The 109,198-nt window shown below is 69.9% G+C and carries 116 protein-coding genes and 2 tRNA genes (1 of these 118 cut by a window edge); 34 read left to right on the forward strand and 84 right to left on the reverse strand.

The genetic code is table 11. The features are described 5' to 3' along the window. From VFE82_RS00820 to VFE82_RS00860, 9 genes are all read right to left on the reverse strand, one after another. Positions 1-247 (reverse strand): GTP-binding protein (locus tag VFE82_RS00820; RefSeq protein WP_324998336.1); only part of this gene is annotated, 247 nt, incomplete at its 3' end. 193 nt (positions 248-440) lie between these two features. Next, complete coding sequence (gene fusA / locus VFE82_RS00825) at positions 441-2,543, reverse strand: elongation factor G (protein WP_324998337.1); 2,103 nt, start codon at positions 2,541-2,543, stop codon at positions 441-443. An 80-nt stretch (positions 2,544-2,623) separates the two neighbouring features. Further along, a complete protein-coding gene (rpsG, locus tag VFE82_RS00830) occupies positions 2,624-3,097 on the reverse strand; it encodes a 30S ribosomal protein S7 (protein WP_193781215.1) in 474 nt (157 codons plus the stop codon). 164 nt (positions 3,098-3,261) lie between these two features. Further along, on the reverse strand, positions 3,262-3,639 hold the full coding sequence (rpsL, locus tag VFE82_RS00835) for a 30S ribosomal protein S12 (protein WP_145895503.1): 378 nt from the start codon (positions 3,637-3,639) through the stop codon (positions 3,262-3,264). Between the two features lie 232 nt (positions 3,640-3,871). Then, positions 3,872-5,029, reverse strand: coding sequence for a D-alanyl-D-alanine carboxypeptidase family protein (locus VFE82_RS00840; protein WP_324998338.1), 1,158 nt, complete (start codon positions 5,027-5,029; stop codon positions 3,872-3,874). A 10-nt stretch (positions 5,030-5,039) separates the two neighbouring features. Beyond that, a complete protein-coding gene (locus tag VFE82_RS00845; protein WP_324998339.1) occupies positions 5,040-5,663 on the reverse strand; it encodes an alpha/beta hydrolase in 624 nt (207 codons plus the stop codon). A gap of 10 nt (positions 5,664-5,673) precedes the next feature. Then, the gene (locus VFE82_RS00850) at positions 5,674-6,018 is read right to left on the reverse strand and encodes a (2Fe-2S) ferredoxin domain-containing protein (protein ID WP_324998340.1); all 345 of its coding nucleotides are present in this window, start codon (positions 6,016-6,018) and stop codon (positions 5,674-5,676) included. Further along, a complete protein-coding gene (locus VFE82_RS00855) occupies positions 6,015-7,148 on the reverse strand; it encodes a VanZ family protein (RefSeq protein WP_324998341.1) in 1,134 nt (377 codons plus the stop codon). Before VFE82_RS00855 ends, VFE82_RS00850 begins: the two co-directional genes overlap by 4 nt. 6 nt (positions 7,149-7,154) lie before the next feature. Then, entirely contained in the window at positions 7,155-7,583 is a 429-nt protein-coding gene (locus VFE82_RS00860; RefSeq protein WP_324998342.1) for a CopD family protein, read from the reverse strand. Between the two features lie 285 nt (positions 7,584-7,868). Here VFE82_RS00860 and hemB point away from each other — a divergent pair, with 285 nt between their 5' ends. From hemB to VFE82_RS00875, 3 genes are read left to right on the forward strand one after another with little or no spacing between them, the layout of a single operon-like run. Next, positions 7,869-8,870 carry a porphobilinogen synthase gene (gene hemB / locus VFE82_RS00865; protein ID WP_324998343.1) on the forward strand — a complete coding sequence of 334 codons (1,002 nt, stop codon included), beginning with the start codon at positions 7,869-7,871 and terminating at the stop codon, positions 8,868-8,870. A gap of 9 nt (positions 8,871-8,879) precedes the next feature. Further along, the gene (locus VFE82_RS00870) at positions 8,880-9,980 is read left to right on the forward strand and encodes a magnesium transporter CorA family protein (protein ID WP_324998344.1); all 1,101 of its coding nucleotides are present in this window, start codon (positions 8,880-8,882) and stop codon (positions 9,978-9,980) included. A gap of 7 nt (positions 9,981-9,987) precedes the next feature. Continuing rightward, positions 9,988-10,719, forward strand: coding sequence for a DUF72 domain-containing protein (locus tag VFE82_RS00875; RefSeq protein WP_324998345.1), 732 nt, complete (start codon positions 9,988-9,990; stop codon positions 10,717-10,719). Here the strand turns inward: VFE82_RS00875 and VFE82_RS00880 are convergent. Genes VFE82_RS00880 through VFE82_RS00895 form a run of 4 tightly spaced genes read right to left on the reverse strand, consistent with a single transcriptional unit; the run spans position 10,701 to position 13,558 of the window. Then, positions 10,701-11,351 carry a glutathione S-transferase family protein gene (locus VFE82_RS00880; RefSeq protein ID WP_324998346.1) on the reverse strand — a complete coding sequence of 217 codons (651 nt, stop codon included), beginning with the start codon at positions 11,349-11,351 and terminating at the stop codon, positions 10,701-10,703. The genes VFE82_RS00875 and VFE82_RS00880 overlap by 19 nt on opposite strands. Further along, positions 11,348-12,250, reverse strand: coding sequence for an amidohydrolase family protein (locus VFE82_RS00885; RefSeq protein ID WP_324998347.1), 903 nt, complete (start codon positions 12,248-12,250; stop codon positions 11,348-11,350). The genes VFE82_RS00880 and VFE82_RS00885 overlap by 4 nt, the downstream gene beginning before the upstream one ends. Further along, positions 12,250-12,936, reverse strand: coding sequence for a dienelactone hydrolase family protein (locus VFE82_RS00890; RefSeq protein ID WP_324998348.1), 687 nt, complete (start codon positions 12,934-12,936; stop codon positions 12,250-12,252). Before VFE82_RS00890 ends, VFE82_RS00885 begins: the two co-directional genes overlap by 1 nt. A 13-nt stretch (positions 12,937-12,949) precedes the next feature. Continuing rightward, positions 12,950-13,558 carry a 2-hydroxychromene-2-carboxylate isomerase gene (locus VFE82_RS00895; protein ID WP_324998349.1) on the reverse strand — a complete coding sequence of 203 codons (609 nt, stop codon included), beginning with the start codon at positions 13,556-13,558 and terminating at the stop codon, positions 12,950-12,952. A gap of 72 nt (positions 13,559-13,630) precedes the next feature. On the opposite strand from VFE82_RS00895, the gene VFE82_RS00900 reads away from it, so the two are divergent. The 3 genes from VFE82_RS00900 to VFE82_RS00910 are packed head-to-tail and all read left to right on the forward strand — an operon-like array spanning position 13,631 to position 15,475. Continuing rightward, a complete protein-coding gene (locus VFE82_RS00900) occupies positions 13,631-14,380 on the forward strand; it encodes an SDR family oxidoreductase (RefSeq protein ID WP_324998350.1) in 750 nt (249 codons plus the stop codon). Further along, a complete protein-coding gene (locus VFE82_RS00905; RefSeq protein WP_324998351.1) occupies positions 14,380-14,838 on the forward strand; it encodes a MaoC family dehydratase in 459 nt (152 codons plus the stop codon). Before VFE82_RS00900 ends, VFE82_RS00905 begins: the two co-directional genes overlap by 1 nt. A 4-nt stretch (positions 14,839-14,842) precedes the next feature. Continuing rightward, positions 14,843-15,475 carry a MarC family protein gene (locus VFE82_RS00910; RefSeq protein ID WP_324998352.1) on the forward strand — a complete coding sequence of 211 codons (633 nt, stop codon included), beginning with the start codon at positions 14,843-14,845 and terminating at the stop codon, positions 15,473-15,475. A 6-nt stretch (positions 15,476-15,481) separates the two neighbouring features. Here VFE82_RS00910 and VFE82_RS00915 read toward each other — a convergent pair whose 3' ends face one another. From VFE82_RS00915 to VFE82_RS00940, 6 genes are read right to left on the reverse strand one after another with little or no spacing between them, the layout of a single operon-like run. Then, positions 15,482-16,096: a cyclic nucleotide-binding domain-containing protein gene (locus VFE82_RS00915; RefSeq protein ID WP_324998353.1), complete on the reverse strand. Its 615-nt coding sequence runs from the start codon at positions 16,094-16,096 to the stop codon at positions 15,482-15,484. Then, positions 16,093-16,752, reverse strand: coding sequence for an ABC-type transport auxiliary lipoprotein family protein (locus VFE82_RS00920; RefSeq protein ID WP_324998354.1), 660 nt, complete (start codon positions 16,750-16,752; stop codon positions 16,093-16,095). Before VFE82_RS00920 ends, VFE82_RS00915 begins: the two co-directional genes overlap by 4 nt. After that, entirely contained in the window at positions 16,749-17,726 is a 978-nt protein-coding gene (locus VFE82_RS00925; RefSeq protein ID WP_324998355.1) for an MlaD family protein, read from the reverse strand. Before VFE82_RS00925 ends, VFE82_RS00920 begins: the two co-directional genes overlap by 4 nt. 9 nt (positions 17,727-17,735) lie before the next feature. Next, positions 17,736-18,560, reverse strand: a complete 825-nt coding sequence (locus tag VFE82_RS00930; protein ID WP_324998356.1) for an ABC transporter ATP-binding protein — start codon at positions 18,558-18,560, stop codon at positions 17,736-17,738. Then, on the reverse strand, positions 18,560-19,681 hold the full coding sequence (locus VFE82_RS00935; protein WP_324998357.1) for an ABC transporter permease: 1,122 nt from the start codon (positions 19,679-19,681) through the stop codon (positions 18,560-18,562). Before VFE82_RS00935 ends, VFE82_RS00930 begins: the two co-directional genes overlap by 1 nt. Positions 19,682-19,734: 53 nt before the next feature. Then, complete coding sequence (locus VFE82_RS00940) at positions 19,735-20,676, reverse strand: LysR family transcriptional regulator (RefSeq protein WP_324998358.1); 942 nt, start codon at positions 20,674-20,676, stop codon at positions 19,735-19,737. A gap of 90 nt (positions 20,677-20,766) precedes the next feature. Between VFE82_RS00940 and VFE82_RS00945 the strand changes: the two genes are divergently transcribed. Together VFE82_RS00945 and VFE82_RS00950 are read left to right on the forward strand one after the other, a co-directional pair. Beyond that, positions 20,767-22,305 (forward strand): CoA-acylating methylmalonate-semialdehyde dehydrogenase, encoded by a 1,539-nt coding sequence (locus VFE82_RS00945; protein ID WP_324998359.1) that lies wholly within the window; start codon positions 20,767-20,769, stop codon positions 22,303-22,305. A 137-nt stretch (positions 22,306-22,442) separates the two neighbouring features. Continuing rightward, entirely contained in the window at positions 22,443-24,086 is a 1,644-nt protein-coding gene (locus tag VFE82_RS00950) for a GMC family oxidoreductase (protein WP_324998360.1), read from the forward strand. On the opposite strand, the gene VFE82_RS00955 is transcribed toward VFE82_RS00950, so the two are convergent. Continuing rightward, positions 24,070-24,876 (reverse strand): hypothetical protein, encoded by an 807-nt coding sequence (locus VFE82_RS00955; RefSeq protein WP_324998361.1) that lies wholly within the window; start codon positions 24,874-24,876, stop codon positions 24,070-24,072. The genes VFE82_RS00950 and VFE82_RS00955 overlap by 17 nt on opposite strands. After that, positions 24,873-25,019 carry a hypothetical protein gene (locus VFE82_RS00960; protein ID WP_324998362.1) on the reverse strand — a complete coding sequence of 49 codons (147 nt, stop codon included), beginning with the start codon at positions 25,017-25,019 and terminating at the stop codon, positions 24,873-24,875. Before VFE82_RS00960 ends, VFE82_RS00955 begins: the two co-directional genes overlap by 4 nt. A 325-nt stretch (positions 25,020-25,344) precedes the next feature. On the opposite strand from VFE82_RS00960, the gene VFE82_RS00965 reads away from it, so the two are divergent. Both VFE82_RS00965 and VFE82_RS00970 read left to right on the forward strand, forming a co-directional pair. After that, on the forward strand, positions 25,345-26,103 hold the full coding sequence (locus VFE82_RS00965) for a sulfite exporter TauE/SafE family protein (protein ID WP_324998363.1): 759 nt from the start codon (positions 25,345-25,347) through the stop codon (positions 26,101-26,103). A 36-nt stretch (positions 26,104-26,139) separates the two neighbouring features. Next, a complete protein-coding gene (locus tag VFE82_RS00970) occupies positions 26,140-26,676 on the forward strand; it encodes a DUF2946 family protein (RefSeq protein WP_324998364.1) in 537 nt (178 codons plus the stop codon). A gap of 52 nt (positions 26,677-26,728) precedes the next feature. On the opposite strand, the gene VFE82_RS00975 is transcribed toward VFE82_RS00970, so the two are convergent. Then, positions 26,729-27,670, reverse strand: coding sequence for a c-type cytochrome (locus VFE82_RS00975; protein WP_324998365.1), 942 nt, complete (start codon positions 27,668-27,670; stop codon positions 26,729-26,731). 134 nt (positions 27,671-27,804) lie between these two features. Between VFE82_RS00975 and VFE82_RS00980 the strand changes: the two genes are divergently transcribed. Beyond that, positions 27,805-27,880: transfer RNA gene (locus VFE82_RS00980), tRNA-Arg, on the forward strand. A 305-nt stretch (positions 27,881-28,185) separates the two neighbouring features. On the opposite strand, the gene VFE82_RS00985 is transcribed toward VFE82_RS00980, so the two are convergent. The 3 genes from VFE82_RS00985 to VFE82_RS00995 form a co-directional block, all read right to left on the reverse strand. Then, positions 28,186-29,187, reverse strand: a complete 1,002-nt coding sequence (locus VFE82_RS00985) for a DUF5655 domain-containing protein (protein ID WP_324998366.1) — start codon at positions 29,185-29,187, stop codon at positions 28,186-28,188. 73 nt (positions 29,188-29,260) lie between these two features. Beyond that, a complete protein-coding gene (locus VFE82_RS00990) occupies positions 29,261-29,836 on the reverse strand; it encodes a hypothetical protein (RefSeq protein ID WP_324998367.1) in 576 nt (191 codons plus the stop codon). A gap of 153 nt (positions 29,837-29,989) precedes the next feature. Beyond that, the gene (locus VFE82_RS00995; protein ID WP_324998368.1) at positions 29,990-31,033 is read right to left on the reverse strand and encodes a hypothetical protein; all 1,044 of its coding nucleotides are present in this window, start codon (positions 31,031-31,033) and stop codon (positions 29,990-29,992) included. 930 nt (positions 31,034-31,963) lie between these two features. Between VFE82_RS00995 and VFE82_RS01000 the strand changes: the two genes are divergently transcribed. Then, positions 31,964-32,887 (forward strand): hypothetical protein, encoded by a 924-nt coding sequence (locus VFE82_RS01000; protein WP_324998369.1) that lies wholly within the window; start codon positions 31,964-31,966, stop codon positions 32,885-32,887. A gap of 973 nt (positions 32,888-33,860) precedes the next feature. Here the strand turns inward: VFE82_RS01000 and VFE82_RS01005 are convergent. The 20 genes from VFE82_RS01005 to VFE82_RS01100 form a co-directional block, all read right to left on the reverse strand. Next, a tRNA-Met gene (locus VFE82_RS01005) sits at positions 33,861-33,937 on the reverse strand. 21 nt (positions 33,938-33,958) lie between these two features. After that, positions 33,959-34,363, reverse strand: a complete 405-nt coding sequence (rplQ, locus tag VFE82_RS01010; RefSeq protein ID WP_324998370.1) for a 50S ribosomal protein L17 — start codon at positions 34,361-34,363, stop codon at positions 33,959-33,961. 63 nt (positions 34,364-34,426) lie between these two features. Then, entirely contained in the window at positions 34,427-35,416 is a 990-nt protein-coding gene (locus tag VFE82_RS01015) for a DNA-directed RNA polymerase subunit alpha (protein WP_157401077.1), read from the reverse strand. A 129-nt stretch (positions 35,417-35,545) separates the two neighbouring features. After that, on the reverse strand, positions 35,546-36,169 hold the full coding sequence (rpsD, locus tag VFE82_RS01020) for a 30S ribosomal protein S4 (protein ID WP_324998371.1): 624 nt from the start codon (positions 36,167-36,169) through the stop codon (positions 35,546-35,548). Positions 36,170-36,294: 125 nt separating this feature from the next. Further along, entirely contained in the window at positions 36,295-36,699 is a 405-nt protein-coding gene (rpsK, locus tag VFE82_RS01025; protein ID WP_324998372.1) for a 30S ribosomal protein S11, read from the reverse strand. 18 nt (positions 36,700-36,717) lie between these two features. After that, positions 36,718-37,083 (reverse strand): 30S ribosomal protein S13, encoded by a 366-nt coding sequence (gene rpsM / locus VFE82_RS01030; protein WP_187075649.1) that lies wholly within the window; start codon positions 37,081-37,083, stop codon positions 36,718-36,720. Between the two features lie 22 nt (positions 37,084-37,105). Further along, positions 37,106-37,219, reverse strand: coding sequence for a 50S ribosomal protein L36 (gene rpmJ, locus VFE82_RS01035; RefSeq protein ID WP_011481465.1), 114 nt, complete (start codon positions 37,217-37,219; stop codon positions 37,106-37,108). Positions 37,220-37,246: 27 nt separating this feature from the next. Continuing rightward, on the reverse strand, positions 37,247-37,465 hold the full coding sequence (gene infA, locus VFE82_RS01040; protein WP_007869286.1) for a translation initiation factor IF-1: 219 nt from the start codon (positions 37,463-37,465) through the stop codon (positions 37,247-37,249). A 5-nt stretch (positions 37,466-37,470) separates the two neighbouring features. Continuing rightward, positions 37,471-38,790, reverse strand: a complete 1,320-nt coding sequence (gene secY, locus VFE82_RS01045; protein ID WP_324998373.1) for a preprotein translocase subunit SecY — start codon at positions 38,788-38,790, stop codon at positions 37,471-37,473. A 30-nt stretch (positions 38,791-38,820) separates the two neighbouring features. Then, positions 38,821-39,252 (reverse strand): 50S ribosomal protein L15, encoded by a 432-nt coding sequence (gene rplO, locus VFE82_RS01050; RefSeq protein ID WP_324998374.1) that lies wholly within the window; start codon positions 39,250-39,252, stop codon positions 38,821-38,823. A 1-nt stretch (position 39,253) separates the two neighbouring features. Next, the gene (gene rpmD / locus VFE82_RS01055) at positions 39,254-39,436 is read right to left on the reverse strand and encodes a 50S ribosomal protein L30 (RefSeq protein ID WP_006297873.1); all 183 of its coding nucleotides are present in this window, start codon (positions 39,434-39,436) and stop codon (positions 39,254-39,256) included. A gap of 14 nt (positions 39,437-39,450) precedes the next feature. Next, positions 39,451-39,972, reverse strand: a complete 522-nt coding sequence (gene rpsE / locus VFE82_RS01060) for a 30S ribosomal protein S5 (RefSeq protein ID WP_324998376.1) — start codon at positions 39,970-39,972, stop codon at positions 39,451-39,453. Between the two features lie 18 nt (positions 39,973-39,990). Further along, a complete protein-coding gene (gene rplR / locus VFE82_RS01065) occupies positions 39,991-40,356 on the reverse strand; it encodes a 50S ribosomal protein L18 (protein ID WP_324998377.1) in 366 nt (121 codons plus the stop codon). Between the two features lie 11 nt (positions 40,357-40,367). Then, positions 40,368-40,901 carry a 50S ribosomal protein L6 gene (rplF, locus tag VFE82_RS01070; protein ID WP_324998378.1) on the reverse strand — a complete coding sequence of 178 codons (534 nt, stop codon included), beginning with the start codon at positions 40,899-40,901 and terminating at the stop codon, positions 40,368-40,370. 16 nt (positions 40,902-40,917) lie between these two features. Then, positions 40,918-41,313: a 30S ribosomal protein S8 gene (gene rpsH / locus VFE82_RS01075; protein ID WP_324998379.1), complete on the reverse strand. Its 396-nt coding sequence runs from the start codon at positions 41,311-41,313 to the stop codon at positions 40,918-40,920. 18 nt (positions 41,314-41,331) lie between these two features. After that, positions 41,332-41,637 carry a 30S ribosomal protein S14 gene (gene rpsN / locus VFE82_RS01080; RefSeq protein WP_013902961.1) on the reverse strand — a complete coding sequence of 102 codons (306 nt, stop codon included), beginning with the start codon at positions 41,635-41,637 and terminating at the stop codon, positions 41,332-41,334. Between the two features lie 9 nt (positions 41,638-41,646). After that, a complete protein-coding gene (rplE, locus tag VFE82_RS01085; protein ID WP_324998380.1) occupies positions 41,647-42,186 on the reverse strand; it encodes a 50S ribosomal protein L5 in 540 nt (179 codons plus the stop codon). Between the two features lie 2 nt (positions 42,187-42,188). Beyond that, the gene (gene rplX / locus VFE82_RS01090) at positions 42,189-42,506 is read right to left on the reverse strand and encodes a 50S ribosomal protein L24 (RefSeq protein ID WP_324998381.1); all 318 of its coding nucleotides are present in this window, start codon (positions 42,504-42,506) and stop codon (positions 42,189-42,191) included. A gap of 10 nt (positions 42,507-42,516) precedes the next feature. After that, positions 42,517-42,885, reverse strand: coding sequence for a 50S ribosomal protein L14 (gene rplN, locus VFE82_RS01095; protein WP_013902964.1), 369 nt, complete (start codon positions 42,883-42,885; stop codon positions 42,517-42,519). Positions 42,886-43,064: 179 nt separating this feature from the next. Further along, complete coding sequence (locus VFE82_RS01100) at positions 43,065-44,636, reverse strand: glycerol-3-phosphate dehydrogenase/oxidase (RefSeq protein WP_324998382.1); 1,572 nt, start codon at positions 44,634-44,636, stop codon at positions 43,065-43,067. Between the two features lie 49 nt (positions 44,637-44,685). Between VFE82_RS01100 and proC the strand changes: the two genes are divergently transcribed. After that, positions 44,686-45,522 carry a pyrroline-5-carboxylate reductase gene (proC, locus tag VFE82_RS01105; RefSeq protein ID WP_324998383.1) on the forward strand — a complete coding sequence of 279 codons (837 nt, stop codon included), beginning with the start codon at positions 44,686-44,688 and terminating at the stop codon, positions 45,520-45,522. Here proC and ubiA read toward each other — a convergent pair whose 3' ends face one another. From ubiA to recG, 5 genes are all read right to left on the reverse strand, one after another. Continuing rightward, on the reverse strand, positions 45,523-46,389 hold the full coding sequence (ubiA, locus tag VFE82_RS01110; RefSeq protein ID WP_324998384.1) for a 4-hydroxybenzoate octaprenyltransferase: 867 nt from the start codon (positions 46,387-46,389) through the stop codon (positions 45,523-45,525). It lies immediately after the preceding gene. A gap of 25 nt (positions 46,390-46,414) precedes the next feature. After that, the gene (locus tag VFE82_RS01115) at positions 46,415-46,903 is read right to left on the reverse strand and encodes a Dps family protein (protein ID WP_324998385.1); all 489 of its coding nucleotides are present in this window, start codon (positions 46,901-46,903) and stop codon (positions 46,415-46,417) included. A 95-nt stretch (positions 46,904-46,998) separates the two neighbouring features. Further along, positions 46,999-47,925: a Dyp-type peroxidase gene (locus VFE82_RS01120; protein ID WP_324998386.1), complete on the reverse strand. Its 927-nt coding sequence runs from the start codon at positions 47,923-47,925 to the stop codon at positions 46,999-47,001. A 46-nt stretch (positions 47,926-47,971) separates the two neighbouring features. Next, positions 47,972-48,925 (reverse strand): LysR substrate-binding domain-containing protein, encoded by a 954-nt coding sequence (locus VFE82_RS01125; protein ID WP_324998387.1) that lies wholly within the window; start codon positions 48,923-48,925, stop codon positions 47,972-47,974. A gap of 3 nt (positions 48,926-48,928) precedes the next feature. Next, on the reverse strand, positions 48,929-50,995 hold the full coding sequence (gene recG, locus VFE82_RS01130; RefSeq protein WP_414708706.1) for an ATP-dependent DNA helicase RecG: 2,067 nt from the start codon (positions 50,993-50,995) through the stop codon (positions 48,929-48,931). 54 nt (positions 50,996-51,049) lie between these two features. Here recG and queA point away from each other — a divergent pair, with 54 nt between their 5' ends. The 3 genes from queA to VFE82_RS01145 are packed head-to-tail and all read left to right on the forward strand — an operon-like array spanning position 51,050 to position 53,805. Continuing rightward, positions 51,050-52,081 (forward strand): tRNA preQ1(34) S-adenosylmethionine ribosyltransferase-isomerase QueA, encoded by a 1,032-nt coding sequence (queA, locus tag VFE82_RS01135; protein ID WP_324998389.1) that lies wholly within the window; start codon positions 51,050-51,052, stop codon positions 52,079-52,081. Between the two features lies 1 nt (position 52,082). After that, positions 52,083-53,243, forward strand: a complete 1,161-nt coding sequence (gene tgt / locus VFE82_RS01140) for a tRNA guanosine(34) transglycosylase Tgt (RefSeq protein ID WP_324998390.1) — start codon at positions 52,083-52,085, stop codon at positions 53,241-53,243. A gap of 55 nt (positions 53,244-53,298) precedes the next feature. Further along, positions 53,299-53,805, forward strand: coding sequence for a hypothetical protein (locus VFE82_RS01145; RefSeq protein ID WP_324998391.1), 507 nt, complete (start codon positions 53,299-53,301; stop codon positions 53,803-53,805). On the opposite strand, the gene VFE82_RS01150 is transcribed toward VFE82_RS01145, so the two are convergent. The 3 genes from VFE82_RS01150 to VFE82_RS01160 form a co-directional block, all read right to left on the reverse strand. Then, positions 53,806-54,891 carry a serine endopeptidase gene (locus VFE82_RS01150; RefSeq protein ID WP_324998392.1) on the reverse strand — a complete coding sequence of 362 codons (1,086 nt, stop codon included), beginning with the start codon at positions 54,889-54,891 and terminating at the stop codon, positions 53,806-53,808. A gap of 74 nt (positions 54,892-54,965) precedes the next feature. Next, on the reverse strand, positions 54,966-56,903 hold the full coding sequence (locus VFE82_RS01155; RefSeq protein ID WP_324998393.1) for an MFS transporter: 1,938 nt from the start codon (positions 56,901-56,903) through the stop codon (positions 54,966-54,968). Continuing rightward, on the reverse strand, positions 56,900-57,706 hold the full coding sequence (locus tag VFE82_RS01160; RefSeq protein WP_324998394.1) for a hypothetical protein: 807 nt from the start codon (positions 57,704-57,706) through the stop codon (positions 56,900-56,902). Before VFE82_RS01160 ends, VFE82_RS01155 begins: the two co-directional genes overlap by 4 nt. A gap of 125 nt (positions 57,707-57,831) precedes the next feature. Here VFE82_RS01160 and VFE82_RS01165 point away from each other — a divergent pair, with 125 nt between their 5' ends. Then, positions 57,832-58,563: a helix-turn-helix transcriptional regulator gene (locus VFE82_RS01165; RefSeq protein ID WP_324998395.1), complete on the forward strand. Its 732-nt coding sequence runs from the start codon at positions 57,832-57,834 to the stop codon at positions 58,561-58,563. Here the strand turns inward: VFE82_RS01165 and VFE82_RS01170 are convergent, their stop codons facing one another. The 9 genes from VFE82_RS01170 to VFE82_RS01210 all read right to left on the reverse strand — a co-directional run bounded on the left by VFE82_RS01170 (position 58,564) and on the right by VFE82_RS01210 (position 67,089). Continuing rightward, on the reverse strand, positions 58,564-59,724 hold the full coding sequence (locus VFE82_RS01170; RefSeq protein ID WP_324998396.1) for a DUF535 family protein: 1,161 nt from the start codon (positions 59,722-59,724) through the stop codon (positions 58,564-58,566). Positions 59,725-59,735: 11 nt separating this feature from the next. Further along, positions 59,736-60,995, reverse strand: coding sequence for an FIST signal transduction protein (locus VFE82_RS01175; RefSeq protein WP_324998397.1), 1,260 nt, complete (start codon positions 60,993-60,995; stop codon positions 59,736-59,738). Between the two features lie 13 nt (positions 60,996-61,008). Further along, positions 61,009-61,695: a PhaM family polyhydroxyalkanoate granule multifunctional regulatory protein gene (locus VFE82_RS01180; RefSeq protein WP_324998398.1), complete on the reverse strand. Its 687-nt coding sequence runs from the start codon at positions 61,693-61,695 to the stop codon at positions 61,009-61,011. A gap of 145 nt (positions 61,696-61,840) precedes the next feature. Beyond that, entirely contained in the window at positions 61,841-62,329 is a 489-nt protein-coding gene (locus tag VFE82_RS01185; protein ID WP_324998399.1) for a copper chaperone PCu(A)C, read from the reverse strand. An 8-nt stretch (positions 62,330-62,337) separates the two neighbouring features. Continuing rightward, complete coding sequence (locus VFE82_RS01190; protein WP_324998400.1) at positions 62,338-62,880, reverse strand: YcnI family protein; 543 nt, start codon at positions 62,878-62,880, stop codon at positions 62,338-62,340. Further along, entirely contained in the window at positions 62,877-65,210 is a 2,334-nt protein-coding gene (locus VFE82_RS01195) for a TonB-dependent receptor (protein WP_324998401.1), read from the reverse strand. The genes VFE82_RS01190 and VFE82_RS01195 overlap by 4 nt, the downstream gene beginning before the upstream one ends. 60 nt (positions 65,211-65,270) lie before the next feature. Next, entirely contained in the window at positions 65,271-65,624 is a 354-nt protein-coding gene (locus VFE82_RS01200; protein WP_324998402.1) for a DUF2946 family protein, read from the reverse strand. A gap of 88 nt (positions 65,625-65,712) precedes the next feature. Further along, positions 65,713-66,516: an enoyl-CoA hydratase/isomerase family protein gene (locus VFE82_RS01205; protein WP_324998403.1), complete on the reverse strand. Its 804-nt coding sequence runs from the start codon at positions 66,514-66,516 to the stop codon at positions 65,713-65,715. Between the two features lie 75 nt (positions 66,517-66,591). Then, complete coding sequence (locus VFE82_RS01210) at positions 66,592-67,089, reverse strand: hypothetical protein (protein ID WP_324998404.1); 498 nt, start codon at positions 67,087-67,089, stop codon at positions 66,592-66,594. Positions 67,090-67,326: 237 nt separating this feature from the next. Here VFE82_RS01210 and otsB point away from each other — a divergent pair, with 237 nt between their 5' ends. The 4 genes from otsB (at position 67,327) to VFE82_RS01230 (ending at position 72,047) form a co-directional block, all read left to right on the forward strand. Continuing rightward, entirely contained in the window at positions 67,327-68,073 is a 747-nt protein-coding gene (gene otsB, locus VFE82_RS01215) for a trehalose-phosphatase (protein ID WP_324998405.1), read from the forward strand. After that, on the forward strand, positions 68,070-69,866 hold the full coding sequence (locus VFE82_RS01220) for a glycoside hydrolase family 15 protein (RefSeq protein WP_324998406.1): 1,797 nt from the start codon (positions 68,070-68,072) through the stop codon (positions 69,864-69,866). The genes otsB and VFE82_RS01220 overlap by 4 nt, the downstream gene beginning before the upstream one ends. Positions 69,867-69,924: 58 nt before the next feature. Further along, entirely contained in the window at positions 69,925-71,334 is a 1,410-nt protein-coding gene (gene otsA / locus VFE82_RS01225; RefSeq protein ID WP_324998407.1) for an alpha,alpha-trehalose-phosphate synthase (UDP-forming), read from the forward strand. 119 nt (positions 71,335-71,453) lie between these two features. Next, the gene (locus tag VFE82_RS01230) at positions 71,454-72,047 is read left to right on the forward strand and encodes a fasciclin domain-containing protein (RefSeq protein ID WP_324998408.1); all 594 of its coding nucleotides are present in this window, start codon (positions 71,454-71,456) and stop codon (positions 72,045-72,047) included. A 110-nt stretch (positions 72,048-72,157) separates the two neighbouring features. Here the strand turns inward: VFE82_RS01230 and VFE82_RS01235 are convergent, their stop codons facing one another. After that, positions 72,158-73,165 (reverse strand): fumarylacetoacetate hydrolase family protein, encoded by a 1,008-nt coding sequence (locus tag VFE82_RS01235; RefSeq protein WP_324998409.1) that lies wholly within the window; start codon positions 73,163-73,165, stop codon positions 72,158-72,160. A gap of 108 nt (positions 73,166-73,273) precedes the next feature. Between VFE82_RS01235 and VFE82_RS01240 the strand changes: the two genes are divergently transcribed. The 3 genes from VFE82_RS01240 to VFE82_RS01250 all read left to right on the forward strand — a co-directional run bounded on the left by VFE82_RS01240 (position 73,274) and on the right by VFE82_RS01250 (position 75,556). Next, positions 73,274-74,050: an IclR family transcriptional regulator gene (locus VFE82_RS01240; protein WP_324998410.1), complete on the forward strand. Its 777-nt coding sequence runs from the start codon at positions 73,274-73,276 to the stop codon at positions 74,048-74,050. Between the two features lie 485 nt (positions 74,051-74,535). Continuing rightward, entirely contained in the window at positions 74,536-75,183 is a 648-nt protein-coding gene (locus VFE82_RS01245) for a DUF3108 domain-containing protein (RefSeq protein ID WP_324998411.1), read from the forward strand. Positions 75,184-75,283: 100 nt separating this feature from the next. Continuing rightward, positions 75,284-75,556: a BTH_I0359 family protein gene (locus tag VFE82_RS01250; RefSeq protein ID WP_324998412.1), complete on the forward strand. Its 273-nt coding sequence runs from the start codon at positions 75,284-75,286 to the stop codon at positions 75,554-75,556. Between the two features lie 105 nt (positions 75,557-75,661). Here VFE82_RS01250 and VFE82_RS01255 read toward each other — a convergent pair whose 3' ends face one another. After that, entirely contained in the window at positions 75,662-76,717 is a 1,056-nt protein-coding gene (locus VFE82_RS01255) for an AbrB family transcriptional regulator (RefSeq protein ID WP_324998413.1), read from the reverse strand. A 46-nt stretch (positions 76,718-76,763) separates the two neighbouring features. Between VFE82_RS01255 and VFE82_RS01260 the strand changes: the two genes are divergently transcribed. Next, positions 76,764-77,519, forward strand: coding sequence for a ChaN family lipoprotein (locus tag VFE82_RS01260; RefSeq protein ID WP_324998414.1), 756 nt, complete (start codon positions 76,764-76,766; stop codon positions 77,517-77,519). Between the two features lie 7 nt (positions 77,520-77,526). On the opposite strand, the gene VFE82_RS01265 is transcribed toward VFE82_RS01260, so the two are convergent. Both VFE82_RS01265 and VFE82_RS01270 read right to left on the reverse strand, forming a co-directional pair. After that, on the reverse strand, positions 77,527-78,861 hold the full coding sequence (locus VFE82_RS01265) for an aminotransferase class III-fold pyridoxal phosphate-dependent enzyme (protein WP_324998415.1): 1,335 nt from the start codon (positions 78,859-78,861) through the stop codon (positions 77,527-77,529). A 195-nt stretch (positions 78,862-79,056) separates the two neighbouring features. After that, positions 79,057-79,755 carry a DUF4197 domain-containing protein gene (locus tag VFE82_RS01270; RefSeq protein WP_324998416.1) on the reverse strand — a complete coding sequence of 233 codons (699 nt, stop codon included), beginning with the start codon at positions 79,753-79,755 and terminating at the stop codon, positions 79,057-79,059. Positions 79,756-79,848: 93 nt separating this feature from the next. Here VFE82_RS01270 and purU point away from each other — a divergent pair, with 93 nt between their 5' ends. The 3 genes from purU to VFE82_RS01285 all read left to right on the forward strand — a co-directional run bounded on the left by purU (position 79,849) and on the right by VFE82_RS01285 (position 83,309). Continuing rightward, entirely contained in the window at positions 79,849-80,697 is an 849-nt protein-coding gene (gene purU, locus VFE82_RS01275; RefSeq protein WP_324998417.1) for a formyltetrahydrofolate deformylase, read from the forward strand. A gap of 51 nt (positions 80,698-80,748) precedes the next feature. After that, positions 80,749-81,618, forward strand: coding sequence for a LysR substrate-binding domain-containing protein (locus VFE82_RS01280; RefSeq protein ID WP_324998418.1), 870 nt, complete (start codon positions 80,749-80,751; stop codon positions 81,616-81,618). Between the two features lie 197 nt (positions 81,619-81,815). Continuing rightward, positions 81,816-83,309 (forward strand): FAD-linked oxidase C-terminal domain-containing protein, encoded by a 1,494-nt coding sequence (locus VFE82_RS01285; protein WP_324998419.1) that lies wholly within the window; start codon positions 81,816-81,818, stop codon positions 83,307-83,309. A gap of 184 nt (positions 83,310-83,493) precedes the next feature. On the opposite strand, the gene VFE82_RS01290 is transcribed toward VFE82_RS01285, so the two are convergent. Genes VFE82_RS01290 through tsaB form a run of 3 tightly spaced genes read right to left on the reverse strand, consistent with a single transcriptional unit; the run spans position 83,494 to position 85,518 of the window. Further along, entirely contained in the window at positions 83,494-84,306 is an 813-nt protein-coding gene (locus VFE82_RS01290; RefSeq protein ID WP_324998420.1) for a uracil-DNA glycosylase, read from the reverse strand. Between the two features lie 34 nt (positions 84,307-84,340). Beyond that, a complete protein-coding gene (rimI, locus tag VFE82_RS01295; protein WP_324998422.1) occupies positions 84,341-84,808 on the reverse strand; it encodes a ribosomal protein S18-alanine N-acetyltransferase in 468 nt (155 codons plus the stop codon). Next, the gene (gene tsaB, locus VFE82_RS01300; protein ID WP_324998423.1) at positions 84,805-85,518 is read right to left on the reverse strand and encodes a tRNA (adenosine(37)-N6)-threonylcarbamoyltransferase complex dimerization subunit type 1 TsaB; all 714 of its coding nucleotides are present in this window, start codon (positions 85,516-85,518) and stop codon (positions 84,805-84,807) included. Before tsaB ends, rimI begins: the two co-directional genes overlap by 4 nt. Before the next feature lie 49 nt (positions 85,519-85,567). On the opposite strand from tsaB, the gene dacB reads away from it, so the two are divergent. Then, on the forward strand, positions 85,568-86,947 hold the full coding sequence (gene dacB, locus VFE82_RS01305; protein ID WP_324998424.1) for a D-alanyl-D-alanine carboxypeptidase/D-alanyl-D-alanine endopeptidase: 1,380 nt from the start codon (positions 85,568-85,570) through the stop codon (positions 86,945-86,947). A 129-nt stretch (positions 86,948-87,076) separates the two neighbouring features. On the opposite strand, the gene VFE82_RS01310 is transcribed toward dacB, so the two are convergent. The 4 genes from VFE82_RS01310 to purE all read right to left on the reverse strand — a co-directional run bounded on the left by VFE82_RS01310 (position 87,077) and on the right by purE (position 90,771). Continuing rightward, positions 87,077-88,003, reverse strand: a complete 927-nt coding sequence (locus VFE82_RS01310; protein WP_324998425.1) for an SGNH/GDSL hydrolase family protein — start codon at positions 88,001-88,003, stop codon at positions 87,077-87,079. Between the two features lie 64 nt (positions 88,004-88,067). After that, entirely contained in the window at positions 88,068-89,063 is a 996-nt protein-coding gene (locus VFE82_RS01315) for an L-threonylcarbamoyladenylate synthase (RefSeq protein WP_324998426.1), read from the reverse strand. A gap of 3 nt (positions 89,064-89,066) precedes the next feature. Next, the gene (locus VFE82_RS01320) at positions 89,067-90,230 is read right to left on the reverse strand and encodes a 5-(carboxyamino)imidazole ribonucleotide synthase (protein ID WP_324998427.1); all 1,164 of its coding nucleotides are present in this window, start codon (positions 90,228-90,230) and stop codon (positions 89,067-89,069) included. 46 nt (positions 90,231-90,276) lie between these two features. Beyond that, positions 90,277-90,771, reverse strand: coding sequence for a 5-(carboxyamino)imidazole ribonucleotide mutase (gene purE / locus VFE82_RS01325; protein WP_324998428.1), 495 nt, complete (start codon positions 90,769-90,771; stop codon positions 90,277-90,279). 45 nt (positions 90,772-90,816) lie between these two features. On the opposite strand from purE, the gene trxA reads away from it, so the two are divergent. Further along, entirely contained in the window at positions 90,817-91,710 is an 894-nt protein-coding gene (gene trxA / locus VFE82_RS01330) for a thioredoxin (RefSeq protein ID WP_324998429.1), read from the forward strand. 6 nt (positions 91,711-91,716) lie between these two features. On the opposite strand, the gene VFE82_RS01335 is transcribed toward trxA, so the two are convergent. From VFE82_RS01335 to pyk, 3 genes are all read right to left on the reverse strand, one after another. Then, on the reverse strand, positions 91,717-92,625 hold the full coding sequence (locus tag VFE82_RS01335; protein WP_324998430.1) for a phosphoribosylaminoimidazolesuccinocarboxamide synthase: 909 nt from the start codon (positions 92,623-92,625) through the stop codon (positions 91,717-91,719). 96 nt (positions 92,626-92,721) lie between these two features. Next, positions 92,722-93,786 carry a class II fructose-bisphosphate aldolase gene (gene fba / locus VFE82_RS01340; protein WP_324998431.1) on the reverse strand — a complete coding sequence of 355 codons (1,065 nt, stop codon included), beginning with the start codon at positions 93,784-93,786 and terminating at the stop codon, positions 92,722-92,724. Positions 93,787-94,035: 249 nt separating this feature from the next. Continuing rightward, a complete protein-coding gene (gene pyk, locus VFE82_RS01345; protein WP_324998432.1) occupies positions 94,036-95,469 on the reverse strand; it encodes a pyruvate kinase in 1,434 nt (477 codons plus the stop codon). A 198-nt stretch (positions 95,470-95,667) separates the two neighbouring features. On the opposite strand from pyk, the gene VFE82_RS01350 reads away from it, so the two are divergent. After that, the gene (locus tag VFE82_RS01350; RefSeq protein ID WP_324998433.1) at positions 95,668-96,750 is read left to right on the forward strand and encodes a fatty acid desaturase; all 1,083 of its coding nucleotides are present in this window, start codon (positions 95,668-95,670) and stop codon (positions 96,748-96,750) included. Positions 96,751-96,756: 6 nt separating this feature from the next. Here VFE82_RS01350 and VFE82_RS01355 read toward each other — a convergent pair whose 3' ends face one another. The 7 genes from VFE82_RS01355 to def all read right to left on the reverse strand — a co-directional run bounded on the left by VFE82_RS01355 (position 96,757) and on the right by def (position 103,691). Next, entirely contained in the window at positions 96,757-97,950 is a 1,194-nt protein-coding gene (locus VFE82_RS01355; RefSeq protein ID WP_324998434.1) for a phosphoglycerate kinase, read from the reverse strand. A 103-nt stretch (positions 97,951-98,053) separates the two neighbouring features. Further along, on the reverse strand, positions 98,054-100,549 hold the full coding sequence (locus VFE82_RS01360; protein ID WP_324998435.1) for a DUF6351 family protein: 2,496 nt from the start codon (positions 100,547-100,549) through the stop codon (positions 98,054-98,056). 103 nt (positions 100,550-100,652) lie between these two features. Continuing rightward, positions 100,653-100,979 (reverse strand): AzlD domain-containing protein, encoded by a 327-nt coding sequence (locus tag VFE82_RS01365; RefSeq protein WP_324998436.1) that lies wholly within the window; start codon positions 100,977-100,979, stop codon positions 100,653-100,655. After that, complete coding sequence (locus VFE82_RS01370) at positions 100,976-101,707, reverse strand: AzlC family ABC transporter permease (RefSeq protein WP_324998437.1); 732 nt, start codon at positions 101,705-101,707, stop codon at positions 100,976-100,978. The genes VFE82_RS01365 and VFE82_RS01370 overlap by 4 nt, the downstream gene beginning before the upstream one ends. After that, positions 101,707-102,672, reverse strand: coding sequence for a methionyl-tRNA formyltransferase (fmt, locus tag VFE82_RS01375; protein ID WP_324998438.1), 966 nt, complete (start codon positions 102,670-102,672; stop codon positions 101,707-101,709). Before fmt ends, VFE82_RS01370 begins: the two co-directional genes overlap by 1 nt. Positions 102,673-102,678: 6 nt before the next feature. Next, on the reverse strand, positions 102,679-103,167 hold the full coding sequence (locus VFE82_RS01380; protein ID WP_324998439.1) for a hypothetical protein: 489 nt from the start codon (positions 103,165-103,167) through the stop codon (positions 102,679-102,681). Positions 103,168-103,178: 11 nt separating this feature from the next. Further along, positions 103,179-103,691 carry a peptide deformylase gene (gene def / locus VFE82_RS01385; protein WP_324998440.1) on the reverse strand — a complete coding sequence of 171 codons (513 nt, stop codon included), beginning with the start codon at positions 103,689-103,691 and terminating at the stop codon, positions 103,179-103,181. A gap of 210 nt (positions 103,692-103,901) precedes the next feature. Here def and VFE82_RS01390 point away from each other — a divergent pair, with 210 nt between their 5' ends. The 3 genes from VFE82_RS01390 (at position 103,902) to VFE82_RS01400 (ending at position 106,798) form a co-directional block, all read left to right on the forward strand. Beyond that, positions 103,902-105,125, forward strand: a complete 1,224-nt coding sequence (locus VFE82_RS01390; protein ID WP_324998441.1) for a LysM domain-containing protein — start codon at positions 103,902-103,904, stop codon at positions 105,123-105,125. Positions 105,126-105,138: 13 nt separating this feature from the next. Further along, positions 105,139-106,245, forward strand: coding sequence for a DNA-processing protein DprA (dprA, locus tag VFE82_RS01395; RefSeq protein WP_324998442.1), 1,107 nt, complete (start codon positions 105,139-105,141; stop codon positions 106,243-106,245). A gap of 64 nt (positions 106,246-106,309) precedes the next feature. Continuing rightward, positions 106,310-106,798 carry a DUF494 domain-containing protein gene (locus VFE82_RS01400; RefSeq protein WP_324998443.1) on the forward strand — a complete coding sequence of 163 codons (489 nt, stop codon included), beginning with the start codon at positions 106,310-106,312 and terminating at the stop codon, positions 106,796-106,798. 87 nt (positions 106,799-106,885) lie between these two features. Here VFE82_RS01400 and VFE82_RS01405 read toward each other — a convergent pair whose 3' ends face one another. Further along, a protein-coding gene (locus VFE82_RS01405; protein ID WP_324998444.1) for a DUF1631 domain-containing protein crosses the window boundary here: on the reverse strand, positions 106,886-109,198 show its 3' portion. The gene runs 135 nt beyond the window's last position; the window shows 2,313 of its 2,448 coding nt (coding positions 136-2,448); its start codon lies beyond the right edge, outside the window — the gene reads right to left on this strand; the stop codon is at positions 106,886-106,888.

Below are 109,198 nucleotides of genomic sequence, written 5' to 3' on the forward strand. Positions count from 1 at the left end.
GGCAGTCCACGTGGGCGTAGTGGCGGTTGGCCGTCTCGTACTCCACGTGCGCGGTGTTGATCGTGATGCCGCGCGCCTTTTCTTCCGGAGCCGCGTCGATCTGGTCGTAGGCCTTGGCTTCGCCGCCGAACTTGGTCGACAACACCGTCGTGATGGCCGCCGTCAGCGTGGTCTTGCCATGGTCCACGTGACCGATCGTGCCCACGTTCACGTGCGGCTTGGTGCGCTCGAATTTACCTTTTGCCATTTCAATTCCTCAACAAAGAGCAATGCCCGTGTGATTGGTTTTAGGTCTGCACCGCATTGCCGGTTCCCACGCCACGGGCAGCGTGGGGCATGCGGTCGCAGACCGGAAAGTGCGGGAGCCGCTTGCGCGGCCCCTTCTTTTTGCACGTGCGCGCAGCGAGACGCGGCGGCAGGCCCGGCCTGCCGCCGCAGAATCACTTGGCGCGTGCGGCGACGATCGCCTCGGCCACGTTGCGCGGCGCTTCGGCGTAGTGCTTGAACTCCATCGTGTACGTGGCACGGCCCTGCGACATCGACCGCAGCGTGGTCGAGTAGCCGAACATCTCGGACAGCGGCACTTCGGCCTTGATGGCCTTGCCGCCGCCGGGCATGTCGTCCATGCCCTGCACCATGCCACGGCGGGACGACAGGTCACCCATCACGTTGCCGGCGTAGTCCTCGGGCGTCTCCACTTCGACGGCCATCATCGGCTCCAGGATGACCGGGTTGGCCTTCTTCGCGGCTTCCTTGAAGCCGAAGATGGCGGCCATCTTGAACGCCTGCTCGGACGAGTCCACGTCGTGGTAGGAGCCGAAGGTCAGGGTGACCTTGACGTCGACCACGGGGTAGCCCGCCAGCACGCCGGTGTTCAGCGCTTCGACCACGCCCTTCTCGACCGCCGGGATGTACTCGCGCGGCACCACGCCGCCCTTGATGGCGTCGACGAATTCGAAGCCCTTGCCGGGCTCCTGCGGCTCCAGCGTGAAGACGACGTGGCCGTACTGGCCCTTGCCGCCCGACTGGCGCACGAACTTGCCTTCGACATCCGTGACCTGCTTGCGCACGGTCTCGCGGTAGGCCACCTGCGGCTTGCCGACGTTAGCTTCCACGCCGAACTCGCGCTTCATGCGGTCGACGATGATCTCCAGGTGGAGCTCGCCCATGCCGCCGATGATGGTCTGGCCGGACTCTTCGTCGGTGTTCACGCGGAACGACGGATCCTCGGCGGCCAGGCGCTGCAGCGCCACGCCCATCTTTTCCTGGTCGGCCTTGGTCTTGGGCTCGACGGCCTGGCGGATCACCGGCTCGGGGAACACCATGCGCTCGAGCGTGACGACGCTGGACGGGTCGCACAGGGTCTCGCCGGTGGTGACGTCCTTCAGGCCCACGCAGGCAGCGATGTCGCCGGCACGGATCTCGTCGACTTCCTGGCGGTTGTTGGCGTGCATCTGCACGATCCGGCCGATGCGCTCCTTCTTGCCGCGCACCGGGTTGTAGACGCTGTCGCCCTTGGTCAAAACGCCGGAGTAGACGCGCACGAACGTCAGCTGGCCGACGAACGGGTCCGTCATCAGCTTGAACGCCAGGGCCGAGAACTTCTCGTTGTCGTCGGCCTTGCGCGTGGTTTCCTTCTCGTCCTCGTCCGTGCCCTTGACCGGCGGGATGTCCACCGGCGACGGCATGAGTTCGATCACGGCGTCCAGCATGCGCTGCACACCCTTGTTCTTGAACGCGGTGCCGCACAGCATCGGCTGGATCTCGCCGGCGATGGTGCGGGTACGCAGGCCGCGGGTGATCTCCTCTTCGGACAGGTCACCCTCTTCCAGGTACTTGTTCATCAGGTCTTCGTTGGCCTCGGCGGCCGCCTCGACCATCTTCTCGCGCCATTCCTTGGCCTGCTCGGCCAGCTCGGTGGGAATGTCCTCGAAGGTGAACTTCATGCCCTGGGACGCCTCGTCCCAGATGATGGCCTTCATCTTGCGCAGGTCGACCACGCCCTTGAAGTTCTCCTCGGCACCGATCGGGATGACGATGGGCACTGGGTTGGCCTTCAGGCGCAGCTTCATCTGGTCGTAGACCTTGAAGAAGTTGGCGCCGGTGCGGTCCATCTTGTTGACGAACGCCAGGCGCGGCACCTTGTACTTGTTGGCCTGGCGCCAGACCGTCTCGGACTGGGGCTGAACGCCGCCCACGGCGCAGTACACCATGCAGGCGCCGTCCAGCACGCGCATGGAACGCTCCACCTCGATGGTGAAGTCCACGTGGCCGGGGGTGTCGATGATGTTGATGCGGTGCTCGGGGAAGGACATGTCCATGCCCTTCCAGAAGCAGGTGGTGGCCGCGGACGTGATGGTGATGCCGCGCTCCTGCTCCTGCTCCATCCAGTCCATGGTGGCGGCGCCATCGTGCACTTCACCGATCTTGTGGTTCACACCGGTGTAGAACAGGATGCGCTCGGTGGTCGTGGTCTTGCCGGCGTCGATGTGCGCCGAGATCCCGATGTTGCGATAGCGCTCGATGGGCGTTTTGCGGGCCATGATGATCTTTCGTTCAAAGTGGGAAGGGCCCGCTGGTGGCGGGCCCCGTTCCCTCGGATTGCTTCAGATGGGGACGGTACTTAGAAGCGGAAGTGGCTGAAGGCCTTGTTGGCCTCGGCCATCCGGTGCACTTCATCGCGCTTCTTCATGGCGCCGCCGCGGCCTTCCGTGGCTTCCATGAGTTCGTTGGCCAGGCGCATGGCCATGGACTTCTCGCCGCGCTTCTTGGCGGCTTCCTTCAGCCAGCGCATCGACAGCGCCAGGCGGCGCACCGGGCGCACTTCCACCGGCACCTGGTAGTTGGCACCACCGACGCGGCGGGACTTCACCTCGACCATCGGCTTGACGTTGTTGATGGCGATGGTGAAGGCTTCCAGCGGGTCCTTGCCCGGGTTCTTCTTCTCGATCTGCTCGAGCGCGCCGTAGACGATGCGCTCGGCAACCGCCTTCTTGCCGCCTTGCATGATGACGTTCATGAACTTGGCGAGCTCGACATTGCCGTACTTGGGATCCGGCAGGATTTCACGCTTAGGGACTTCGCGACGACGTGGCATTTCTCACCTCTTGATTTGCTTCAGCTGGCTGGTCCGCAGACCAAGGCCGTGGGAGCCATTCAGGCCACCCGCTTACTCGACCCACAGGCAACATCGCCTGCTTCGGGTCACTACGCTCGATCAGCCTGCCAGGGCCGAATGAGCACCGACAAACTTCAAACCTCTTAGGCCTTCTTCGGGCGCTTGGCGCCGTACTTGGACCGGGACTGCTTGCGATCCTTGACGCCCTGCAGGTCCAGCGAACCACGGACGATGTGGTAGCGCACACCCGGCAGATCCTTCACGCGGCCGCCGCGCACGAGCACCACCGAGTGCTCCTGCAGGTTGTGGCCTTCGCCGCCGATGTACGAGATGACCTCGAAACCGTTGGTCAGGCGCACCTTGGCGACCTTGCGAAGCGCCGAGTTCGGCTTCTTCGGGGTCGTGGTGTACACGCGGGTGCACACGCCACGGCGCTGGGGGCTGTTCTGCATCGCGGGGGACTTGGATTTGGTCTTCTCGACCTCCCGCCCGTGACGCACGAGTTGGTTGATGGTTGGCATTGAAAAAAACGTCCCTAAACGTCGAAATTGGTGCCCCTGCAGGGGTGACCACGGCGCCTGGCCATGGCCCGCCGCAGCAGGCAAAGACTTCCCCGCCCCAATTGCGGGAAAGCCCGCCAGTATAGCCCGGGATGGGTTGGGCTGCAATTGGCGGCGCCGAGAGAGGGCTCAGCCGCGCGCCGCCGGGCCCGAGTGGGCGCTCACCGAGCCCACGGCCAAGGGCCGGCGCCGCTCACTTGATCCAGAGGCGGATCGCATCCCAGGCGCGCCCGAGCACGCCAGCCTGTTCCACCGCCTCCAGGGCCACCAGCGGCACTTCGGCCACCGGCTTGTCGCCGGCCAGCACGCGCAGGGTGCCGACCTGCTGGCCCTTGTTGAACGGGGCCACCAGCGGATCGGGCCGGGCCACTGCCGTCTTCAGCTGGGCCGCGGTGCCGGCCGGCACCGCCACCACCACCGCCTGGGGGCGGCCGAGCTTGACCGTCCGCACCGCGCCCTTCCACACCTCGGGCGTGGCAACCGGCTGGTTGGCGTCGAACAGCTTGATCCCCTCGTAGGCGGTGTAGCCCCAGTTCAGCAGCTTCTGCGACTCGTTGGCGCGCGCGTTCTCGCTGGTGGTGCCGAGCACGATCGACAGCAGGCGCCGGCCCTGCAGATTGGGGAAGTCGCGCTTGGCGGTGGCAATCAGGCAGTAGCCGGCAGCTTCGGTGTGCCCCGTCTTCAGGCCGTCCACGGTCGGGTCGCGGAACAGCAGCATGTTGCGATTGGTGTCATTGGCGGTGGGCGTGCCCTGGTAGCGGTACTTCTTGATCGCGTAATAGTGCAGGTGCTCGGGGAAGTCCTGCATCAGCCGGGTGGCCAGGATGCTGAGGTCGCGGGCGGTCGTGGTGTGGCCGGGCGTCGTCAGGCCCTCCGGGTTCTTGTACGCCGTGTTCTTCATGCCCAGGGCCTTGGCCTGGTCGTTCATCAGTTGCACGAAGTGTTCGACCGTGCCGCCGACCCCCTCGGCCAGGGCCACCGTCGCATCGTTGCCGGACTGGACGATCATGCCCTTGATCAGGTCGTCGACCGGCACCTGCATCTTCGGGTCGATGAACATGCGGGAGCCGGGCATCTTCCAGGCCCGCACGCTCACCGGCAACGCCTGCTGCAGGCTGATCTTCTTGGCGCGCAGCGCATCGAAGACGAGGTACTGCGTCATCAGCTTGGTCAGCGATGCGGGCTCGACCGGGCTGTCGACGTCGCGGCCGGCCAGCACCTGGTTGGCGGTGACGTCGACCAGCAGGTAGCTGCGCGCGGCGATTTCGGGCGGCTGCGGCACCTGGGCCGCGGCGGCGAGGCAGAGCAGGGCGAGCAAGGGCGCGGCAAGCGCCTTGGCGAATCGGTTCATCGTCAGGAGTTCAGGAACGGAGGTGGCGGGCCACCAGGGATTTGAGCAGCGGCAATTGTCCGTGAAAGAAGTGGCCGACCCCCGGCACGACCGTCACCGGCACCGACTGGGGCCGGGCCCAGTCCAGCACCGCGGACAGCGCGACGGTGTCGTCCTGTTCGCCGTGGACCACGAGCAGGCGGTCGTGCGCCTCGACCGGGATCGTCGCGACGGCGAAGCGGGAGGCGGCGGTGCCGACCAGCACGACCTTGCGGACGTCGCGCCCGGCCCAGAGCCCCTCGAGCACGCGGCTGGCCACGAAGGCGCCGAACGAGAAGCCGGCCAGTGCGATCGGGCCCTCCGGCGCCACAGCCTGGACCACGGCGCGCATGTCCTCGGTCTCGCCGCGGCCCTCGTCGTGCACGCCCGCACTGGCACCGACACCGCGGAAATTGAACCGCACCGAGCGCCAGCCGGCCTGCACGAAGGCGCGCGCGAGCGTCTGCACGACCTTGTTGTCCATCGTGCCGCCGAACAGGGGATGCGGATGGGCGATCACGGCCGTGCCCATGGCTGCCGCGGACGGCTCGTCCCGCAGCACCTCGATGGGGCCGGCGGCGCCCTGCAGCAGCAGCCGCTGCGTCTGCGCGTTCACGGCCAGCTCCTCACCGACCCAGGTGCGGCGGCGTGAGCAGTCGCTCCACCACCCGGCCGTTCTTCAGGTGCGACTCGACGATCTCGTCGATGTCCTGCACGTCCACGTACGTGTACCAGACCGCCTCCGGATAGACCACCGCCACCGGGCCCCCCGCGCAGCGGTCCAGGCAGCCGGCCTTGTTCACGCGCACCTGGCCGGGGCCGTTCAGTCCCTGCGCCTTGACCTGCGCCTTGCAGCGGTCGAAAGCGGCCTGGGCGCCGTGATCGGCGCAGCAGTTCTCGTTGTCGCGCTTGTTGAGGCAGAAGAAGATGTGCCGCTCGTAGTACGAGGGCCGTGCAGCTGCGTCGCTCATTGCGGGATTCTAGGCGGGGCCTCGCCCGTCGAGAGCCGCACCAGCACGTAGGCCAGGGTGACGTAAGGCCACAGCCACCCGAGCCACTGCGCCAGGCCGTGGAAGCGGATGAACCGCCCCTGCTCCCAGGCCTGCAGGGTGTGGGTGAAATAGGCGCTGGCCGGCGCCTGGTTCAGCAGGCTGAGGTGGATCACCAGCGCCAGCAGCACGAGCGCCGCGCAGCCGCCGCGCGGCATCCGCAGCAGCAGCAGCGCCAGGACCAGGCCGGTGACCAGCCCCAGCCGCACCGGCAGGCTGAGCCAGGCCCAGGCATGCACCGGGCCCCAGCTGAGCGCCGCCGACAGGGCCGTGGCAGCGACGCCGACCGTCACCAGCACGGCGGCCGCCACCGCACGCCGGGCCAGCGACCGCATCACCGAATAGGCCAGCAGGCAGGGGACCAGGGCGCCGAGGGCGACGCACACCAGTTCGGTGCCGGGCACCAGCGGCTGCAGTTCGATGTCGCGCACCGGCAGCCACTCGAGGAAGGGCGTGTCGAGCAGCCAGTCGGCCAGCGCCGCCTCCAGCCGCTCGAACACCTGGCCCAGCCCCAGCGGCACGGCCGCCGGAAACAGAAGCGCGAACGGCCACAGCGCCAGCAGCACCAGCGCACCGCGCGCCTCGTCGACGAACCAGCGCAGGCGGAACCGCCCCCAGCGATCGACGGCGCCCCATTTCTCCAGCGCGCCGGCCAGCAGGGCGCCGATCGCCGTGCCGAGCACGTTCAGGCCGAAATCCACGTTCGACGGCACCCGGGCCGGCAGGTAGGTCTGGAGCGCCTCCATGGCCAGCGACAGCACCGCGCCGGACACGGTCGCCACGACGATCGCCGCGCCGATGCCGGGGGCGACCGGCTCCGGGCGGGCACGGCGCAGCACGCTCAAGGCGAGCAGGAAACCCAGCGGCGCATAGCCGATCGCGTTGGCGGCGAAATCGAAGCCGGTCCAGTACCGGGGCCAGGGCGCGGTGAGGAACGCCCCGGGGCCGATGCCCTGGTCACGCCACTCGGTGAACGGGTACAGGCTTGCGTACACCACCAGCGCGGCGTAGGCCTGCGCCAGCGGCCAGGCGGAGGTCTTGCGCGCCGCCATGGCGGGTCAGAACGGCTTGACCACCACCAGCACGACGGCGGCCAGCAGCAGCAGCACGGGGACCTCGTTGAACCAGCGGTACCACCGGTGGCTGCGGCGGTTGGCGCCGTCCCGGAACCGCCGCAGCAGCGAGGCGCATGCATGGTGGTAGCCGACCGCCAGCAGCACGACCGCCAGCTTCGCGTGCAACCAGCCGTTCCCGGGGCCGCGGCCGATGCCGAAGCCGAGCCACAGCCACAGGCCCAGCCCCAATGCCGGCAGCGCCAGCAGGGTCGTGAAGCGCAGCAGCTTGCGCGCCATGAGCAGCAGGCGCTCCCGTTCGGCCAGCGAGCCCGGCTCGACCATCGCCAGGTTGACGTAGATCCGCGGCAGGTAGAACAGGCCGGCGAACCAGCTCGCGACGAAGACGATGTGAAGGGCTTTGACCCAGAGCATGGCGCGAGTGTAAGGAGCCGCCCCACAACGGCCGGGCTGCGGGACGGTGGAGGCAAAAAAAACCCCGACCAACGGGCCGGGGTGGGAAGCCTTGTTGCTGTCACACATTAAGGCACCCGCTCAGGGAGGAAAAGCGGGGAGCGGCAAGCCGCCCGGGGCGTAATTTAGCAAACCCACCCCGGCCCCACAAGCTCGGTCGCCCATCCACTCGGCGGATGCTCGGCTGGCGTGACCCCTTCGACCGCGCCGCCGCAGGTGCCGGGCGCGATGGGGCACAATTTTCCGATGGTCCTGCACGCCCCCTATCCCCATGGTCGCCCGCGCCGGCTGCGCCGGGACGAGTTCACCCGCAACCTCGTGCGCGAGCACGAGCTGTCGCCCAGCGACCTGATCTACCCGGTGTTCGTGCTGGATGGGCACAAGCGGCAGGAGGCGGTCGCCTCCATGCCGGGCGTGGAGCGGGTGAGCCTGGACCTGTTGCTGCCGGTGGCCGAACAGTGCGTTCGGCTGGGGATCCCGGCGATCGCCCTGTTCCCGGTCATCGACCCGAAGCTCAAGACCGAGGACGGGCGCGAAGCCACCAACCCCGAGGGCCTGGTGCCCCGCGTGGTGCGCAGCCTCAAGCAGCACTTCCCTGAACTGGGGGTGATGACCGACGTCGCCCTCGATCCGTTCACCAGCCATGGCCAGGACGGCCTGCTCGATCCCACCGGCTACATCCTGAACGACGAGACCATCGAGGTGCTCACGCAGCAGGCGCTGGTGCAGGCCGACGCCGGCGTCGACATCGTCGCGCCCAGCGACATGATGGACGGACGCATCGGCGCGATCCGCCAGGCGCTGGAGGCGCGCGGGGCAATCCACACGCGGATCATGGCGTACAGCGCGAAGTACGCCAGCGCGTTCTACGGCCCGTTCCGCGACGCGGTGGGCTCGGCCGCCAACCTCGGCAGGAGCAACAAGAAGGTCTACCAGATGGACCCGGGCAACACCGATGAAGCGCTGCGGGAGGTGGCCATGGACATCGCCGAGGGCGCCGACATGGTGATGGTCAAGCCCGGCATGCCCTATCTGGACATCGTGCGCCGGGTGAAGGACGAGTTCCGCATGCCGACCTTCGTCTACCAGGTGTCGGGCGAGTACGCGATGCTCAAGGCGGCGGCGCAGAACGGCTGGCTCGACGGCGACGCGGTGATGATGGAAAGCCTGCTGGCCTTCAAGCGGGCCGGCGCGAGCGGGGTGCTGACCTATTTCGCGCTCGACGCGGCGCGCAAGCTGCGCGGCTGAACGGCCGCGATGCAGATCGTCGAGTTCACCCGCGGTACCCTCCGCTTCCACGACAGCGTGCCCGCCGCCGCGCCGGCCGACGGATTCGTCTGGATCTTCGTCGACCGGGAGGACCTGCAGCACGCCATGCCCACGCTGCAGGAGGCGGCCCACCGGCTGGGCGGCTCCACCCTGCTCGAGCTGCACCAGAAGGACCTGGAGAACGCGGCCCATCCGTCGCACTACGACTTCACGTCGGTCTACGACCTGGTGATCTTCCGCCGGCTGGCCACGGCCGAGGAGGTCGACCGGGAGCTGCAGGGCCAGCCAGCGCCGACGGGCGCGCCTGCACTGGCCAGCTTCTACCGGATCCGCACCCGCGCCGTCTGCTTCGTGGTGTACGACCGGCTGCTGGTCTCGGTCCACCCGGCCGGCTGCTTCACGGCGCGGTCGTTCATCTCGCGCTACCTGAACGATGCGGTGCACAGCGACGGGCTGAACGGCAACCGCAGCCGGCTCCCTGCGAGCCCGTCCGACCTGATGCTGCGGATGGTCAACGTGATGGTCGACAGCTACCTCGAGTTGCGCAAGCAGCTGAGCACGGAGCTCGACCATTGGCAGCAGGAACTGCTGCGCCCCGGCACCGACTTCCGCAACTGGGGTGCGCTGATGGTGGCACGGCGCGAACTGCACACGCTGGAAGACCTGTGCGAGGAGCAGAGCGATGCGATGCAGGAGTGGCTGGACACCGCACGCGAGCAGCCGCCGCCCGGCCTGACGCAGAGCGACCGCGACGCCCTGATCGCCCGGGCGCGCGACGTGCTCGAACACATCCAGCGGGTGGTGCACCAGGTGCGGCGCATGGAGCAGGGCGCCGAAAGCGTGGTGCAGATCCACTTCTCGGCCCAGAGCAACCGCACCAACAACATCATGCGGACCCTGACGGCGCTGACCGCGATCTTCCTGCCCCTGAACCTGATCACCGGGATCTTCGGCATGAACTTCGCGTCCATGCCGCTGCTGGCCGACCCGATCGGCTTCTGGGCGGCCGTGGCGTCGATGGTGGTGGTGGCGCTCGGCCTGGGGCTGGTCTTCTGGCGCAAGCACTACCTCGAGCGCACCTCGCGGTGAGACATCCGTGATCCGCATCGGCTGCGCCGGCTGGACGCTCCCCGTGCCGGTGCAGGCGGCGTTCCCGCCCGGGCCCAGCCATCTGCAACGCTACGCCCAGGTGTTCCCGGCATGCGAGATCAACTCCTCGTTCCATCGGCCGCACCAGCCGGCGACCTGGGCGCGCTGGGCGGAGGCGGTGCCGGCGGACTTCGGCTTCTGCGCCAAGCTGCCCAGGACGATCACGCACGAGCGTCGGCTGCAGGACTGCGGCGCGCTGCTGTCGACGTTCCTCGCACAGTCCGCCGGCCTGGGTGACAAGCTGCACTGCCTGCTGGTGCAGCTGCCGCCGAGCCTGGCGTTCGATCAGGCAGTCGCCGCCCGCTTCTTCGGCCTCCTGCGCGACCACCACGCCGGCGGCATCGCGGTGGAACCGCGCCATGCGAGCTGGTTCGAGCCTTCGGTCGACGGGTGGATGGCCGGACTGCGGCTGGCCCGGGTGCTGGCCGACCCGGTGCGGCACGAGGCGGGCCGGGCGCCCGGCGGCTGGCCCGGGCTGGTGTACCTGCGGCTGCACGGCACGCCGCGGATGTACTACTCCGCCTACCCATCGGAGCTGCTGCAGGCCCTGGCGCGCCGCCTGCTGCTGGCGCAGGCCGGCGGCGCGCAGGTCTGGTGCATCTTCGACAACACCGCCGGGCAGGCCGCGGCAGGCAACGCGCTGGAACTGCAGCGCCTGGTTCAGACGTACGGCGGCTGAAGGCCCTCGTTGGCGAGGACGCGCTGCACGGCGGGGCGCGCCAGCATGCGCTGCAGATAGGGACCGAGCTGGGGCAGTTCGCGCGCCCGGTCCTGGCTGAAGTTGCGCGTCCAGCGGCACAGGGTGAAGACGTAGGCATCGAGCGCCGAGTACGCCTGGCCCAGGAACCAGGGACCGCCCGCCGACGCCAGCTCGGCGTCCAGCTGCGCCAGCAGGCCCACCACCTTGCGCCGGGCATGCTCGCGCACCTGCGACACGCCCGCCGCGTTGCCTTCGTCGACCCACCGCTCCGGATAGAAATAGACGATCAGCGTCGCCTGCAGCGTGTTGGTCAGCCACATCAGCCACTTGTAGAACCGGCTGCGCGCGTCGGTGCCGAACGCGGGCGCGAGGCCGGCCTCCGGATGGCGGTCGCACAGATGCAGCACGATGGCGGCCGTCTCGTACAGCACCAGGTCGCCATCGACCAGCACCGGGATCAGGCCGTTCGGGTTCAGCCGCAGGTAGCCCGGCTCCTTGTGCGCGTTGACGGCCCGGTCGACGTGCACGCGCTCGAACGGCACGCCGAGTTCCTCGAGGAGGATGTGCGGCACCATGGCCGCGGTGCTGGGGTAGTGGTGCAGCTGAATCATTCGAGGGGCTTGAGGCCGAACATGGTGGCGGCATTGTCCCAGGCCACGCGGCGCGCCACGTCCGGGGGCAGGTCGCCCAGCCAGGTGCGATAGCCGGCCATGAGGTCGTCGTAGTACAGCCAGCGCTGGTTGACCCAGGTGTCCGAGCCGATCACGAAGCGGCCGGGGTACTTCAGGACCAGCTGGCGCCACTCGGGACAGAGTCTGCCGCCGTCGCAGGTCAGGCCGGGCCGGTACGACAGCTCCCCCACCAGCAAGGGATAGCGGGCGAGCAGCTGGTCGACGCGGGCCACCGGTGCGCCGCCGATGCCCGTGTGGGCCCAGATCAGCCGAAGCTTCTGGCCCTTGGAAGGCGTGTTCGCCATCAGCAGGTCGATCGCGACGTCGTCCACGTGGGCCAGCACGGCGAGCTGGCGCTCCTCGGCCAGCTGCATCAGCTGGCGCGCCACCGGCCCGTTGGCGTTGGCGCTGTCGTACAGGTGGAACTCGCCGATGCCGCGGAACGGTCCCGCGGCGGTTCCACGCGCGAGCTCCGACTGCACCATCTGCGCGATGGTCTCGTCGCGGAACCAGTTGTCGTAGTCGGCCCGGTTGCGATACAGCCGCACGAAGGGAACCACGGTCACGCCGGCCGCCCGCGTCTGCGGCGACGAGGCCAGCGCGTGGGTGCCGGCGTTCGGCCGCGAGTTCGACACGACCGCCTTGACGCCGTTGCGCTGCATGCGCGCCAGCACGTCGGACAACGGGTGCGGGCCCGTGCTGCCGTTCCACGCTTCCTCGTTGTAGTGCAGGTGCGTGTCGAACAGCGGCCCCGCGTAGTCGGCGGCCGATGCCGGCCAGGCCGACAGGAACAGCGCAGCGGCCAGCAGCGGCCGCGCGAGGGTGGCCGCTGCGCCCATCAGGCGGCCAGGTGTTTCTGGAAGAACGCCAGCGAACGCTCCCGCGCCTGCTTGGCGGACGGCTCGTTCCAAGAACCGCGCTGGTCGCAGTTGAAGCCGTGGTTGGCCTGGTAGACGTGGACCTCCACCTCCGGATGGCTCTTGCGGAAGGCTTCCACGCTGTCCAGCGGGATCCAGTGGTCCTGGTCGCCGAAGTGCGACAGCACCGGCACCTTCGGATGCCGTGCCGCCTCGTCCGGCGTGGTCATGCCGCCGCCGTAGTAGGTGACCGCGGCGGACAGTCCGTCGAGCGTGCAGGCCGAACGCCAGGACAGCAGCCCGCCCCAGCAGTAGCCGACGATGCCGACCTTGCCGCCGCGGGCCGCGTGGCGGATCGCGGCCTGGATGTCCTGCATCACACCCGGCGCCGGCAGGGCCTCGACCGCCGTCTTGAGGGCGAAGCCCGCGGACATGTCCTCTTCCTTGTAGCCGAGCTCGACGCCCGGCTTGACCCGGTGGAAGGTGGACGGCGCCACGGCCAGGAAGCCTTCGCGCGCGTAGCCGTCGGCAACGGCGCGGATGTGCGAGTTCACACCGAAGATTTCCTGCAGCACCACCACCGCGCCCTTGGCCTGGCCGCTGGGTTGCGCCACGTAGGCGGGAAAGGCGAGGCCGTCGTCGGCCTTCAGATCCACGAATGCACCCATGGTGTTCTCCTTGTCAGTTGGAAATTTGTTCAAGCCTGCGTTGCAGGAAGTCGAGCCGGTCCTGGCCCCAGAAGATCTCGCCGTCCACCACATAGCTCGGGCCGCCGAAGACGCCCGCCTCGATGGCGGCCGCGGTGTGCCCGTCATAGCGTTGCTGCACCGGTGCCTCGCGCGACTGCGCCAGTCGCTCCGGCGGCAGACCGTTCTCGGCCAGCAGGTCGGCCAGCACGGCCGCGTCGGCGATGTTGCGCTCCTCGGCCCAGACGGCGCGCAGCACGGCGCCGCCGATCCGCAGCGCCGCGTCGCTGCCGTCGTGCTGGTCGACCGCGACCACCAGCCGTGCAGCATCGTCGCCGGCGACCGGGAAGAAGCGCGGCTGCACGTGCAGCGGCACGCCCAGGTGCTCGGAAAAGCGCCTGAGCTCGACCAGGCGATAGGCCTGGCGCTGCGGTGCGCGCTTGGGCAGGGGCAGGCCGCCGCTGACCGGGAAGATCTTCCCGAGGTCGATCGGCCGCAGGCGCACCGAGGCGCCGTGCTCGCGCGCGAGTCGAACGAACCGGTCGTGGCCGAGGTAGGTCCAGGGACTCTGCGGCGCGAAGAAGTAGTCGATGGTGGCGGCCATGTTGTCTCCGGTTCGCTTTGGTCTAATCGGCGGTTGTAGCGCAAAACGCGCAACCCACGCGGAGGACGGCAATTGGAACAGCAAGTGGTCCTGGTCACCGGCGGCAGTCGCGGGATCGGAGCGGCGACTGCGCGGCTCGCGGCGGCACGCGGGTGGGCGGTGGCGGTGAACTACACCGCGAACTCGCGCGCGGCCGACGACGTGGTGCGGGGCATCCGGGCCGATGGTGGCCAGGCCATCGCGGTGCATGCCGACGTGGCCGACGAGGCCCAGGTGCTCGCGATGTTCGAGATGGTGGATGCCCAGCTCGGGCGGCTCACGGGCCTGGTCAACAACGCGGGCGTGGTCGACGTGACCGCGCGCGTCGAGGAGATGTCGGTGCAGCGCCTGCGCCGCATGTTCGACATCAACGTGATCGGCTCCATGGTGTGCGCACGCGAGGCCGTCCGGCGGATGAGCACGCGCCGCGGGGGTGGCGGGGGTTCGATCGTCAACCTCTCCAGCGCCGCCGCGCGGCTGGGCGCCCCCGGCCAGTACGTCGACTACGCGGCGGCCAAGGGCGCCATCGATGCCTTCACCATCGGCCTGGCCAAGGAAGTGGGCGCGGACGGCATCCGGGTCAATGCGGTGCGGCCGGGCCTGATCGAGACCGACATCCACGCCTCCGGCGGACTGCCCGACCGGGTGCGGCAACTCGCGCACCAGGTGCCGATGCAGCGGGGCGGCTCCGCCGAGGAGGTGGCGCAGGCGATCGTCTGGCTGCTCTCGCCAGAAGCGAGCTACACCACCATGAGCGTGCTCGACGTCTCGGGGGGCCGCTGATGGCCGCGATCCGCTACTACTGGGAAGACCTGCAACCGGGCTCGGTGCGCGAGCTGGGCTCGATCACACCCACCGAGCAGGACATCCGGGCGTTCGCCGCGCAGTTCGACCCGCAGCCCTTCCACCTGGACGAGGAAGCCGGGCGCCAGTCGGTGTTCGGCGGGCTGTGCGCGAGCGGCTGGCACACCTGCGCGATGGCGATGCGCCTGACGGTCGACAACTTCCTGCGCGAATCGTCCAGCATGGGCTCGCCAGGGCTGGAGAAACTGAGCTGGCTGCAGCCGGTGTTCCCGGGCGACACCCTCAGCTTGCGCCACACGATCCTCGAATCGCGGCCGCTGCGCAGCAAGCCCGACATCGGGCTGGTCCGATCCAGCTGGGAGATGAGCAACCAGCACGGCGAGAAGGTGCTGCACATGGAGGGCTACGGCATGTTTCGCCGGCGCCACCCCGCCTGAAGGCATGGACCTCAAGCCCCTGGTCACGCTGCTGGCGATCGTCAACCCGTTGGCGATCGTGCCGTTCTTCATCCACTACACGCACGGGTTCTCGGCTGCGCAGCGGCGCGACACGGTGTTGACGGCCTCGTTCACCGCCTTCGCGGTGATCGCCAGCAGCGCCCTGCTGGGCCTGCAGCTGCTGTCCTTCTTCGGCATCTCGCTCGCGAGCTTCCAGGTCGGCGGCGGCATGCTGCTGCTGACGAGTGCGCTGAACATGCTGAATGCGCAGCCAGCCGAGGCCAAGCGCGATGGCGACGAGCTCGCCGAAGGCGCCGAGAAGGCCGCGATGGGCGCCAGCATCGCGGTGGTGCCGCTCACCATTCCCCTGCTCACCGGGCCGGCCACGATCTCCACCGTGGTGATCTACGCCGAGCAGGCGCACACCGTGCTGCAGCTGGCAGCGCTGGTCGGCTACGGCGTGGTGATCGCGCTGGCCACCGCCGTGTGCCTGTCGCTGGCCGACGTGATCGCCCGCGTGCTCGGTCGCACCGGCATCAACGTCATGACCCGTCTGATGGGCCTGATCCTGGCCGCGCTGGCGGTGGAGGTGATGGCGCTCGGCCTGCTGAAGCTGTTTCCCGCGCTGGCCGGCTGAGCGGCGTCAGGCGGCGCCCTGCAGGCGCTTGAGCAGCTGGTTGCTGGTGTTGCGCAGCCGCTGGGCGAGCAGCTGGGTGATCTTGACCAGCAGCTTGGCCCCGACCGCCGGATGCTCGGTGATCAGGCGCGCCACCGCCTGCCGGGTGAGCACCGCGGCCTCCAGGTCGCTCAGGGCCCAGACGCTGGCATAGCGCGGCTCGCCATCCAGCATCGACATCTCGCCCAGCACCGCGCCCGTCTTGACCACGGCCACGCGGGCGGCCTCGCCGGGCCCCGGACGCTGCACCTCCGAGCCCACCTTGCGCTTGCCGACGTCCACTGTCCCCGACAGCAGCAGCAGCATCCAGTCGCTCGGATCATCCTCCGCCATCAGCGTCTGCCCGGCGCGCGCGCGCACGCGCAGCATCGCCTGCCCGAGCACGTCGGCCTCGGCGGGACTGAAGTCCTGCAGCAGCGGCGATCCGTCCATCAGGTCGCGTCGGGCGGACAACTGCTCGCAGCACCCGACGATCTCCAGGCCCGCGGCGCGCAACCGCTCCTCCACCGGGCGGCGCGGCGTGGCTGCCGTGACGAGCCGCGCGGCGCCGCTGGTGTCCACAGAGGGCGGCTCGCCGTTCATCGCGTGCGGCCCACCCGCTGCAGCCAGCCGCCGATGTCCGCCGCCGCGGCGTCGGTCGCGGACGTCAACGCGCGCACCCCGCCGGACGCGTCCGGGGTCGGCGCCGGGCCGTCGGCCACGATGGCGCGCTGCCCCACCAGCACATCGCCGCTGCGGGTGTTGGCGATCAGCGTCGCGCGCAGCCGCAGCACGCCGCGGCTGCGGTCCGGCGCGTCGAACACGTGGGTGAACTCCTCCAGTTCCAGCCGCAGCAGGTGCAGCGGCTGGTCGCCCTCGCGCGCCAGTGCCGCGCTTTCATCGAGGCTGAGCACGGGCCGCTCGCGCCCGAGCTGCTGCCGCAGGCGCTGGCGCACCAGCTGCGGCGGCGGCGCGCTCCAGCGCGACAGCGCATAGGCGCGCAGCTGGTGGTCGTCGGCATAGGCCAGCCGGTAGAGCATGTTCGAGCCCTCCAGCGCCCCGGCTGCCTCGACGTCCGGCAGCACCAGCGGCGTGCCGGGAGCGCCGTTGGCGGCGGCCGGCGTCGCCGACGACGGGAGCGCGCCGAGGTCGAACAGCGTGGGACGCTGCGGCCGGTCGACGAAGGTGCCGCAGCCGGTCAGCGCGGCAGCACCGGCCACGAGCAGCAGACGGCGCTGCGGCGAGAGCATTCCTGTCATGGCCGTCCTCCCGGCGCCGTGAAGCCGCGTTCGCCCGGACCGGGCTCGATGCGGCCGGTGCCGAAGATCAGCGACTGCGGGTTGTCGTTGATGCCGTTGACCGTGCGACTGAGCTGGCGCACCGCCCTCGAGGTGTCTTCGGTCGCCCGGTTGATCCGGGGCAGGGTCGCGGCGTTGAACGAGTCCGCCGCGTGCGACAGCGCCTCGGTGCCTTCGGCCAGCCGGTCGATCGGTCCGTTCGGCTCGTTCAGCCGGCGCGCGGTGCGCCCGATCTCTCCGAGCGCGGCGCGCGCCTCGTCGGAGGTGTCGCGCAGCGAGGCCAGCGCCGCGTCGCTGCGCCGCACCAGCCCGGGAATGTCCACCACGCGCGGGCCGAACTGCGCGGTCAGGACGGTGTTCAGGTTGTTGCTCAGCTGGCTGATGTCGGCGGCAGCCCGGGCCACGTTGTCGACGGCGCCCGTCATCCGCTTCTGGTTCGGGTCGTCCAGCAGGCGGTTCACCCGGGTCGTGATCTGCTCGACCTGATCGAGGATGACCTCGCCGCGTTCGGTCAGCTTGGTGAGCAGGCCGGGCTTGAGCGGGATCCGGGGCGGCGCCTCGTCGTTGGGCTGCAGGCGCGGGGCTGGCTTGCCGGTGTCGTCCAGCTGCACGAACGCCAGTCCGGTGACGCCCTGGAACGACAGCGTGGCGAACGTCTCCGCCGTGACCGGGGCACCCCGTTCGATGTCCAGTCGCACCAGCACGTTGCCCTGCGCCTTGGGATCGAAGCCGATGGCCGTGACCTTGCCCACGTCCACGCCGCGGTAGCGCACTGGGGCCTGTTCCTGCAGGCCGGTGACGGCCTCGCGGGTCGAGATCTCGTAGCGGTCGCGCGCGCCCGAGTCGCGCGTGAGCCAGGCGCCGAGCACCAGCAGCAGCGCCGTGAGCGCCAGCACGAACAGGCCGGCGGCCAGGGCATGGGCCTTGTTTTCCATCGGGCTCTCCTAGACGGCGAACGGGTACTCCCGCAGCAGCTCCATCGCGCGCTGCCCGCGTTCGCCCAAAAAAAAGTCATGCACGAACGGATGCTGGAACGCAATCACGTCCCTGGGGGGTCCGTTCACGATCACCCGCTTGTCGGCCAACACCGCGATTCGCGTCGACAGCTCGAACAGGGTGTCGAGGTCGTGGGTCACCATCACCACCGTCAGCGCCAGGTCGCGGTGCAGCGAGCGCAGCAGCGCGACGAACCCGTCGGAGCTCTCGGGATCGAGCCCGGCGGTGGGCTCATCCAGCAGCAGCAGCGGCGGATCCATGATGAGCGCGCGCGCCAGGGCCACCCGCTTGATCATGCCGCCGGACAGATCGGCCGGCATCTTCGCGCCGTCCTCCGGCTGCAGGCCGACCATCTGCAGCTTCACCATGGCGGCCTCGTGCACCAGCGAGCGCGGCAGGGTCCGCAGCTCGCGCAGCGGGAAGGCGATGTTCTCCAGGACGCTGAACGCCGAGAACAGGGCGCCGTGCTGGAACAGCATGCCGATCCGCGCCGCGGCGCCACGCTGCTCGAGGGAATCGATCGGCTGGCCCATGACCCGGATCTCGCCGGCCGCGGGCCGCTCCAGGCCGAGGATCTGGCGCAGGAGCACGGTCTTGCCGGTGCCCGAGCCCCCCACCAGCGAGACGACCTCGCCGCGCGCGACGCTGAAGTCCAGCCGCTCGTGCACCACGAACTGCCGCCCCGGCAGGTCGAACACGGTGCGCAGCCCGCGGATGTCCACCATCGGCTGCGGCGGTGCCGGCAGGCTGGCGGTGATGCCCGGCGCGGCCATCAGAACCCGACCTCCTGGAAGGCGACCGCGAACAGCGCATCGACCAGGATCACCACGGTGATCGACGTGACGACCGACGCCGTCGTGCCTTCGCCCAGGCTCTGCGTGTTCGGCTGCACGCCCAGGCCGTAGTGACAGCCGATCAGCGCGATCAGCAACCCGAAGGCGATCGACTTGGCGGTGGCCAGCACCAGGTTGCCGATCTGGACCGCCTCGGGCAGCGCCCGCAGGAAGAAGGTGGGCGTGATGTCCAGGGACACGTCGGCAGCCACCATCCCGCCGGCGAGCGCGCAGAAGGTGGTCCAGATGCTGATGAGCGGCATCGCCAGCGCGAGGGCCAGCGCCCGCGGCAGCACCAGCCGGAAGCTGTGCGAGATGCCCATCACGCTCATCGCGTCGAGCTCGTCGGTGACCCGCATCACGCCGATCTGCGCCGTGATGGAGGAGCCCGAGCGCCCCGCCACCAGGATCGCGGCCAGCATCGGCCCGAGCTCGCGGATCAGCGCCACGCCCAGGATGTTGACGATGTACGCGTCGGCGCCGAACTGGCGCAGCTGCCGCGCCGTGAGGTAGGCCAGCACCACCCCGATCAGGAAGCCGACCAGCGCCGTGATGGGCAGCGCGGTGGCGCCCACGTGGTAGAGGTGGCCGGACAGGTCGCGCCAGGGGCCCTCGTGCGGCGCCCGGGCCAGGCGCACGATGTTCAGCGCCAGCTGGCCGACCAGCCGGACGAAGTCGCGCAGCGCATGGAGCCCATGCAGCACCGCATCGCCCAGGGCGACGAAGGCCTCCCGGCCGGTGCGGCGGCGGCGCGCGGGCAGCTCGCGCGTGAAGCGCTCGACGCGCTCCAGCACGGCCTGCTGCGCCGGCAGCAGCGCAAGGCGCGCCGGCCTGCGGCGGCCCCAGTGGTCCCAGAGCAGCTGCGCTCCCACATGGTCGAGCTGCTCGGCCTCGCGCAAGTCCCACTCGGCGTCGACTCCGACGGCCCGCAGCCGGGAGCCGAGCTCGGTGACCAGGCGCGGGCGGGCGAACTGCGCCGCGGTCCACTGGCCCAGAAGCCTGGCGCGCGCGCCGCCTTCGGCTGGCAGTTGTTCGAGGCGGGGCGTCGTGGTGTCCGGCATGCAGGCGGGGTGGGAAGGCGCCATCCTACCGGCGCCGACGGCGGCCTGCAGGCTCAGAACCCCTTGCGCAGGCTCTCGCGCAGGTGGTCGACCAGGCATTGCACCGCCCGCGGCACCTGCGGCGACCAGGGGCGGATCGCGAAGATCCGCTCGCCGAAGAAGCCGCGCGGCCGCCATTGCGGCAGCACCCGAACCAGCTGGCGCGGACCGAGGTGCGCGGCCGCGCTGAAGTCGGGCAGCAGCCCGATGCCCAGGCCGCCGAGCACCGCTTCGCGCAGCGCCTCGCTGTTGTTGGCCCGCAGCGGCCCGTGCACCGGCACGATGACGGGGTCACCCCGGCGCGACTCGCGCTCGAACGACCAGCTCTGTCCGCCCGGGCCGCGCAGGTAGAGCAGGCATTGGTGCCGCGCCAGCTCGCCCGGGTGCGCCGGCGCGCCGTGCCGGCGCAGGTACGCGGGGCTGGCCACCAGCACCGACGCGGTCTCGCACAGGGTCCAGGCCACGTGCGTGTCCGGCGGCTCATGGCTGTGGCGGACGGCCAGGTCGAAGCCTTCCTGGGCGAGGTTGACGAAACGATCGCTCAGATCCAGCTCGATGCGGATCTCCGGATAGCGCAACAGGAAAGGCGCCAGTGTCGGCACCACGTGCTGGCGTCCCAGCGCGACCGGGGCCGTGACGCGCACCACCCCGCGCGGGTGGCCCGCCAGGTCGCGCACGCCGGCGAAGCTCAGGGCGATCCGCTCGAACGACGCGCCGGTCTCGTCGACCAGCTGCTGCCCTGCCTCGGTCAGGCCCACCGAGCGCGTGGTGCGACGCACCAGCGGCAGGCCGGCGGCACGCTCGAGGTCGGCGATCCGCATGCTGACCGACGCCTTGGAGATGCCCAGGCGCCGCGCCGCCTGCGTGTAGCTGCGGGTCTGGGCCAGCACCGTGAGCAGGTGCAGGTCGGCGAAGGACGGGGCGTCGGGCACCGTGGCCGGGATGGAATCGTTCATTTCGCTGAACAATGTAGTCAGCGTCTGGCGCTTTGCAAAGCAGGGGCCGCCACCTAGACTGGCGGACCTTCCCCGCAACGAGCCCCACCGATGAACGCACCCGATCCCACCCGCAGCGCCGCCCTGGCCTCGATCGACCACTGGATCGACGGCAAGGTGGTCCCCGGCCAGAGCGGCCGCACTGCCGATGTGTTCAACCCTGCCACCGGCAGCGTGACCGGCAAGGTGGCGCTGGCCAGCGCCACCGAGGTGGCGCGCGCGGTCGCCTCCGCGCAGGCGGCCTTTCCCGCCTGGGCCGACACCCCGCCGATCCGCCGGGCGCGGGTGATGTTCAAGTTCCTCGAGCTGCTGAACCGGCACAAGGACGACCTCGCCCGCGCCATCACGGCCGAGCACGGCAAGGTGTTCACCGATGCGCAGGGCGAGGTCACGCGGGGGATCGACATCGTCGAGTTCGCCTGCGGCATCCCGCAGCTGCTCAAGGGCGACTACACCGACCAGGTGTCCACCGGCATCGACAACTGGACGATGCGCCAGCCCCTGGGCGTGGTCGCCGGCATCACGCCGTTCAACTTCCCGGTGATGGTGCCGATGTGGATGTACCCGGTCGCCATCGCGGCCGGCAACAGCTTCATCCTCAAGCCGAGCCCGCTCGACCCGACGCCATCGCTGATGATGGCGCGCCTCCTGCAGGAAGCCGGCCTGCCCGACGGCGTGTTCAACGTCGTCCAGGGCGACAAGGACGCCGTCGACGCCCTGCTGGAGCATCCGGACGTGAAGGCCGTGTCCTTCGTCGGCTCCACGCCGATCGCGCAGAAGATCTACGAGACCGGCGCCCGCCACGGCAAGCGCGTGCAGGCACTGGGCGGCGCGAAGAACCACATGGTGGTGATGCCCGACGCCGACCTGGAGCAGGCCGTCGATGCGCTGATCGGCTCGGCGTTCGGCTCGGCCGGCGAACGCTGCATGGCCATTTCGGTGGGCGTGCTGGTGGGCAGCGCGGCGGACCGCATCATCCCGATGCTCGCCGAACGCACCCGGCAGCTCAAGGTGAAGAACGGCAGCGAGCTCGATGCCGAGATGGGTCCGATCGTCAGCAGCGTGGCGCAGCAGCGCATCGCCGGCTACATCGGCACCGGGCAGCAGGAGGGCGCGCAGCTGGTGGTCGACGGCCGCTCGTTCAAGGGCGCGATGGCGGGGGCGGGCTGCGACAACGGCTTCTGGATCGGCGGCTCGCTGTTCGACAACGTCACGGCCGACATGAAGATCTACCGGGAAGAGATCTTCGGCCCGGTGCTGGGCTGCGTGCGGGTGAAGGACCTGAAGGAAGCGGTCGACCTGATCAACGCGCACGAGTACGGCAACGGCGTCTCCTGCTTCACCCGCGACGGCCACGTGGCGCGCGAATTCTCCCGGCGCGTGCAGGTGGGCATGGTCGGCATCAACGTGCCGATCCCGGTGCCGATGGCGTGGCACGGCTTCGGCGGCTGGAAGAAGAGCCTGTTCGGCGACATGCACGCCTACGGCGAGGAGGGCGTGCGGTTCTACACCAAGCAGAAGTCGATCATGCAGCGCTGGCCGGAGAGCATCGGCAAGGGCGCCGAGTTCGTGATGCCCACGGCCAGGTAGGCCCGCCGCATCGGCCGCGGAGGGCGCCCGGCCGCAGGGGCGCTGCATGCACCGGCCACGCGGCGCACCGGCGCGGCGCGGCACCGCCGATGCCCCCGGAAGACAACGAGAATGCGGATGCATCGGAGGAGACAAGCGTGAGCGACACGACGTTCGACTACGTCATCATCGGCGCCGGCACCGCCGGCTGCCTGCTGGCCAACCGGCTCTCGGCCGACCCGTCCCGTCGCGTGCTGCTAATCGAGGCGGGGCGGCGCGACGACTACCACTGGATCCACATCCCGGTGGGCTACCTCTACTGCATCGGCAACCCGCGCACCGACTGGCTGTTCCACACCGAGCCGGACGAAGGCCTCAACGGCCGCAAGCTGCGCTATCCGCGCGGCAAGACGCTGGGCGGCAGCTCCAGCATCAACGGCATGATCTACATGCGCGGCCAGGCGCGGGACTACGACCACTGGGCCGAACTGACCGGCGACGACAGCTGGCGGTGGGCGCAGTGCCTGCCCGACTTCCGCAAGCACGAGGACTACTACAAGGGCGCCGACGAGATGCACGGCGCCGGTGGCGAGTGGCGGGTGGAACGGCAGCGCCTTCGCTGGGACATCCTCGACGCCTTCGCGCAGGCCGCGCAGCAGGCCGGCATCCCGCACACCGAGGACTTCAACCGCGGCAGCAACGAGGGCGTGGGCTACTTCCAGGTGAACCAGAAGAACGGCTGGCGCTGGAACACGGCCAAGGCCTTCCTGCGGCCGATCTGCTACGGCCGGCCCAACTTCGAGATGTGGACGCATGCGCACGTGAAGCAGCTGCGTCTCGACACGCTGCCGGATGGCACGACGCGCTGCACCGGCGCCGAGGTCTGGACCGGCGATGCACTGGTCCACGTGCACGCCGCGCAACAGGTGCTGCTGTGTGCCGGCAGCATCGGTTCACCGCAGCTGCTGCAGTTGTCCGGGATCGGGCCGGCCCCCTTGCTGCAGCAGCATGGCATCGCGGTGGTGCAGGACCTGCCGGGCGTCGGCGCCAACCTGCAGGACCACCTGCAGATCCGCGCGGTGTTCAAGGTGCAGGGCGTGGAGACGCTCAACACCCTGGCCAACAGCTGGTACGGCAAGGCCCGCATCGGCCTGCAGTACCTGCTCACGCGCAGTGGCCCGATGAGCATGGCGCCCTCGCAACTCGGCGCCTTCACCCGCAGCACGCCCGACCAGCCCTGGCCCAACGTCGAGTACCACGTGCAGCCGCTCAGCCTGGATGCCTTCGGCGAGCCACTGCATCCCTTCAACGCCTTCACCGCCAGCGTCTGCAACCTCAATCCGACCAGCCGCGGCTTCGTGCGCATCCGCAGCCCGCGCTTCGAGGATGCACCGGCGATCTCGCCCAACTACCTCAGCACGCCGGAGGACCGCCAGGTCGCGGCGGACTCGCTGCGGCTCACCCGCCGCATCGTGGCCCAGCCCGCGCTGGCGCGCTACCAGCCGCAGGAGTGGCGGCCGGGCGTGCAGTACCAGACGGACGAGGAACTGGCACGGCTGGCCGGCGACATCGCCACCACCATCTTCCATCCGGTCGGCACCACCCGGATGGGGCGCGACGGCGATCCGATGGCGGTGCTCGATTCGCAGTTGCGGGTGCGCGGCGTCGCCGGCCTGCGCGTGGTCGATGCGGGCGCGATGCCCACCATCACCAGCGGCAACACCAATTCGCCGACGCTGATGATGGCGGAGAAGGCCGCGGCCTGGGTGCTGCGCGAGGCAGAGGCTAGAAGCGCCGGCTGAGCTGCAGCGTCACGTCGCGGATCGACAGCGGCGGCTGCCACACGGTGCCGTACAGCGCGCCGCGCTGGTACACGGGGACCACCTCGCTGCGGTCTTGCGACAGCCGCGCCCATTCGAGTCCGATCGACCAGGGCGACGCCGAGGGCATGGCGACGAGGCGGAGGGCGACCTGTCGCTTGCGTGCGCCTTCGAAGCTGGAACGGTCGTAGAGCCCGTGGTAGTCCACATGCAGCCGGTGCAGCACGCTGACGCGGACATCGGCTTCCGCATGGGCGCGCCATCCGGCCGCTGGCGCCACATCGGGGCTGTGCCAGCGCAGGCCGGCGAGCAGCGCGGAGGATGTCTCGTCCAGGCCGCCTGCGGTGGGAGTGCCGAGGATCAATCGCCGGTTGCCCAGCCAGCCGGCCGTGAGCCAGGCCTCGCCCCAGGGACGCGGGGCGTGCGGGCGCCAGAGCAGCTCGGCCGCGGCTTCGGCCTGACGGGTGGTGGTGGACAGCGGCTGGCCGAGCTGGGTGCGCCCGTCGTAGTCGAGATCGCCCCCCGCGAACAGCAGCGAGGCGGCGATTGCGCCGCCGCCGGGCAGGGCCCGCTGCGCCCGCAGCTGCGCGCCGGGCATCGGCCCGCGCTCGGTCAGCAGCGTGCCCCCGGCAACCGAGCGCTCGTGCAGCAAACGGTGCGTCAGGCCGAGGGTCCCGGTCCACTCGATGGCGGCAGACTGCGCGCGAGCGGCGACCGGCAGGCACGCGATGCAAAGTGCGCCGGCGGCGGCGGCTCTGGCGGCCCCGTTCAAGACCGTGCGCCCGTTGCCACGGTGGCCGCGATGGCCATCGCGCGGATGGGTTGGCCGGGCGGATGCATGCGGACGGTGTGGCCCGCCGGCGCGTGGGCGTGCGACCGCGGCAGGGCCATCGGGTTCTGGGTGGGACGGTTCATGACCCCGGCGACTCTAGCGCACGCGCGCACCGGTGGGTGGCAGCGGCGCGGTGCGCGCCGCCTGCGCCACCCGGACCCGTGCGCCCGGGTAACTCCCGATGCACTGCGCCGGTGCAGCTTCTACAGTGCTTGCACTCGCAGCGAACCCACGTGGTTTGCGCAAAGGGCGAGGGACCGAGGAGACGAACAGAACACCGACGACTCGACCAAGATCTTGTTGCTGCACCACGATGCATTCCCAGGCGCCGGTCACCCCGGCGCCTTTTTATTGGTGCTTCGCTGCAGCTGATGAGGCACGCCGTCGCCGCAGGCACAATGCGGGCCGATGGAGTTGTTCTGGTTGGCGTCGGCCTCGCTTCTGGCCGGTTTCGTGGATGCGATCGTCGGAGGCGGCGGACTGGTGCTGGTGCCGGCGCTGTTCGCTGCGCTCCCGACCACCCATCCCGCCACGCTGTTCGGGATCAACAAGAGCGCATCGGTTTGGGGCACGGCCATCGCCACGCTGCAATACAGCCGCCGCGTCCGGATCGCGTGGCCCGTGATGCTGCCTGCGGCCTTCGCCGGTCTGGTGGGCGCCTTCGCCGGAGCCTGGGCGGTCACCGTCGTCTCGCCGACCTTCCTGCGCAAGCTGCTGCCGGTGGTGCTGGTGGGGGTGCTTGCCTACACGCTGGCCAAGAAGAAGCTCGGCCATGAGCACGCGCCGCGTCTGTCAGGCCGCCGCGAGACGCTGGCGGCGGCCGCGATCGGCCTGCTGCTGGGCTTCTACGACGGGTTCTTCGGGCCGGGCACCGGGAGCTTCCTGGTGTTCCTGTTCGTGCGCGGCCTGGGCTACGACTTCCTGCACGCCTCCGCTTCCGCCAAGCTCGTCAACACGGCGACCAACATCGCGGCGCTGGCGCTGTTCGCCATGAAGGGCCACGTCTGGTGGCATTACGCCCTGGCCCTTGCGGTTGCCAATGTCACGGGAAGCCTGGTGGGGACGCGGCTCGCACTGCGGCACGGCGCCGGGTTCGTGCGGGGCGTTTTCCTGCTCGTGGTGACCGCCCTGATCTGCAAGACGAGCTACGACGCCTTCCTGCGCTAGCGCGCACGCGCGCCGGCGAGCTTCGATAATCGCGTGATGGACGACATCGTGCGCCAGGCGATCGCGAAGTGGCCGAACGTGCCCGACTGCTACGGCTGGCTCGGGCTGGACGCGCGGGGCCAGTGGTACATGCGCGACGATCCGACGCAAGCGGCCGGCCCGTTCCCGCAGGCACGCGGTTCGCTGCTGCGGCACGACAAGCTGATCGAGTTCATCCACCGCAACTACGAGCGCGACGCGCAGGGCCGCTGGTTCTTCCAGAACGGTCCGCAACGGGTGTTCGTGGAGTTGGAGGCGGCGCCGCTGGTCCTGCGCGTGGGGCCCGAAGCCGAGGTGACGGCACACACCGGGCAGGCGCTCGCCGTGCAATCCACCTGGATCGACGAGACCGGACGTCTCTACGCGGCCACGCCTCTGGGCCTCGGGCTGGTGCACTCGCTGGACATGCACGCGGCCGCCGAGCTGGTCGACCAGGGACGGTGGCAGCCGCAGGAGGTCGCCGCCGCCGACCTGCCCACGCGGTTCGGCCACGTGCTCAGCCCGGCCGCCCAGAACGCCCGCCCTTCACGCTGAGCCAAAGAAAAAGCCGGTCGGGGACCGGCTTCGTTCCTGGTGGGGGCCACGCTCACTTGGCGGCGTTCACCATGTACTCGACCGCCGCGCGGACGTCGGCGTCGGGCGCCGCACTGCCGCCCTTGGGCGGCATCGCGCCCTTGCCCTTGAGCGCCGACTGCACCAGGGTCGGCAGGCCTTGCGCGATGCGCGGCGTCCAGGCGGCCTTGTCGCCGAACTTGGGAGCGCCTGCCACACCGGCGGCATGGCAGGCCATGCAGGCCTGCTTGTAGAGAGCTTCGCCAGCACCGGAACCGGCCGCGGCAGCGGGGGCCACCGCAGGCGTCCCGGTCGCAGCGGTCTGCGTGGCGGCCGGGGCAGCAATGGGCGCGGGCGCTGCCGCCGCAGCAGGCGCCTCTGCGGGAGCGGGGGCGGCAGGCGCCTGGCCGGCGGCACCGGCGTTGGCCTGGGCGGCAGCGCCCTGGGGACGCTGCGGCTCCGCGAACTTGCCACCGGCCGCGTTGGCCATGTAGGCCACGGCACGGGCGATCTCGACGTCCTCGAAGTCACCGCCGCCCTGCGGCGCCATTGCGCCCTTGCCCTTGAGCGCCGAGTTCACCAGGGACTCGAAGCCAGTCTGGATGCGAGCGGCCCAGGCTGCCGTGTCGCCGAGCTTGGGCGCACCGGCGACGCCGGCCGAGTGGCAGGTGGTGCACTGGGCCTTGAAGACTTCTTCGCCGCTCTTGAGCGGCCGGTTGGCGTCGCGGATCTCGACCGTGCCGACCTTGCGGATCCGCTCGGCGACGCCGCGCTCGAGGTCCTGGGCCGTCACGCCGCCGAGCGTGAAGCTCTCGACCTGGGTGGTGCCCGCCGGCTTGTTCTCGGACGACACGTAGGCCACGAGGCCCATGATGATCCCGACCGGGATCACGAAGGAGAAGAAGACCGCAAGGAGCAGCTGCTTGGGCGTCTTGATCGGACCGGTGTGGGCTTCTTCCTGCGTGTTGTCGCTCATGGCGTCCTCGGGTGATGCGCGGGGCTTGTCAAAACAACCTTCGATTATAGCCAGCGACCTCTTCCTCACCGGGGCAAACGACGGACCCGCGAACTCGGGTCCGGCTTGGGCGATAATGCGCGACCTTTCCCGTTGCGGCTGTAGCTCAGTGGATAGAGTATTGGCCTCCGAAGCCAAGGGTCGTGGGTTCGATCCCCGCCAGCCGCGCCACCTTCCATGTTCGCCACCGTTCGCGCCGGTGCGCCGAGACCTCCGGGTCTACTCCTAGCCGCTATAGAAATCGGCGATCTGCATTTGCGCCGGTGCGCCGTCGTTCGCCGACAGCCGCGTGCCCGGAGGGGTTGCGGAGGGGTTTCGGGCAAGCGTCAGGGGTTTCCGAAACCCTTGAGCCCGTGCTACCCCATGCTAAGACAGCACGGTCGTGGCTGCGGTCGCTCACCGCCCTCGTTATCTCGTAGTACTTTATTGGGGACGTCGAGACTCTTGCCAGTCTGAGTGTGCTAGGCCCGATTCGCCTAACGGTGTTTGTTCCCCGCCACCCGGAGCACATGCTGGGAAGCTGTACCTCTGGCCGCGGCAGCCCAGTTAGTTCTCGGCATAGCTCCGTTCAAGCAGCGTCGTGCTCGCTCCAAGTCTTTCACCGTACGTAGCTGAAGCTCAAGGTCGCCAGTCCCCCAGTGCCCGATCTGACGCATGTCGCGGCTGAAACCTTCTTCGAGCGCGACAGTGCTCGGGTCTAGCTTGAGCATCAATTGCAGTCGACTTGGGGTGGGAATTACGCAGGCGAAATTCTTCAGTCGACGGTAGGCTGTATAGAGCTTCAGGTGCTTCTCTTGCACGTCATCACCGAGCGATAAGATGAAGCTTGTCAGCTGTGCGTGGAGGTCACGAATTTCCGTTGTGGCCAGCTCCAGTTGTTCTGCCGGGGTCTTGTCCCGATATGGCGCCTTCGCACGAGTCGTCTCCGGACTGGTTCCCTGCTTAGCTAGCTGAACTGCTGTCGCATCAGGTACGCTTTGAGCATTCACTAGTTCAAGCAGAAGCAGATCTTCTCCGAAGAATTTGTAGCGCAGAAGCTCAACGTTCCGCGGAATCTGTTGGACAGCGTGCTCGTCGTAGCGCGTGAAGTCTGAGGCGATACAAAGTAGCCGAGTGCCACTCCACTCAATTCGTTCGGCCTCTTCCTTACCGAGCTTCTCCATCACGAGCCAGCGGAACTCAGCCTGGTGATCCATCAGCCAGTCGAGGTAGAAGAGCCCCTGGTTGATGACGTTTTCATTGCTGTGCCGTTTGTATTCGATGATCACCGGGCAGCGGTTCTCATCTAACCCAAGCGAGTCGATGCGGCCTTTGTGAGTCTTGCCAGTTGCGTACTCACTAGCCAAGAACCTGACGCCCAGGAAGGTTTCCATCTGCCGCTCGATAAGCGATTGAAGGTCTTTCTCGAGCGCCGCTGCTCGACTAGCAAGCTCAATTGCTCCATCGGCAGAGAGTCGGAACATTTGCAGATCGCTCATGAGTCCTCCGGTTCGTTCGAAACATCTTTGTGCGGCTGCAAAGTAAGGTTGGCATCTCCGCGGCTCGTTAGAGCTACTTCGACTCCTCCAACGCGCTTGCCACGCGAGGATCCTTGAGTAGCAGCTTGGCCACGGCCGTGGCCACGTTATCCTCGTAGCCTCCCCGGGACGCTTCCTGAAGCCGATCGACCATCCAGGAGTGATCGAACAGCATCCAGCCGCGCTTCTTGAACACGGCTGCAATCTTCGAGCGATCTCGTTCGGAGCGTATGTTCCCGGCCGCGAGACAGAGCGTGATCGATGCAGCTGGACGAACGGCTCCGGCAGCCACCAGCTGCCGCTTGATGCGGCCGAATACGACTTGCCGCAGCCCTGGCTCGGTGAACAGCTTGTAGCGGCCAGCTCCTTTGCCATCCTCGCAAAGGCTCTTGTAACTCACGCCAGCTGAGTCGAGGTAGGACTTGCACTCCACAACGAGCACCTCGTTGGTGTCCCCGCGGTAGGCCAGCAGGTCAACCTCCCATCTTGGGCTTGTCGGGCGGCCAATCTTCATCTTCTCAGCTGCGGTGAGCTCCGCCTTGTACGAGGACCGGACCCAATAGCCGTCTTCCTCCAGCATGCCTTTTATCAACTGCTCGAACGAATTCATGAGCCGCAGTTTGCACGACGGCCGGTTCTGGGGAAAACTGCTGAGCCGAAAGCACCCCGAAGTGACCTGGCGCAGCGTGGCGCTTGGTCAAAGGAGTTCGTCTTCCGCTCTCGCGCCAATGCGGCCGTGCATGCCGCCAGACGGTCGCGCCGATCACTCAGAGGTCGGGACATCTCCAGGTGGTATGTAGCCTAGTTCGATCGAGATCTCGCGAGCGTAGGCAAGCAACTTGTCCACCAGACTGTCGAACATGTCATATGTCACTTGAAGAATAGGCGGCGTGCCGGTAGCCGGAACGTTGAGTAGCAGGATAGCGCCGTCACTGTCGAGACTCAGCTCGTTCTTGATGAATTCCGTGTGCAAGTTGAGCGTCTCACCGGAAAAACCGGACTTGCTAAGAGCCTTTCTCGCGAACGCCTCGGCATCCGCTACCAGGCCGCGGGCATGCACGATGTGATGTCGCATTTGAGCAACCAGAAGCGCGACAACGAACAGATTGACGCGCAGCTGATTCTTTGACTCCACCTCCTTCAAACGGGGGAACTCGCTGTGAAACTGTTTGAGAACGGACTGAGGCAGATCGGTCTTCGCCCTTGCTCGCGTCAGGAACCATCGCCAATCCATTGACGCCGTAGCTTCAGTAGGAAGACCGTCACGATCCTTCGATGTCCAGCGCGCGGGTTCCCGGATGCCCATGAAGCTGTACGCGTACTTGAGGAACTCTTCGAAAAACTCGTAGACCTCCACCAAGAACCACTGACGTTGCCGATTTGTGTGTTTCCGCAAGGCCGCGACTCGGTCTGCCGTCGTTAATTCATGAAAGCCGTACAGAAGGCTCTTCCCGCTTCTCGCCGAACGAAACCGCACCGCTTGCATGCTCACCGGCCGATGCTCCCGGCCTTGGGTCTTCGAAGAACTTTCCATGTCCAACAAGGCCCGATACTCATTTTTGGCCGCCCCTTCACTGAGCCAACGGAAGCGCTGTACGTCGCGTACCTTATCCGTGTATGAAGTGAAGATTTCGTCTATGTTCACTGCTTGGACTCCATGCTCGCCGCTGAGAGGAAGCCGGCACCGGTAATTTATCCGAGGGGAGGAATGGGAGAGGGCTGGCGCAGGTGTTTGAATCGCCCCGCGAAAGTTGCCGATGCCGGCAAGATGACCGGAACTGGTCATCAACACTCCAGGTGCTGCCATAGCCCACTCCTTAGTGGCTCTCGACATCGGCTCCCGCATCACGGGGCGTCGTCGCAGGTCGCCGCGTTCCGTCGTGTAAGCTCCGCGGGTGAGCCGTGAGCCCCTAGTCATTGCAACTCTCGCACTGCGTACGTCCGAGCTTGCATTAGCCAGAGGACGCCCTCGTCAAGAATCTGGAAGAGGTTCGACCAAGACGTGGTCGGAAGGCACACTTCCAGTTGAACTCGTGTTCGTGGCGGCGACGCCTAGCGTGACGGCGTTCGCGTATTGGCTACTCGTTGTGCTTTCCGCGGCGGTACTAACATATTTGGTCGTGAAGCCGCTAGGGTGGTTTGCGGCTCAATCGATCGACGGCTATTTCTACGGCATCTGTGTGATCGCCACCCTATGCCTGATCTTGAGCCGCCCGAGTGCGCTCGGCCTACCCAATTTGAATGGCGGCGCCCTCGGAGCCGCGAGAATGCGATGGCCGGAATCGGGAGAACTAAGCGATTCAGAACGTGCAGCAGCGCAGTTCTATGTGAACCTCGCCGCCAGTGCTTCACAAAGACGGGTCGTCGCCTTGTGGTGGGTCACGGGCGCAACGTGGGCCCTTTCCGCCTACCTGTTCCAGAAAGGGTTTGAGGACAGAGATGGGAGCCTGCTCTCGTATGCGATGGCCCCCACTCTCGTCTCGCTCGTCATTGCGGGCCTCACTGCAGCTTACGCGCGATCAGTCAACCACGTCCACGCGCTAGCGCACGCTTTGCTCTTCCCTCCCCCCAAAACGCCGCATGCCAGTGCTGATGCTCGGAGACGGATTCGAAGTGGGTTGAGTCGGAAGCGGTGAACCTCGCCGAGAGGCACTTGTGAGTTGCCGCTGGTGACTGCTCCCGGCCGCAAGCTGCCAGGTTGTGGCTCGAGCAGTCGGCAGCTCCCGCTACAGTCGCGATGGTGACCGATACGATACGCATCAAGCACCGGCTATACGACCGGGCGCACGTCGCGCAGATCCTCGCTGGATACCGCACACTCTTCCCGAGTGGAGAGATTACGCCCGCCCTGCGTTCTTACTGGGGATGGGACAGGAAGCGCGCCTGGTCGCACCTGACCACAGACTTCCATGCTGCGACGCCAGACAAGCTGCTTGCACTGCATGAGACGTCCGTCAACATTGAGCGACAGTGCCGCGCCGGTGGGATGACTGCTACCGAAAAGGGGCGTCAGCTCGTAGCAGCGGCTGAAAGCGAAGGTGTCGGTTTCAGCGTGGGGGTCAATCCGTGGACAGACAACCTCCTGTTGCGGACCTTTGATCCTTCGGCCGCTCATCGCCGACTGGTTGTAGTTGTCGGCCACGACTGGTATCCGTTAGGAGCCGGAAAGGATCCGGAGTCGCCGATGCTGGATCAAGGCCTTCACTGGACTCCAAAGTACCAGGGGCCCTGTCCGGAGGCGTTCTTCAACTCGACGAAGAACAACCCCACCGTCTTCTTCATCAACCTCTTTCCAGATTTCCGCGCGCCGGGCAACACCAAGATCGGCGCGATCAAGGATGGCCTCCTGTCGTATGGGCAATGTGTCGAAGGGCTGCAGGAGGTGCTTAGGATCCTGGCGCCGAAGTTCGAGCGAACAAGTGTGATCTCTTGGGGGGGCGAAGCATGGCGCCATATGGCTCCGCTCGCGAAGCCGCAAACCAGGAAGGTCGGAGTGAAGAAGAACGCGCAAGCCTATCCAGGCAGGCTGCTCGAATTCGCCGGCCACGAGTACCTAGCGATGTCCCATCCGTCGATGCCGAATCAGGTGGCAGAGCACCTGCGCATCGGGTTCGCCGCACTAGGTCTCGGCCGACCGATGTTCGAAATCAGGCGCAAGTAGGGCTAGTGGCCAGAGGTCTGCTCCGTGCCCGGAACCGGGCGCTTCGGAGCGCCGGAGACCAGCTGACCAACGTGGCGGACGCGCGATCGGGTCTTTCTCTCACCCTTCGAGGGGTTTCCAGGGGGGTTTCGTTCGCGCCGTCAGAACGGAGACGCCAATCCACGAACATCCGCGGCCAATTTCTTGGCCCCGCCAGCCGCGCCACCTTTTCCGTCCGATGGTCCGCCGTGCGCTCGCCGCCAGAGCGCCTGCCGGGCCGGCCTCCTCGGTCCCCCTTCCTGCCAGGTTCGCCCAGGGCTCTCGGTGAGCGCTCTCTTGCGTTCTCGACCACGTGCCGCAGCGCTGCGGCCCGGTGACGAACGGCAGTGCAGCAGCGCTGCAAATGCAGCGGAAATCGTCCTGTTGCGCGCACCCCACCGCGGACGGGCCCAAGCTCCTCGAGCCGACCGTCGCGCTGGGCGAACCACCCCGCCGTTCGAATCACGAAGGCGCGTGCATCCCGGCTCTGCACGCGTGGCGCGCGTCGGTATCCAGCCCGCGTCGCGCGGTCCGCGCGTGCGCGGCGATGAACCAGTCTGAACAGAAGCTCACCGTCCGTTCCACACGCGAGAGACCGGGTCTGCGAACCGGCGCGTCGTGCCGAACACGCGCGTGGCCCCAGCCTCTCCGGGACAGCGGCTTCGCGCAGCGGCGCCGTGCCGCGCACTGAGCACTCATGGATCAGCGATCACGGCGCCAACACGGTTCAGGACGACGCCGCCTCAACTCGCTCGGCGCAGTTCAGTCGTCGGTGCAGGAAGAACGAGGAGGCGAGCCGGTCGATGCGATGCGACGCGTGCCAGGCCCGTTTGGATGGCTGCGCCGCCTTCGGGTCAGGGCGCCCCTGCGCGCGCGTGGCATGGGCGAAAGTGCGATGGACGCTCGATTCAGCGGCACCAAGCAAAACGCCCACCGAAGTGGGCGTTCTGAAATTTGGTTGCGCGGGCAAGATTTGAACTTGCGACCTTTGGGTTATGAGCCCAACGAGCTACCAGGCTGCTCCACCGCGCGTCAGAGAGGTGAGATTATAGATTAACTCGCGGCGCTTTCCGAGCCGGCCGCTGCAGTTTCTTCAACTTCAGGACGGTCGACCAGTTCGACGAGCGCCATGGGTGCGTTGTCGCCGACGCGGAAACCCATCTTCAAGATGCGGGTGTAGCCGCCCGGGCGCGCCTTGTAGCGCGGGCCCAGTTCGTTGAACAGCTTGGTGACCATGTCGCGGTCGCGCAGGCGGTCGAACGCCAGGCGCTTGTTGGCGAGCGTCGGCTCCTTGCCGAGCGTGATCATCGGCTCGACGACGCGACGCAGTTCCTTCGCCTTCGGCACGGTGGTCTTGATCACCTCGTGCTGCAGCAGCGAATTCATCATGTTGCGCAGCATGGCGAGGCGGTGCTCGCTGGTGCGATTCAGTTTACGGAGGCCGTGTCCGTGACGCATGTGCTTTCCTTTCCTTATTTCAGTCGGGCAGCCGTGTCAGGTACTGCCCGGTGCACAGGTTGATTAACGCTTGTCGAGGCCGGCGGGGGGCCAGCTTTCCAGCTTCATGCCCAGCGTGAGACCGCGGGAAGCCAGGACTTCCTTGATCTCGTTGAGCGACTTGCGACCCAGGTTCGGGGTCTTGAGCAGCTCGTTCTCGGTGCGCTGGATCAGGTCGCCGATGTAGTAGATGTTCTCGGCCTTCAGGCAGTTGGCCGAGCGCACGGTGAGCTCGAGCTCGTCGACCGGACGCAGCAGGATCGGGTCGAACTGCTGCGAGCTGCGCTGCACCGGCTGGTCGAAGGCGGCGAGTTCGCTGCCCTCCAGCTGCGCGAACACGGCCAGCTGTTCCACCAGGATCTTGGCGGAGGCGCGCACCGCGTCTTCCGCCGTGATGGCGCCGTTGGTTTCGATCTCGACCACCAGCTTGTCCAGGTCGGTGCGCTGCTCCACGCGGGCGCTCTCGACCGTGTAGCTCACGCGCTTGACCGGCGAGAACGAGGCGTCCAGCACGATCCGGCCGATCGACTTGGTCGGCTCGTCGGCGTAGCGGCGCATCGTGCCCGGCACGTAGCCGCGGCCCTTCTCGACCTTGATCTGCATGTCGATCTTGCCGCCTTGCGACAGGTGGGCGATGACATGGTCGGGATTGATGATCTCGACGTCGTGCGGGGTCTGGATGTCGGCCGCCGTGACGACGCCTTCTCCATCCTTGCGCAGCGACAGGGTGACCTCGTCGCGGTTGTGCAGCTTGAACACGACGCCCTTGAGGTTCAGCAGGATGCTGACCACGTCTTCCTGGACGCCGTCGATCGACGAGTATTCGTGAAGCACACCGGCGATGGTGACTTCCGTTGCCGCATACCCGACCATCGAGGACAGCAGGACACGGCGCAGGGCGTTGCCCAGCGTGTGGCCGTAGCCCCGCTCGAACGGCTCGAGCGTCACCTTGGCACGGTTGGTGCCAAGCTGTTCCACGTTGATGGCTTTGGGTTTCAGCAGGTTGGTTTGCATGCAGGACTTCCTCTCAATACCCCCGGCTCGTTACACCGGTAAGGCTGGTGAAGTCCCCACGCCACGGTGCCCCGTGGCAGGGGGAACGATAACTCTCTCGCCCCGCGCCGCTGCGCGGGGCCGCGCCGCTTAGCGCGAATACAGTTCGACGATCAGCGACTCGTTGATGTCGGCGCCGAACTCGTCGCGGTCCGGGACCTTCTTGAAGGTGCCTTCGGCCTTGTCGGCGTTGACCTCGACCCACGCCGGAATGCCGACCTGCTGGGCCAGTTGCAGCGCTTCGACGACGCGATTCTGCTTCTTGGACTTCTCGCGCACGGCGATCACGTCGCCGGTCTTGACCAGGTAAGACGGGATGTTCACCGGCTGGCCGTTCACCGTGATCGCCTTGTGGCTGACCAGCTGGCGCGCTTCGGCACGGGTCGAGCCGAAGCCCATGCGGTAGACGACGTTGTCCAGGCGGGACTCGAGCAGGAACAGCAGGTTCGCGCCGGAGTTGCCCTTGCGGCGGGAGGCTTCCTCGAAGTAGCGGCGGAACTGCTTTTCCAGCACGCCGTACATGCGCTTGACCTTCTGCTTCTCGCGCAGCTGCAGGCCGAAATCGGAGGTGCGCTGGCCCGAGGTGCGGCCATGCTGGCCGGGCTTGGAATCGAACTTGGCCTTGTCGCTGATCGAGCGGCGGGCGCTCTTCAGGAACAGGTCGGTGCCTTCACGGCGGGAGAGCTTGGCCTTGGGGCCGAGATAGCGTGCCACTGGTGGTGTCCTTTTGCTTCGTCTGCCGCGGCCGGTTCACCGCGGGAGCCACCGGACGATTGCCGGTGGCGGTGGGCTTGGTTGAAAAACGGAAATCTGGAGCGTCGGGCCCGATCGCAACGCGATCAGATGCGACGGCGCTTCTGCGGACGGCAGCCGTTGTGCGGCACCGGGGTCACGTCGGAGATCGACGTGATGCGGATGCCCAGCGCGGCCAGCGCACGCACCGACGACTCGCGACCCGGACCGGGGCCCTTGATCTCGACGTCGAGGTTCTTGATGCCCTGCTCGATCGCGGCGCGGCCGGCCACTTCCGAGGCGACCTGGGCCGCGAAGGGGGTGGACTTGCGCGAACCCTTGAAGCCCTGGCCACCGGAGGAGGCCCAGCTCAGTGCGTTGCCCTGGCGGTCGGTGATCGTGATGATCGTGTTGTTGAAGGACGCATGCACGTGGCAGACGCCGTCGGAGACGTTCTTGCGAACCTTCTTGCGCACGCGCTGGGCGGCGTTGTTGGCGGGAGCTTTTGCCATGTCGAATCTCTTTCCCGATTATTTCTTGAGCGCCTGGGCAGCCTTGCGCGGGCCCTTGCGGGTGCGCGCGTTGGTGCGGGTGCGCTGGCCACGCATCGGCAGGCCGCGGCGGTGGCGGAAGCCCCGGTAGCACCCGATGTCCATCAGGCGCTTGATGTTCATCGTGGTTTCGCGGCGCAGGTCGCCCTCGATCGTGAACTGGGCGATCTGGTCGCGGATCTTCTCGAGATCGGCGTCCGACAGGTCCTTGACCTTCTTCGAGTACGGGATGCCCGTGGCTTCGCAGATCTTGCGAGCGCGCGTGCGGCCGATGCCGAAGATGGCCGTGAGTCCGATCTCGGCGTGCTGGTGCGGCGGAATGTTGATACCGGCGATACGTGCCATGTCTTGTCCTCTAAACCTGTGCTCAGCCCTGGCGCTGCTTGTGACGCGGATCCGTGCAGATCACGCGAACGACGCCCTTGCGGCGGATGATCTTGCAGTTGCGGCAGATCTTCTTGACGGAAGCCGAAACTCTCATGTGTCTTTCTCCTAAATCTTCCTAGCCCTACTTGGCTCTGAACACGATCCGTGCCCGCGACAAGTCGTAGGGCGTCAGTTCCACGGTGACCTTGTCACCAGGGAGGATGCGGATGTAGTGCATCCGCATCTTTCCCGAGATGTGACCGAGCACCACGTGCCCGTTTTCCAGCTTCACCCTGAAGGTTGCATTGGGAAGGTTTTCCACCACCTCGCCCTGCATCTGGATCACATCGTCTTTCGACATTTCCTTCAGCCGCCGAGTGACGTCTTGAAGTTCGCTTTCTTCAACAGTGACTCGTACTGCTGGCTCATCAGGTAGTTCTGGACCTGGGCCATGAAGTCCATCGTGACCACCACGATGATCAACAGCGAGGTGCCGCCGAAATAGAACGGCACGTTGTACTTCAGGATCAGGAACTCCGGCAGCAGGCAGACGAAGGTGATGTACACCGCGCCAGCCAGCGTCAGCCGCAGCAGGATCTTGTCGATGTAGCGGGCCGTCTGGTCACCCGGGCGGATCCCCGGGATGAACGCACCGCTCTTCTTCAGGTTGTCCGCGGTCTCCCGGCTGTTGAAGACCAGGGCCGTGTAGAAGAAGCAGAAGAACACGATCGCGCCCGCGTACAGCAGGGTGTAGATCGGCTCGCCAGGCTTGAGCATCCCCGCCACGTCGCGCAGCCACCGCATCGACTCGCCCGTCGAGAACCAGCTCACCACCGTCGCCGGCAGCAGGATGATCGACGACGCGAAGATCGGCGGGATCACGCCGGCCATGTTCAGCTTCAGGGGCAGGTGCGACGACTGTCCGCCGTAGACCTTGTTGCCGACCTGGCGCCGCGCGTAGTTGACGAGGATCTTGCGCTGGCCGCGCTCGATGAACACGACCAGGTAGGTCACCAGCGCCACCAGCACCACGATGAAGATGGCCACCAGGATGTTCATCGCACCCGTGCGCACCAGCTCCAGCAGCCCGCCGATCGCGTTGGGCAGCCCCGCGGCGATCCCTGCGAAGATCAGGATCGAAATCCCGTTTCCAAGGCCACGCTCGGTGATCTGCTCGCCCAGCCACATCAGGAACATCGTGCCGGCCGTCAGGCTGACCACCGCCGTCATGCGGAAGCCGAAGCCCGGGGCGATCACGAGACCGGGCGACGCCTCCAGCGCCAGCGCGATGCTGAGCGACTGGAACAGCGCCAGGCCCAGCGTGCCGTAGCGGGTGTACTGCGTGATCTTGCGGCGGCCGGCCTCGCCTTCCTTCTTCATCTGCTCGAACGTCGGGACGACGTAGGTGAGCAGCTGCATGATGATCGAGGCCGAGATGTACGGCATGATCCCCAGCGCGAACACCGTGAACCGGGACAGCGCGCCGCCCGAGAACATGTTGAACAGGCTCAGGATGCCGCCCTGCTGGCCCTTGAACAGCTGCTGGAGCTGGCCAGGGTCGATGCCGGGCACCGGGATGTGCGCGCCGATGCGGTAGACCACCAGCGCGAGCAACAGGAACACCAGCCGGCGACGCAGGTCGCCGAACTTGCCGGTCTTCGCGAGTTGGGCTGCGTTAGTGGCCACTTGTTTCCTTCGTCACCTGCGTGCGCGGGCTCAGGCCAGGCTGCCGCCGGCCGCTTCGATCGCAGCCTTGGCGCCGGCGGTCGCGCCGATGCCGGTCAGCTTGACGGCGCGCTTGAGCTCGCCCGACTTGATGACCTTCACGTTCTTGACGATCTCGGCCACCAGGCCGGCCTGCTTGAGGGTCAGCAGGTCGACTTCGGCGGCACCCAGCTTTTCCAGCGCGGCCAGGCTGACCTCGCCGTTGAACTTCAGGTTCTGCGACTTGAAGCCGCGCTTGGGCAGGCGGCGCTGCAGCGGCATCTGGCCGCCTTCGAAGCCGACCTTGTGGTAGCCGCCCGAACGCGACTTCTGGCCCTTGTGGCCGCGGCCGGCGGTCTTGCCCAGGCCGGAGCCGATGCCACGGCCGACGCGGCGGCGCGGCTTGCGCGCGCCCTCGGCGGACTTGATGGTATTGAGTTCCATGTCAGAGCACCTTCACCAGGTAGCTGATCTTGTTGATCATTCCGCGCACGGCGGGCGTGTCCTGCAGCTCGGAGACCGAGTTCAGCTTGCGCAGGCCCAGGCCGCGCACGGTGGCGCGATGCGATTCCTTGGTGCCGATGGGGCTGCGCACCAGCTGCACCTTGACGGTTTGTTGGGTGGCCATGTCGTGGACTCCGATCAGGCGGTGAACAGGTCTTCGACCGACTTGCCGCGCTTGGCCGCCACTTCCGAGGGAGTGGTGGAGTTCTTCAGCGCGTCGAACGTGGCGCGGACCATGTTGTAGGGGTTGGTCGAACCGTGGCTCTTGGCCACGATGTCGGTGATGCCCATCACTTCGAACACGGCGCGCATCGGGCCGCCGGCGATGATGCCCGTGCCCTTGGGGGCGGGAGCCATCATCACGTGCGCAGCGCCATGGCGGCCGACCACGTTGTGGTGCAGCGTGCCGTTCTTGAGGGACACCTTGGTCATGTTGCGACGGGCTTCTTCCATCGCCTTCTGCACGGCGGCGGGCACTTCCTTGGACTTGCCCTTGCCCATGCCGACGCGGCCGTCGCCGTCGCCGACCACGGTCAGCGCTGCGAAGCCGAGGATCCGGCCGCCCTTGACCACCTTGGTGACGCGGTTGACCGCGATCATCTTCTCGCGCAGGCCGTCTTCCGGGCCTTCAGCCTGCCGGTTCGCTTGAATCTTTGCCATGTTGAGTATCCGTGTCCGTTAGAACTGCAGGCCCGCTTCACGGGCGGCATCGGCCAGCGCCTTGACGCGGCCGTGGTAGGCGAAGCCGGCGCGGTCGAACGCGACCTTCTCGACGCCGGCGGCCTTGGCGCGCTCGGCGATCAGCTTGCCCACCTGCTGCGCAGCGGCGACGTTGCCGCCCTTGCCCGAGCCGCCGAGCGACTTGCGCAGGTCGGTCTGGGCCGTGGAGGCGGAGGCCAGCACCTTGCTGCCGTCGCCGGAGATCACGGAAGCGTAGATGTGCAGGTTGGTGCGGTTCACGGTCAGACGCGCGGTGCCCTGGGTGGCGATCCGGATGCGGGTCTGGCGGGCCCGGCGAAGACGCTGCTCTTTCTTGGTCAACATCGTCCTGCTCCTTACTTCTTCTTCGTTTCTTTGATCGTGATCTTCTCGTCCGCGTAGCGGATGCCCTTGCCCTTGTAGGGCTCGGGCGGACGGATCGCACGGATCTCGGCGGCCACCTGGCCGACGCGCTGGCGGTCGGCACCCTTGATCACGATCTCGGTCGGGGCCGGGGTCGCGACGGTGATGCCAGCCGGCATGTCCTTGTTGACGGCGTGCGAGAAGCCCACCGACAGGTTCAGCTTGGCACCCTGCGCCGTGGCCTTGTAGCCCACGCCGACGAGGGTCAGCTTCTTCTCGAAGCCCTTGGTCACGCCGACGACCATGTTGTTGACCAGCTGGCGCATCGTGCCGCTCATCGCGTTGGCTTCACGCGACTCGTCGGCCGGCTCGAACGACAGCTTGCCGTCCTTGCTGGACACCTTCACCAGAGCGTTCTGGGCCAGCGACAGCGTGCCGCCGGCGCCCTTGACGCTGATCTGGTCTTCCTTGATCTGCACGTCCACGCCTTGCGGGACGGCGACCGGCATTTTTCCTACTCGGGACATTTGTCGTTCCTTCCCTTTAGGCCACGTAGCACAGCACTTCGCCGCCGACGCCGCTGGCGCGGGCCTTGCGGTCGGTCATCACGCCCTTGGGGGTGGTGACGATGGCCACGCCCAGGCCGTTCTGGACCTGCGGAATGGCGGTGGCGCCCTTGTAGACGCGCAGGCCGGGGCGGCTCACGCGCTCGATGCGCTCGATCACGGGGCGGCCGGCGTAGTACTTCAGCGAGATCTCGAGCTCGCTCTTGTTGCCGTCCTTCTTCACCGCGAAGCCGTCGATGTAGCCCTCGTCCTTCAGGACCTGGGCGATCGCGACCTTGAGGTTGGAGGCGGGGACGCTCACCGTCGGCTTGGCCACCATCTGCGCATTGCGGATGCGGGTCAGCAGGTCGGCGATGGGATCACTCATGCTCATGTCTGTCTCTCCTGCCGCTTACCAGCTGGCCTTGATCACGCCCGGGATGTCGCCGGTGAAGGCCATCTCGCGGATCTTGTTGCGGGCCAGGCCGAACTGGCGGAAGGTGCCACGCGGACGGCCGGTGATCTCGCAGCGGTTGCGCTGGCGGGTCGGGTTGGCGTTGCGCGGCAGTTTCTGCAGGGCGAGGCGGGCGGCAGCGCGCTCCTCGTCGCTCTTCTTGGCATCGCCGGCGATCGCCTTCAGTTCCGCGTGTTTCTTGGCGTACTGGGCGACCAGTTTGTCGCGCTTGAGTTCGCGTTGGATCAGAGCTGTTTTAGCCACGATGCACCTTCAGTTCTTGAACGGGAAACGGAAGCCCGCGAGCAGCGCCTTGCACTCGTCGTCGGTCTTGGCCGTGGTCGTGATGCTGATGTTCAGGCCGCGCAGGGCATCGACCTTGTCGTACTCGATCTCGGGGAAGATGATCTGTTCCTTGACCCCGATGTTGTAGTTGCCGCGGCCGTCGAAGGCACGGCCCGAGATGCCGCGGAAGTCGCGCACGCGGGGCAGGGCCACCGTGACGAAGCGGTCCAGGAACTCGTACATCTTGACGCCACGCAGCGTGACCATGCAGCCGATCGCCTGGCCTTCGCGGATCTTGAAGCCGGCGATGGCCTTCTTGGCCTTGGTGACCACGGGCTTCTGGCCGGCGATCTTGGTCAGGTCGCCGACGGCGTTGTCCATGACCTTCTTGTCGGCCACGGCCTCGCTCACGCCCATGTTCAGGGTGATCTTGGTCAGGCGCGGGACTTCCATCGGCGACTTGTAGCCGAACTTGGCGGTCAGCTCGGGGACCACCTTCTCGCGGTAATGCTGTTGCAGTCGTGCCATGGTCATGCCACCTTGATCTCTTCGCCGCTGGACTTGAAGACGCGCACGCGCTTGTCGCCCTGAACCTTGATGCCCACGCGGTCGGCCTTGCCGGTGGCGGGATTGAAGATCGCCACGTTCGACTGGTGGATCGGCATGGCCTTCTCCACGATGCCGCCGGTGGTGCCCTTCATGGGGTTGGGCTTGGTGTGCTTCTTCACCAGGTTGATGCCCTCGACCACGACCTTCTCGTCGTCCTTGCGCAGCACGACCTTGCCGCGCTTGCCCTTGTCACGGCCCGCGAGGACGATGACCTCGTCGCCTTTGCGAATCTTGTTCATTGCGTTCCCCTTACAGGACTTCCGGGGCCAGCGACACGATCTTCATGAACTTCTCGGTGCGCAGCTCGCGCGTCACCGGGCCGAAGATGCGGGTGCCGATCGGCTCCAGCTTGTTGTTGAGCAGGACGGCGGCGTTGCCGTCGAACTTGACCAGGGAGCCGTCGCCGCGACGGATGCCCTTGGCGGTGCGCACCACCACGGCGCTGTAGACCTCGCCCTTCTTGACGCGGCCACGCGGAGCGGCTTCCTTGATGCTCACCTTGATGATGTCGCCCACGCTGGCGTAGCGACGCTTGGAGCCACCGAGCACCTTGATGCAAAGAACGGACTTCGCGCCAGTGTTGTCGGCGACTTCGAGCCGGGATTCAGTCTGGATCATTTCGTGTATTCCCAACTTGTCCCCGAGGCCGAGCGGCATCGGGGCAGTCTTGGGCCCGCCGTCCACGCCAGCAAACCGCTTGCGGGCGTTTCCGAATGGGCAGAACCTCGCCTGAAAATAGGCGAGCCCGCGATCATACCTTGTCCACAGGACTTGTCAAACGCCCTGGCGGGGGCCGGTCATGCCTGGCCGGCGGGCAGGTAACCGCGGGCCAGGGCGATGAAGTCGGCTTCACGCGGGTCGGCGCCCGTCTCCTCGCGCAGCAGCGCCGCCACTGACGGAGCCAGCCGCGCCGCCAGGCGGGCGTCCAGGAACAGCAGCCGCGAGCGGCGGGCCAGCACGTCTTCGACCGTGCGGGCGTACTCCTGCCGCGCCGCGAAGCGCACCATCGCCTCGGTGAGTCCGCCGCCCAGTTCGACGCCGGCGCCGGGCAGCGCGGCCACCGCGATCGCCTCGCTGCCATACAGGTGCACGCCCGGTGCCTCGCTGATCGGATGGGCCGGCGTGACGGCCGGCTCGGCCCCGACCAGCTTCAGGCTGGCGGTCACGCCTGCCGGCGCCCGGTGCAGCAGCTGGGCGCCGAAGCAGCGCTCCAGCACGTCCTCGGCCATCGCCCGGTAGGTGGTCCACTTGCCACCGGTCACGGTGACCAGGCCGGACCGGCTGACCAGCACGGTGTGCTCGCGGCTGAGCGCCTTGGTGTTGGCCCCTTCGTCGTCGGCCGGCTTGACCAGCGGGCGCAGGCCCACCCACAGGCTGCGGATGTCCTGCGGCCGTGGCGCGCGCACCAGGTAGCGGCCGGCTTCGCGCAGGATGAAGTCCAGTTCCTCCTCGAACGGCCGCGGCTCACGCGGCAGGTCGGTGCGGGGCGTGTCGGTGGTGCCGAGGATCACCTTGCCCAGCCAGGGGACGCCGAACAGGACGCGGCCGTCGGCCGTCTTGGGCACCATCAGGGCGTGCCGGCCCGGCAGGAAGTCGCGGTCGACCACGACGTGGACGCCCTGGCTGGGCGCCACGATCGGCTGGATCGCGCGGCCGACCGCCTCGCCATCCTGCTGGCGCAGGCGGTCGACCCACACGCCGGCGGCATTGATCACGCAGCGCGCCCGCAGCTCGAAGGCCCGCCCGGTCTCGCGGTCCTCGCAGCGCACGCCGGCGACCCGCCCGCCCTGGTGGACCAGGCCGGTGGCGGCGCAGTAGTTGACCAGCAGCGCGCCATGGCGCTGGGCCGTGCGCGCCAGCGCCATGGCCAGCCGCGCATCGTCGAACTGGCCATCCCAGTATTCGACCCCGCCCTTGAGCCCCTGCGGCCGCGCCGTCGGCAGCGACTGCAGCGTCTGCGCGCGACTGAGGAAGCGCGTGGGGGCCAGGCCGGCGCGCCCGGCCAGCGCGTCATACAGCTTGAGTCCGGCGCCGTAGAACGGCGTCTCCCAGAGCTTGTACGACGGCATCACGAAGGCCAGCGGCTGCGCCAGATGGGGTGCGTTGTTCAGCAGCGTCGTGCGCTCGTGCAGCGCCTCGCGCACCAGGGCGATGTTGCCCTGCGCGAGATAGCGCACGCCGCCATGCACCAGCTTGGTCGCCCGCGACGAGGTGCCCCCGGCGAAGTCGTGCGATTCGATCAGCACCACCGAAAACCCGCGCGCCGCGGCGTCCAGCGCCACGCCCAGCCCGGTGGCGCCGCCACCGACCACCGCCACGTCCCATGTCTGCGGCCGCTCCAGGCGTGCCAACAATTCCGTCCTCTGCATCCCCCGATTGTCCCCGACCCAGCAGGAGCCGCCGTTAGACTCGCGCGACATGCGCAGCGCCGGTCCGACTCCCCCCACCCGACCCATCGCCTTCATCGGAGGCGGCAACATGGCCACGGCCATCCTGGGCGGCCTGCTGCGGCAAGGCCTGCCGGCCGACCAGCTCGAGGTCGTCGAACCCTGGGCCGACGCCCGCGAGCGCCTCCTGCGCGAGCACGGCGTGCGCGCCCAGTCCGAGGCCGGCCCCGCGCTGGCACGTGCCGGCCTGGTGGTGTGGGCGGTCAAGCCGCAGGCGTTCCGCGATGCGGCCCGGCCGGTGGCGCCGCACACCGAGGCGGCACTGCACCTGAGCGTGGCCGCCGGCATCCGCTCCGAGACCATCGCGGGCTGGCTGGGCAGCCAGCGCGTGGTGCGCAGCATGCCCAACACGCCGGCACTGGTCGGGCGCGGGATGACCGCGCTGTTCGCGCGCGACGGCGTGACGGACGACGACCGCGGCCTGGTGGAACAGGTCCTCGCCCCCACCGGCGCGACCCTGTGGGTCGACCAGGAGCAGCAGCTGGATGCCGTCACCGCGCTGTCGGGCTCCGGGCCGGCCTACGTCTTCTACTTCCTCGAGGCGATGCGGCAGGCCGGCGCCGAGATGGGCCTGCCGCCCCGGCAGGCCCTGCAGCTGGCCATCGGAACGTTCGCGGGCGCCGCCGAACTGGCGCGCGCCTCCGACGATCCGCCGGAGGTGCTGCGCGAGCGCGTCACCTCCAAGGGCGGGACCACCTACGCCGCCCTCACCAGCCTCGAAGGCGATGATGTGAAGGCGCTGTTCGTCAAGGCGCTGCATGCCGCCGAGCGGCGCGCGCGGGAACTGGGCGACGAGTTCGGCCGCTGATCAGCGCAGCCCGTAGCTGGCCACGATGCCGGCGAACACGGCAAAGCCCACCCAGTGGTTCAGCCGGAAGGCACGGAAGCAGCCCTCGCGGCTGCGGTCGCGGATCAGCCGCCAGTGCCACAGGGCCTGCACCGCGGCGGCCGCGACGCCGAGCTGGAACGGCAGGCCCAGGCCACGCGGCGCAAGCACCAGCACCCACAGCGCCAGGAAGCTGCCGTAGCAGGCCATCACCACCGGCACGTCGGCCTGGCCGAGGGTGATTGCCGACGTCCGGATGCCGATCCTGAGGTCGTCGTCGCGGTCGACCATCGCGTACTCGGTGTCGTACGCCAGCACCCAGAACAGGTTGCCCAGCAGCAGCAGCCAGGCCGTGGGCGGCACCCGCGACTGCACGGCCGCGAAGGCCATCGGGATGCCGAAGCTGAACGCCACGCCCAGCACGGCCTGCGGCATGGACACCACGCGCTTGGCAAAGGGATAGAGCAGCGTGATGCCCAGCGCGGCCACCGACCACGCGATGGTGGCCGCGTTGGTTGTCAGCACCAGGCCGAACGCCGCCAGCGCCAGCACCGCCCCGACCAGGAGCGCCTCCCGCGCCGACACCTTGCCCGACGTGACCGGTCGCTGTGCCGTGCGCTTGACGTGCCGGTCGAAGTCGCGGTCGGCCACGTCGTTCACGCAGCACCCCGCGCTGCGCATCAGGATGGTCCCCAGCGTGAACACCGCCAGCAGGTGCCAGCCCGGAAAGCCGTGCGCCGCGATCCACAACGCGCCCAGCGTGGGCCAGAGCAGCAGCAGCCAGCCGGCTGGCCGGTCCCAGCGGATCAGATCGAGATAGAGAGCCAGCCGGCCGTCGCGCCATCGCATGCAGCGATGGTAGAGCCTGCAGGGCTCACTCCTCCAGCATGCTGCGCAGCATCCACGCCGTCTTCTCGTGGAAGTCCAGGCGCTGGGTCAGCAGGTCGAGCGTGGGTTCGTCGCCGGCCTTGTCGGCCACCGGTACCAGCTCGCGGGCGGTGCGGGCGACAGCTTCGTGTCCCTTGACCAGGATCCGCACCATCTCCAGCGCCTTGGGCGGCTCCGCCGGCGCGTCCGACACGGACGCCAGCTTCCCGAAGGCCGCATAGGAGCCGGGGGCGAAGTGCCCCAGCGCCCGGATGCGCTCGGCGACCAGGTCGACCGAGCCCCACAGGTCGGTGTACTGCTGCATGAACATCGCATGCAGCGTGTTGAACATCGGGCCCGTCACGTTCCAGTGGAAGTTGTGGGTGGTCAGGTACAGGGTGTAGGTGTCGGCGAGCAGGCGGCTCAGGCCCTGCGCGATCGCGGCGCGGTCGGTGTCGCTGATGCCGATGTTGATGGCGGGGGCGTTGTTGCTCATCGGATCTCCTGGAAGTGGGTGGAAGGCTTCCTTATAGGGACCGGCAGCGCGGCCGGGCAACAGCCCCGGTCAATGGATCCGATAGGCCCGGGCGTTCAGGCCAGGCCCAGCTGCTGCAGGTCGAGCTGGCCGCCGCGCAGCGGCGGGCACCAGAAGTACGCGCCGGTGACAGGCTTGGACAGGCGGAACACGCCATCGACGATCGCGTCGTCGAGGCCGGCCATGCGGCGCATCTGCGCTTCGAAGGCAGCGTGCGAGCAGCCGAAGGCCACGAACATCAGCCCGGCCTGGGTGCTGGCCATCCACGGCATCGAGCGGCGCAGGAGGAACGCCGGCGGATCGAAGCTCTCCTGCGCCGTGCGCTTGACGTGCGCCGACTCGGGCGCGTCCTCGATCTCCTCGTTGTCCGACAGCCGCCGCCCGATGCAGTGGTCCTGCTCCTGCGTGGGCATCGCGTCGAACGCGTCGAGGTCGTGCACCCACTGCTGCACGGCGACGAAGCTGGCGCCATCCAGTCCGGGGCCCTGGCCGTGGACGAAGGCGGCCGCCAGGGCTTCCTCCCCGGTCGGGTTCTCGGTGCCGTCCTCGAAACCGGTGAGGTCGCGGCCGAACCCGCTCTCGGTGTCGTGCCGGTGGCGGAAGGCGTCCACCACGTGGCGCAACGCGAACACCGGCGCCAGCGCCTTCTGCACCTTGCGCGTGACGTGCAGCAGCTCGCCCAGGTCGTCGCCGCGCACCCAGCACCACAACTGCCCCGGGGTGGACGGCACCTTCACGCGGCCGGACAAGTCGCTCGGGAACTCGTGCAGCCCGGGGATGTCGCCGCCCAGCGCCCGGACCAGCGAAGGACCGATGCCGACCACCACGTCGCGGCCATTGACCAGCGGCGACAGCCGCGTCAGCGCGTCACGGATGGCCTGTGCGGCCTGCTGGTCGCCGGCCATGGTGAACAGGACGTAGCGGGCGACGGCCGGCACGCCTTCCAGGATGCCTGGCTGGTGGAGGGATTCTTGGGACGACATGGGAACGGCTCGATTCGAATGGGGTCGGGAACGCCCTGCGGGCGGCTCAGGACAGGCGCTTGACGCCCGGCAGCTCGCAGGCATAGATGGCGTTGCGCAGGGCGGCGATGGCCTCGTAGCGGGTGAAGCTGCGACGCCACGCCAGCACCACGCGGCGCATCGGCGGCTCGCCCTCGAAGGGGATGTAGTGCACGAAGGCCGGGTCCTCCCGGCGGCGGCGCGGCTTGGCATCCAGGGCGTCCTTGGGCACCGACAGGCGCGGCACCAGGGTCACGCCCATGCCGGCCGCCACCATGTGCTTGATGGTCTCCAGCGACGAGCCCTCGAAGCTCTTGCGGATGCCTTCGGCGTCGCTGGAGAACCGCGCGAACTCGGGGCAGACCTCCAGCACGTGGTCGCGAAAGCAGTGCCCGTTGCCCAGGAGCAGCATCGTCTCGCTCTTGAGCTCCTGGGCGGTGATGGTCTTGCGCTGCGCGAACGGGTGCGCGCTGGGGACCACGGCCAGGAACGGCTCGTCGTACAGCGGCGCGAGCGCCAGCCCGGTATCAGGGAAGGGCTCGGCCATGATCGCGCAGTCGATCTCGCCGGTGCGCAGCATCTCCAGCAGCTTGACGGTGAAGTTCTCCTGCAGCATCAGCGGCATCTGCGGCGTGCGCACGATCGCCTGGCGCACCAGGTCGGGCAGCAGGTACGGGCCGATGGTGTAGATCACGCCCAGCTTCAGCGGGCCGGCCAACGGGTCCTTCCCGCGCTTGGCGATCTCCTTGATGGCGGCCGCCTGCTCCAGCACGCTCTGCGCCTGCCGCACGATCTCCTCGCCGAGCGGGGTGACGCTCACCTCGTTGGCGCTGCGCTCGAACAGCTTCACCTCCAGCTCGTCCTCGAGCTTCTTGATCGCCACGGACAGCGTCGGCTGCGAGACGAAGCAGGCTTCGGCCGCCTTGCCGAAGTGCTTCTCGCGGGCGACGGCGACGATGTATTTCAGCTCGGTCAGTGTCATGCGCTAGGCCTTGAGGTAGTCGGATTTTCCACCCAACCAGCGGGCCGTGTGCCGGCGGGCGTTTTCCGGAAACCGATCGAGCATCTGCGGGGCCACGGCGCGCGCCGCCTCCAGCAGGTGGGCGTCGGTCACCAGGTCCGCAAAGCGCAGCAGCGGCGCGCCGGACTGGCGCGCGCCCAGGAACTCGCCCGGCCCGCGGATCTCCAGGTCGCGCCGGGCGATCTCGAAGCCGTCGGCGGTCTCGACCATGGCCTTGAGGCGCGCGCGTGCGGTCTCGCCCAACCGGCCGTTCTCGCCGGACGCATAGAGCAGCACGCAGGCCGATGCCGCGGCGCCGCGGCCGACCCGGCCGCGCAGCTGGTGCAGCTGCGACAAGCCGAACCGCTCGGCGTGCTCGATCACCATCAGCGAGGCGTTCGGCACGTCGACGCCGACCTCGATCACCGTGGTGGAGACCAGCACGCCCATCTGGCCGGCGGAGAACAGCGCCATCACGGCCTTCTTCTCCGCCGGCGGCATGCGCGAGTGCAGCAGGCCCACCATCACGCCCGGCAGCGCCGCCGACAGCTCCTCGTGCGTGGCCGTGGCATTGGTCAGGTCGAGTGCCTCGCTCTCCTCGATCAGCGGGCAGACCCAGTACACCTGCCGGCCCTGCGCCAGCTGCGACCGGATCCGCTCGACGACCTCGTCGCGGCGGCTGTCGGCGATCACCTTGGTGACCACCGGCGTGCGACCGGGCGGCAGCTGGTCGATGGTGGACACGTCGAGGTCGGCGTAGTAGCTCATGGCCAGCGTGCGCGGGATCGGCGTGGCGGTCATCATCAGCGAATGCGGCTCCCGGCCGTCGTCCTGCAGCTTGCCCCGCAGCGCGAGCCGCTGCGCCACGCCGAACCGGTGCTGCTCGTCGATGATGGCCAGCCCCAGGCGTGCGAACTGCACCTGGTCCTGGATGACGGCATGGGTGCCCACCACGAGCGCGGCCTCGCCGCTGGCGATGCGCTCGAGCATCGCGGTGCGTTCCTTCTTCTTCTGGCTGCCGGTGAGCCAGGCCACGCCCCGCCCGCCCGGCGCCAGCAGCGGCTCCAGCCAGTGGACCAGCTTGTGGAAGTGCTGCTCCGCCAGGATCTCGGTGGGGGCCATCAGGGCGCACTGCCAGCCGGCGTCGATCGCCATCGACGCCGCGAGCGCCGCCACCACGGTCTTGCCGGAGCCGACATCGCCCTGCAGCAGCCGGTGCATCGGCACGGGTGCGGCCAGGTCGGCGGCGATCTCCTCGCCGACGCGGCGCTGCGCCGCCGTCAGCGCGAACGGCAGCACCTGCAGCAGCTGCTCGTGCAGCCCGCCCGGACGTGCCTGCAGGGGCGGGGCGCGCAGGCGGTCGCGCTCGCGCTTGCTCTGCAGTTGCGACAACTGCTGGGCCAGCAGCTCCTCGGCCTTGAGCCGCTGCCACGCCGGATGGCTGCGGTCCTCCAGCGACGCGATCGAGGTGTCGGGCCGCGGGTGGTGCAGGAAATCGAGCGCCTCGCGCAAGGTCCAGTCCTCGCGCAGCGCGAGCTGCGGCATGAACTGCGGCGGCACCGTCTCGGCCAGGTCGGCCCGCGCGAGCCCGGCGAGCACGGCCTTGCGCAAGTAGGCCTGGGGCAGGCCGGCGACCGTCGGGTACACGGGCGTCAGTGCCTCGGGCAATGCGCCGCCGGCGGTCCGGCAGGTGGGGTGCACCATCTGCCAGCCCAGGAAGCCGCCCTTCAGTTCGCCCCGGGCCAGGATGCGCTGGCCGACCGCCAGTGCCTTCTGCTGCGAGGGGTAGAAGCTGAAGAAGCGCAGCACGCAGGTGTCGCTGCCGTCGTCCACGGTCACGACCAGCTGCCGGCGCGGGCGGAAGGCGATCTGGCACTCGGTGACCGTGCCCTCGATCTGGGCAACCTCGCCTTCGCGCGCGTCGCGCAGCTGCACGATGCGTGTCTCGTCCTCGTAGCGCAGCGGCAGGTGCAGCGCCAGGTCGATGTCGCGTGCCAGGCCCAGCTTGAGCAAGGCTTTCTGCGGTTCGGACAAGGCCTTGGCGGCGGGCATGGGAGAATTCTGCCTCTTCAACACCTTGGAACGGGCCCGTCCGGCCCTCAAGCGATGCGCGACTTCACGCTGGCGGACTTCGACTTCGCCCTCCCCCCCGAGCTGATCGCCCAGCACCCCGCCACCGAGCGCAGCGCCTCGCGGCTGCTCGACGGCCGCACCGCACCGCCCGTCGACCGCATCTTCCGCGCGCTGCCCGCCCTGCTCGCCCCGGGGGATCTGCTGGTGTTCAACGACACCCAGGTCGTGAAGGCGCGCCTGTACGGCGAGAAGCCGTCCGGCGGACGGCTCGAACTGCTGGTGGAACGCGTGCTGCCGCAGCAGCGCGTGGTGGCCCACATGAAGGTGAGCAAGAAACCCGTGGTGGGCACGGTGCTGACGATGCAGGGCGGCTTCACGGCCACGCTGCTGGGCCGCTGGCCCGACGACGACGGCGCGCTGTTCCACCTGCAGTTCAGCGACGACCCGCTGGCGATGATGGCGCGCCACGGGCACGTGCCGCTGCCGCCGTACATCGAGCACGCCGACACCGCGCAGGACGAGGCGCGCTACCAGACCGTGTTCGCGCGGAACCCCGGCGCGGCGGCTGCCCCGACCGCCGCGCTGCATTTCGACGCGCAGGTGCTCGACGCGCTGGCCGCGCGTGGCGTCGAGCGCGCCGGCCTCACGCTGCACGTGGGCGCCGGGACCTTCCAGCCGGTCAAGGTCGAGAACATCGCCGAGCACCGCATGCACAGCGAGTGGTACGACGTGCCGGCCGCGACGCAGGAGGCGATCGCCCGCGCCCGCGAGCGCGGCGGCCGCATCGTCGCGGTCGGCACCACGACCGTCCGCACGCTGGAATCCTGGGCCTCGACCGGCCAGGCCCGCGGCGACACCAGCATCTTCATCACGCCGGGCTTCGCCTTCCGGGTGGTGGATCTCCTGGTGACCAACTTCCACCTGCCCAAGTCGACGCTGATGATGCTGGTCAGCGCCTTTGCGGGCCACGACCACGTGATGGCGCTGTACCGCCATGCCGTGGCCCAGCAGTACCGCTTCTTCAGTTACGGCGACTCGATGCTGCTCGAGCGCCGCCGCCCCTGACATGCTCCAGTTCGAACTCCTCGCCACCGAGGGCCAGGCCCGCCGCGGCCGCCTCACCCTCAACCACGGCGTCGTGCAGACGCCGATCTTCATGCCCGTCGGGACCTACGGCACCGTCAAGGGCGTCACGCCGCGCTCGCTGGAGGAGATGGGCGCCCAGATCATCCTGGGCAACACCTTCCACCTCTGGATGCGGCCCGGGCTGGACGTCCTCGACCACTTCGGCGGCCTGCACGGCTTCGAGAAGTGGCCGCGCCCGATCCTCACGGACTCCGGCGGGTTCCAGGTCTGGAGCCTGGGCGAGATGCGCAAGATCAGCGAGGAGGGCGTGAAGTTCGCCTCGCCCGTCAACGGCGACAAGCTGTTCCTCACGCCCGAGGTCTCGATGCAGGTCCAGACCGTGCTGAACAGCGACATCGTCATGCAATTCGACGAGTGCACGCCGTACGAGACCAAGGGCCACATCACCACCGAAGCCGAGGCCCGCTTCTCGATGGAGCTGAGCCTGCGCTGGGCGCGCCGCTGCCAGGCGGAGTTCGCGCGGCTGGCCAACCCGAACGCGCTCTTCGGCATCGTGCAGGGCGGCATGTTCGAGCACCTGCGCGAGGAATCGCTGGCGGCGCTGGTGGAGATGGACTTCCCCGGCTATGCCGTCGGCGGCGTGAGCGTGGGCGAGCCCAAGGACGACATGCTGCGCATCATGGCGCACACGCCGCACCGGTTGCCGGCCCACAAGCCGCGGTACCTGATGGGCGTGGGCACGCCGGAAGACCTGGTGGACGGCGTCGCCAGCGGCGTCGACATGTTCGACTGCGTGATGCCGACCCGCAACGCGCGCAACGGCCACCTGTTCACGCGGTTCGGCGACCTGAAGATCCGCAACGCGCGGCATCGCAGCGACGAGCGGCCGCTCGACGAGACCTGCAGCTGCTACGCCTGCAAGGGCACCACGGCGCCGGACGGCACCGTGAGCGGCGGCTTCTCGCGCGCCTACCTGCACCACCTGGAGCGCTGCGGCGAGATGCTGGCGCCGATGCTGGCGACCATCCACAACCTGCACTACTACCTGAACCTGATGCAGGAAGTGCGCGATGCGCTCGACGCCGGCCGGTTCGCGGCGTTCCGCGAGCAGTTCCGGCGCGACCGCGCGCGCGGCGTCTGAGTCCATCCGGGCGCGCCGGGCCCACGACGGCCCGGCGGCGTACCATCGCGCCGCGATGCGGCCTTCGCCCCCCAAGCTCCTGACGCTCCTGCACCGGCTCCTCGGCTGGCCGCTCGCACTGCTGATCCTGTTCGAGGAATGGGGCTGGGAGCCGCTGCAGCGCGCGCTGGTCTGGCTGTCGGCGCGCCTGCGCCTGCGCTGGCTGGAGCCGCGCATCCGGGCGCTCCCGCCGCCTGCCGCCCTGGCGCTGTTCGGCGTGCCGGCCTTGCTGCTGCTGCCGGTGAAGCTGCTGGCGTTGTGGGCCCTCGGACACGGCCATGTGCTGCTCGGCGCCGCCGTGGTGGTGGCCGCGAAGCTGGTGGGAACGGCCGCCGTCGCGCGCCTGTACACCCTCACCCGGCCGGCGCTGATGCGCCTGCACTGGTTCGCGGCCGCGCACGACCGGTGGATCGCGTGGAAGGAAACCCTGCTGGCCCCCGTGCGTGCCTCCTGGCCGTGGCGCTGGTCGCGGGCGGCGGCCCGGCGCCTGCGGCGGCGCCTGCAGGCCAGGCGCCGGGGCTGATCAGGCCGGCGCCGGCCGGCCGTCGGCGGCCACGAGCTGGGTGAGCCCGACGCCCGCGGGTGTTCCGCAGGCGTGGCAGAACTTCGCGAACGCGTTCTTGCGCGTGCGGCAGGCGCCACAGCGGTCGAACAGGCAGATGCCGCAGTGCGGGCAGAAATCGATCGACTCGTTCTTCAGGTCGACCACCCGTTCGCAGCCCGGGCAGGCGCTCTTGGCCAGCCGTTGCAGCGCGGTGTCGTAGGGAAGTTCCTGGCGCCGCTGCGGATCGGGCAGGGCCTCGGCCTGCTGCTGGCGCTGCCGATAGCGCTCCAGGGCGACGATGGCCTGGCGTCCGACCAGCACGGTCACCACGATGCCGACTGCGTACCGCACGTACCCGCCGTAGCTGGGCAGGTAGGGCACCAGCTCCACGAAGAAGGCGAACAGCGCGAAGAAGATGAAGCCCCACACGAAGGGCCACCAGGTGCCGCGGCGCGCGTTGCTGCGGAACAGCCATCCCGCCACGGCGAGCAGCGGCAGGGTCAGCGCGAGCCGGTACAGGAACACCCGCAGCTCCACCTTGCGCTGCTCGGCCCGCCACCGCTCCTGCGCGGCCTGCTCCAGCGCGCCCAGCTCGCGGCGGTCGCGCTCCTCGCGCTGGCGCGCATCGAGCGCCACCTGTTCCTGTTGCTCCAGCGCAGCCTGCGCCTTGCGTTCACCCTGCATCAGTGCATCGAGGTGCCGGGTGCGCGAGAGGAGCTCCGGATCCTGGTCGGCCAGCTGGGTGGCGCGGCGCGTCGCCAGCCAGTTGTTGAAGGTCTCGCGCACCGTGCGCGAATCGGACCGCGCCACCTGCAGCTTCAGCCGGGCCTGCTCGAGCGCCGCCTGCGCCTCGCGCTGCTGCCGCTCGGCCAGCTCGATGTCGGTGCGCAGCGCCTCGGCGCGCGGGCGGTCCAGGAAGTCGTCGAGTTCGCGCTGCTGTTCGACCTTCGGCAGGTCGCCCACCAGCGCACTGCCCAACCCGATCAGGAACGCGGCAAACACCAGTGCCAGCAGCCACAGGCCGCGGCGGAACCATTGCTCGGACAGGCGCATCGCCTTGCTCATGATGTTTTCCTCCTCATGTTGGAAGCGACGCGCACCGACGGCCCCGTGCAGGGACCGGCGTGCGCCCGCCAGGCTCAGGACTGGAGCAGCTGCGCCACGCGCGTGCGCAACGCCGCCGGCTGCACCTGGGTGGCCGGCATCGGCTCGCCCACGTTCAGACCGACCCGGTTGAACAGCCCGCGCCGGAACGGCCGCACCATCGCGCGGCCCTGCTCCGCGCGGCTGAAGAACGACCCCCACAAGTGGGTGAGCGCCATCGGGATCACCGGCGGCTCCACGCCATCGGCCCGCGCGCGCTCCAGGATCTTGGCCACCCCGCCGCGGAACTCCTGCAGCTGGCCGTCCCGGGTGATCGCGCCTTCGGGAAAGATGCCCAGCAGGTCGCCCTCACGCAGCACCTGTGCCGCGCGCTCGAACGCGGTTTCGTAGACGGCAGGGTCCTCCTTCTGCGGGGCGATCGGGATCGCCCTGGCCAGCCGGAACAACGCGCCCAGCACCGGAATCCGGAAGATCCGGTGGTCCATCACGAAGACGATCGGGCGCGGGCTGGCCGCCATGAGCAGCACCGCGTCGACGAAGCTCACGTGGTTGCAGGCCAGCACCGCCGCGCCCTCGACGGGAATGTGCTCGTCGCCGCGCACGCGGAACCGGTAGACCACGCGCGAGAGGAACCAGGCGACGAACCGCAGCAGGTACTCGGGCACCAGCAGGAAGATGTAGGTCGCCACCACCGCGTTGGCCAGCCCGACCAGCAGGAACACCTGCGGGATGTCGAAGCCGGCCTTGAGCAACGCGCCGGCGATCACCGAGCTGGCGATCATGAACAGCGCATTCAGGATGTTGTTGGCCGCGATGATGCGGGCCCGGTGGGTGGGCTGCGAACGCAGCTGGATCAGCGCGTACATCGGCACGCTGTACAAGCCGGCGAACAGCGACAGCAGCGCCAGGTCGGCCATCACGCGCCAGTGGGCAGGCTGCGCGAGGAAGGCGCCCAGTGCCTGCGGCGCGACCGCCGGCAGTCCGCGCGAGGCGAAGTACAGGTCGACCGAGAACACCGACATGCCGATGGCGCCCAGCGGCACCAGGCCGATCTCGACGTGGCGGCGCGAGAGCACCTCGCACAGCAGCGAGCCGGCGCCGATGCCGACCGAGAACACCACCAGCAGCAGCGAGGCAACCTGCTCGTCGCCGTGCAGCACCTCCTTGGCGAAACTGGGGAACTGGCTGAGGAAGACGGCCCCGAAGAACCACATCCAGCTGATGCCCAGCAGCGAGCGGAACACGACCCGGTTGCCGCGCGCCAGCCGCAGGTTGCGCCAGGTCTCGCTGACGGGATTCCAGTTGATCGCCAGTTGCGGGTCGGTCGGCGGCGAGGCTGGAATGAACTGCGCCACCAGCCGGCCGGCCAGGGCGGCGGCGATGCAGGCGATCCCGACCCAGGCCGGCCCCACGCCGGGAACCGCGACGATCAGTCCGCCGGCGACGTTGCCCAGCAGGATGGCGACGAAGGTGCCCATCTCCACCATGCCGTTGCCGCCGGTGAGCTCGCGCTCGCCCAGGTGCTGCGGCAGGTAGGCGAACTTCACCGGTCCGAACAGGGTGGAGTGCAGGCCCATGAGGAAGGTGCAGGCCAGCAGCACCGGCACCTGGGCGGCGAAGAACCCCCAGGCCGCCAGCACCATGATCGCGACCTCCAGCCACTTGACCAACCGGATCAGTGCGCGCTTGTCGTACTTGTCGGCCAGCTGGCCGCTGGTGGCGGAGAACAGCAGGAACGGCAGGATGAACAGCGCGCCGATCACCAGTCCGGCCATGGCCGGCGGCATCCAGCCGACCTGCAGCTGGTAGGTCACCATCACGGTGAAGGCGAACTTGAACAGGTTGTCGTTCGCGGCGCCGGCGAACTGGGTCCAGAAGAAGGGCGCGAAGCGGCGCTGGCGCAGCAGGGCGAACTGGTTCGGGTGCGCGGGCGCGGCCGGGGCGACCGCGGGGTCGGCGGCGACGGTGTTCATGCGAGGCTCCTCCTGGGATCCGCTGCACGTGGCGGCAGCTGGCGGCCATTCTGCCCGCCGCGGCGCAGGCGCTCCAGCGCGCCGAGCACCGGCAGCACCGCCAGCGCGGCCACCGCATGCTTGAGGGCGTGCCCGGACACCAGCTCGCCGGAGAGGCTCCACACGAGGTGATCGCCGGCCTCGAACAGCTTGGCGACGGCATAGGTTGCCACCACCAGCCCCCAGCGCACTGGCAGCGCCGTCTCGTTGCGCAGGCCCCACAGCATCAGCAGCATCAGCAGCCCGCCACCCTGCAGCACGCTCCAGGGGAACAGGTTCCCGGTCGCCGCGCACACGTTCAGGGCCACGGGCCCGGCCACGAGCACCGTGACCGCCAGCGCGCGGCCGGCCCGGCTGCTGATGCGGCAGCCGGCCAGCCCCAGCAGCCCGGCGAACGGCACCAGCATCGCGCCGCGGTCCACCAGCAGGCCCGCGTCGCCCGGCGCGAGGTGGTACCAGGCCGAGCCGAGCGCGGTGAGCAGCAGCCCCATCCCTGTCAGCGTGAGAAGCACGCGCTCGGTCGCGCTGAGCGCGCGCGGCCCGAGCCGCGCGGTACCGACCAGGCAGGCGGCGCCCGCCAGCCCGAACGGCAGGTTCGACAGCACGTTCCACGCGTGTGGCAGACCCCAGAACGGTTGCTGGTCGGCGAACGCGTGGTAGTGGGGCGACTGCGCGACGTGCGGTCCGACGGCCGCCAGGGCAAGCATCGCGAGGACCAGGGCGAGCAGGCGGATCTCGCGGGGTGGCAACTGTCCGGGGGTCAAGGCAGGCTCCTTCTCGGGGTGGAATGAACGGACCCGCAGTCTCGCCACCGTTCGGGAGAACAGTCGCAAATACCGGCTACATTGCGCTTTCCTCGACCCTTGAGTATCGAATAGCGATACCAGCCATGAGCACGACTGCCGACCTCGTTGCCGCCCTCAAGAAGGAACTGAAGGCAGCCGGCCTCACCTACGCCGACCTTGCCGGGCGGCTTGGCCTGGCCGAGTCGAGCGTCAAGCGGATGCTCGCCAGGGGCGACATGCCGCTGTCCCGCGTCGATGCGATCTGCCGTGCGCTGCGGATCGACTTCGCCGACCTCGCGCGGCGGGTGGCCGATGCGCAACCGCTGCTGACCGAGCTGACGCAGGAGCAGGAGCGCGCGGTGGTGGCCGACCGCAAGCTGCTGCTGGTGGCGATCTGCGTTCTGAGCCAATGGACGCTGGAGCAGATCACCGGCGCCTACCGCATTTCGGAGACCGACTGCATCCGGGCGCTGGCGCAGCTGGACCGGATCGGGATCATCGAGCTGCGCCCGTTGAACCGCTACCGGCTCAAGCTCGCCAAGACCTTCCGCTGGCGGCCGCACGGCCCGGTGATGGCCTTCTTCCGCGAGCACGTGGTGCTGGATTACTTCGCGGGCGGCTTCGACGGCCCGGGCGAGGGGCTGCTGCTGGTGCACGGCGCGGTCAGCCGCGCGATCGCGCCGTCGTTCATCGAGCGGCTGCAGCGGGTGGCCCAGGACTTCGCCCAGCAGCACCAGGCCGACCAGAAGCTGCCCGAGAAGGACCGCGAGGGCTACACGCTGGTGCTGGGCGTTCGCAGCTGGGAGTTCGAGGCGTTCACGCGGCTGCGCCGCTGATCACTCGAGGGCGCCGGGCCCGGAATCCATCGAGCGCGAGGGCACGATCTGCTCGCTGTCCTCGAAGTCGCGGTCGTCCCATTCGCTGGGCTCGGCCATGATCGTGCGCGGCCCCAGGTTCTGGGTGATGCCGCCGAGCCGGCTCTCCGGAGCCTGGCGCACCAGGTGCCGCCGGAACTCGTGGCGCAGCAGGTTGCGCATCCGGATCCAGAAGTCGGCACGGCGGGTCTGGCGGGCCCGCTTCTCGGGCGAGAGCGCCGTCGCCGAGAGTTTCTCGTCCGAGTGCAGCGGCAGCACCACCCAGCCCGGCGGGCCCTTCTTGGCGCCGAAGTGCTCCCACAGGGCGTCGTAGCTGGCGTAGATGCGCTGGGCCGACTCGCGGTGCGCCTTGCGCCACTGGTAGCGCCAGTCGTGCAGCCGGTGCGAGGCCGGGTTGAGTCCGACCAGGTGCAGGCCCCAGAAGCGCGCCAGCTCCTGCGCCACGCGCACCATGAGCACCGGCGCCTTCCAGCCGTGCAGCGCCTGGGCGATCTCGGTGGCCGACACCCGGCCGGTCGCGTCGCGCTGGCCCCGCACGCCACCGATGGCCAGGCACGGCAAGCCCTCGAGACGGATGCGGGTGAACGCCAGCACCGCGATCTGCACCGGCTGGGCGGCCGGCTGCACCTGCGGCGAGCGGCGCAGCGACAGCGTCAGCAGCAGTTCCCCTTCCGGGCTGTGGCGGGCCGGGCGCTGCACCTGCAGCTGCATGGCCTCGTAGCCGCGCGGGGGCGGCAGTTCCGCCAGCACGACGGCCTTGCCGCGGGCCAGCTGTTCGAAGGCCTTCGGCTGGAAGGCGGTCTCCATCCAGTCGAGGTGATCGATCAGCTGAGCGACGCGGGCCGGCACGTCGGTGTGCCGCTGCACCGACGGGCGCAGGGCCCGCAGGTACTCGCGCGACTCGTCCTCGATCAGCCCGCGCGAGCGCAGGTCCTGGACCACCGCCATCCAGCGGCGCAGCGGCTTGCCATGACGCAGGGTGGCCACCAGGGTCCGGGCACCGAGGCCCGAGCCGCCCTGCTGCCGCCGCCGGGCCGGCGACAGCGCCCAGGCGATGCCGCGCCAGAGGCTCGGCGCGCGCCCGCGCGCCGACTTGGAGGAACTGCGTGTCTTGCCGGCCATGGGGCGGAACTCTAACGGAAGACGGTCAGCACGCCGGTGTAGCCGTACAGGTGGTGGCGGGCGATCTCGCCGCCCGCGAAGAAGCCGACCAGCGGCACGTCCCCGAGGGCGCGGCGCACGATCTGCAGCTCGGCGCTCGGGCCGCCGAAGTGGGACCCGCCGCGACCGGCGCAGCTCACGTAGATGGCGCCGGCGATGCGCCGCGCCGGATTCGGCGCCGACTGCGCCTCGGGTGCCGCCAGGGCGGTGGCCACTGGCAGCGACAGCTCCTCGGGCTCGAGCTCTTCGCGGATCTCGGCGCAGATGCGAATCAGGTCGGCGCGGGCGGCCTGCGCGTTGCGGTTGCAGAACGCCATGCGCATGCCAGGCGCCACCTGGCTGGCCACGGCGACGGCGTGGCGGCCGGGATCCAGGCCGATGATGTGGCGCACCACCACGTCGGTGCCGAAGGTGCCCGGCCGGCCGATGACGTCGGCGCCCGGCTCGGTCAGGCCGACCAGGGTCGCCCGCAGCGTGGCCATCGCGCGCTGCGGTTCGTCCAGCGAGATGCCCGCCTCCTCCAGCAGCACGTCCAGCGCGGGCCGGCCGTCGAGGGTCAGCAGCACGTTGCCCTCGGCGGCGGTCACGGTCCGCTGCTTGCCCAGCGGCTGGCAGCCCTGCGTGACGCGCGAGACCAGGGCCACGCCGTCGGCGAACGCCACGCCCGACAGGCCGCCCCGGAACACGCCGCCGGCCTTGCCCTGTCCCTTGATGTTGCCGTTGCCGCCGATGGCGAACTGCACGGCGTCGCCGCGACTGGCGGCCAGACCGCCGAACAGGTAGCCGGTGGCGGTCCGGCCCGCCATCTCGGCGATCAGTTCGGCGACGTCGGGCGTGGTCGCGTCCGCATGCACCAGCGCCGTGTGCGGCTCGAACCCCATGCCGTCGCCGGTGCCCAGCGGGGCGACGCCGGAGAACACCCGGTACTGGTCGGGCGGCACGGCGCACAGCATCACCGCGAGCGCGGGCTCGTCGATGTATTCGACGTTGCTGGAGGCGATGCCCACGCCCACCGTGCCGGACCAGTCGGTCACCTCCGGCAGTTCGGCGCCCAGGTGGTCGAGGATCTCCTGCGCCTGCGACGCATAGTGGTCGGTGATGTACAGCAGCCCGAGCGTGGGCGAGGAGGCGTACTCGGGCAGGGCCATCTGGGCGCGCAACTGCGCCAGGACCAGGCCGGCAGCCATCTGCCAGTCCGGGTGGGTGGCGTGGCCGAAGGGGAACAGTTGCATGGAGGCGGGACGGTCAGCGGGCAGGTGATTTGCGGCCGGCCGATTTGGCCGCCGGCTTGCGGGGAGCGGCCGCCTTGCGTGCCGGCTTGGCGCCCGAGCCCGGCGAGGCCGATCGCATGATGTCGGCTGCGGATTTCATGGCGTCCTGCGCCATGCCGGTGGTCATGGTGCGGGCGGCGTCGACGCCCGTGTGGCGGCCGACATCCTTCATGGCATCGGCGGCGATCTGCTGGAACTGCTGGGTGAGGGCGCCCCACCACTGCATCGGATCGACCAGTGCGGCGGGGCCGGCCGACTTGGCCTTGCCGTTCCCCGCGTGGTCCGCACTGCCCGCCCCGTCCGCCGGCGCGCTGGCGGCCTTGGGCGCGGAGGCGGCGCCCGCCGGGGATCTGGGTGTCAGGGCCTTGGCCAGGTCGCCGACGGCGACATTCATGCCCTGCAGGGTGGCCAGCGTCATCTTCTGGACCTCCAGTGCCTGGATGGTCGCGCCGAGCGCACGCGAGTTCTGCTCGAGCCAGAAGTGCACTGCCTTCATCTCGCCGATGCGCTTCTCGAGCTCCTGGACGTTGAGCGTGGGGGCGACCCAGGCCGACAGGTTGGGCATCTGCGGCACCGCTTGGGAAGCGCCCTTGGCCAGGTTCTGCAGGAAGTCGAAGCCGGGGACGAACTGGCCGAAACCGGGTGTCTTGTCGTCGCTCATGGGCTGTCTCCGGGAGGATCGCGCCAGCTTAGCAGGCCCGTCGGCCGCCGCCGTCCGTCCGTCCGCCCAAAGCGCAAGAAACGGTGACGGGCGGCGTCTTCCAGGCGCCACCCCGCCGCTGCCGCCCTGGCAGTGGGCGCGCGGCTCAGTGCTTGTGGCCGCCCTGCGAGCCGGCCGCGGCGGGCTCGCGCGGTGGCGTCGCCGACACCGGCACCTGCAGCGCCAGCTGGCGCTGCTCGCCGCGGGCGGTGCGGAAGGTCAGCGTGACCGGGATCGTGGTGTCGGGCTGCAGCGGTGCCTTGAGTTCCTGCAGCATGAGGTGATAACCGCCGGGCTTGAGCTGCACGGGCCGGTTGGCCGGCAGCTCCAGCGCGGGCAGCGCGCGCATCCGCATGACCTCGCCCTCGAGCTTCATCTCGTGCACGTCGGCCACCCGCGCCACCGGCGAGGAGACCCCCACCAGCGACAGCGGCTCGGTGGCGGTCAGCGTCATGTAGGCGGCGCTGGCGGTCTGGCCCTGCATGCTGGCGCGGGCCCAGGCTCCCACGGCGGTCACGGGCGCGGTCTGCGCCCAGGCGCCGGCGGCGGCAAGACCGAGGGCGGCCAGGAGGGTTCGGCGGGAATCGATGCGCATGGTGGGTCTCAATGCTGGTGGCCGCCGGCGGCGGGGAGGATCTCGAGGGCAGGCGCCGGGGTCTTCAGGTCGGCGGCCGATTGTCCCGGTTTAGGAATGTCCACCCAGTCGGAGCGGCCGGGTTCGCACAGCTGGGTCACCGGCCAATGCACGGTGCCGGGCTCGCGCGGCAGCTGCGCCATCAGCACGAACTCGTCGAACTGGTCGCCCGGCAGCATGTCGGCCGGGGTGCGCGCGGTCCAGGTGACGCGCACCACCCCTTCGGTCACCGTGTGGCCGTGGCTGGTGACGGGCTGGGCCAGCGTGCCCCGGCGGATGTCGACGGTCCAGCCCGGCTTGGGCATCGGCCTGGCGCCGGCCACGCCCGGCGGGATGGCGATGCTGATCTGGCGCGTGGGCGCATCGCCGCAGCCATGGCCGACCTGGAAGGTGGCCTTGTAGTGGCTGCCGGCGGGCGCCACCCGGTATTCCAGGGTGACGTGCGCGGGCGCCGCGGTGGCGCAGGCCGCCAGGGCGGCGGCGCCGAGGCATCGGAGGAGGTGCTGGTTCATAGGTCGGCTCGCAGTTCGGCAACGAAGGTGCGTTGCGGGTAGGGATGGAAGTTCCAGTAGGTCTTGTTGTTGACGTTGTCGATCCCGACTGCCGCACTGAACGTGCGGTCGATCTGCAAGCGGGCCCGCAGGTCGACGACGAAGAAGGAGCTCACGCCCATGTAGGCGTTGCCATTGACGTCGCTGTTGTCCAGCGTGCGGAACTGGCGGCCGCTGTAGCGGGCCCCGGCGGACGTGGACCAGCGATCGCTCCAGCGGTAGCTGGCCAGCGCCGACGCGCGCCAGCGCGGGATGTTGGGCTGGCGCTTGCCGAGCGTGTCGCCGGGCGTCGACACGAAGCCGGCGTTCTCGCGGATGACGGAGTCGGCCCAGGTGACGCTCGCGTTGACGTCGAGTCCCCGCCGCAGGACGTCGCTGCCGGTCCAGGCCACTTCCACGCCACGGGTGGCGATGCGGCCGACGTTCTGCACCCGGCTGACGTTGCGGTTGGCCACCGGGTCGAGCAGCGTCTGGGTGTAGAGCGCGTCGCGCGTGTCCTCGGCGAAGGTCGTCAACCGCAGCAGGCCGCCACCCAGGTCCTGCTCGGCACTGAGCTCGCCGGTCCACGAGCGTTCCGGCCGCAAGCCCGGATCGTTGAGGAATTGCGCATTGGCGGTGGATGTGGCGCCATACAGCTCGGCCACCGTCGGAAAGCGCACCGCCCGGCCCGCCGACGCCTTGAGCAGCAGGTCGGGCCGCCACTGCCACGACACCGCCGCCTTGGGCGACACGTGCGTCTCGCCGCGCGACGGCCAGTCGGCGGCCACCGCCGGCGTGGCGCCGGGGATGCGGGTGAAGCCCGCCATCGCGGTCCAGCGCTCCAGCCGGGCGCCGAGCACGGTCTTCCAGCGCGGCGCGAAGGCCCAGGCGTCCTGCATCCAGAGGCTGCGCAGGCTGGTGCGCCCGCCGACGTGGCTGGCCAGCGGGCCGGCGGCGTCCGCACGCCAGTGGCCCGGCACCACCGAGGTGCGGTAGGCCAGTTCGTGCGCATCCTGCTGCACGCCGGCGTCGACGATGTGCGCGCCCTTCATCCCCCCGGGGCGCCAGGTGCCGCGCAGGGCAAGGGTGGTCCAGCCCGTGCCGCTGCCGTCGGCCAGCGTGCCGGGTCCGCCGAGCGCCGCGCCGGGCAACGGATTGGCCGCGCCGCTCTGGCGCTTCTCGTCGCGCCGGTAGTCGTAGCGGCTGGCGGCCGCCTCCCAGTCGAAGCGCCCCTGGGTACGGCTCTTGAGGGACAGGCCATGCATCGCGTGCGCGAGCCGTTCCTGCGTCAGCGGGAAGTCGGCGCCGGTCAGGGGCGCGAAGCTGCTGCCCTGGATCGTGACCGGGCCGCTGGCGACGGGCGCGCCGGCCGCGTCGCGCAGGTAGGACGCCGATCGGCCCTGCGCGGCGTTCTCCCACCAGCCCAGCGTGTAGGCCGCGCGCACCGTCCCGGGCAGGTCGTAGGCCAGCTTCACCTTCAGGTGGTCCTGCCGGCTGCTGGACTCGGTCGAGCTGCCCAGCACGTACCACGGCACGTCGGCGCTGTTGCGGGCCACGACGGCGCCGCTGACCGGCACGCCGCTGCCGCCGGGCGTGCCGGCAAGAACGGGCCGGGTCGCGAACGTCAGCGGCTGGCCCTGGCTGTCCGTGCGGTTGAGGTTGAACCACCAGGTCCAGTCGCCAGCCTTGTTGCCCAGGGACGCGCTGGTCTGCCAGGTGCGGTAGGTGGCACTGGCGCCATGGAGCTCGAACGGCTGGACCGAATAGCCCGCCTTGGCGTGCGCCTCGAAGCGGGTGGGCATGCGCGTGACGTAGTCGACCACCGCCCCCGCCGAGTTGCCGGGGTAGGCGGCGGAAAACGGTCCGTACAGGACGTCGACCCGCTCGATCTCCTCCGGCGTCACCAGGCCCCAACGCGGCGGGAATCCGAGCCCGCCCACGCCGTTGCCCAGCAGGTTGGACAGCAGGATGCCGTCGGCGTAGACGAGCGACCGGGCGCTGTTGCCGGTGCCGGAGGCGCGGCTGGACAGGACGGCATGGTTGTAGTCGCCGGGATAGCGCTTGCGCACCAGCAGGCTGGGGAAATAGCGCAGTGCGTCCTCGCTGTCGGTGGCGTTGATCGCGCGCTCGATCCGTTCGCGGTCGATGCTCTCCGTGGTGGTGGGGATCTGGGTGGGCAGCGACGTGGGCTGGCCGCCGGTGATGGTGACGACGCCCAGCGATCGCGCGGGCGCTTCCTGGGCCAGAGCCGGGACGGCCGGCACGAGCCAGGGTGCCGCGGCGAGCGCCGCGGCAAGGGACATTCGGGGCATGGAGCCTCCTGGACGACACGAGAGGCCGGCCACCCATGGGCAGCCGGAGCGGACGCGGTGTCAGGAGTGCGTGGGCGGGCCGCGCGCCGGGGGCGGCGCGGCCAGGCGGGCGGCGTGGCGCGCCGCCGGAATCGATTGCACGACGTGGCCGAGCGGCTGCACGGCCGGTGGCGGCTGCACCGCGGGAGGGGGTGCAGCCACGCTGGCGCACAACGGGCAGTCCAGGGTGTGGGTCGAAGGCACACCGTCGGCGTCGCCGGCCGGCATCACCAGCTGCAGGCTGCCGGACCCGCTGCACACCAGCTGCGCCGCCTGCGGCTTGACCACCGGCGACGCCACGGCCACGCCCAGCGTCAGCACGAACCACGCCAGCACGAGGCGGGCGAGGAAACGGGCGCGGCGAAGGCGGTGCATGGCCGGATTATGGTCCGGGGCGCGCGGGCTGCGGCTGCAAGCGGCTGCGACAAGCCGCACCCATCCGTGACGCGCCGGACGCGCTGCGTCAGGCGGCCGGAAAGCGCGGCGGCCGCTTCTCGCGCAGGGAGGCGACGCCCTCGCGCACGTCGGGCCCCGCGAACCCCATGAATTCCAGCGCCAGCGAGGTGTCGAAGGCGGGCCCGGCCTGGCGCAGCCAGTTGTTCAGGGCGTACTTGGTCCAGCGGATCGCGGTCTGGCTGCCGGCGGCCAGCCGGTCGGCGACCTCGTAGGCCTTGGGCAGCAACTGGTCCTCGTCCACCGCGAGCGCCACCAGGCCGATGCGCTCGGCCTCCTCGCCGCTGACCGGCTCGCACAGCAGCAGGTGGTACTTGGCCTTGGCCATGCCGCACAGCAGCGGCCACACGATGGCCGCATGGTCGCCGGCCGCCACCCCCAGCCGCGTGTGGCCGTCCACGATCCGCGCCGTCCGGGCGGCGATCGGGATGTCCGCCAGCAGGCCCGCGACCAGGCCGGCGCCGACCGCGGGGCCGTGCAGCGCGCTGACGATCGGCTTGTCGCAGTTCACCACGTTGTAGACCAGGTCCCGGGCTTCCTTCCAGACCCGGCTGCGCACCTCGAAGTCGGTGGCCATGTCCTGCACCAGCGCGAGGTCCCCGCCGCCGGAGAAGCCCTGGCCCTCGCCGCGCAGGACGGCGCACCGGACGGTGTCGTCGTCGGCGACGTCGCGCCAGATCTCGGCCAGCTCGCGGTGGCCCGCATGGCCGGCGGTCGGCAGCTTGCCGTTGGCGGCGATCATCTGGATGTCCAGCACGGCGCCCTCGGCGCCGCGGCGCGTGATGCGCAGGGTCTGGTAGCGGTCGTAGTTCATCAGCGCTCCCCGGGGCCACCGCGCCCCGTCACGCCGCCGATTGTGCGGGGCCGGTCGCGCCTCGGGTGGCCGGCGTCAGAAGAACTCGACGCTGGAAGGCCGCGCCTGCAGCGGGTTGCGGTGCTGCGCTTCCACCACGCGGTAGCGCTCCAGCAGCGCCCGCGCGCTCGACGCCAGCGAGCCGGTGTCGGCGCCGCACTGCAGGCGGTGCACCAGGCTTTCGACCAGTTCGTGGCGGCTGCCCTGGGCAAGCAGGGCCCGGTCGACGACCTGGCGCAGGATGTCGTGGTACTGCCCCGCCTCCAGCAGGCTGGCGACATCGGCATCGAGCTCCCGGCGCAGGGCGCCGGCCTCCCCGGCCGACATCGCGTGCTCGCCCGTCGCGAGCCGGGCCACCTGCTCGCCGCGGGCGTGCAGCCCGGCGGCGCAGCGCACCACCTGGAACGCCACCTGTTCGACCAGCTGCACGGCATGCCGCAGCTGCAGCGCGATCTCCTCGTCGAGGTGCCGGACGTGGGCCAGGACTTCGGCGGGCGGGTTGGCCGCGGCGGGATGCAGGGCGGAGGCAGTCATGCAGGGAAATCCTCGGGGCGGCGGCCGCGACAAGGCACGGCGGGACCGGGCACCCAGTGTGGCGAGCCCCGGCGCCCTGCGATCCGCCGAAAAGCGCCCGCGGCCGGCGCGATCTCGGACGATCGTCCGCGGCGCGCGGCTTCCCCTCCTTCCCGCACCACCGTAGGCTGGCTCCTACGCGGGCAGGCGGCCCCGAGGCCTGTTCGCATTCCCCGCGCGATGTTACGGTCGGGTCCCATGAATTTCGTGGACATCCTGAGTCCGGCCTGCGCCCTGTTCCTGGACTTCGACGGCACGCTGGTGGACATCGCGCCCGAACCCGGCGCCGTGGTCGTCCCTTCCGGACTGGTGCCCACCCTGGCCGCGCTGCAGGCCTACCTGGGCGGCGCGGTCGCGGTGGTGAGCGGCCGCCCGATCCGCGAGATCGACCAGTTCCTCGGCCCGCTGCGGTTGCCCGCTGCCGGCGTGCATGGCGCCGAACGGCGGTCCGCCGGCGGCCAGATCGAGCGCATCGCAGGCCAGCCGCTCCACGCCGTCGAGCTCGCCGTGCAGGCCCTGGCTGCCCGCCACCCGGTCCTCATCGTCGAGCACAAGCAGGCCTCGATCGCGCTGCACTACCGCAAGGCGCCGGAGCTGGAGGCCGCCTGCCTGGACGCGATGCACAAGGCCGTCGCGCAGTCGCCGGGGCTGACGCTGCTGCGCGGCAAGATGGTGGTCGAGGCCAAGCCGGGCTCCGCCAGCAAGGGCCAGGCGATCGAGGCGTTCCTGCGCGAGGCGCCCTTCGCCGGCCGCACCCCGGTGTTCGTCGGCGACGACATCACCGACGAGATCGGCTTTTCCACCGTGCAGCGGCTGGGCGGGCTGGGCGTGAAGGTCGGCGAAGGGCCGACCGTCGCCTGGCAACGGCTGGCCGATCCCGGCGCCCTGCGCCAAGAATTCCAAACCGCGGTCGCCCGCAAGGTGCCCGCCAGAGCTCCCGCATGAAAGCCAACACCAGCGTCCAGAACCTCAACCTCGGCGTCATCGGCAACTGCGCGTACAGCGCGCTGGTCGACGAGCGCGGCAGCATCGTCTGGTGCTGCCTGCCGCGCTTTGACGGCGATCCGGTCTTCAATGGCCTGCTCGACCCGAGCGAGAACGGCAGCCTGTGGGCGTTCGAACTGGAGGACTTCGCGCGCAGCGAGCACCAGTACGAGCCCAACACCGCGATCCTGCGCACGCGGCTGTACGACCACCAGGGCCAGGGCATCGAGATCACCGACTTCGCGCCACGCTTCTGGAGCCGGGGCCGCACCTTCCGGCCGCTGACGCTGATCCGCCGGGTGAAGGTGCTGGGCGGCACGCCGCGCATGCGGGTGGTGCTGCGACCGCGCTTCGACTGGGGCCGCCACAAGCCCCTGGTCACGCGTGGCAGCACGCACATCCGCTACGTCGGCCCAGCGCAGACGCTGCGCGTGAACACCGACGCCCCGATCGACTACATCCTGTCCGAGACCTTCTTCGTGGTCGACCGGTCGCTGAACTTCATCATGGGTCCGGACGAGACCCTGACCGGCGGCATCGAGGACACCGCCCGCGCCTTCGAGCAGGACACGGCCAACTACTGGCGCAACTGGTCGCGCGCGCTGGCGTTGCCGCTGGAGTGGCAGGACGCGGTGATCCGCGCGGCCATCACCTTGAAGCTGTCGCTGTTCGAGGACACCGGCGCCATCGTGGCGGCCATGACCACCAGCATCCCCGAGTCGGCCCACAGCGGCCGCAACTGGGACTACCGGTACTGCTGGCTGCGCGACGCCTTCTTCGTGGTGCGCGCCCTCAACAGCATCTCCGAGGTCGCGACGATGGAGGAGTACCTGCGCTGGCTGAACAACGTGGTCGTGCGCTCGCGCGGCGGCCACATCCAGCCGCTGTGGGGCGTCGGCCAGGAGGCGCAACTGCCCGAGGCGATCCTGGAGCACCTGCCCGGCTACCGCGGCATGGGCCCGGTGCGCGTGGGCAACCAGGCCGCCGAGCACTTCCAGCACGACGTGTACGGCAACATCATCCTGGGCGCGGCGCAGGCCTTCCACGACCACCGCCTGCTCAAGCGTGCCGGCCGCACCGAGTTCGCCTCGCTGGAAGCGGTGGGCGAGCAGGCCTATCGGGTCTACACCCAGCCGGACGCCGGCATGTGGGAGCTGCGCACCCGCGCGCGCATCCACACCTCGTCGGCGCTCATGAGCTGGGCGGCCTGCGACCGGCTGGCCAAGGTGGCCCTCACCCTGGGCCTGAAGGACCGGGCCAAGTACTGGGGCGAGCGTGCCACCGAGATCCGCGAGCGGATCCTGAAGGAGTCGTGGAGCGAGGAGCGCCAGGCGTTCGCCGAGAGCTTCGGCGGCCGCGACCTGGACGCCAGCGCGCTGCTGATGGCCGAGGTCAACTTCATCGACCCCAAGGACCCGCGCTTCGTCAAGACGGTCGACGCCCTGGAGAAGTCGCTGTGCAACGGGCCGTACATGCGCCGCTACGAAGCGGCGGACGACTTCGGCAAGCCGGAGGTGGCGTTCAACATCTGCACGTTCTGGCGCATCGACGCGCTCGCCCGCATCGGCCGCAAGGAGCAGGCGCGCGAGATCTTCGAGGTGATGCTCAAGTGCCGCAACCCGCTGGGCCTGCTGTCCGAGGACACGCACGAGACGACCGGGGAGATGTGGGGCAACTTCCCGCAGACGTATTCCATGGTGGGCCTGATCAACGCGGCGGTGCGCCTGTCCACGCCCTGGGACACGGTGATCTGATGCGCCGCGCACCGAGCGTTCCCGACGCGATGCGCCAGGGCCGGCGGAGGCCGGTCGCATGAGCCGGCTGGTCGTCGTCTCCAACCGCATCGCCGATCCGCGCAAGACCGCGGCCGGCGGCCTGGCCGTGGCGCTGGGCGAGGTTCTGAACAACAGCGGCGGCGTCTGGTTCGGCTGGAGCGGCAAGCTGGTCGACCAGTACCCCGGCGACGGGCCGCAGGTGCAGGTGCACCAGGCCGGACCGGTCAAGCTGGCCACGGTCGACCTCGACCAGGCCGACTACCAGTCGTACTACGTCGGCTACAGCAACGGCGTGCTGTGGCCGGTGTTCCACTACCGCCTGGACCTGGCCGACTTCGACGCCGGCTACATCGAGGGCTACCGGCGGGTGAACCAGATGTTCGCCCGCAAGCTGCTGCCGCTGCTGCGGCCGGACGACATCATCTGGGTCCAGGACTACCACCTGATCCCGCTGGCCGCCGAGCTGCGCGCACTGGGCTGCCAGCAGCGCATCGGCTACTTCCTGCACATCCCGCTGCCGCCGCCGCTGATCCTGGCCGCGATCCCGGGCCACGACTGGCTGATGAAGGGCCTGTGCTCGTACGACCTGGTGGGGTTCCAGGCCGAGGCGGACCACGAGCACTTCTGCCGGTACATCGAGGCCGAGGCGCACGCGCAGAACCTCGGCGAGGGGCGGTGGCGCGTGTTCAACCGCACCGTGCACGCCGGCGCGTTCCCGATCGGCATCGACGTCAAGGAATTCCAGGCGCTGACCGACGGCGAGGAAGCCCGCGAGATGTACCAGCGCATGAAGCGCGAGTACTCACGGCGCAAGCTGCTGGTCGGGGTGGACCGGCTGGACTACTCCAAGGGGCTGCCGCAACGCATGCGCGCGTTCCGCGAGCTGCTGGCGAAGCATCCGGAGACGCGCAAGAGCGCGACCCTGATCCAGATCGCGTCGCCCAGCCGCGAGGACGTCAGCGCGTACACCGACATCCTGCACGAGCTCGAGAGCCTGTGCGGCTCGATCAACGGCAACTATGGCGAGCTCGACTGGATGCCGGTGCGCTACATGCACCGCACGGTGGCCCGCGGGCGCCTGCCCGGCCTGTACCGCGCGAGCCGCGTGGCACTCGTGACGCCGCTGCGCGACGGCATGAACCTGGTCGCCAAGGAGTTCATCGCGGCGCAGGATCCGGAGGATCCCGGCGTGCTGGTGCTCTCGCGTTTTGCCGGGGCGGCCGAACAGCTCAAGGAGGCGCTGCTGGTCAATCCGTACGACACGGAGGGCACGGCCGCTGCCATCCATCTGGCGTTGCAGATGCCGCTGGAGGAGCGCCGGGAGCGCCACGCGGCGCTGCTGGCGACGATCCGCCAGTACGACGTGCACTGGTGGTGCGACACGATCCTGCACCTGCTCGGCCAGGCCGAGGCCGAAGAGACCGGCACGCCCTGGCTGCGACTGTGACCGGCGCCGCGCAAAGCCCCCACGCCGCGCTGCGGTGAATCCGAAGTGGACAGGTGGCGCGTAAGGCTGGTGTGCGCGGGAACATCTTCCGCGCGACACCACCTTCAGGAGATCCGTCCATGAACAAGCATGTCCTCGCCGCCTGCGCGGCCCTCACCCTGCTGAGCGCCTGTGCCAATCCGAGCGATGGCAGACCCGCGGCGTCATCGGCGCCGGCGGGCGCCAGCGAAGCAACCAAGATGGTGGGTGGTGCCGCGATGTACCCCAGTCGGGACATCGTGGACAACGCTGTCAACTCCAAGGACCACACGACACTGGTCGCCGCGGTCCAGGCCGCCGGCCTGGTCCAGACGCTGAAGGGCCCCGGCCCGTTCACCGTGTTCGCGCCGACCAACGCGGCGTTTGCCGCACTCCCGGCCGGCACCGTCGACACGCTCCTGAAACCGGAGAACAAGCCGACCCTGACCAAGGTGCTGACCTACCACGTGGTGCCCGGCCGCCTGGACGGCGCGGCGCTGGCGCGCCAGATCCAGGCCGGCGGCGGCAAGGCCATGCTCAGGACAGCCAGCGGCGGCACGCTGACCGCCACGATGAACGGTGCCAACGTGATGGTCGCGGACGAGAAGGGCGGCGCGGCGACCGTGACCATCTCCGACGTCTACCAGTCCAATGGCGTGATCCACGTCGTCAACAAGGTGCTGCTGCCCGGTTGATCCCGCGCGGACCGCCCTGCAGCTGCTGGTGCGGGGGTCGGCGGTGCAACCTCCAGAGCACGGGACAGGTTGCACCGTCCGTCGAGCCGCTGGGCCGCCTCGTGCCGCGATCAGGCGGGCCCCGCGATCTTCTGGTCGATGGCGCCGAAGACGCTCTGCCCGTCCTTGCCCTTCATCTCGATGCGGATGGTGTCGCCGAACTTCATGAACTCGGTCGAGGGCTTGCCGTCCTGGATGGTCTCGATCGCGCGCTTTTCGGCGATGCAGCTGTAGCCCTTGGGCCACTCCATCCGCCCGTCCTGCTCGACCCCCTTGTTGCTCACCGTGCCGGAGCCGACGATGCTGCCGGCCCGCACGTTGCGGGTCTTGCAGATGTGGGCGATCAGCTGGCCGAAGTGGAAGGTCATCTCGGGCCCCGCCTCGCACATGCCGACCTTGCGGCCGTTCCAGGCCGACTGCAGCGTCAGGTGGACGCGGCCGCCCTGCCAGGCGTCGCCGAGTTCGTCGAGCGTCACGGCCACCGGGCTGAAGGCAGTCGCGGGCTTGCTCTGGAAGAAGCCGAACCCCTTGGCGAGTTCGGCCGGGATCAGGTTGCGCAGGCTCACGTCGTTGGCCAGCATCACCAGCCGGATGCCCTCGAGTGCCTGGTCGGGCGAGGCACTCATGGGCACGTCGCCGGTGACCACCGCGATCTCGGCCTCAAAGTCGATGCCGAAGGCTTCGTCCGGCACCACCACGTCGTCGCAGGGCCCGAGGAAGTCGTCGCTGCCGCCCTGGTACATGAGCGGGTCGCTGTAGAAGCTCTCGGGCACTTCGGCCTTGCGCGCGGCGCGCACCAGCTCCACGTGGTTGATGTACGCGGAGCCGTCGGCCCACTGGTAGGCGCGCGGCAGCGGGGCCATGCAGCGCTGCGGCTCGAAGGGGAAGGCATGGCGCGCCTTGCCCTGGTTCAGCGCCTCCGAGAGATCCTGCAATTGCGGGGAGACGAAGCCCCAGTCGTCCAGCGCCTGCTGGAGCTTGCCGGCGATGCCGGTCGCATAATGGGCCGTCGCCAGGTCACGCGACACCACCACCAGCTGGCCGTCGCGCGAACCGTCCTTGTAGGTCGCAAGCTTCATCGGGAATTGCCTTCGCTTCGCGTGGTGCGCTAGAGTCGGCGCCGACTTCAGCGTTACGCATGGTGAAATGAATTTACCTAATCGAAATTCTACAAGAAGCCTCCCGGCATGAAGGAGCGTGCCGGAATCCAGTCGGTGGAGGTGGGCTTCGCCCTGCTCGAGGCCCTGGGCGACGCGGCCGGTCCGCTGATGCTGCGTGACCTGGCCGCGGCGGCCGGCATGAGCGCCGCCAAGGCGCATCGCTACCTGGTGAGCTTCCAGCGCCTTCGCCTGGTGGTGCAGGACCCCGCCAGCACGCGCTACGACCTCGGCCCCGCCGCGTTGCAGCTCGGCCTGGCGTCGCTGTCGCGGCTCGATGCGGTCAAGCTCGCCCGCGAGCGGATCACCGGCCTGATGGAGCAGGTGGGCCACACGCTGGCGCTGGCGGTGTGGGGCAACCACGGGCCGACCATCGTGCACTGGGAAGAGTCGCCGTCGGCCGTCACCGTCAACCTCCGGCTGGGCGACGTGATGCCGCTGCTGTCGTCGGCCACCGGCCGCTGCTTCGCGGCGTATGCCTCCAAGGAGGCGATCGCTCCCCTGCTGCGGGACGAACTGGCCCGGGTGCAGAAGCAGGGGCGCACCGACGTGCCGGCCTCCATGGCGCAGGTGCGCGCCATGCTCGACGACGTGCGCCAGCGCGGGGGCGCACGCGTCGTGGACGTGCTGCTGCCCGGGATCGTCGGCTTCTGCGTCCCGGTGTTCGACGCCGACGGCCACGTGGCGCTCGGGCTGGTGGCGCTCGGTCCGACCGGCACCTTCGATGCGGCCTGGGACGGCGCCGTGCACGGGCCGCTGCGGGAAGCCGCCGCGCAACTGTCGGCCGACCTGGGCTGGCGGGGATGAGCACGGCGGCCGGCGTGCCCAGGCGCGCGCTGGTCGTCCTGGTCGGCCTCGTGCTGCTGGCGCACGTCCTGCTGCTGCGCGGCGCGCCCGAGCTGCGAGCCTGGAGCCGTCCGGGCCCGCCCACCACGCTCCAGTTGCGCAGCGTGGCCGGACCGACGCCGACGCCAACGCAAGCGCCGCTCGCGCCGCTGCCGTCGGCCGCCGGCGAAACGGGCGCGCAAGGCGGCGGTCCGGGCCCCACGCCGCGCACGGCATCGCCCGCGCCTTCTGCCGAACGGGCCCGCGCGCAGCAGCCCCGGTCGCAGAGGGCGGCCACCACGTCTGCGCCGGCTGCACCTGCACCTGCACCTGCTCGCCCGCCGCAGCGACCTGGTCCGTCCACCGCGGCCGCCACGGCGGATCCGCCACAGCACGCGGCGGCGGCCCTGCCCGCGGCATCTGCCGCAGCGTCTGTCACGGCGTCCGGGCCGGCACCACTGGCAGCCATGCTGGACCTGCTGCGGCCGCCGGCGCCGGCACTCTGGCGCTACGACGTCGCGGCCCGCCACCGGGGATCGCTGCTGGCGGGGCAGGCCACCCTGCACTGGCGCCACGACGGCGACCACTACGAAGCACTGGCGCAATGGTCCCTGCCGTCGCTGCCCGGCCGCCGGCAGCTGAGCACGGGTGCGCTGAGCGCCCAGGGGCTGGCGCCCACCCGCTTCTCCGATCGGCTGCGCAGCGAGGAAGCGGCCCACTTCGACCGTGCCGGCGGCCGCATCGTGTTCAGCAGCAACCGGCCCGACGCGCCGCTGCGGCCGGGTTCGCAGGACCGCCTGAGCGTGCTGCTGCAGCTTGCCTCGCTGGTGGGCGGCGCCCCCCAGCGGTTCATGCCGGGCGCGGTGGTCGTGGTGCCCACGGGGACCCGCGACGCGGCGGACTGGCGTTTCGTGGTCGAGGACTTCGAGACGCTCGCACTGCCGGCCGGCACGGTGCGGGCGCTGCGCATCACGCGCGCGCCGGAGCGCGAATACGACCTGCGCATCGAGCTCTGGCTCGCTCCCGGGGCGGACTACGCCCCGGTGCGCCTGCGTCTGACAACCCCCAATGGCGATTGGCTGGATTGGCAGTGGTCCGGCACCGACAAAGGCTGAGGCGCCCCGGCCCTACGCTGGACCCCATGCCCGCGCCCCCGACCATCGATCTTGAAAGCGGCCGCGGCGTAGTCATCTGAAGTGGCAAAGGATTTCCACCATGCAAATGCTCTATGACTCCGACTCGTTCGTCGTCGTGCACATGCAGGCGAACGAACCTGCTGAAGGAGAAACGCCACCGAGGATCGCGCGGCACGGCTTCGAGATCGTCGACAAGCGCTCCAACAAGGAGGTGTACCTCGACGGCTCGTGGGCCGACGCGTTCCAGCGCCAGATCAACGCCTGGCAACTGAACACGCCCACCCAGGAAGAAGTCGAGGAGACGCTCGACGGCTACGCCGAGCTCGCCCAGAACCCCCTCGTGATGCACTGACAGCCCTCGGGGGACCACGCAGGCCGTTCGGCCTGGGTTCGTCGTCCGCGACGGGCCCGGCGAACGGCCTTGTCGCATCTGCGGTCGACGCCTGGCCGCAGACGCTCAGCGCAGCCAGCCCCGGCGGTACAGGGGCTCCACCAGGATCAGCACCGCCACCAGGCGGCAGACCTGGAACGCCGTCACCACCGGCACGCCCAGCTGCAGCACCTTGGCCGTGATGGCCATCTCGGCGATGCCCCCGGGCGACGTGCCCAGCACCAGGGTCGCGGGGTGCAGTCCGGTCAGGTGGGCGAGCAGCATGCCGAACAGGGCGCACACGCCCAGCATCCCCACCGTGCCCAGCGACACCGCCACCAGCCAGCGCGGAGCGGTGTGGACGAACTCGGCGCGGAACCGCACACCCAGGCTGATCCCGATGACCAGCTGCGCGGCATTGGTGAGCGGCTGCGGGATCGCCGACAGCTCGATGCCCGACATCGTCAGCCCCATCGCCACCAGCAGTGCCCCCAGGAACCACGGGTTGGCCCGGCCCGTGCGGGCCATCGCCCAGGCGCCCGCGCCCGTGGCCGCGGCCAGCAGCGCGAGTCCGCCCGGCTGCACCTCCCGCGGGCCCGGCAGGCTGGGATCGACGCCATGCATCCCGATCCACGCCATGGCCAGAGGCAGCGTGAGGGTCACGATCAGCAGGCGCAGGCTGTGCGCCGCCGCCACCAGGTCGGTGCGGGCGCCGGCCCGCTCGGCCAGCAACGTCATCTCGGACGCCCCGCCGATCGCGCCAGCGAAGTAGCTGGTCGCACGCTGCTCGGCCGCGGTGCCGGGCAGGTGGCGCTGCACCAGCCGGTGCAGCCCGCGCCCGAACGCCCAGCCGAGCAGCAGCGCCCACGCGATGCCCAGCAGGATCGCCCACCACAGCTGCCCGACCAGGGCGGTCACCTGCGGCGTGAAGTACAGGCCAAGGGCGGCGCCGATCACCCACTGCCCGGCATTGCGCAGCGGGGTCCAGCTGTGGGTGGGCGCATTGGCGACCGAGGCGGCTGCAGTGGCCAGCAGCGGCCCCAGCATCCAGGGCAGCGGGGTGTGCAGCCAGGCGAAGGCCAAGGCGGTGGCGAGCGCCAGCGCCAGGGTGGCGGCGACGCGCAGGAAGACGGAAGCAGGCATTCGGACAGGAGACGGCGCGACATGCGCGAGCGCTTAGTATCCCTGGATGCCCAACCGTCCTTTCCGCTTCCCGGCCACAGTGGCCATGGTGCTAGCGCTGGCCGGCTGCGCGACCGGCTCTCCTGCGGTGGACGACCTGCTGCCGGCGGACGCGGTGCTGCTCGGCGAGCAGCACGACGAACCCGCGCACCAGCGGCGCCAGCGCGAGGTCGTGGAGCGCCTGTCGTCGCGCGGGCGGCTGGCCGCGGTCGCGCTGGAGATGGCCGAGCAGGGCGCCAGCACCGCGGGGCTGCCGCGGCAGGCCGACGAATCGATGGTGCGGGCGGCGCTGCAGTGGAACGAGGCCGGCTGGCCGTGGCAGGCGTACGGGCCCACCATCATGGCCGCCGTCGCCGCCGGGGTGCCGGTGCTGGGCGCCAACCTGCCGCGCGAACGGATGCGCGCCGCGATGGGCGATGCCTCGCTGGACGCGCTGCTCGATGCGGGCGCGCTGGCGGCGCAGCGCGAGGCGATCCGGGCCGGCCATTGCGACCTGCTGCCGGCCGCCCAGCTCGGGCCCATGGTGCGCGTGCAGATCGCCCGCGACCGGGCGATGGCCCGCACCATCGCGGGCGCTGCCGTGCCCGGCAAGGTGGTGGTGCTGCTCGCGGGCGCAGGACACGTCGATGCCACCCTGGGTGTGCCGCGCCACCTGCCGCCGGCGCTGCAGGTGCGCCCGGTCGTGCTGGAGCGCGCGGGCCCAGCCAAACGGGACTATTGCACCGAGCTGCGCCAGAAGATGGCGCCGCCGCCGGCCTCCTGAGCCGGCGTCAGGCGTGCCGCCGGATCGAATCGGCGAGCGTGTTCACCAGCTGGTCGATGTGCGCCTTCTCCACGATGTAGGGTGGCGCGATCACGACGGTGTCGCCGGCCGGCCGCACCAGCGCGCCCTGGCGGAAGCAGTCGAGGAAGATGTCGTAGGCGCGCTTGCCCGGCGCCCCGGCCAGCGGCGCCAGCTCCACCGCGGCGGCCAGGCCCATGCTGCGGATGCCGATCACGTTGGGCAGGCCCTTGAAGGTCGCATGGAAGGCGTCGCCCAGCACCTTGCCCATCTCGCCGGCCCGCGCGAACAGCTGCTCGCGCTGGAACAGCTCCAGCGTGGCGATGGCGGCCGCGCAGGCGACCGGGTGCCCCGAGTAGGTGTAGCCGTGGAAGAACTCGATGACGTGCTCGGGCGCATCGGTCTTCATCAGCGCGTCGTACAGGCGGTCGCGGCAGATCACGCCGCCCAGCGGGATCACGCCGTTGGTGACGCACTTGGCGAAGTTGAGCATGTCGGGCACCACGCCGTAGAAATCGGCGCCGAAGTTCGTGCCCATGCGGCCGAAGCCGGTGATCACCTCGTCGAAGATCAGCAGGATGCCGTGCTTGTCGCAGATCTCGCGCAGCCGCTGCAGGTAGCCCTTGGGCGGCAGGTACCAGCCGGCCGAACCGGCCACCGGCTCGACGATGATGGCCGCCACGTTGCTCGGGTCGTGCAGCGGCAGGATGCGCTGCTCCAGCTCCAGCAGCGGGTCCTCCTTCCACTCGGGCTCCTGGTGGTGGATGTAGGCGTGGTGCACCGGGTCGTGGATGAACCGCAGGTGGTCCACGCGCGGCAGCAGCGCCGTGCCGAACGCCTTGCGGTTGGCAGGGATGCCGCCGACGCTCATCCCGCCGAAGCCGACCCCGTGGTAGCCCCGTTCGCGCCCGATGAAGAGCGTGCGGTGGCCCTCGCCGCGGGCCCGGTGGTAGGCCAGCGCCACCTTCAGCGAGGTGTCCGCCGCCTCCGAGCCGGAGTTGCAGAACAGCACCTTGTTCAGGTCGCCCGGCGCCATCGCGGCGATCATCTCGGCCGCGCGGAAGGCCTGGTCGTTGGAGGCCTGGAACGCCGTCGCGTAGTCGAGCGTGTCGAGCTGGCGCTTGATCGCCTCGTGGATCGGCGCACGGTTGTGCCCGGCCCCCACGCACCAGAGGCTCGAGATGCCGTCGATGACCTGGCGACCGTCGTGGGTCGTGAAGTGCATGCCGTCCGCCGCGACGAACACGCGGGGCTCCTTGCGGAAATGGCGGTTGGGCGTGAAGGGCAACCACTGGTTGTCCATCGTGAAGTCGGTGTCGGCCATCGGGTCCTCCTGAGGGGAGCAGCCATTGTGGCGCAAGGGTGCGGGCGGCCGGGAAGGACGGGCGCGGCGTCCCGGGCGCTGGCCACGCCCGGACCGGGGTGCCCCGGACGGCAGCCGGCCGAGGTGACCACGAGGTCGGCGGTCCAGCGCGCTGCGGGACCGCCCGGAGCGCGTGCGCCGAGGCGCTCGCGCCGCTCAGCGCTTGAGGGCGCCGAACACCTTCTGCAGCAGGGCGCTGCCGGTGCCCACCGGGTCGCGGCGGATCTTCTTCTCCTCGTCGCCGATCACCAGGTACAGCCCGTCGAGCGCCTTGCGCGTGACGTAGTGGTCAATGCTGGCATCCTCCAGCTTGAGCAGACCGAGACCGGCGGCCTTGCCGGCGATGCGGTCGTACTTCACGGCCAGGCCGATCCTGGAGGTGGCCTGCCGCACCACCGGCAGGAACGATTCGCCCAGCGGCGCGCGGGTCTTGCCGGCGAAGAACTCCGTCACCGAGGTCTCGCCGCCCCGCAGGATGTTCTTGGCGTCGGTGACGGTCATGGCCTTGACGGCGTTGACCAGCAGGTTCCTGGCCAGCGGCACCGCGTTCTCGGCCGCCCGGTTCAGGGCGATCTCCAGGTCGTCCACCTGCTTCTTCTGGCCCATGGCCTTGAGCAGCCGCGAGGCGTCCTGCAGCGCGGAGGGCAGCGGGATGTGCACCTGCGGGTTGGCCAGGAAGCCGTCCTGCACGCCGAGCAGGCGCACCGCGTTCACCGCGCCGGTCTCCAGAGCGGCCTTGAGGCCGCGCGAGGCGTCGAGGTCCGACAGGCCGGCCAGGCTCTGGGCGCGGGCCGAGGCGGCCAGCAGGACGAGCGGCGAGGCGGCGAGGGCGAGCGAGAGCGTGCGGCGGTGCATGGACGGCAGGGCGGTGCGGATGAGCAGTCACCATGATGCCCGCAGGCGCCGCGGCGGGCAACCCAGCCGCGGCCTGCGACAATCGCCGGTGCCATGAAGCACGCCTACATCCTCACCCTGTCCTGCCCCGACCGCCCCGGCATCGTGCACGCCGTCTCCGGCTTCCTGCTCGAGCGCGGCGGCAACATCGAGGAGGCCGCGCAATACAACGACACGGCCACCGGGCTGTTCTTCATGCGCGTGCAGTTCGGCTGCGACCAGCTGACGCACGAGGACCTCCAGGCCCAGCTGCAGGCATTCGCCGCCCCGTTCCAGATGGACTGGAAGCTGCACGCGACCCAGCAGCCGATGCGCACGGTGATCATGGTGAGCAAGGACGGCCACTGCCTGAACGACCTGCTGTTCCGCTGGAAGACCGGGCTGCTGCCGGTGGACATCGCCGCGATCATCTCCAACCACCGCGACTTCTACCAGCTGGCTGCCAGCTACAACGTGCCGTTCCACCACATTCCGGTGACGGCGGCGACCAAGGCACAGGCCGAGGCCCGGCAGTACGAGATCATCGAGTCGGAGAAGGCCGAGCTGGTGGTGCTGGCGCGCTACATGCAGATCCTGTCGGACGAGCTGTGCCGCAAGCTCTCGGGCCGGGCGATCAACATCCACCACAGCTTCCTGCCCAGCTTTAAGGGCGCCAAGCCGTACTACCAGGCGCACGACCGCGGCGTGAAACTGATCGGCGCCACCGCGCACTACGTCACCGCCGACCTCGACGAGGGCCCGATCATCGAGCAGGACGTCGCGCGGGTCGACCACAGCAAGACCGTGGAAGACCTCACCGCGATCGGCCGCGACACCGAAGGCCTGGTGCTGTCGCGGGCGGTGAAGTGGCACACCGAGCACCGCGTGCTGCTCAACGGCCACAAGACCGTGATCTTCAAGTGACCGGCTGCCGCGGGCACTGAGCCAGGTCCACCGCCTGCCGCCCGAGGCCGCATGACCGCCCGCATCCCGCCGATCCAGTGCCTGCTCACCTTCGAGGCGCTGGCGCGCCTGCGCTCGGTCACGCAGGCCGCCGACGAACTGTGCGTGACCCCGAGCGCGGTCAGCCACCGCGTCCGGCAACTCGAACAGATCATCGGCAGCAAGCTGTTCGGCCGCGCCGACTTCTCGCTCACCACCGAAGGCAGCGAATACCTGGCCCACGTGCGCGAAGGCCTGGCCAGCCTGGAACGCTTCCCCGGCCTGGGTTCGGGGCAGGGCAAGCGCAAGCTGCGGGTGGCCGTCACGCCGACGTTCTCGCGCTCGATCCTGATGCCGCGGCTGCGCAGCTTCATCGAGGCCTATCCGGAGATCGACCTCACGCTGCAGGTGTCGATCCCGCTGCTGGACGTGGTCGCCGAGGACGCCGACCTGATGATCCGGTTCGGCACCGGGCGCTATGCCGATGTCGAGCACCTGTGCCTGATGACCGACGAGGTGACCCCGCTGGCTGCGCCCGCGTTCCTGCGCGAGCACGGCCCGTTCGACACGATCGGGGAACTGCAGGCCGCCAAGCTGATCAAGAGTCCGCTGGAGCCGTGGCGCACCTGGTTCCTGGCGCACGGCCTGGATGCGGTGGAACCGGCCGAGGGCTCCTCCTTCAACGACATTGGCCTGATGTGCGATGCGGCGGCGCAGGGCCTGGGCATCGCGCTGGTGCGCCTCAAGCTCGGCCAACCATGGCTGGAGAACGGCTCGCTGGCGCGACTGTCGCCGCGCAACGTGCCCAGCCCGCATGCGCACTACCTGTGCTGGCGCACCGGCACCATGGACCGCTGGGAGTGCGCCGCCTTCGCCGACTGGCTGAAGAACAGCCTGGCCTGAACGTCCGCCCGGCCCGCGGACATGGCCGACGCCTCACGTGACCACCGTCGGGTGGCCGCCGCGGGCGGCAGCGAGCGCCACGCCGCCGACGGTCCGCCGCGCAGGTGACTCGCCCGCCGGCCGCGTGTGAGCCGCACGTGGCCGCGGATTGAATAATCTTCAGCCCGGCCTGCTTCGACTTGGTTTACCGTGCCCGCATGAACGCCCCGCTTGCCCCGCCCGTCGCCGCCGAAGCCGCCGCCCTGGAGCGCCTGCTGCCCGCCCTGCGTGCGGTGCTGCCGGCCCATGCGCTGCTGTGGCATGCGGAGGAGACCCGTCCCTACGAATGCGACGGCCTGACGGCCTACCGCGAGCGCCCGCTGGCGGTGGCGCTGCCCGAGACCGAGGCGCAGGTGCAGGGCGTGCTGCGGGCCTGCCACGGGCTGGGCGTGCCGGTGGTGGCGCGCGGCGCCGGCACCGGCCTGTCGGGTGGCGCCATGCCCCACCGGCTGGGCGTGACGCTCTCGCTGGCCAAGTTCAACCGCATCCTGGCGGTCGATCCGGTCAGCCGCACCGCGCGCGTGCAGTGCGGCGTGCGCAACCTGGCGATCAGCGAAGCCGCCGCCTCGCATGGGCTGTACTACGCGCCCGATCCGTCCAGCCAGATCGCCTGCACGATCGGTGGGAACGTGGCCGAGAACTCCGGCGGGGTGCACTGCCTGAAGTACGGGCTCACCATCCACAACGTGCTGCGCGTGCGGGGCTTCACGGCGGCAGGCGAGCCGGTCGAGTTCGGTAGCGAGGCGCTGGACGCGTCCGGCTACGACCTGCTGAGCGTGGTGGTCGGCAGCGAAGGCATGCTGGCGGTCACCACCGAGGTGACGGTCAAGCTGGTGCCCAAGCCGCAGCTGGCGCGCTGCATCATGGCCAGCTTCGACGACATCCGCAAGGCGGGCGACGCGGTGGCCGCGGTGATCGCCGCGGGCATCATCCCGGCGGGGCTGGAGATGATGGACAAGCCGATGACCGCCGCGGTCGAGGACTTCGTGCACGCCGGCTACGACCTGGAGGCCGAGGCCATCCTGCTGTGCGAAAGCGACGGCACGCCCGAGGAAGTCGAGGAGGAGATCGGCCGGATGAGCGAGGTGCTGCGTGTCGCCGGTGCCACGGCGATCGCGGTCAGCCGCGACGAGGCCGAGCGCCTGCGCTTCTGGAGCGGCCGCAAGAACGCGTTCCCGGCCTCCGGCCGCATCAGCCCCGACTACATGTGCATGGACTCGACCATCCCGCGCAAGCGCCTGGCCGACATCCTGCTGGCGATCCAGGCGATGGAGCAGAAGTACGGCCTGCGCTGTGCCAACGTGTTCCATGCCGGTGACGGCAACCTGCATCCGCTGATCCTGTTCGACGCCAATGACGCCGATCAGTTGCACCGCTGCGAGCTGTTCGGCGCGGACATCCTGGAGACCAGCGTCGCCATGGGTGGCACGGTGACCGGCGAACACGGCGTCGGGGTCGAGAAGCTCAACTCGATGTGCGTCCAGTTCAGCCCCGAGGAGCGCGAGCAGATGCTGGGCGTCAAGCGCGCGTTCGACCCGGCGGGTCTGCTCAACCCGGGCAAGGTGATCCCGACCCTGAACCGCTGCGCCGAGTACGGAAAGATGCTGGTGCGCGGCGGCCGCCTGGCCCATCCCGACCTGCCCCGGTTCTGACCCGCCGGTCCCAGGCGCGGTGCGCGGGAGGCTGGCGGGCGCCGCCGGTGAGGGCGCATGGTCCTGGCGCGGGCGGCCCCTCGTCGTCCTGCGGCCTGGCCCGCTCCTGCAGCGCGCGGCCGGAGAAGACCGGCACCGCACCCTGCACCGGCGCGCCCTCGCCGGCTGCCGCTGCGCCGGCGCTTCAGCCGCGGCCGTCCATCAGGTCCATCGCCAGGCACAGGTCGGCCCAGGCCTTGCCCTTGTCGGCGAGGTTGCGCAGCAGGTAGGCGGGGTGGTAGGTGACCACCACGGGAACGCCCTGGTACTCGTGCGGGCGCCCGCGCAGGCGGCCGATCGGCTCCTGCGTGCGCAGCAGCGTCTGCACGGCGAAGCGGCCCATCACCAGGATGATCCTGGGCTGCACCAGCTCGACCTGCCGCCGCAGGAACGACTCGCACTGGGCAGCCTCCTGCGGTTCGGGGTTGCGCCCGGCGGGCGCACGGCACTTGAGCACGTTGGCGATCGACACGTTGCGCTGCCGGTCCAGGCCGATCGCCCGCAGCATGCTGTCCAGCAACTGGCCTGGGGGACCGGCGAAGGGCTCGCCCTGCGCGTCCTCGTGTTCGTCCGGCGGATCGCCGATCACCATCCAGTCGGCCCGGGCCGGGCCGGCGCCGAACACCGTCTGCCGCCGCGTGCCCGACAGGCCGCACGCGGTGCAGGCGGCCACCGCCGTGCGCAGCTCGTCCCAGCCCAGGCCGGCGCGGTCGTCGACCACGCGTGCCACCAGCGGCGCCGCTGGCGACTGCGGCGCGCGCAGCGGCTCCGGGTCGTGCCGGGCAGGGGCCTCATGCTGCTTCTCGGCCCCGAGGGCCGGCAGGAGGGCCCCGGCCCCAACCTCGGTTTCGGGCGTAGCGGCCAGCGACGCCGCCGTCGTGGGCGACGCGGGGGGCAGCAGCCGCAGCCCCATCTCGCGCAGCATCGCCAGGCGGCGTTCGTCGAGCGCGAGCGTCATGCGGACTCCTGCCGGTCGTGCGGGGGGCGGGCGGTCACAGCTTCAGGCTCATCACGATCGCATCTTCGCGACCGCGGACGGCGGGGTAGTACTGCTTGCGTTCGCCGACGCGCCGGAAGCCGTTGCGCGCGTAGACCGCCTGCGCGCGGGCGTTGCTGACGCGCACCTCCAGCCAGAGCCACTGGGCGCCCTGCCCGCGCGACCAGGTGGCCAGCGCGTCCAGCATCAGCCGGCCCCACCCCTGCCGCTGGGCCTGCGGCGCCACCGTGATGTTCAGCAGGTGGACCTCGTCCACGCCCTTCATCGCGACGAAGTAGCCGAGCACCCGGCCGCGCTCGTCGCACAGCATCTGGGCCTGGTAGCCGGCCCGCAGCGAGTCGGCGAAATTGCCTTCGGTCCAGGGATGGTCGTAGGCACTGCGCTCGATGCGCAGCACCTCGTCCAGCCGGTCCTCGGTCATCGGCACGAAGCCGGCTGGCTCGATCTCGAACACCGCACTCATGGCGCCATTCTGGCCTGTGCGAGCGCCGACCGGGTGGCGGCCCGCTCCTCGGTGGTCTGGGCGACCTTGTCGCGCACGTACAGCGGCAGCGCCTCGTCGGCCGGTCGGCCCTGGCCGGCGGCCAGCAGCGCCGGCGCCAGCCGCAGCAGCGCCGCGGCCGTCGGCACCGCCGCCTCGATCGGGCCGAGTGCGTCCAGCCGCCCGGCGTAGGGGCCCAGCACGTTGCCGGCGACGGCAGCACCGGGCGGCCGCTGCAGTTGCTCGGGCGAGCGCAGCACCACCGGTCCCTGGCGCTGCCAGCGGCCGTCGGCGCCGAACACGTAGTGCGCGGCATACACCTCGTCCATCCGCGCGTCCAGCAGTGCCAGCACCTCGGTGGCACCGGTGCGCTCGAGGGCCTGCTCGGCCACGGCCATGAGGGTCTCGACCGGCAGCACCGGCAGGCCGGCGCCGAACGCCAGGCCCTGCGCCACCGCACAGGCGGTGCGCAGGCCGGTGAACGACCCAGGGCCGCAGCCGAACACGACGGCGTCGAGATCCGCCACCGCCAGGCCGCGCTGCGCCAGAAGGGCCAGCACGGCCGGGATCAGGCTGGCCGAGGAGTGGGCCCCGCCGGCGCCATGGTGCTCCAGCGGCGCGGCACTTCCAAGCGGCGCCCCGAGCGCAATGCTCAGGGCGTCGGTGCTGGTGTCGAAGGCGAGGAGGTTCAAGGCAGGCGGGGACGGCGGGCTCGCATTATCCAGCCCGGATAATCCACGGATGCGGTTCCTGCTGTTCTTGGTTGCTCTCGTCGCGGCGGGCGCGTTCGCCCAGCCACTGCCCCCCGAAGTCGATTCCGCCCTCGCGCGGGCCCGGCTGCCGCGCGACGCGGTGTCGCTGCTCGTGGCCGATGTCGACCCCACCGTGCCGCCCCGACTGAGCCACCGCGCCGATGTCCCGGTCAACCCCGCGTCCATCGCCAAGCTCGCGACCACGCTGGCCGCGCTCGAGATCCTGGGCCCTGCCTTCACCTGGACCACGCCGGTGTCCGCCGACGGCCCCGTCGTCGATGGCGTGCTGCAGGGCAATCTGTACCTGCGCGGGCAGGGCGATCCCAAGCTGGTGGTGGAGCGGCTCTGGCTGCTGCTGCGCCGGGTGCGGGCCCTGGGCATCGACCGGGTCGCCGGGGACATCGTCCTGGACCGCAGCGCCTTCGAGGATGCGGCCAGCGATCCGGCCGCTTTCGACGGCGAGCCGCTGCGTCCCTACAACGCCGCACCCGACGCGCTGCTGCTGAACTACCGCTCGCTGGTGCTCGGCCTGTCGCCCCAGCCAGGCGGCATGGCGCGCCTGGTGGTCGAGCCGCCGCTGGCCGGCGTGCAGTGGCCGGCAACGGTGCCGCTGGCCGCGGGCGACTGCGGCGACTGGCGCGCCGCCCTGAAGCTGGACGTCACCGATCCGACCCGGCCGCGCTTCTCGGGCGCCTACCCCGCGAGCTGCGGCGAACGCGCCTGGCCGCTGGCCTATGCCGATCCGCGCGGCTATGCCGCCCGCGCGATCGGCGGCATGTGGCAGGAAGTGGGCGGCCGGCTGGGGGGCCAGGTCCGCGAGGGGCGCGTGCCGGCCGGGCTCGCGCCGCTGTTCGAGCAGCCTTCGCCGCCGCTGGCCGAGGTCGTGCGCGAGGTGAACAAATACAGCAACAACGTCATGGCGCAGCAGCTGTTCCTCACGCTCAGCCTGCAGCAGAAGGGATTGGGCACGCGTGACGGCTCGCGCGCGGTGATGCAGACCTGGTGGCGCGAGCGCTTCGGCGCCGAGCTGCCGGTGTTCGACAACGGCTCGGGCCTGTCGCGCAGCGAGCGCATCACCGCCGCCCAGCTCGGGAAGCTGCTGCAGTACGCCTGGGCGTCGCCGGTCATGCCCGAGCTGGTGGCGTCGCTGCCGGTGGTCGGGACCGACGGCACCCTGCGCACCACCAGGGCGACGGTCGCCGCACACCTCAAGAGCGGCAGCCTGCGCGACGTGCAGGGGGTGGCCGGCTACGTCCACGGCCCCGGCGGCCGACGCTTCATCGTCGTGGCCATCGCCAACCACCCGAATGCGGGCGGGCTGCGGCCGGCCGTCGAGGCCCTGCTCGCCTGGGCCGGCCGGCCGCGCTGACGCCGCCCCGCGCGGCAGGGGTCGGCAGGATCGGCGCCCTGGCCATGCCCGGGAGGAGGTTGCGCGACGGCTGAGCACCGCCGGCAAACGACAAGGGCCCCGGTCGGGGCCCTTGTCGTTCGAAGCGGCTCAGAACCGCGAGACCAGCCGGTCGTGCGCGTAGTCGCCGAACTGCACGTGCGCACTGCGGGTGAAATACACCGGGTCGGCGAACAAGGTGGCGTTCGGGTCGGTCTGCAGCGTGGACGGCGTGCAGAGGGTCGAGCTCACGCGGCCGGCGCCCACGCCGATGCCCACGCCCGGATCGACCGAGTTGCAGGCGGTGTTGGTGACGTCGTTGAACCCGTAGACCGACGGATTGCCGCTCACCAGGTTGAAGTAGTACGAGGCGTCGACGTACAGCACCGTGGAGCCGAGGTTGACGATCGACTTGAGCAGCTCGTTGTTGAAGCGGCTGCTCAGGTCGGTCACCAGCGGCTCGTTGCCCAGGATGGTGCGGGCCCAGGGCGAGCGCCCGAGGTTGTACGTGCCGACCACCAGCACGTGCTTGGCGCCGGCGCCGACCAGTCGCTGGACCTGCGCGCCCAGATCGCGCCCGGCTTGCTCCGCCTGCGCGGCGCTGCCCGCGTTGGCCGCCGCGATCACGTCGGCGATGCCGCCGCTGACCACGATCAGGTCATTGGCCTGCGGCGGCTGCGCCGCCAGGAAGCCGTCGACCTGCTCGGCGATGGTCGGCGTCGCGGCATTGCCCTGCGCATCGGGCCGGGCCGCCGTCCGCGCGCTGCCGATCGCATATGAGGTGCCGCCGTTGGCCGACGCCGCCACGCCCAGGCCATAGCGCGCCGCCAGCTGTTCGGTCCAGTTGTTCAGGGCGCCGTCGTTGACCGTGTAGCGCACGCCGCGCTGCCCGAGGTCGCTGAACGCGTCGCCGAAGACGACGAGGCGGGAGGGCTGGAACCGGGACACGACATCGCCGCCGCCGCCGCAGGAGGCGAGGAGGAAGGACGAGACGCAGGCGGCCGCGAGCAGGGCGCGGCGCAACCGTTGGAAGCGCATGGGGATCTCCGAAAAAGGCGGTGGGTAGTGTAACGAGCGCGTCGGGGGGCGGCGCCGGCGCAGGTCAGCCCGCCGCGGCCCGCTGCAGCCGGTCACGCACGCCGTCCCACTCGGGCCCGGCCGGCGGCGTCTCCACCCAGATCAGCCGCACGCCCTGGGCGTCGAAGTCGCGCAGCACGGCGAACAGCTGGCGGGCCGCCTCGCGCGCGTCGTCGGGCATCCGGCGCCGCAGCACGGTGGCCGACGGCGTCTGCAGGATCGCGCGCGACCAGGTGGCGATGTTGGCGGCGTCGCGCCCCAGCACGTCGAGCGCAGTCTGCAGGCCGGCCGCATCCATCAGGCGCACCCGCGCCTTCGGGGCGTAGTGGGCCTCCAGCGTGCCCGAGGCCCGCGGGGCGGCGGTGGCCACGTCCCGCGGCAGCGCCAGCGGCTGGCCGCAGGCGGCCTCCAGCTGCTGCGGGGTGATCACGCCGGGTCGCAACAGCACCGGCCGGCCACGCGTGCAGTCGACGATGGTCGATTCGATGCCGACCTCGCACGCGCCGCCGTCGAGCACCAGAAGGGCGTCGCCGAACTCGCCGTGCACATGCTGCGCGGTGGTGGGGCTGACGCGCCCGAACAGGTTGGCGCTGGGGCCGGCCAGGCCATGCACCGGCGGCGTCGCGGCGGCGCAGGCCTGCAGCAGGGCCTGGGCCGCCGGATGGGCGGGCGAGCGCAGGCCGATCGACGCCTGGCCGCCGGCGGCGGCCGCCGCAACGCCTTCGCGGCGCGGCAGGACCAGCGTGAGCGGCCCCGGCCAGAACGCGTCGACCAGCCGCCGGGCGAAAGCGGGCAACTCGCCCGCGAAGCGGTCCACGGCCGCCGCGTCGGGCACATGCACGATCAGCGGATGGTCGCTGGGGCGGCCCTTGGCGCGGAAGATGCCGGCCACGGCGACGTCGCTGGCGGCGTCCGCGCCGAGCCCGTAGACCGTCTCGGTCGGAAAGGCCACCAGGCCGCCGGCCTGCAGCGTGCGCACGGCCTCGGCGATGGCCGACGGGTCGTTGGCGTCGCGCACCATGGCTCAGAAGGGTGCGATGCCCAGGATCGCGCAGGCCTGCAGGGCGGTGGCGCGCACCGCCGCCGACGTGGCGCCGGTGAGCGTGAGATGGCCCATCTTGCGGCCCGGGCGCGCCTGCGGCTTGCCGTACAGGTGCAGGTGCGTCCCCGGCAGGGCCAGCACCTGGTCCCATGGCGGGGTGGCCTCGCGGCCCTGCACGAACCACAGGTCGCCCAGCAGGTTCAGCATGATCGCGGGGCTGTGCTGGCGCGGCTGCACCAGGGGCAGGCCGGCCAGCGTGCGCACCTGCAGCTCGAACTGCGACACGTCGGCGCCGTCGATGCTCCAGTGCCCGCTGTTGTGCGGGCGCGGCGCCATCTCGTTGACCACCAGACTGCCGTCCTGCAGCAGGAAGAACTCGACGCACAGCACGCCGACGTAGTCCAGGCCCTCGGCGACCGAGCGCGTGGCCTGCACGGCGCGGCGCGCCAGCGGCTCCGGCAGCACGCCGTCGACCACTTCGGTGACCGCCAGGATGCCGTCGCGGTGCAGGTTGCGCTGCACCGGCAGGTGCACCATCGCGCCGTCGCGGCCGCGTGCGACGACCACCGAGCACTCGGAGGCCAGCGGCAGCAGCTTCTCGAGCACGCAGGGCACGCGCTGCAGGCCGTCCCAGGCGCGCTCCAGTTCGGCCCGCGTGCCGACCCGCGCCTGGCCCTTGCCGTCGTAGCCGAGGCGGGCGGTCTTCAGGATGCCGGGCAGCAGCGCGTCGGGCACCGCCTGCAGTTGCTGGGGCGTCTCGATCACGGCGTGCGGCGCGCAGGGCACCCCGCAGCGGCCGAAGTGGGCCTTCTCGCGCGCCCGGTCCTGGGCGATCGCGACCGCTTCGGCCGCGGGCGCGACGGGGCGCGAGGCGGCCAGCGCCGTCAGGGCCTGCGCCGGCACGTTCTCGAATTCGGTGGTCACGGCCGCCGCGACCTCGGCCAGCCGGGCCAGGCCGCCGGCATCGAGGTAGGCGGTGGGCACGTGGTGGTGGCTGACCCGCCCGGCCGGGCTGTCGGCGTCGGGGTCGAGCACGGCGGTGAAGTAGCCCAGCTGCTGGGCCGCGTGCACGAACATGCGGCCCAGCTGGCCGCCGCCCATCACGCCCAGCGTGCTGCCGGGTTGCAGGAGGATCGGCGCGCTCACTGCGACACCCCGGCGGCGCTTGCCTGGTGGATCGGTCGGGCGAAGCTCATGCGACAGGCGGCAGGGTCATGGCGCGGGCCGCCTCGGTCTGGCGGGCCCGGAACGCGTCCAGCCGTGCCCGCAGCGCCGCGTCCTCGTTGGCGAGCATGGCCACCGCGAACAGGGCAGCGTTGGCGGCCCCGGCCTGGCCGATGGCAAAGGTGGCGACCGGAACGCCCTTGGGCATCTGCACGATGCTGTGCAGGGAATCGACGCCCTGCAGGTGGCGGCTGGCGACCGGCACCCCCAGGACCGGCACCGGGGTCTTGGCGGCCAGCATTCCCGGCAGGTGGGCAGCGCCGCCGGCGCCGGCGATGATCGCCTTCAGGCCGCGGCCCGCCGCCGCCTGGGCATAGGCGAACATGTCGTCGGGCATCCGATGTGCCGAGACGACCCGCGCCTCATGGGCGACGCCGAATTCCTGGAGAATCTGCACTGCGTGCTGCAGGGTGTCCCAGTCGCTGCTGGATCCCATCACCACGCCGACCTGTACCGGGGGCATGCGCTGCTCCTAAAGGTCGAATTTTAAGGTTACGAGTCCCGCCCCATGATCGACGTCACCCTCGAGAACTTCGAAACCGAAGTCATTGCCGCTTCCATGACCCAGCCGGTGCTGGTGGACTTCTGGGCCCCGTGGTGCGGCCCGTGCAAGGTGATCGGCCCGCTGCTCGAGAAGCTCGAGGCCGAGTACGCCGGGCGCTTCAAGCTGGTGAAGATCGATTCCGACCAGGAGCAGCAGCTGGCTGCCGCCTTCGGCATCCGCAGCATCCCCACCTGCATCCTGCTGATGAACGGCCAGCCGGTGGACGGCTTCATGGGCGCCGTGCCCGAGGGCAAGCTGCGCGAGTTCCTCGACAAGCACGTGCCGCCCGCGGACGAGGCGCCCGAGGAGCTGCTGGAAGAGGAAGCGCCGGCCGATGCTCAAGGGCAGCTGGAGAAGCTGCAGCACGCGGTCGCCACCAATCCGTCGGACGACGACGCCCGCTTCGAGTACGTCAAGGCGCTGCTGATGGCCGGGCGCTCCGATGATGCCAAGGTGGCCTTCGCGCCCGTGATCGGCAAGGCGCCCGGCATCCGCCGGCTCGAGTCGCTGCAGCGCGTGCTGGACGCGACCGACTTCGCGGCGCAGCAGGGCGACGCCGCCAAGGCGGTGGCCGGGTTCGAGGCGCGCGTGACTGCCAACAAGCGCGACTTCGAGGCCCGCTTCGCCAAGGCGCAGGTGCTGGCGGGCCAGCGGCGCTGGACCGATGCGATGGACGAACTGCTCGAGATCCTGATGCGCGACAAGTCGTGGAACGAGGATGCCGCGCGCAAGACCTACATCGCCATCCTCGACGTCATCGAGCCGGCCAAGCCGAAGGTGGCAGAAGGCCAGATCCCGCCCGACGACCCGGTCGTGGCAACGTACCGGCGGCGCCTGTCGAGCGTCGTGCTGTCCTAGGCCGGGTCAGGCGGTCAGGCGCTCCAGCGCCTCGCGGTACTTGGCCGCGGTGCGCTCGATCACGTCCTGCGGCAGCCGCGGCGCCGGCGGCGTCTTGTCCCAGGGCTTGCCGTTGATGCGCACCTGCTCTAGCCAGTCGCGCACGAACTGCTTGTCGTAGCTGGGCGGGTTGGTGCCCTGGCGGAACGCCTCGTCGTACCCCTCGACCGGCCAGTAGCGCGACGAATCGGGCGTGAGCACCTCGTCCATCAGCACCAGCTCGCCCTGCCCGTCGAGGCCGAACTCGAACTTCGTGTCGGCGATGATCATGCCCTTGGCCAGCGCGATCTTGGCAGCCGCGTCGTACAGCGCGATGCTCACGTCGCGGATCTGCGCGGCGAGCACCGGGCCGATCATCTCCACCGTCCGCTCGAAGCTGATGTTCTCGTCGTGCTCGCCCACGGCCGCCTTGGCCGCGGGCGTGTAGATCGGACTCGGCAGCTTGCTCGCGTTCTTCAGCCCGGGCGGCAGCGCCACGCCGCAGACCGCCTGCGACTCCTGGTACTCCTTCCAGCCGCTGCCGGCCAGGTAGCCGCGCACGACCGCCTCGACCGGGATCGGCTTGAGGCGCTTGACCAGCATCGAGCGGCCCACCACCTGCTGCACCTCGGCCGAGGTGACCACGCTCTCGGGCAACTCGCCGGTGAGATGGTTGGGGCACAGGTGCGCGAGCTTGCCGAACCAGTACAGCGCCATCTGCGTGAGCAGCTCGCCCTTGCCGGGGATGGGCTCGCCCATGATGACGTCGAACGCCGACAGCCGGTCGCTGGCGACCATCAGGATGCGGTCGTTGCCGACCGCATAGTTGTCGCGGACCTTGCCGCGCGCCAGCAGCGGCAGCGAGGTGATCGAGGAGGTGTGCAGGGCGTTCGTCATGGGCAGCCGCCGGAAGAGGCCCGCGCGTTGGCGGGGAACAATGAAAAAGGCCCGCCGACCTGGCGGGCCCCGATTATCACGCGTGGGTGCGGGCGGTCAGTTGACCGTCTGGGCCAGCTCGCCCTTGGCGTACTTGGCGGCCACGACCTGCAGGCTGTGCCCCTTGATCTTGGGCGCCTGGCCTTCGCAGCCGAACTCGATGTAGCGCTGCTTGCAGATCTGCTTGGCCGCCTCGCGGGCCGGCTTGAGCCATTCGCGCGCGTCGAACTTCTCCGGGTTCTCGGCCAGGAACTTGCGCACCGCGCCGGTCATCGCCAGGCGGATGTCGGTGTCGATGTTGATCTTGCGCACCCCGTGCTTGATGGCTTCCTGGATCTCCTCGACCGGCACGCCGTAGGTCTCCTTCATCTGGCCGCCGTACTGGCGGATGATGGCCAGCAGCTCCTGCGGCACCGACGACGAGCCGTGCATCACCAGGTGGGTGTTGGGGATGCGGCGGTGGATCTCCTTGATGCGGTCAATCGCCAGGATGTCGCCGGTGGGCTTGCGGGTGAACTTGTAGGCGCCGTGGCTGGTGCCGATGGCGATGGCCAGCGCGTCCAGCTGCGTCTTCTTGACGAAGTCGGCGGCCTGCTCCGGATCGGTCAGGAGCTGCTCGCGGGTCATCGTCGCGTCGGTGCCGTGGCCGTCTTCCTTGTCGCCCTTCATCGTCTCCAGCGATCCCAGGCAGCCCAGCTCGCCTTCGACCGTGACGCCCAGCTTGTGGGCCATGTCGACCACCTTGCGGGTGACGTCGACGTTGTAGTCGTAGCTGGCGATGGTCTTGCCGTCGGCCTCCAGGCTGCCGTCCATCATCACGGAGGAGAACCCCAGCTTGATGGCGCCGGCGCAGACGTCCGGGTTCTGCCCGTGGTCCTGATGCATCACCAGCGGGATCTCCGGATAGGCCTCGAGGGCGGCCAGGATCAGGTGCTTGATGAACGGCTCGCCGGCGTACTTCCGGGCACCCGCGCTGGCTTGCAGGATGACCGGCGCGCCGGTCTCCTTGGCCGCGTCCATCACGGCCTGCACCTGCTCCAGGTTGTTGACGTTGAAGGCCGGGATGCCGTAGCCGTTCTCGGCGGCATGGTCCAGCAGTTCGCGCATGGAAACGAGGGGCATGGTGCAGTCCTGAAGTTGAGATGTCCGGTGCCGCGCGGCCGTGGTAACCGCTTGGTAACTGCGCGGAATTTTAGCGGCAGGGGTTGCCGCCGGGGGCTCAGGCTCGGCCGCAATGGCTCTCTCGGGTGCGGCCAAAACGTGCTGCCTCCGGTCGAGCTCGCCGACGGCCGGCGCCGCCCAACCGCCCAACCGCTCAGGCAGCAGTCCGCGGGGCAGCGCCGGCCGCGCGCCGGCACGCCCGCCCGCGCCTCAGGCCACCCGGCAGATCTTCAGCATGTTGGTGCCGCCCGGGGCGCCCATCGGTTCGCCGCAGGTGATGGCGTAGATGTCGCCCGCCGCTACGATGCCGCGGCGCTTGAGGTGGGCCTCGGCGTCGCCCAGGGCCGTGTCGCGCTCGGCGCTCTGGTCCATCAGGAGCGGCCGCACGTTGCGGTACAGCGCCATCTTGCGCTGCGTCTCCAGCCGCGGGGTGAGCGCGTAGATCGGGATGTGGATGCGGTGGCGGCTCATCCACAGCGCGGTCGAGCCCGAGTCGGTGAGCGCCACGATCGCCTTGCAGCCCAGGTGGTGCGCGGTGAACAGCGCGCCCATGGCGATGGACTGGTCGATGCGCGAGAAGCTCATGCCGGTGAAGTCGGCGTCCAGCTTCACGTCCTCGGCCATCTCGGCTTCGGCGCAGATGTTGGCCATCTCGATGATGGTCTCCAGCGGGTACTTGCCCGCCGCCGTCTCGGCGCTGAGCATCACCGCATCGGTGCCGTCGAGGACCGCGTTGGCGACGTCGCTGACCTCGGCGCGGGTGGGCACCGGGTTGGCGATCATCGACTCCATCATCTGCGTCGCCGTGATCACCAGCTTGTCGTGCTGGCGGGCCAGCCGGATCATCTTCTTCTGCAGCGCGGGAACGGCGGCATTGCCGACCTCCACCGCGAGGTCGCCGCGCGCGACCATGATGCCGTCGCTGGCCTGCAGGATCGACTCCAGGTTCGGGATCGCCTCGGCCCGCTCGATCTTGGCGATCAGCCCCGGCTTGTGGCGGTACTCGGCACCGGCCACGTTGCACAGCTGGCGCGCCATCTCCATGTCGGTCGCCGTCTTGGGGAAGCTCACCGCCACGTAGTCGGCCTGGAAGCTCATCGCGGTGCGGATGTCCTCCATGTCCTTGGCGGTGAGCGCGGGCGCGGTGAGGCCGCCGCCCTGCTTGTTGATGCCCTTGTTGTTCGACAGGATGCCACCGAGCTTCACGGTGGTGTGGACCTGCTCGCCGCGCACCGTATCGACCGTCAGCACGATCAGGCCGTCGTTGAGCAGCAGCACGTCGCCCGGCTTGACGTCGCGCGGCAGCTCCTTGTAGTCCAGCCCCACCCCCTGCAGATTGCCCGGCTCGGTGCGCGACGCGTCGAGCACGAACTTCATGCCCGGCTCCAGCAGCACCTTGCCTTCGGCGAACTTGCCGACCCGGATCTTGGGCCCCTGCAGGTCGGCCATGATGGCCACCTCGCGGCCGGCGCGCTGCGCCGCCTCGCGCACCAGCCGCGCGCGGTCGATGTGGTCCTGCGCCGCTCCGTGGCTGAAGTTCAGGCGCACGACGTTGACGCCGGCGCGAATGAGCTGCTCCAGCATCTGGGGTTCGCTGGAGGCGGGGCCGAGAGTGGCGACGATCTTGGTGGCGCGACGGGCCATGAGCGGTTCCTGCTGAGGGGACAAACGAAGGGCGCTGGCATTCTCACACGGCCGTCGGGGCCGGGTTACCAAGCGGTTACGGCGCCCGCGGCGCCTGCATGCTGCGCCTGCGCCTGCTCCTTGACGCAGATCAGCCCCGGTCGGCGCACCGGCTCCTAGCATCGGCGCTTTTGCCTTCCCGGCCCGCCGCCGCGCTCCATGACCCTCGATCCCCTCCGGCCAGTCCCCATCGACGCCCCGCTGCCGCACCGCAAGGTCCTGCGCCAGTGGCTGCTCCCGTTGTCCGCCAAGGCGACCGCACGGGCGCTGCTGCTGCTGGCGGTCGACTGGGTGCTGTTGGCCGCGGCCATGGCCGGCGTCGTGCTGCTGGCGCCGGTCTGGGCCAAGCTGCTGTGCGGCATCGCCGCCGGCTTCGTGACCGGGCGGCTGTTCATCATCGGCCACGACGCCTGCCACCAGAGCCTGACCCCGCACCGCACCCTGAACAAGTGGATCGGCCGCATCGCCTTCCTGCCGTCGCTCACGCCCTACAGCCTCTGGGATGTCGGCCACAACGTCGTGCACCACGGCTACACCAACCTCAAGGGCTTCGATTTCGTCTGGGCGCCCTGGACCCGCGACGAGTTCACCGCGCTGCCGCGTGCGCAACGTCTGCTGGACCGCATCTACCGCAGCGGCTGGGCGCCGGGCCTGTACTACATGCTGGAGATCTGGTGGAAGCGCATGTTCTTCCCCAGCCGCCGGCACATGCCCACCCGGCGCACCGTGTTCCTGCTGGACAACCTGCTGGTCAGCGCCTTCGCGCTGCTGTGGTGCGCGGGCCTGGCTGCGGCCGCGGTGGCGACCGGCCAGTCGGCGGGGCTGCTGCTGCTCGCCGGCGCGGTGGCGCCCTTCCTGTTCTGGTGCGCCATGATCGGCTTCGTGGTGTATGTCCACCACACGCACACGGCGGTGTCGTGGCACGACGAGCGCGCAGCCTGGTCGCAGGCGCAGCCCTTCGTCTCGACCACGGTGCACCTGACGTTCCCGCTGGCGATCGGTGCGCTGCTGCACCACATCATGGAGCACACCGCGCACCACGTGGACATGGGCATCCCGCTGTACCGGCTGCAGCAGGCCCAGGCCCGGCTGGAGGAACTGCTGCCGGGACGGATCGTGGTGCAGCGCTTTTCGTGGCGCTGGTACTTCGACACGGCGCGCCGCTGCAAGCTCTATGACTTCACGCGGCGCTGCTGGACCGACTACCGCGGCCGCCCCACGAGCGAGCCGCTCGCCGCCTGAGCGGCTTCAGCCCCCAGCGCGCCGGGCCAGGATCTCGAAGGCCGGCAATGTCTTGCCTTCGAGGATCTCGAGGAACGCGCCGCCACCGGTGGAGATGTAGCCCACGTCCTTCTCGATGCCGTACTTGGCGATGGCGGCCAGCGTGTCGCCACCACCCGCGATGCTGAATGCATCGGAGTCGGCGATGGCCCGGGCGATGGTCTCGGTGCCCTTGGCGAAGGCGTCGAACTCGAACACGCCCACGGGGCCGTTCCAGACGATGGTGCCGGCGCGCTTGAGCTCCTCGGCCAGGCGCGCCGCGGTCTGCGGGCCGATGTCCAGGATCAGGTCGTCGTCCGCCACGTCGCTGGCCGCCTTGACGGTGGCCGGGGCGTCGGCGGCGAAGGCCTTGGCGGTGACCACGTCGGTCGGGATCGGCACGTCGGCCCCGCGCGCCTTCATGGCCTCGATCACCGCGTGGGCCTCGCCGACCAGGTCGGCCTCGGCCAGGGACTTGCCGATCTTCAGGCCAGCGGCCAGCATGAAGGTGTTGGCAATGCCGCCGCCGACGATGAGCTGGTCGACGTTCTTGGCCAGGGCCTGCAGGATGGTCAGCTTGGTCGACACCTTGGAGCCGGCGACGATGGCAGCCAGCGGCCGCCGGGGGTTCGCCAGTGCCTTGCCGATGGCGTCGATCTCGGCCGCCAGCAGCGGCCCCGCGCAGGCCACCTTGGCGTACTGCGCGATGCCGTAGGTGGAGGCCTCGGCCCGGTGGGCGGTGCCGAAGGCGTCGTGCACGAAGATGTCGCACAGCGCCGCCATCTTCTGCGCGAGTTCCGCGCTGTTCTTCTTCTCGCCCTTGTTGAGCCGGCAGTTCTCGAGCAGCACGACCTGCCCGGGCAGCACGTCCACGCCCTCGACCCAACCCGACTTCAGCGGCACCGGGCGGCCCAGGAGCTGCGCCAGGCGCTCGGCCACCGGCGCCAGCGAGTCCTGCGGCTTGAACTCGCCTTCGGTGGGCCGCCCGAGGTGCGACGTCACCATCACGGCCGCGCCGGCATCCAGTGCCATCCGGATGCACGGCAGCGAGGCGCGGATGCGCGTGTCCTCGGTGATGCGGCCGTCGTCGTCCTGCGGCACGTTGAGATCGGCGCGGATGAACACGCGCTGGCCGGCCACCTTGCCTTGCGCGCACAGATCGGAGAAGCGGAGAACGTTCATGCTGTTGGGTCGAGTGAGGAAGGCCGACGCGCGGCGGGCAAACGGCGAATTGTAAAAAGCAAAGGGCCCCGCGTGGGGCCCTTTGCAGCGGCAGCGGCGCGGTTCAGCGCGGCGCGAACGAGGACACGGGCGCCGGGCCGAACGGCACGCCGCCGGGTCCGGCACTGAAGTCGAGCGGGCTCAGCGCCGCCTGCTGGCCGATGCCCGGCTTGCTCCAGTCGCACACGCCGCTCGGGAACACGGCCTGCAGTCGCGACCACTGGTCGGCCGAGAAGGCCTGTCCGCCGTAGTCGGCCATCGACAAGGGCTTGAGCGCGCACTTGAGCACGTCTTCGCTGCGCGGGCCGCCCGCCACCTGCCGCGGCGACAGCGAGGGCCGCAGGAACGGGTCGGCGTCGCACACGGCCTGGTCGGTGATCCGGCTCGATTGCGTCGCGTCGCCGGGCAGCACGCAGAAATCGGCGGTGGAGGCCGGCCGCGTGTTGCGCACCTTCTGCTCGATCGGCGTGTTGGAGGTGTCGCTGACCAGCGCACCCAGCCACTGGTCCATCGCCAGGAACGCGTCCTGCGCCATCGTGCCGGGCGGCGTGAGGCCGGTGCGGGCGAAGCGCCACAACGCCTGGTTGCCCGCGTCGCCGTAACCCGCCGTGATGCGGTCGCGGATCGCGAAACTGAACCACTGGTGGTGGATCGGGATCGCGTTGGTGCCGGGCGTGATGCCAGGCGGCGTGTTGACGTTGGAATCGTCCCAGCCGCGCAGGTCGATGATCGGCGTCTTGGCGAGCTGGCGGCCGCTGGCGACGATGCCGGCGCGGTAGGCCGTCTCGAGCGCCGCCGTGTCGGCGGTGGTGCGGGCGGCGCGTGGCGTCGAGTCGCGGTCGATGCCGCCGACCAGCTCGTTCAGGAGCACGAACTCCTCGGGCGTGATGGCGCCGTCCTGCAGCGCCTTGAGCCCGTACTGCACGCCCACGTTGTCGCGCGTGTCCTGCGCAGCGCCGCTGCCGTCACCGGCACGGCCCCAGACCGGCTCGGCCCAGCTCCAGGCATTGCAGCGCGGCCGGTTCGCCGTGCTCGGGTCGGCCGGGTTGTAGACCGCGCTGTTGGGCATCTCGCAGTTGTTGGTGGCGGTCGGCTGCTGGACGATCGCGCCCGTCGTGTTGTTCGCCACCAGGCGCTGCTGGTACACGCCCGCCCGGCCGTTGCTGCCGAACGCGTTGTACCAGCCATGGCAGGCCGACTGGTCCGGGTGGCCGTTGATCGCCGCCTTGCGGGCGTTGATGGCGCCCTGCGACAGCCCGAGGGTGGCCCACTTGGCCAGCATCTGCGGCTTCTGGTAGGCCTCGACCAGCAGCACGCAGTCGCCCACTTCCAGCGTGGTGGTCTCGCTGTCGGGGTAGGTGCAGGTGGTGGTGATGCCGTCCAGCAGCCCCGGGACGATCGAGGCCGACATGTTGGAGTTGATCGAGCCGCCCGAGCAGCCGGCGCCCATCGTGTAGCGGATGGGTCCGAGGCTGTCGCCGATGCGCTCCTTCATCATCAGCACGGTCTCGGTCATCAGCACCCGGTTCGAGTTGCGGGCCGAGTCGGTCATGCTGTTGACGGCGACCGCCCAGCCGCGGCCGATCTGTGCGTCGAGCGACGACCAGGCCGTGGCCGGGCGCGCCTGGCGCCTCGGCTGGCCGGTGCTGGCGCCGAAGTTGTAGTAGACCTTGCCGTTCCACTGCGGCTGCGGCGCCGTGGGGGTCCAGGGCCGCGCCGGGTCGTACAGCACGGCGATGTCGTAGATGCCGCGGTTGATCGTGCCGCGCTCGAGCCGCACGATGTAGTCGACCGTCGCGCCGGTGTCGGTGGTCGCGGTTGCCATGTCGGCGGGCCTCGGGGCGGCCGCGTCGTAGGGTCTGAAGCAGGGATTGGCCGGCACGGTCACGGCGCCGGGCGCGGTGGCATTCGGCGCCATCGCGGGCGAGGGATCCGGCAGGGCCAGTGTGCAGCCCGCAGCGTTGCTGCGGTAGTAGAGCCGGGTCTCGGTCGCGATCTGGCACTGCGCCCCGGGCTGCCCCGACAGGCCGCTGGCGTTGGTCGCCGGCGTCGCCACGGTCCCGCTGCCGGACGTCGGTTGCGGCACGGGCGTCGCGCAGAAGTAGGGCACCACCTGGGGGCCCGAATAGAGCGGCCCGTTGCGCGAGGCGTTGGTGATGGTGAGCTGGGCCGACTTGCCGCCGCCCACGGCGGCGAAGACGACGTTCGGGCCTTCGGCCAGGCCGGTCAGCAGGCCCAGCACGCGGCCGTCGGCCCGCGTGGTGAACGCCGACCGCACGTCGCGGCCATTGAGCGTGACCGTGAGCGACGGCAGCGCCGCACGCTCGGGCAGCACCAGTTCGACCAGCGCGTCACCGTCGCTGACGAGGTCGGCCCGGTTGTTCACCGTGCGGATCTCGAGGATGTTCTTGTCGGGTCTGTTGTCACCCTTGAGTTGCAGCGCCTGGGGCTGCCCCTCCGGGCTCGCGCCGCTGCCCCCACCGCAGCCCGCGATCAGCAATGCGACCGCTGCGGCAACCCATCCGCAGCCGGGGAGGCTGCGCCGTTTGACATTCCACATACTGCTTGTCTCCTGTCGTTGGAGCAGGCAGTCTAGGAGTGGCCCTGCGGGCATGGGGACCACGCGCGCCGTGGTTTTCCACTAGGGCCTGTCGCCTGCGCGTCTACCAGCCCAGGCCCAGGTGCAAGGGCACGTAAACCGCCATTCCGGCGACGATCGTCACCAGCACGTTGCGGCGCCAGTAGAAGGCGACCGCCCCGGCGATCGCGCCGAAGATCCGCGCGTCCCAGCCGTGGACCAGCTGACCCTGCAGCGTCACCACTTCCGGCACCACCACCGCCGACAAGGCCGCGATGGGCGCGTATTGCAGCCCGCGCTCGGCCCAGCGTGGCAGGCTCCAGGGGCGGCTCGACAGGAAGAAGAAGCTGCGCGCCACCACGGTCACCGCGGCCAGTCCGACGATCACGGCGACGGTCCAGAGGTCGGTCATGCGCGCCGCTCCTGCAGGGATGGCACGCGCTCGAGAGCCAGGCAGAGCAGCACCGCCACCGCGATGGCGAACACGATGTTGAGCTTGAGCGGCAGGGCGTAGGCGGCGACGGCGGCAGCGCCGGCCACGCCGCAGGCCACCAGCCGCAGCCGCGTGGTCGCGAGCGAACAGAGGATTCCGACCAGGCACAGGATGCCGGCGAAGCCCAGGCCCCAGTGCGTCGGGATGAGGTTGGCCAGCACGATGCCCAGCAGGCTGGCGCCGACCCAGCTGGCCCAGTTCACGAAGCAGTTGCCGGCCAGGTAGGCCTCCTGGGCGTGGCGGCCCGCGTCGTCGGTCGCCGGCCGCGGGAAGTGCCGGGTGAAGAAGACGTAGCTCAGGTCGGCGGTGAGGTAGCCGTGGGTGAGGCGGCGCCACAGCGGCAGCTCGACCAGGTACGGACGCAGGTGCAGGCTGAAGACGACGAAGCGCAGGTTGACGCAGAAGCCGGTGGCCAGGATCACCCATGCGGGCGCTCCCGCGATCAGGAGCGGCAGCGAGGCCAGTTGCGAGCTGCCGGCGAACACCAGCAGCGTCATCAGCGTGGCTTCGATGCCCGACAGGCCCGACTTCACCATCGCGACGCCGGTCATCAGACCCCACGAGGCGATGCCGATCGCTTGTGGCGCCATCTCGCGCATGCCGGCGCGGAACTCCGGATGGCGCCGCAGCGATGGCAGGAAGAACATCAGCGCGGCCCGGACGTGAAGCAGGCGCCAGGCACCACCGCCATGCCATGCAGCACCTGGCCCGCCGCCAGGCGCCGGCCGCCCGGGCGCTGCAGCTCGGTCAGGCGCAGCACGCCGACACCCGTGGCCACGTCGAGGCCCGCAGGACCCGCCTGCAGGACCGTCCCTCCGGGCGCGCTCGCCGGCGCCGGCAGCACCTCGGCGCGCCAGAGCTTGAGGACCTCGCCGCCGAGCACGCCGGTGGCGCCGGGGAACGGATCGAACGCACGGATGCGCCGCTCGATCACCGCCGCCGGCAGCGACCAGTCCACCGCCGACTCGGCCTTGTCGATCTTGTGCGCGTAGGTGACGCCTTCCTGCGGCTGGGGCTGCGGCCGCAGCCCCCCGCACGCGGCCAGCTCCAGCGCCTCGACGATCAGGCGCGCGCCCAGCGTTGCCAGCTTGTCGTGCAGCGTGGCCGTCGTCTCGTGCGGCGCGATCGGTCGCGACTCGACCAGCAGCATGTCGCCGGTGTCCAGGCCCTCGTCCATCTGCATGATGGTGACGCCGCTGCGCTCGTCGCCGGCCTCGATGGCGCGGTGGATGGGCGCGGCGCCGCGCCAGCGCGGCAACAACGAGGCGTGGATGTTGAGGCAGCCCAGCCGCGGCGACGCCAGCACCCACGGCGGCAGCAGCAGACCGTAGGCCGCGACCACCATGGCATCGGCCCGGGCGGCTTCGAGGGCCGCGCGCGCCTGGGCGGCGTCCTCCGGGAACTTGCCGTCCAGCCGCAGGCTGCGCGGCTGGACCACGGCCATCCCCTGCGACTGCGCGAACTGCTTGACCGGCGAGGCCTGCAGCTTCATGCCCCGGCCGGCCGGGCGGTCGGGCTGCGTGAGCACCAGCGGGATCTCGAACCCGGCCCCGTGCAGACGCTCCAGGGCCGCCCGCGCGAACTCCGGCGTGCCGGCGAAGACCAGCCGCATCACCGGCTAGCTGTGGTCATTGGGGGAGCTGCGAAATTCCATCGCCGGATGGGCGCGCCGCACCACGTTCGCGCTGTCGAGGTAGACGTAATAGAACATCTCCGCCCGATCGGCATCCAGCCACCGGTAGGTGAGGATGGGTCCGTTCCAGCTGCTCACGCCCTCGACCAGCGCCGGCGGCCCGAACTCGCGCTGGACGTCGAGCAGCGTCCACTGGCCGGGCACGATGCGGGCGAAGTCGATCGCGTTGAGCGTCTGCCGCACGCCGGTGACGCGGCCCGACGGGTCGAGGTCGACCATCCACGCGTACTGGCCGAACGGCTGGCCAGAATACTGCAGCCGTTCACCCTGGGGCAGCGGCACCACGCGCGTAGGACGGCCCAGCTTGGCCAGCACCTCCTCGCGCGTCTCGCCCGGCCGGACGTTGGCCGCGTTGAACGGATTGGCGCAGGCGACCAGGGCCGCCAGCGCGAGCACGCAGAACAACTTGCGCATGGGCGCCTCCTTCAGGCGCGCGCCGTGTCGCGGCGCGCCTTGAGCATCTTGGTCTTGATCCTGTTGCGCTTCAAGGGCGACAGGTATTCGACGAAGACCTTGCCCATCAGGTGGTCCATCTCGTGCTGAACGCACACTGCCAGCAGCCCCTCGGCCTCGATCGTGCGTGAATTGCCGTGTTCGTCGAGCGCGCTCACCCGGACCGCCGTCGAGCGCTCGACGCCGTCGTAGATGCCGGGCACCGACAGGCAGCCTTCCTCGTTGAGCACCGTCTCCGTGCTGGCCCACACGATCTCGGGATTGATCAGCACCAGCGGCTGGTCGCGGTTCTCGGAGACGTCGATCACGATCACCCGCTCGTGCACGTCGACCTGGGTGGCCGCCAGGCCGATGCCGTTGGCGTCGTACATGGTGTCGAGCATGTCGGCCACCAGCTGGCGGATGCGCGCGTCGACAGCCTGCACCGGCCGGGCGACCGTGTGCAGGCGCGGATCGGGATAGCAAAGGATGGGCAGGATGGCCATGGGTCGGGGTCTCGTGGTTTCCGGGGAGCCGGCGGTGGCGACCGTGCAATTCGCCACAGCCAGCCGTCATCGTCTGCACCCAAACTGTCGCTATTTTCGCCACTTTTGATGACGAGGGCACCAGCGCACTGCCATAAACGTTGCCGAAATCAAGGGCTTGAGCGCAGAATCGCCAGTGATTTGTCAAGACTTGTCACGAGGAGGAAGAAGATGAAGGCGCATCGCATGGCAGTGGCCGGCGTCCCAACGCACGCATGGCGTGCCGCCGCTGTCCTGGTCGCAGCGCTCGCTGCTCTTCCCGCCCAGGCCCAGAATTTCCCCATCACGCCGGCGCAGCGGTCCACGGCCCAGCAGGTGGCGCAGGCAGGTGTCCCGCTGAGCGAGCTGGCCGCCAATGCGCCGGACAGCTACACGGTCAAGATCGGCGACACGCTGTGGGCCATCTCCAAGATGTACCTCGTCAGCCCGTGGCGCTGGCCCGAGCTGTGGGGCATGAACATGCAGGAGGTGCGCAACCCGCACCGCATCTATCCCGGCCAGATCCTGGTGCTGGAAAAGGTCGACGGGCGTGCGCGGCTGCGCGTGCAGCAGGCAGGCGGCCAGCCGGCCACGGACACGATCCGCGTGTCGCCGCGGGTGCGTTACCAGTCGCTGGCCGACACCGGCATCCCGACGCTGCAGTCGCACCTGATCGACCCGTTCCTGGCCGAGCCGCTGATCGTCGACGAAGGCACGCTGGAGCGCGCCCCGCGCATCGTGGCCGCACCGGACGAGCGGGTGCTCCTGACGCGCGGCGACCGCGTCTATGCACGCGCCAGCGCCGGCACGCCGATGGCGGTGACCACGGCCAGCGCCGACGAGTTCCGGATCTTCCGCAACGCCGTGCCGCTGCGCGATCCGTACACCCGCGTCGTGCTGGGCTACGAGGCGCAGTACCTGGGCAAGGCCAGCCTCGTGCGCGGCGAGAGCAGCGAGACCGTGGTGTCGGGCAGCAACCAGCGCTCGGTGCCGGTCCCTGCCACCCTGGACATCCTCTCCGCGCGCGGCGAAATGCGCGTGGGCGACCGCCTGCTGCCGGAGCCGCCCCGCGAGCTCGTGAGCTACACGCCGCGCGCGCCGGAACTGCCGGTGGAGGGAGGCGCAGTGGTGTCGATCTACGGCGACGCGGTCGCGCTGGCCGGCCAGAACCAGGTGGTGGTGATCAACAAGGGCATCGGCGACGGCATGGAGCCGGGCCACGTGCTGGCCATCCTGCAGGCCGGCAACCAGCTGGTCGACCGGTCGCAGCCGGGCGAGCGCACCGCCATCAAGCTGCCCAACGAACGCAACGGCCTGATGATGGTGTTCCGCGCCTTCGACCGGGTGTCGTATGCCCTGGTCCTCGAGACCAACCAGGGCGTCAAGGTCGGTGACCGGGTGGTGAGCCCGCGCTGACCGGGCCGCAGTCATGCAGCGGGACGAACTCGCCGCCTGGCTGCGACTCGAGATGACCCCCGGCGTGGGCCGGGGCACCGCCCGAAGGCTGCTGGCCGCCTTCGGCCTGCCGCAGCAGGTCTTCTCCCAACCGCCCGCCGCCCTGGGCCGCGTCGTCGGTGCCGGGCAGCTCGACGCCTTGCAGTCCGAGCCGCAAGGCTGGACGGAGCAGGTCGAGCGCACCTGGCGCTGGCTGCTGGAGCCGGACGAGGGAACCAGCCGGCGCGTGTTCACGCTGGCGGACGCCGACTATCCGCCCTCGCTGCTGCAGACTGCCGATCCGCCGCTGCTGCTGTACGCCAGCGGCATGGCCGTCGCAGCCTGGCCGGCGGCGATCGCCGTGGTCGGGAGTCGCAACCCCACCCCGCAGGGCGAGCTGAACGCACGACAGTTCAGCCGCAGCTTTGCGCAGTCCGGACTCACTGTGGTCTCGGGCCTGGCGCTGGGGGTCGATGGCGCTGCCCATGAAGGCGCGCTCGAGGGCGCTGCACCGGGGCAACTCGCCACCATCGCCGTGGTCGGCACCGGCCTGGACCGGGTCTATCCGCGCCAGCATCTCTCGCTGGCCCATCGCATCGCGCACCACGGCCTGCTGCTGTCCGAGTACCCCCTCGGCATGGGCCCGCTGGCAGAGAACTTCCCGCAGCGCAACCGCATCATCTCGGCCCTGGCGCAGGGCACGCTGGTGGTCGAGGCTGCGCTGCAGTCGGGCTCCCTCATCACGGCACGGCTGGCCGCCGAACAGGGTCGCGAGGTCTTCGCGATCCCGGGCTCGATCCACTCGCCGCAGTCACGCGGTTGCCACGCCCTGCTCAAGCAGGGGGCAAAGCTGGTCGAGACGGCGCAGGACGTCCTGGAGGAACTGGCGCCTGCGGCCGTCGCGCGGCCGGCGCTCGCCGAGGAGGCCCCGGCGACGCCGCTGCTCCAGGCCATGGGCTTCGAGCCGGTCGGCATCGACGCGTTGGTCGCGCGGACCGGCACCGCGACTTCGACGCTGCAAGCCGAATTGCTCGAGCTGGAGCTCCAGGGCCTGGTGGCCCGGCTTGCCGGCGGGCTCTTCCAGCGCGTGTCGCAGGGCTGAGGCCGGCCGGCAACACCTCGCAAATCTGCCCGGCCGTGGCGGGGTTCTGGGCTATATTGGGTCCATGTTTGAAGTGCTGGTGTTCGTCTACGAAAACTACTGGCGCGGGGATGCATGTCCCGAACTGCAGCAGCTTGGCCGCAAGCTCAGCGCCCACGGCTTCGAGCCCGAAGAGATCCAGCAAGCGCTGGACTGGCTCGATGGCCTCCACTTCGCCGCCCAGGGCACCCAGCTGTCCGACGAAGTCGAGCCGCCCGCCGCGGACGGTCCGACCCAGTCGTCCCACAGCCTGCGCGTCTATTCCATCTCGGAACAGGACCACCTGGGCGCCCAGTGCCTTGGATTCATCAGCTTCCTCGAATCGGCCGGCGTGCTGCCCCCTGCGATGCGCGAGATCGTCGTCGACCGTGCGATGGCGGCGCCGGGCGATCCGGTGGCGCTTGACGACCTGAAGATCATCGTGCTCATGGTGTACTGGAGCATGGGCCACGAACCCGATGCGCTGGTGCTCGACGAGTTGTGTGACGACACCACGGGCCGCCTGGCGCACTGAAGCCGCCACTCCCGGGACGACAAGGGCCGCGACGCGGCCCTTGTTCATGGTGGTCAGCTCCGCTCCGGCGCCACGCGGGGCGGCATCTCAGGTCAGCAGCCGCTCGGGATTGGCGTCGAGCTTGGCCAGCGCGTCGCGGGTGGCCCGGACGGTGAGCGCTTCCTCCTCGGCCGGCAGCAGCAGCCCGGCCTGCAGGTAGGACGCGAGGCGGCCAGCCTGCACGAGGTAGCTGCGCCCTTCGGGCGAGATGAACAGGTGTAGGTGCCGTCGATCGCTGCGCCAGACGTACTGCACCTGGTGCATGCCACCGTTGTGATCGAGGGTGAACCAGTTGCCCTGCTGCAGTTCGAGCGCCCAGGCCTGCATGGCGTCGCTGGGCTTGGAGCCGCCGTCGGCCACCACCTCGATGCGCGAGGCGTCGATGCCCAGCATCACTTCCAGGCTCTCGGCGTCGAGCGGCAGGTCAGCCGACGGATCGTCGGAGATGAAGTCCTCCAGGTTGGCCAGTCGCTTGGTCATGGCGTCGATCTGGGCCTGCGGAATGGTCTCGGTCTTGGCCATGAAGGCGTCGGCCAGCGTGTCGCCGATGGTCTTGATCTGGCGCTCCTGAGCCTGGCCGGTCAGGCCCATGAGCGACATCCCGTTGCGCAGCCGCTGCAGCAGGTTGGGCAGCTCCTGGATCACGCGCGCGCGGTCGTTGCGATTGGGTTTGGCGCTGGCGGACCAGACCAGGTCGGCGGCCGACTTCTTGAGCGAGACCGTCTCGGCGTGCTGCACGCCGTACTTCACCGCCGCGACGGCCAGCACCTCGGCCCACACCTTGAAGAGGAACTCGCGGATCTCCTCGCGCACCGGCAGGTCCTGCAGCATCTTGCGCAGCTCGATGGTGTACTGGATCGCCATCGTCTCCTTCTGCTCGACCTGCTGGGCCACGCTCACCAGCCGCTGCGTCTCGTCCTTCTCGGTCAGGAACTTCGCCAGGAACTTCTGGAATTCCTCGTAGACCAGCTGGAACACGCGCCGGCCGGTCTCGGGGTACTGCTCGATCACCTGCACCACCCGCTTGATCTCGGTCTCCAGCGCGCTGCCCCCGATGGTGGCGGCGTTGAAGCCCAGGACGCACGAGCCCATCCGGTCGATCAGCTGCCGCGCCGGATGCTGCAGGGTGCCGAAGAACTCCGGCTCGGCCAGCGCGACGCGCAGCACCGGCATCTGCAGGCGGGCGAACCACACGCGCACGGCCGGGGGAATGCGCTCCTCGGACAGGATGCTCTGGAACATCAGGGCCACGATCTCGATCGTGGCCTTCTCGCTGGAGGTGGCGGCCTTCTTCTTCAGGTCGCCGGTGCGCTGGCGCAAGTCGCCGGCCACCTTCTCGACCGCAGCGTCGTCGAAGACCACGACCTCGGTCAGCGTGTTGCTGCTCTCGCCGCCCATGCGCGACTGCACCTGGGTCTGGATCTGGGTGGCGTGGCGGCCGATCGCCTCGGCCAGCGCGGGTGAAGGCGGCGACGGCTGCTCCGCCGCGGCGCCGACCCGGTCGACCAGCAGCCGCTTGAGCTGGCCGATCACGCCGCTGGCCCGCATGCGCGCCCGCGCCAGCGGGGTGCTGCCGGTGAGCATGCGGGTTTCGTCGGCGACGCCGCCGCCGAGTCCACGGGTGTGGCCGGTGAAAGCCGACTCGTCGTGCGCGGCACGCCCGCCGCCCGCACCGCGCCCGGTCGAACCCGGCCTTGCACCCGGGCCGATGCCGGCGGCGGCCCTGGGCACGCCGGCAGCGCCCGCGCGCCGCGGATCGTCCCCGGCCAGTGCGGCGGGGCCGGCATCGCCGCCACCGTGCCCGGCGGCATGGCCTGCCCAACCGGCATCCCCCGCGGGCCCTTGCTGCGGCCCGATGTCGCCCGCGCGCGAACTCGTGGCCGGCGCGCGCTTGACCCGGCCACTGAGGTCGATGTCGGGGAGCACGCCGCAGTCGATGAGGAACTGGTTGGTCGCGTGGTAGGCGGCGACCAGGCAGTCGACCATGTGCTTGTGGATCACGTCCTGCACCAGCTGCCACCAGGAGCGGCCGAGGCCGGCGACCGCCCACTGCTCGACCATCAGCTGCGCGACGGCTTCCGGCCGCAGGACGTCCTGCGGCGCCAGCTCGGCGCCGCCCTCCAGGTGCTGCATGCGCACCTGCAGATCGTTCAACTCCAAGCCGGCCTTGTCCTGCACTGCCAGTGCCAGGCGCGAGGCGAGGATCTTGTTCTCGACCACGTCGTCGGCGATCAGCTCAAGGTTCATGCCCTCCAGCCGAGAACGGCCGGTGGCCGTGGGCGGCACCATGGCCTTGCGCCAGGCCGTGCGCACGCCCTCGCACCAGGCATGGCGCTGTCGATCGAAGTCGACGGCGGCGTC

It is taken from the genome of Ramlibacter sp. (assembly GCF_035655895.1).
Classification (GTDB): domain Bacteria; phylum Pseudomonadota; class Gammaproteobacteria; order Burkholderiales; family Burkholderiaceae_C; genus Ramlibacter.

Bases quoted from the DNA above. Each gene is read 5' to 3' on its own strand.
- VFE82_RS01145 (WP_324998391.1), top strand. From the start codon at position 53,299: ATGCGGCCTTCGCCCCCCAAGCTCCTGACGCTCCTGCACCGGCTCCTC.
- VFE82_RS00975 (WP_324998365.1), bottom strand. From the start codon at position 27,670: ATGAGCGACAACACGCAGGAAGAAGCCCACACCGGTCCGATCAAGACG.
- VFE82_RS01360 (WP_324998435.1), bottom strand. From the start codon at position 100,549: ATGTGGAATGTCAAACGGCGCAGCCTCCCCGGCTGCGGATGGGTTGCC.
- VFE82_RS00905 (WP_324998351.1), top strand. From the start codon at position 14,380: ATGGCCGCGATCCGCTACTACTGGGAAGACCTGCAACCGGGCTCGGTG.
- dprA (WP_324998442.1), top strand. From the start codon at position 105,139: ATGCAGCGGGACGAACTCGCCGCCTGGCTGCGACTCGAGATGACCCCC.
- VFE82_RS01250 (WP_324998412.1), top strand. From the start codon at position 75,284: ATGCAAATGCTCTATGACTCCGACTCGTTCGTCGTCGTGCACATGCAG.
- VFE82_RS00945 (WP_324998359.1), top strand. From the start codon at position 20,767: ATGAACGCACCCGATCCCACCCGCAGCGCCGCCCTGGCCTCGATCGAC.
- purE (WP_324998428.1), bottom strand. From the start codon at position 90,771: ATGCCCCCGGTACAGGTCGGCGTGGTGATGGGATCCAGCAGCGACTGG.
- VFE82_RS01400 (WP_324998443.1), top strand. From the start codon at position 106,310: ATGTTTGAAGTGCTGGTGTTCGTCTACGAAAACTACTGGCGCGGGGAT.
- VFE82_RS00890 (WP_324998348.1), bottom strand. From the start codon at position 12,936: ATGGGTGCATTCGTGGATCTGAAGGCCGACGACGGCCTCGCCTTTCCC.
- VFE82_RS00850 (WP_324998340.1), bottom strand. From the start codon at position 6,018: ATGAGCGACGCAGCTGCACGGCCCTCGTACTACGAGCGGCACATCTTC.
- VFE82_RS01335 (WP_324998430.1), bottom strand. From the start codon at position 92,625: ATGACGAACGCCCTGCACACCTCCTCGATCACCTCGCTGCCGCTGCTG.
- VFE82_RS00860 (WP_324998342.1), bottom strand. From the start codon at position 7,583: ATGCTCTGGGTCAAAGCCCTTCACATCGTCTTCGTCGCGAGCTGGTTC.
- otsB (WP_324998405.1), top strand. From the start codon at position 67,327: ATGAATTTCGTGGACATCCTGAGTCCGGCCTGCGCCCTGTTCCTGGAC.
- fba (WP_324998431.1), bottom strand. From the start codon at position 93,786: ATGCCCCTCGTTTCCATGCGCGAACTGCTGGACCATGCCGCCGAGAAC.
- VFE82_RS01380 (WP_324998439.1), bottom strand. From the start codon at position 103,167: ATGCGCAAGTTGTTCTGCGTGCTCGCGCTGGCGGCCCTGGTCGCCTGC.
- purU (WP_324998417.1), top strand. From the start codon at position 79,849: ATGAAGCACGCCTACATCCTCACCCTGTCCTGCCCCGACCGCCCCGGC.
- rplX (WP_324998381.1), bottom strand. From the start codon at position 42,506: ATGAACAAGATTCGCAAAGGCGACGAGGTCATCGTCCTCGCGGGCCGT.
- VFE82_RS01270 (WP_324998416.1), bottom strand. From the start codon at position 79,755: ATGCACCGCCGCACGCTCTCGCTCGCCCTCGCCGCCTCGCCGCTCGTC.
- rpsK (WP_324998372.1), bottom strand. From the start codon at position 36,699: ATGGCAAAAGCTCCCGCCAACAACGCCGCCCAGCGCGTGCGCAAGAAG.
- rplN (WP_013902964.1), bottom strand. From the start codon at position 42,885: ATGATCCAGACTGAATCCCGGCTCGAAGTCGCCGACAACACTGGCGCG.
- VFE82_RS01285 (WP_324998419.1), top strand. From the start codon at position 81,816: ATGAACGCCCCGCTTGCCCCGCCCGTCGCCGCCGAAGCCGCCGCCCTG.
- VFE82_RS01355 (WP_324998434.1), bottom strand. From the start codon at position 97,950: ATGAACGTTCTCCGCTTCTCCGATCTGTGCGCGCAAGGCAAGGTGGCC.
- VFE82_RS01315 (WP_324998426.1), bottom strand. From the start codon at position 89,063: ATGGTGCGCGACGCCAACGACCCGTCGGCCATCGCCGAGGCCGTGCGC.
- rplR (WP_324998377.1), bottom strand. From the start codon at position 40,356: ATGTTGACCAAGAAAGAGCAGCGTCTTCGCCGGGCCCGCCAGACCCGC.
- VFE82_RS00895 (WP_324998349.1), bottom strand. From the start codon at position 13,558: ATGGCCGCCACCATCGACTACTTCTTCGCGCCGCAGAGTCCCTGGACC.
- VFE82_RS00940 (WP_324998358.1), bottom strand. From the start codon at position 20,676: ATGAACGATTCCATCCCGGCCACGGTGCCCGACGCCCCGTCCTTCGCC.
- VFE82_RS00935 (WP_324998357.1), bottom strand. From the start codon at position 19,681: ATGCCGGACACCACGACGCCCCGCCTCGAACAACTGCCAGCCGAAGGC.
- VFE82_RS01240 (WP_324998410.1), top strand. From the start codon at position 73,274: ATGAAGGAGCGTGCCGGAATCCAGTCGGTGGAGGTGGGCTTCGCCCTG.
- VFE82_RS01310 (WP_324998425.1), bottom strand. From the start codon at position 88,003: ATGCGCTTCCAACGGTTGCGCCGCGCCCTGCTCGCGGCCGCCTGCGTC.
- tgt (WP_324998390.1), top strand. From the start codon at position 52,083: ATGCTCCAGTTCGAACTCCTCGCCACCGAGGGCCAGGCCCGCCGCGGC.
- VFE82_RS01280 (WP_324998418.1), top strand. From the start codon at position 80,749: ATGACCGCCCGCATCCCGCCGATCCAGTGCCTGCTCACCTTCGAGGCG.
- VFE82_RS00960 (WP_324998362.1), bottom strand. From the start codon at position 25,019: ATGAACCGTCCCACCCAGAACCCGATGGCCCTGCCGCGGTCGCACGCC.
- VFE82_RS01230 (WP_324998408.1), top strand. From the start codon at position 71,454: ATGAACAAGCATGTCCTCGCCGCCTGCGCGGCCCTCACCCTGCTGAGC.
- VFE82_RS00915 (WP_324998353.1), bottom strand. From the start codon at position 16,096: ATGAACGGCGAGCCGCCCTCTGTGGACACCAGCGGCGCCGCGCGGCTC.
- rpsM (WP_187075649.1), bottom strand. From the start codon at position 37,083: ATGGCACGTATCGCCGGTATCAACATTCCGCCGCACCAGCACGCCGAG.
- rplQ (WP_324998370.1), bottom strand. From the start codon at position 34,363: ATGCGTCACGGACACGGCCTCCGTAAACTGAATCGCACCAGCGAGCAC.
- VFE82_RS00970 (WP_324998364.1), top strand. From the start codon at position 26,140: ATGGACGACATCGTGCGCCAGGCGATCGCGAAGTGGCCGAACGTGCCC.
- VFE82_RS01390 (WP_324998441.1), top strand. From the start codon at position 103,902: ATGAAGGCGCATCGCATGGCAGTGGCCGGCGTCCCAACGCACGCATGG.
- queA (WP_324998389.1), top strand. From the start codon at position 51,050: ATGCGCGACTTCACGCTGGCGGACTTCGACTTCGCCCTCCCCCCCGAG.
- recG (WP_414708706.1), bottom strand. From the start codon at position 50,995: ATGCCCGCCGCCAAGGCCTTGTCCGAACCGCAGAAAGCCTTGCTCAAG.
- VFE82_RS00910 (WP_324998352.1), top strand. From the start codon at position 14,843: ATGGACCTCAAGCCCCTGGTCACGCTGCTGGCGATCGTCAACCCGTTG.
- rimI (WP_324998422.1), bottom strand. From the start codon at position 84,808: ATGAGTGCGGTGTTCGAGATCGAGCCAGCCGGCTTCGTGCCGATGACC.
- VFE82_RS01170 (WP_324998396.1), bottom strand. From the start codon at position 59,724: ATGGCCGGCAAGACACGCAGTTCCTCCAAGTCGGCGCGCGGGCGCGCG.
- VFE82_RS01155 (WP_324998393.1), bottom strand. From the start codon at position 56,903: ATGAACACCGTCGCCGCCGACCCCGCGGTCGCCCCGGCCGCGCCCGCG.
- def (WP_324998440.1), bottom strand. From the start codon at position 103,691: ATGGCCATCCTGCCCATCCTTTGCTATCCCGATCCGCGCCTGCACACG.
- VFE82_RS00965 (WP_324998363.1), top strand. From the start codon at position 25,345: ATGGAGTTGTTCTGGTTGGCGTCGGCCTCGCTTCTGGCCGGTTTCGTG.
- VFE82_RS01185 (WP_324998399.1), bottom strand. From the start codon at position 62,329: ATGCGCATCGATTCCCGCCGAACCCTCCTGGCCGCCCTCGGTCTTGCC.
- rpsL (WP_145895503.1), bottom strand. From the start codon at position 3,639: ATGCCAACCATCAACCAACTCGTGCGTCACGGGCGGGAGGTCGAGAAG.
- fmt (WP_324998438.1), bottom strand. From the start codon at position 102,672: ATGCGGCTGGTCTTCGCCGGCACGCCGGAGTTCGCGCGGGCGGCCCTG.
- VFE82_RS01000 (WP_324998369.1), top strand. From the start codon at position 31,964: ATGGTGACCGATACGATACGCATCAAGCACCGGCTATACGACCGGGCG.
- VFE82_RS01370 (WP_324998437.1), bottom strand. From the start codon at position 101,707: ATGTTCTTCCTGCCATCGCTGCGGCGCCATCCGGAGTTCCGCGCCGGC.
- VFE82_RS01200 (WP_324998402.1), bottom strand. From the start codon at position 65,624: ATGCACCGCCTTCGCCGCGCCCGTTTCCTCGCCCGCCTCGTGCTGGCG.
- VFE82_RS00840 (WP_324998338.1), bottom strand. From the start codon at position 5,029: ATGAACCGATTCGCCAAGGCGCTTGCCGCGCCCTTGCTCGCCCTGCTC.
- VFE82_RS01350 (WP_324998433.1), top strand. From the start codon at position 95,668: ATGACCCTCGATCCCCTCCGGCCAGTCCCCATCGACGCCCCGCTGCCG.
- rplO (WP_324998374.1), bottom strand. From the start codon at position 39,252: ATGGAACTCAATACCATCAAGTCCGCCGAGGGCGCGCGCAAGCCGCGC.
- VFE82_RS01125 (WP_324998387.1), bottom strand. From the start codon at position 48,925: ATGACACTGACCGAGCTGAAATACATCGTCGCCGTCGCCCGCGAGAAG.
- proC (WP_324998383.1), top strand. From the start codon at position 44,686: ATGCGCAGCGCCGGTCCGACTCCCCCCACCCGACCCATCGCCTTCATC.
- VFE82_RS01255 (WP_324998413.1), bottom strand. From the start codon at position 76,717: ATGCCTGCTTCCGTCTTCCTGCGCGTCGCCGCCACCCTGGCGCTGGCG.
- VFE82_RS01165 (WP_324998395.1), top strand. From the start codon at position 57,832: ATGAGCACGACTGCCGACCTCGTTGCCGCCCTCAAGAAGGAACTGAAG.
- trxA (WP_324998429.1), top strand. From the start codon at position 90,817: ATGATCGACGTCACCCTCGAGAACTTCGAAACCGAAGTCATTGCCGCT.
- pyk (WP_324998432.1), bottom strand. From the start codon at position 95,469: ATGGCCCGTCGCGCCACCAAGATCGTCGCCACTCTCGGCCCCGCCTCC.
- rpsH (WP_324998379.1), bottom strand. From the start codon at position 41,313: ATGAGCATGAGTGATCCCATCGCCGACCTGCTGACCCGCATCCGCAAT.
- VFE82_RS00885 (WP_324998347.1), bottom strand. From the start codon at position 12,250: ATGGGCGCAGCGGCCACCCTCGCGCGGCCGCTGCTGGCCGCTGCGCTG.
- rplF (WP_324998378.1), bottom strand. From the start codon at position 40,901: ATGTCCCGAGTAGGAAAAATGCCGGTCGCCGTCCCGCAAGGCGTGGAC.
- VFE82_RS00920 (WP_324998354.1), bottom strand. From the start codon at position 16,752: ATGACAGGAATGCTCTCGCCGCAGCGCCGTCTGCTGCTCGTGGCCGGT.
- VFE82_RS01195 (WP_324998401.1), bottom strand. From the start codon at position 65,210: ATGCCCCGAATGTCCCTTGCCGCGGCGCTCGCCGCGGCACCCTGGCTC.
- VFE82_RS01265 (WP_324998415.1), bottom strand. From the start codon at position 78,861: ATGGCCGACACCGACTTCACGATGGACAACCAGTGGTTGCCCTTCACG.
- hemB (WP_324998343.1), top strand. From the start codon at position 7,869: ATGGTCCTGCACGCCCCCTATCCCCATGGTCGCCCGCGCCGGCTGCGC.
- VFE82_RS01235 (WP_324998409.1), bottom strand. From the start codon at position 73,165: ATGAAGCTTGCGACCTACAAGGACGGTTCGCGCGACGGCCAGCTGGTG.
- VFE82_RS00995 (WP_324998368.1), bottom strand. From the start codon at position 31,033: ATGGCAGCACCTGGAGTGTTGATGACCAGTTCCGGTCATCTTGCCGGC.
- VFE82_RS01175 (WP_324998397.1), bottom strand. From the start codon at position 60,995: ATGCAACTGTTCCCCTTCGGCCACGCCACCCACCCGGACTGGCAGATG.
- VFE82_RS00985 (WP_324998366.1), bottom strand. From the start codon at position 29,187: ATGAGCGATCTGCAAATGTTCCGACTCTCTGCCGATGGAGCAATTGAG.
- VFE82_RS01015 (WP_157401077.1), bottom strand. From the start codon at position 35,416: ATGCAAACCAACCTGCTGAAACCCAAAGCCATCAACGTGGAACAGCTT.
- VFE82_RS00990 (WP_324998367.1), bottom strand. From the start codon at position 29,836: ATGAATTCGTTCGAGCAGTTGATAAAAGGCATGCTGGAGGAAGACGGC.
- VFE82_RS00880 (WP_324998346.1), bottom strand. From the start codon at position 11,351: ATGATTCAGCTGCACCACTACCCCAGCACCGCGGCCATGGTGCCGCAC.
- VFE82_RS01205 (WP_324998403.1), bottom strand. From the start codon at position 66,516: ATGAACTACGACCGCTACCAGACCCTGCGCATCACGCGCCGCGGCGCC.
- VFE82_RS01260 (WP_324998414.1), top strand. From the start codon at position 76,764: ATGCCCAACCGTCCTTTCCGCTTCCCGGCCACAGTGGCCATGGTGCTA.
- rpsG (WP_193781215.1), bottom strand. From the start codon at position 3,097: ATGCCACGTCGTCGCGAAGTCCCTAAGCGTGAAATCCTGCCGGATCCC.
- rplE (WP_324998380.1), bottom strand. From the start codon at position 42,186: ATGGCACGACTGCAACAGCATTACCGCGAGAAGGTGGTCCCCGAGCTG.
- rpsE (WP_324998376.1), bottom strand. From the start codon at position 39,972: ATGGCAAAGATTCAAGCGAACCGGCAGGCTGAAGGCCCGGAAGACGGC.
- VFE82_RS00855 (WP_324998341.1), bottom strand. From the start codon at position 7,148: ATGGCGGCGCGCAAGACCTCCGCCTGGCCGCTGGCGCAGGCCTACGCC.
- VFE82_RS00930 (WP_324998356.1), bottom strand. From the start codon at position 18,560: ATGGCCGCGCCGGGCATCACCGCCAGCCTGCCGGCACCGCCGCAGCCG.
- VFE82_RS01210 (WP_324998404.1), bottom strand. From the start codon at position 67,089: ATGACTGCCTCCGCCCTGCATCCCGCCGCGGCCAACCCGCCCGCCGAA.
- VFE82_RS01100 (WP_324998382.1), bottom strand. From the start codon at position 44,636: ATGCAGAGGACGGAATTGTTGGCACGCCTGGAGCGGCCGCAGACATGG.
- rpmD (WP_006297873.1), bottom strand. From the start codon at position 39,436: ATGGCCACCCAACAAACCGTCAAGGTGCAGCTGGTGCGCAGCCCCATC.
- VFE82_RS01220 (WP_324998406.1), top strand. From the start codon at position 68,070: ATGAAAGCCAACACCAGCGTCCAGAACCTCAACCTCGGCGTCATCGGC.
- VFE82_RS01115 (WP_324998385.1), bottom strand. From the start codon at position 46,903: ATGAGCAACAACGCCCCCGCCATCAACATCGGCATCAGCGACACCGAC.
- VFE82_RS01290 (WP_324998420.1), bottom strand. From the start codon at position 84,306: ATGACGCTCGCGCTCGACGAACGCCGCCTGGCGATGCTGCGCGAGATG.
- ubiA (WP_324998384.1), bottom strand. From the start codon at position 46,389: ATGCGATGGCGCGACGGCCGGCTGGCTCTCTATCTCGATCTGATCCGC.
- VFE82_RS01190 (WP_324998400.1), bottom strand. From the start codon at position 62,880: ATGAACCAGCACCTCCTCCGATGCCTCGGCGCCGCCGCCCTGGCGGCC.
- VFE82_RS01365 (WP_324998436.1), bottom strand. From the start codon at position 100,979: ATGACCGACCTCTGGACCGTCGCCGTGATCGTCGGACTGGCCGCGGTG.
- otsA (WP_324998407.1), top strand. From the start codon at position 69,925: ATGAGCCGGCTGGTCGTCGTCTCCAACCGCATCGCCGATCCGCGCAAG.
- VFE82_RS00870 (WP_324998344.1), top strand. From the start codon at position 8,880: ATGCAGATCGTCGAGTTCACCCGCGGTACCCTCCGCTTCCACGACAGC.
- rpmJ (WP_011481465.1), bottom strand. From the start codon at position 37,219: ATGAGAGTTTCGGCTTCCGTCAAGAAGATCTGCCGCAACTGCAAGATC.
- VFE82_RS01245 (WP_324998411.1), top strand. From the start codon at position 74,536: ATGCTGGACCTGCTGCGGCCGCCGGCGCCGGCACTCTGGCGCTACGAC.
- dacB (WP_324998424.1), top strand. From the start codon at position 85,568: ATGCGGTTCCTGCTGTTCTTGGTTGCTCTCGTCGCGGCGGGCGCGTTC.
- VFE82_RS01180 (WP_324998398.1), bottom strand. From the start codon at position 61,695: ATGAGCGACGACAAGACACCCGGTTTCGGCCAGTTCGTCCCCGGCTTC.
- VFE82_RS00925 (WP_324998355.1), bottom strand. From the start codon at position 17,726: ATGGAAAACAAGGCCCATGCCCTGGCCGCCGGCCTGTTCGTGCTGGCG.
- infA (WP_007869286.1), bottom strand. From the start codon at position 37,465: ATGTCGAAAGACGATGTGATCCAGATGCAGGGCGAGGTGGTGGAAAAC.
- VFE82_RS01120 (WP_324998386.1), bottom strand. From the start codon at position 47,925: ATGTCGTCCCAAGAATCCCTCCACCAGCCAGGCATCCTGGAAGGCGTG.
- fusA (WP_324998337.1), bottom strand. From the start codon at position 2,543: ATGGCCCGCAAAACGCCCATCGAGCGCTATCGCAACATCGGGATCTCG.
- VFE82_RS01150 (WP_324998392.1), bottom strand. From the start codon at position 54,891: ATGAGCAAGGCGATGCGCCTGTCCGAGCAATGGTTCCGCCGCGGCCTG.